Here is a 113,964-nt window from a genome sequence, read left to right on the forward strand (position 1 = left end):
TTACGGATTGCTGATCCCGGCTACGACCGGTTAGTGGTCATGGGGGATGAGAGCTGGGACTTCTTCGAGGTCCAGGTTGCTGTCACCCCGCATGAACTGTTCACTGTGGGAGGTGGCTTCGGCTTTGTGCCTTGGTGGAACGGGCATACCGACGATCCGGTAGCGGGCTGGCAGCCTAAAACGGGGTGGGAGCCTTCGACCCTGCTGATTTACAATGGTCATTCTTGGACCCCTCATTTCGAGATATACAACAATATCGGAGCCACGAATTATGCGCTGACCGAAGGAGTAAAGTTCAACTTTACCGTTCGGGTAGAGCAGTCGGGCACTATCGACCGGACTTACAAGATGAAGGTCTGGGAAGACGGGACGCCCGAGCCAACCGGCTGGCTGATGAACGAGACCATCGCCTTTGACGCGCCCGCAACGGGATCTTTTGGACTCCTGGCTCATCTCAATGATGTGACCTTCCATGACGTCACAGTCACCGAGATTGAGGGAAGTGATGTGATCAAGGGCAGCACGGGGAACGAGATCCTGTCCGCCGTCGATGCGGCGAGCCCGCTGCCAGGGCAGGGCGAACTGGATGTGTTCTTGGGCAATGGGGGGGATGACGTGTTCGTTTTCGGGGACGGCAACACGGTCTTTTATGACGATGGGGATGCCGGCACGAACGGAATTGAGGATTACGCGTATATTTGGGACTTCTCGAGCGGAGATGCCATCAGCTTAGCCGGTGCGGTGCAGGACTTCGTTTTGACCGAGGATGCCGAGGGGCTGCCCTCTGGCACGGCTATCTGGCTGGCCGGGGAGCAGGGAGGGCCGGACGAGTTGATCGGTGTGGTGAAGGATGTCTACGGTCTGAGCCTCAGCGGGGACGAGTTTCTATTCACAGGAGCGGCTTGAGTCCTCGGTTCACGTGCTTCGTCAAAGGTTATGATCTCTCACCTAAAAGCCGGGACCGCATAGGCACCGCGCAGTTACCGTGGCCGCCGGACGGAGCGGCATCTTGGTTTCAATTTCGGTTTTCGCCCCGCAGCAAGGCCAATCGAACGGAGCAGATATGACAATTTCACGCGCAACTTTGTTTTGGGGCATAGGTATCTGCAGTCTGTTAGCAATCGTTCTCCAGATAGGTGTTCTCCATTTAGGCTTTGCCGCGGCTTCTGCAGACGAAAGTGCGCGGGCACTCATTGCGCAGGGGCTGGATTGGGGAAACGCGTTCAAACCCTATATCTGGCCCCCCTTCTACCAAGTGGCCGTGGGGCTGTGGCTCAAGGTGCATCCGGACCTGTTTTATGGCCCGCGTGAGATGGCGGTTTTCTTTGGTCTTCTGAGTCTTTGGGCCGTGGCCGCACTCGCCCTGGAGTTGTTTGGGGATCGGCTTGTGGCGTTGGTGTCGGCCATTCTCGCGGTGTTCTTACACCATCGGTTGCTGCTCTCCGTGGCACCGATGTCAGAGATTTTCTTCAACTGTTTCGTTCTTTGGGGCGCTTATGGGGTGGCGCGGTATACGGGCCGCGGTCAGAGCGGGGCGCTGGTTTTCGGGGCACTGATGTTCATGTTGTCAGGAACGGTCAGGTTTGAGGGCTGGTTTGTCTCTCTCGCCTTCATTGCCTTTGTTTTGTGGCAGCAGACTGCTGCAGGGCGAGCGGATAGGGCGGTTGCGTTTCTGGCTGTCGGGATTGCACTGGCTTTTCCGCTCCTGTGGGTGGGGTTGTCCTTCTACCACTACGGTGATCTGAGCGGTATTACCGTCGCTCGCGACCAGAATATTTCGGTGGGGACATCTTGGACGGAAATCTTGCGCAACTCACATCTTCTGCGCTTCCTGAGCGATGCGTCGCAGTCTGCCTTGATCCTTGGGCTGATCGCCAGTCTTGGGGCGTTTTGGTACCTGCCGTCCACGCGCGCGGTGATAGCGGTCGCAGTGCTGGGTATGGGGCTTGCGTCCCTTGCAGCCGTGGCGACCGCCAGCAATCCTTTAGCCGCTCCCTGGCGTATCGCAGGAGCTTGGGTCAGCCAGTTGATTCCGTTTTCCGCAATGGCGCTTGTGTGGTTGGCTCGAAAGGCTGGCGTTATGCTCCGTCTACCGGTCTTGGCGGGCGGGGTTATGCTGTCGGTTGCGAGCCTGGCATGGAACGGGTGGCAACTGGTCGAACGGCGGCTGGCCTCCCCGTTTCATTTCGACGCGGACATCCTAGCCTTGCGCAACGCTATTGGAAACGACGTGAACCCAGCAACGGCACGGGTTCTCATTGATAGCGAAAAGGTATTCTTTCTTGACGTGGTGGTTGCCCTGAACCGTCCTGATGCCACGGAATATACAACTGGAAACGACCCTGTCAGCATTGCGCTTTATATCGGGGCCAAGGATTACTGGCAGGCTGAAGAGACGCCGGAAGGGAGAGCTATCTATGCCAAGTATATCGCGCCCAAATTTGATCCGGCGGCGGGAGCAAGCCTGCTTGCTGACCGCGGTATCCGGTACGTGATCCTGCAGGACAAGGAGCTGCGCGCGCAGACTGCGGATATGGAAGGAGTCACCTTCCGCGGTGCATATGGGCCATGGCATCTGTTTGAACGGATGTGAGAGATACCTGACCCGCGCTTCCAATTGCCTGTGAGGGTAGGGGCGCACCCCATTTCTTCCATTATCGCTTCCAGGAAGATTACAGCGGGCGTTTTTCACCCAAGCATTTTCTCGGTGTGTGTGCTGACGCGGTCCCAAATCATTTTCAGGTCATGACCCGGGACCGCCGTGATGCCACGGCTGAGAGGCATCCGCATATAACCCTTTGGTTTCTAATAGGAGTCGCAGTTGGGGGTAGCGCGCACCCGTGGAGGCTCAAGGGTCGTTGCGACGCTTCCTGCTATCCTAGCTTCATGAGTTCGTCCCGGAAGGCTTCAGCCGGTGTGCGCCATCCGAGGCATTTTCTGGGTGTGCCGTTCAAGCGGTCGCAAATCGCCTTCATTGAGCGATTTGAGAGCGCGGCCACAGGCGTATCCCGTGGCAGGTATCGGCGCGCCCGCTTGTTGAGGTTCTCGACGGATCCTTTCTGCCAGGGCGCCTGGGGATCGCAGAACCACGCCTCCGTTCCGATCCCAGGCTTGAGCTTGCGCCAGTTCCGGAATTCGATCCCTCTGTCGAAGGTGATGGACCGCCGCGCCGGCTGGGGCAGGGGTTCCATGACGTCCATCAGCCGGTTCATCAGGTGTGTGGTGCTTCTGTCTTGGTTTCTGAACAAGACGGCAAACCGCGTCTTTCGCTCTACAAGCGTGGCCACGTTGGCATTGCCCTGGGCGCGTTCGAAGATCATCAGATCGCCTTCCCATTCGCCGAATGTCTCGCGGGACTTCACGTGCTCCGGGCGCTGATGAATGGAGCGCTCCGGCGGGAAAACAAGGTCGCGCGGCCTGCGCGCATAGCGCGGCTGCCGTTTCTTGCGCCGGCTCGGCAGGTGGCGCGCCAGTTCTTCGGATTGGCCATCGGGGCCATAGACGTAAGCGTAAATGGTCTCGTGACTCACGCGCACCGGTTGACCTTCAAACCAAAGACGGCCGGCAATCTGCTCAGGCGACCAGCCTTCCTTCAATTGGGTGATCACTGCTTTGCGCAGTTCTTTCAATCGCACGAGTTTGCGGCGGCGCATGCGTCTGGCGGCCGCGGTTCTCTGTGCGTTCACACCGTAGTAGCCGTTCAGATATGGCAGTTCACGGTCTTCAAAGCGGTTGCGCTTGATCTCGCGGTAGACAGTAGAGCGATGCCTGCCGAGCGCAGTCGCAATCTTGCTCACGGGCGTCTTTGCGTTCAGCATATCCTCAATTGCGCGCCGTTCACGCAAATCCAGCTCTATGTGGGCCATCTTCCATTCTCCTTGCTTTCCAGCAAGATAGGGGAATTGTCGCAACCCAATCTAGAATGTGCCCCGCGTACATTATAGAAACCTATAATCAATATTATGCAAAAAGTTTTGCTCAGAACAGAAAATCATCCGCGTCCAGCTGGCCGGGGCGCAGGTCCTCCAGGAAGACCCTGCCCGAGCCGGTGCCGATCAGCGTGCCGCCGTCCGCCCGGCTGATCTCCAGGCCGTCAAATCCATCCGCCGCCGCCCCGCCCAGGCCGATCAGGTCCGTGCCCGGCACGAAATCCGTGACCGTGTCGCGGCCGTGGCCGCCGGCAAAGACAAAGACATCGGCGCCGCCCTGCCCGGTCAGCTTGTCCTTGCCGCCGCCGCCCTTGAGGGTGTCACGGCCGCCGCCGCCGCTCAGCCGGTCGCCGCCCGCCAGCCCGTCCAGCAGGTCGTTGCCGCCGGTGCCCGCGATCCGGTCGCCGCTGCGGCCGCCGTAAAACCCGCCGCCGGGCAGGGTCACGCCGGGGGCCTGGCGCTCCGGGAAGGCAAACTGAAGGGCCGGGCCGAACACCTCCTCCAGCTCCATCCGGCCGCCGCCCTCCTGCAGCAGCAGGATCCGGGTCTCCCCCGCTTCGATCTCGATGCCAAAGCTGCGCCCCCGCGCGTCCAGCTGGGCAGCGCTGCGGAGGTCCTCGAACAGCGACAGGTCGAGCCGGTCCTCGCCGGGGATGAAGCCGCGCACCGTCACCGCTCCGGCCGCCGGGTTGATGACAAAGACATCGGCGCCGCTGCCGCCGTCCAGTTCGCCGCCGCGGGCGCCTGCCACCAGCACGTCGTCGCCGGCCCCGCCAGAAATGTCCGCGCCGCTCTCACCGCCGTCCAGCACGTCATTGCCGGCGCTGCCGCCCAGCCGGGCGGTGCCCGCCGCCGCCAGCCGCACATCGCCCAGATCCGCCAGCGGCAGGGTGAACTGGCTGATGCCGCCTGTCGCGCCGGAGGCGGCAAAGACCTGCAGCGCGCCGCCCGCAACCGCCGCTTTCAGCGCGGTCACGTTCTGCAGCCCCAGCCCGGGCACATGCTCCAGGCTCTGCAGGTGAATGAGCCCCGCGCCCGGCGCCAGGGTGAACAGGCTCAGGCCGCCGTCATTGCCCGCCGCCAGCACCAGGAGATGGCCCTCCGCCTCCACCACCTCCAGCGCCGCAACGCCGCCAAAGCGGGTCAGCGCGGTGTCCATCAGCTGGGTCCCGAACCGCAGCGCTCCGTCCGCCGCCACCTGCACCAGGGTGAGCGAGCTGCTGCCCGCGGCGCCGATCAGCGCCCAGGCCTTGCCGCCGGACACAAAGCTTTCCAGCGCGGTGATGCCGGAGATGGACAGCCCCTGCGCCGCGCCCAGATCAGCGGCCGGGCTCAAGGCGCCGGTGGCGGCATCGGCGCGGTAGCTGTGCAGGCCCTGCGCATCCGCCGCCAGCAGCACCGGGCCGCCCGGCGCCTGCACCGTGGCCAAGAGCGCCGCCGGATCCAGCCGGTATTCGCTGCTGCTGCCCGCGGCAGCGGCAGCGCCCTGCACACCGCCCGCCGCATCCAGCTGCCAGCCCTGCAGCGCGCCGCTGGCGGCTCCCACCGCGTAAAACGCCGATTTGCCGCCCGCCAGCTCCAGCAGCGCCACCGCGCCAAAGCCGCCCGCATCCGCGCCTGCCAGCGCCTCGCGCTGCTGGCCGCCCAGGCTGCCGCCGTCTGACAGCTCATAATAGGTCAGTTCGCCCTGGCTGGTCTGGCCCTGCACCAGCCGCACCGCACCGCCCGCCCCGGCCAGCTGGAACGGGCCGGTGCGCAAGGATGCCTCGCCATGCAGCTGCTGGCCCGCCAGCTGCGGCAGGCTGCCGTCACCGGACAGCCGCCAGCGGCTGATGCCGCCGTTCAGGCCGGTGATGGCATAAAGCGTGGCTTGGCCGTCCTGCACCGCGATTTCCAGATCACGCAGACCGGTGCCGAAAATCAGATCTTCTGTGCCGAACCGTCCGGTGAATGCCAGTGCCATGACCCGCTCCTTTGCGCTTGCGATCCGGGGCTGAACGTGACCGGGCCGCCGGGCGCAAAGCGGGAAGCAAAACGGGCGAAATCAGGGATATTGTTTACAGATTGACGACAATTGCGCGAACAGGCCGGGAACGGGGCAGGAACAGGCGCCCCCGCCTGCAGCCGTTGCGTCCCCGGCGCACGCCCCGTTAGCGCCCGCTTGACCCGGCTCTGGCACTCTGGCGCGGATCCCGTTTCCCGCCACTGCCGGAGCCCGCTTCCCATGACCCAGTCCTCGCCGATCCTCGCTCTGCCCTATCTGATGCCCTCCCAGGCGCAGAAACATGTGACCCACAACGAAGCGCTGCAGCTTTTGGATGCGCTGGGGGCGGCGCCGCAGGCGGCCTGGGCCGGTCATGCCGGCAGGATCGCGGTCTGGCAGGGCGAGGGCTGGCTGTTTGTTGCCCCCCTGCCCGGCTGGCGCGCCTGGAGCCTGGCGGATGCGGAGCTGCGGGTCTGGGACGGCAGCGCCTGGGTGCTGCCGCCTGCCGAAACCCAGAATCTGGTCCGGGTCGGGGTGGGCACCGCGGCCGATGCCGCCAACCCGCTGTCGGTGTCCGGCCCGGCGACACTGCTGACCCATGCCGGGGCCGGCCATCAGCTCAAGGTGAACAAGGCCGCCGGCAGCGACACCGCCTCCCTGCTGTTCCAATCGGGCTGGAGCGGCCGCGCCGAGATGGGGCTGGCGGGCAATGACGATTTCTCGGTGAAACTCTCCGCCGATGGCAGCAGCTGGAGCACCGCGCTGGCGCTCACGCCAAACGGGCGCGCGGGCCTTGGCACCGCCAGCCCGGCAGCGCAGCTGGAGATCCAGGGCAGCAGCGGCGACTACCTGCTGGCAGGCGGCGGCAGCGCCGGTTTCCGGCTTGGGGCAGACGGCAACGGCAGCTGCTCCGGCGCCTGGTCCGGCGGCGGCGCCGATTACGCGGAATGGTTCGAATGGGCCGACGGCAACCCGGACGCCAAGGACCGCCGCGGCCTCAGCGTGGTGCTGGAGGGGGACCGGATCCGCCCCGCTGAAACCGGCGAGACGCCCATCGGCGTGATCAGCGCCAGCCCGGCAGTGATTGGCGCCGGCGACCTGGGGGAATGGAAACACCGCTGGCAGCGCGACGCCTATGGCGGCCTGCTGCGCGACGCGGCGGGGCAGCTGCAGGAGAACCCCGCCTATGATCCCGGGCGGCCTTATGTGCCGCGCTCAGAACGCCCGGAATGGGCATTGGCGGGTTTTCTGGGCAAGCTCCGGCTGCGCCAGGGCCAGCCCGCAGCGCCGGGCTGGATCCGGATGCGCGCGGTGTCGGAGCAGGTGGAGGAATGGCTGGTGCGGTGAAGCCCCCGCCGGAGCCTTGGCCCGCGGGCCACAACTGCAGTCGCGGCCCGCTGTGCGGCAGCCAGCTGCCGCGAAGCAGCCCGGGTTACGCCAGCCCCACCACGTCGATCAGCTTCACCCCTTCCGGCAGCTTGCCCTTGAGGCCGGCAAAGGCAGAGTGCTTGACCAGCACACAAGCCACATCAGCAGCGGCCAGCGCCTGATCCAGGTCCGAAAGCACAATACCGCCTTCGCCCAGTTTGGGAGGCAGCGCATCGATATGCGGCTCCACCGCCAGCACCTGGCACCCCAGCTTGCTGAGTTCCGCGGTGATCCCCAGAGCGGGGCTTTCGCGCAGGTCGTCAATGTCCGGTTTGAACGCCAGGCCCAGACACGCAACCTTGATATCCGCCATGGACCGGGAGGGGTCCGCCGCCAGCACGTCCAGAACCGCGTCGCGCACTTTCTGCAGCACCCATTTGGGCTTGCCGTCATTGCCATCGCGGGCGGCGCGGATCAGCTTGGCCTCCTCCGGGGCGGAGGCGACGATGAACCAGGGGTCTACGGCAATGCAGTGGCCGCCGACGCCCGCGCCCGGCTGCAGGATATTGACACGGGGGTGGCGGTTGGCCAGCGAAATCAGCTCCCAGACGTCGATGCCGAACTTGTCGCAGATCACTGACAGCTCATTGGCAAAGGCGATCTGCACATCGCGCGAGCTGTTTTCGGTCAGCTTGCACATCTCGGCCGTTTTGGCGTCGGTGACGATGCAGTCGCCCTGCACCACCTTCTTGTACATCGCAATCGCCATCTCGCTGGCGCGCTCGGTCATGCCGCCGATGATGCGGTCATTTTCCACCAGTTCGCGCACCACATGGCCGGGCAGCACCCGCTCGGGGCAATGCGCCACCTGCACATCCGCCTCATTGCCGGCATCCTGCGGGAAGCTCAGATCCCGCCGCGCCTCGGCCAGCCAGGCAGCCATCTGCTCCGTGGCACCAATCGGCGAGGTGCTTTCCAGCACCACCAGATCGCCTGCCTTCAGCACCGGCGCAATCATATTGGCCGCCGACTGGATGTAGCTCAAGTCCGGCTCATAGCCTTCCCGGAAGGGGGTCGGCACGGCGATGACAAATGCCTCTGCCGGCTCTGCCTCGAGGGTTGCGCGCAGATTGCCATCGGTGACCGCCTTGTGAACGATCCCGTCCAGCTCGGGCTCAACGATGTGGATTTTTCCTGCATTGATCGTCTCCACCACCTTGGGGGAGACATCGACGCCGATGACTTCAACTCCCCGGGCGGCAAACAGGGCGGCAGTCGGAAGGCCGATATAGCCCAAACCAATCATAGAGATACGATCAAACATCTTGTCCTCATTATCCGGGTTTTTGAAATTCTGCTCAGTCGCGGGTCAGTGCCGCGGCAATCCGTTCGGACGCCTTGCCGTCGCCATAGGGGTTCAGGGCGCGGGCCATCTCGTCATAGGCCTGCGCATCGTTCAGAAGCCGCAGCGCTTCGCTGCGGATTTTCTCCGGATCGGTCCCGACCAGGCGCACGGTGCCTGCCTCGACCGCTTCCGGGCGTTCGGTGGTGTCGCGCATCACCAGCACCGGCTTGCCGAGGCTCGGCGCCTCCTCCTGCACTCCGCCGGAGTCAGTGATCAGGAAATGCGACCGCTGCATCAGCCAGACAAACGGCAGATAATCCTGCGGCTCGATCAGATGCACCGCTGCGGCATCCCCTAGGATCCGCTTCACCGGCTCCTGCACATTGGGGTTCAAATGCACCGGATAAACGATCTGCGCATCGCTCTCTTCGCTGATCCCGCGCAGCGCATGGCAGATGTTCTCAAACCCCTGGCCGAAGTTCTCCCGCCGGTGGCCGGTCACCAGGATTATCCGCTTGCCCTTTTCCAGGAAGGGGAAGCGGGCCTGCATCGCTTCATTCAGCGCCGGGGCATTGCCGAACTGGGCCACCACCTGCTGCAGCGCATCAATCACCGTGTTGCCGGTGACCACAATATTCTTGTCTGCCACATTCTCGGCCAGCAGGCTCTGGCGGGCCGTTTCGGTGGGGGCGAAATGCAGGTCCGCCATCCGGCCTACCAGCATGCGGTTCATCTCTTCCGGCCAGGGCGCATAGATATTTCCGGTGCGCAGCCCGGCTTCGACATGACCCACGCTCACCTGCGCGTAAAAGGCCGCCATCGCGGCCGCCATTGTGGTCGTGGTGTCGCCATGAACCAAAAGCCGGTCGTAATGGTTTTCCTTCAGAACGTCACGCAACGCCAAAATGATTCTGGAGGTGATATCGGTCAGATCCTGACCCGGCTTCATCACGTTCAGGTCGAATCGCGGCGTGATGTCAAAAAGCTGCAGAACCTGGTCCAGCATCTCACGGTGCTGTGCGGTCACGCACACATCCACGTGAAGCCCTTCAGTTGCCTGCAATTTTTTGACGACAGGCGCCATCTTGATGGCTTCCGGTCGGGTGCCAAATACCATAAGAATTTTCAACTTCAGGCCCTCTTTGAGACGCGCAGGAAACGCGGACCTCTTAGCAACTCTGGTTTGAATTACAACCTGGCATTTTTCTGGCAGGGTTTTGCGCAAAAGCAAGCCGCGCGGATTGCAGAGTGTTTGTCCTGCCGCTAGTAGAAAGCCGGACAAACCGGCCCGGAACCGGCCTGCAGAACAGCAGATAAAGAGGATCAGCAGCGATGACAAGACAGTATTTCGGGACCGACGGCATCCGTGGCCGGGCCAACACAGGCCCCATGACGGCCCCCTTCATGGTCCAGCTCGCTGCCGCCGTCGGCCAGTATTTCAACGCCACCTCGCAGACCCGGCGGGTGGTGATCGGCAAGGACACCCGGCGCTCCTGCTACATGCTGGAAAATGCCCTCACCGCCGGCTTCACCGCGGCCGGCATGGACGTCTTTGCGCTGGGGCCGCTGCCGACGCCGGCGGTGGGCCTGCTGACCCGCTCGATGCGCGCCGATCTGGGCGTGATGATCTCGGCCAGCCACAACCCGCATCACGACAACGGCATCAAGTTCTTCGGCCCCGACGGCTTCAAGCTGTCGGACACCGCCGAACAGGAGATCGAGGCCATTCTGGAAGCGGGCGCCGGCGCCGCGGGCTCGGACCACCTCGGCCGGGTCACCCGCCTGAACGACTCCGCCGCCCGCTATGTCGAATATGCCAAGACAACCATCTCCGGCCGGACCCGGCTGGACGGGCTGAAAATCGTGATCGATTGCGCCAACGGCGCCGCCTACAAGGCCGCGCCGGAAGTGCTCTGGGAACTGGGCGCCGAGGTCATCCCGGTCGGCGTGGCTCCGAACGGCTACAACATCAACGAAGGCTGCGGCTCCACCAGCCCAGGGCTGGCGGCAAAGACAGTGCTGGAAACCGGCGCCGATCTAGCCATTTGCTTGGACGGGGACGCGGACCGGATCATCATGCTGGATGAAACCGGCACGGTGGTGGACGGGGACCAGATCATGGCGCTTCTGGCGTCCTGCCTGGCCCGCAAAGGCCAGCTGAACCACAATACCCTGGTGGCCACGGTGATGTCGAACCTCGGCCTGGAGACCTATCTGGCAGACCAGGGCATCACCCTGCGCCGCACCGCGGTGGGCGACCGCTATGTGGTGGAGGAAATGCGCCAGGGCGGCTTCAACATGGGCGGCGAGCAATCCGGCCACATCGTGATCACCGACACCACCACCACCGGCGACGGGCTGCTGGCCGGGCTGCAGGTGCTGGCGCTGCTCAAGGAAACCGGCGAGAAAGCCAGCCGCCTGACCCGCCAGTTCACACCGGTGCCGCAGCTGCTGCACAACGTCCGCTACGCGCCGGGTCAGAACCCGCTGGACCAGGCCGCGGTGCAGGACGCAATCCGCCGCGGCGAGGCCGACCTCAATGGCAGCGGCCGCCTGCTGATCCGCAAGTCCGGCACCGAACCCCTGATCCGGGTGATGGGCGAGAGCATGGATGAGGCGCTGCTGCAGAAAGTGATTAATGAGCTTTCTCAAGCCATAACAGCCACAGGGAATGTATAAGCGTGCCTCGTTCGAATGTTACTCTAGAGCAGTGAAATCACTATGACCCAAACAAATATAATCGGCCTTCTCTACGCAGCACAAACGCTTAAGAGGGCCGGACGAACACAATCGTCCTACCACCTGTTTCAGAAAAGTATCACATCTGAAACAGAAAACGTGGACGTTCTTGAGAGCGCTTTTGAGGACGCCTTCAATCGCAATGATTGGCGTCTGGCAAGCACATGTATGGCGTCTCTCTTAAAAGCGAATCTTCCAGAAAAATCTAAATTGAGGAGCCGGGTATTTAAAGCCCGCGACCGCCTTCGCGCCAAGATTCAGGAGATAAAGCCAAAAAGTGAGAAGGGGGCTGAAACCGCGCTATCTATATTTGATGAAATATCAAACCTGAACTGGTCAACAGAATTCCATTTGAAGCCTCTTTCACGGGAAGGAGCAGAAGAACAGATATGCAACGAACAGGCTGACTTTGTCTTTCTGGAAAGCGCATGGGCCGGGAATAATAACGCATGGCAGTATGCCTTTACCTCCCCAGGTTTGCAACACGCTAATGCAAAAAAACTTGTGAAAGCAATATCAATTATTCAAAAACGCAAAGATCTTCCTCTAGCGATCTGGAATAAGGAGGATCCACTTCATTATGACCGATTTCTACCGATCATGAAGCAAGCGGATCATATCTTCACAACCGACTCCAATATGATTGCAAAATACCAGGCGGACACGGATGCAAAAACGGTAACAGCTCTGCCGTTTGGCGCCAATTTGGAGCTATGTAATCCCGTGGGCCGCTATCGCGAACCAGAAGAAACGATATGCTTTGCCGGTTCCTACTATTCCGAGGGTCATGAAGAACGAAACCGGCAAATGGGTTTTATTCTGGATCCTATTGTAAACCATAATGGTGTAATTTATGATCGAATGTCAAAGCTGGGCAATCCGAGGTATTATTTTCCGGAAAAATTCCACCCCTTCATTCGCGACGCTGTTGGTTTTGACGAAGTCACCAAACTGTACAGGAGATTCAAAGCGTTCTTAAACGTTAATACTATTATCAATTCTGAAACGATGATGTCGCGTCGGGTTTACGAAATTTTGGCGAGCGGAACTCCAGTTATTTCAGCCCCTTCTCAGGCCATTGAAGCGCAGTTTGATGGAATTGTACAGGTGGCGGCTAATTCTCGTGAAGCCAATGAAGCTACCGAGCGCTTGCTGACAGATGAGCGCCATTGGTTCAAAACAAGCCAGCGCGGAATTCGGGAAGTGGTCACCAAGCACCAGTACAAGCACCTTGGCGACATTGTTCGTCAAACTGTCTTCGGCGGTTCAGCTCCCCTCGAGAAGCCCCTTATTTCAGTTATTCTGGCCACGAAACGGTCCCATTTCCTTGACCGTATTGTCAAAAACATCGCATGTCAAAAGAACGTGAGGATGGAGGTGATCTTTGCTTTCACGGATACATGGACAGAAGATAAAAAGAATGAAATCGAGAAACGAGTGCGCGCAGCCGAAAATGTTGAACGTTGCCGTGTGCTGACTTTTCCGTCAGAAATGACGCTGGGTACAAAACTCGATCAGGCAATCCAGCATAGCTCAGGAAAATACATCGCAAAATTTGATGACGACGACTTCTATTTTGAGAACTATTTGGCGGACCAAGTCATGTGCTTTGACTTTGCCAACTGTGACATTGTAGGGAAATGGAGTTTTCCGGTTTGGTTAGAAGAATGTGACAAGCTGATACTACGCCATCCTGGACGTGAGCACGTGCATACGCATTTTGTAGCAGGTGCAACAATGGTCATAAAAAGATCATGGTACGACATGATCCGTTTCAGTGATAAGACACGGGGAGAAGATAGTGATTTTCTACGCCGCTCTCATGCCGCAGGTGCCAAGATCTACTCTTCAGATCATTTCAATTTCATCAACTATCGCGCCAAAGATGTATCACATCATACCTGGGAGGCAGATAATGACATTTTCGAGCGCACTGGAAAGATTATTGGCGGCAAGGAGAATTTCGAGGACTGGACAGTTTAACGAAATGCCGGCGTTATTGTTTAGTAGGGGCCGAAAAAGATTTCGGCACACGTGAGGAGCTTGTACCAACATGGAAACCTCTCAAATCGGCGACTCGACCAAACCCTTCATGCCTGACGAAGAGATCGCTTATCTCACGGAAGTGTACCGGGATGCCAAGGTGATCCTCGAATACGGATCCGGCGGCACCACGCGGATTGCTGCCAGCCTGCCCGGAAAATTCACCATGAGCGTCGAAAGCGACCAAAAATGGGCACTGAAACTTCAGCAGGAGATCGACGCCTCCAATCCTGCGTCACCAGCGATCATTTATCATACGGAGATCGGGCCAGTCGGCCCTTGGGGGCGGCCACTCTCCTCAGAGAGTTGGAGAACGTTTTTCCGCTACCCTCTCGATGTCTGGGAGGAACCCTTCTTCCGCCACCCGGATACGGTCCTGATAGACGGCCGTTTGCGCAATGCGTGTTTGGCGATGATCATGTTGCGCTGCACCCAGCCCATGACGGTGCTTTTTGACGATTATGGCGTCCGGCCGCTCTATAAAGAAGTTGAGATGATTGTCCGGCCTTCAAAGCTTGTTGGCCGTCTGGCTCATTTTGATATCGAACCTGGCATGACAAGCAAGTCTCAGCTTTCTTTTCTGATTAAACAGTTCGCAGCCGGGTCGCTTCATGACGGGCAAGGGGAAGGTTTCTACCACCAGACTACCCTCCCCTGGTAACCCCCTACTCCACCGTCACCGATTTCGCCAGGTTGCGGGGCTGGTCCACGTCGGTGCCTTTCTCGACCGCGGTGTGATAGGCCAACAGCTGCAACGGCACCGCATAGGCGATGGCGGCAAACGGCCCCGGCACCGGTGCCATGCGGACAGGCTGCCATATGCCGTCAGCGGCAGCGTCCAGCCCCTTGGCATCGCTCACCATCACGATCTTGCCGCCGCGCGCCATCACTTCCTGCATGTTCGACACCGTCTTGCCGAACAGCTCGTCATGCGGCGCCAGCACCACCACCGGCATCTCCTCGTCGATCAGCGCGATGGGGCCGTGCTTCAGCTCGCCGCTGGCATAGCCCTCGGCGTGGATATAGCTGATTTCCTTCAGCTTCAGCGCGCCTTCCAGCGCCAGGGGATAGAGCGCGCCGCGGCCCAGGAACAGCGCATGGCTGAACCGCGCTAGCTGCGCTGCCACGCCGCGCACCTCCGCCTCGCAGGCCAGGGCTTCCGCCACCTGGCTGGGCATGCGGCGCAGCTGCGCCTCGTAATCCTGCAGCAGCCCCGTCGGCTGCGCCCCGGTCTGGCGCGCCGCCTCCAGCGCCAGCGCCGCCAGCACCGCCAGCTGGCAGGTGAAGGCCTTGGTGGAGGCCACCCCGATTTCCGGCCCGGCATGGATCTGCAGCGCCAGGCCGCTCTCCCGCGCGATTGAGCTTTCGGACACATTAACCACCGACAGGATCATGCCGGCCTTGCCCGCGCAATACCGCAGCGCCGCCAGGGTGTCAGCGGTTTCCCCCGATTGCGACACGAACAGCGCCAGGGTGCGCTCCGAGACCGGCGGCTCGCGGTAGCGGAACTCTGAAGCGATATCGACCTCGACCGGCAGGCGGGCGATCTGCTCGAACCAGTATTTGGCCGTCAGGCAGGCCAGCGAGGCGGTGCCGCAGGCCACCATCACCACCCGGTCGAACCGGCTGAAGTCGATCTGCTGCAAGGCCCGCTGCCCCTCGCCGCCGTCCAGATAGTATTTGAGGGCCGCACCCAGAACTGCGGGCTGCTCGGCGATTTCCTTGGACATGAAATGGCGGTGCCCGTCCTTGCCCGCGGCCGCCACCGACTGCGCGATTTCGCTGCGGGCACGCTCCGCAGGGAGGCCTTTGGCATCCTCGATGGCGCAGCCCGACCGGGTCACCACCGCGAGGTCGCCCTCTTCCAGATAGGTGACCAGCGAGGTCATCGGCGCCAGTGCCAAAGCGTCCGAGCCGATGAACATCTCACCCTCCCCCCAGCCGATCGCCAGCGGGCTGCCCTGGCGGGCGGCGACGATCAGGTCCTCCTCGCCCTCGAACAGGAAGCACAGCGCATAGGCGCCTTCCAGCCGGGCAATGGTCTTGCGGGCAGCCTCCACCGGCTCCAGCCCCTGATGCAGGTAATAGTCGCACAGCATCGCAAGCGTTTCGGTATCGGTCTCGGTTTCCGCCTTCAGCCCGTGCTCCGCCAGGAAGGCGCGCAGCTCCCGGTAGTTCTCGATGATGCCGTTATGGACAACCGCCACCCGCTCGCGGGCATGGGGGTGGGCGTTCTGCAGCGAGGGGGCGCCATGGGTCGCCCAGCGGGTATGGCCGATGCCTGCGGTGCCCGCCAGCGGCTCATGCACCAAGAGGTCATTCAGGTTGGCCAGCTTGCCCACCGCTCGGCGGCGGCCGAGGCGGCCGCCGTTCACGGTGGCGATGCCTGCACTGTCATAGCCGCGGTATTCCAGCCGCTTCAGCCCTTCGATCAAAACCGGTGCCGCCTGATGCTGCCCCAGAACTCCGACGATTCCACACATACTCTTACCCTCTGAAGTGTCTTCGGCGTTTATTCCGCCGCGGTCTTGCGGGCCCGCTGGCGCTGCCGCAGGCGCTCTGCGGCCCCGGCCTTGTTTTCCTGTTCTGTCCGGCCCAGGGCCAGAGCGTCCGCCGGCACGTCCCGGGTGACCACGGATCCCGCCGCCACAATGGCGCCCGTGTCCACGGACACCGGCGCCACCAATGCGCTGTTGCTGCCGATGAAGGCCCCTGCCCCCACCCTGGTACGGTGCTTCATCACCCCGTCATAGTTGCAGGTGATCGTTCCGGCCCCGATGTTGGCACCGGCCCCGATATGGGCATCGCCCAGGTAGCTCAGGTGATTGGCCTTGGCCCCCGCCGCCAGCGTGGCATTTTTGGTCTCGACGAAATTGCCGACCTTGGCGCCGTCGCCAATGGAACTGCCCGGCCGCAAGCGGGCATAGGGGCCTATCATGGCCCCGCGGCCGACCTGGCAGCCCTCCAGATGCGAGAAAGCGCGCACAACCGCCCCTTCCCCGACCTGCACGCCGGGCCCGAACACCACATGCGGCTCAACCAGGACATCCCGTTCCAGCCGGGTATCCGGCGCCAAGAAGACGGTTTCCGGCGCCACCAGCGTGACGCCGGCGGCCATCGCAGCCTGGCGGGCGCGGTTCTGGAAAATCACTTCTGCCCGGGCCAGTTCCGCCCGGGAGTTGATCCCCAGCGTCTCGTCTTCGCCGCAGGTCACCACGGCACAGGCCAGCCCCGCATCATTGGCTTTTTCCACGATATCGGTGAGGTAGTATTCCTGAGCAGCATTACCGCAGCCGATCCGGCTGATCAGATCGAACAGATTTTTCCGGCTGCAGCAAATCACCCCGGAGTTGCACAGCCCGATCTGCAGCTCCTGCGGGGACGCATCCTTGGCTTCGACGATCCGCTGCAGCCGCCCGCCTGCCAGCACCAGGCGGCCATAGCGGGCCGGATCGGCGGGCTCGAACCCCAGCACCACCACATCCGCTGCCGCGCGGCGTGCGTCCAGCATCGCCTGCAGCGTCTCTGGCCTGATAAAAGGGGTATCGCCGAACAGAACAATCACATCCCCGTCGAAATCCGCCAGCGCCCCGCGCGCCTGATCAACCGCGTGAGCCGTGCCAAGCTGTTCTTTTTGAATGACAATTTCAGCGTGCGGCATATGTTCCTGCAGCGCCTGGGAAACCTGCTCCGCGGCAAACCCCGCAACAACGACGCAGCGGTCCGTATGCAGTCCGGCGGCCGGATGCATGGCATGGAACAGCATCGGCAGGCCTGCAATCGGGTGGAGAACCTTCGGTTTGGAAGACACCATCCGGGTTCCGCGGCCTGCGGCAAGAACAACAATTGCAAGGGGCATGCCGAATCCATTTCTAACGCCAGTTCCGCTCAGCAGGTACCGGTTCACAGGACGAAAGCCAAGCCAGCCGCCCGCCCGGACCACACGTAAAACGCGCCTTCCCCCTTGCTCCTCTCACGCTCTCCCCATAAACAGCAAGCGCCCTCCAGATAATTATTGAACAGGTCCGCCGATGAGATCCGCCGAGCAATCAGAACTGCACCAGGACAAAACGCACAGCCTGACCGCCTCTCCTGCAAACGGCGTGCAGCAGCCGGGCACGGATATCCTCATGCCGCTGGCCAGCCGCTCCCTGTTCTGGCGCGCGCGCTATCTGGAAGCCTCTCCGGCCCTCTGCCACATTCCGCTGCTGTTCTGGCTGACTGAAACCGCCCGGCCGCGCGTCGCAGTCACCCTGGGGGTGGCAGATGCGGTTCCGCACTTCGCGCTGTGCCAGGCGGTGGACAAACTCGGGCTGGACAGCCTGTGCATCGGTATTGAGCCCGCCCCGGAACAGGACGCGAAACTGGCTGATCTGACCAAGCAATCCGATTTCAACGATGCAAACTTCGCGGAGTTCTCGCAGATTGTGCAGGACGCCCCCGGCAAGGAGGGTTTGCTGCCGCCGGAAGGCAAGATTGATCTGCTGCTCATCAACCGCCCCGTCACGCAGGAGCTGATTGAAGCGCTGGACTCCAACTGGCTGCCGCATTTGTCGGAGCGCAGCATCATCGTGGTGCTGCAGGGCGGGGAAACGCCGGGGTACGGCTCCTTCTTCCGCCGCCTGTCCGCCACCGGAAACAGCTTCACCTGTGACCTGGAGAGCCGCGCCAGCGTCATTTTTCACGGCCCCGAACAGAACGACCGCCTGCAGAGGCTTGCCGGCCTGAAACCAGGGCAGACCGGCTACCTGGCGGTCCGCAATATTTTTGCCCGTCTCGGCGAACTTCACAGCAATGCAGAACGGCTTGCCTTCAAGACCCGGGAATCGCGCATCGCGCGGCGGCAGAGGGACGAAAAAGCAGCAGAGCTGGCCTCCGCGCAGGCCGAAGCCCAAAAGCTCTCCGCCCAGTACAATGAGCGCTCCTCTCTGGTGGCAACCGCACAGGCCGAAGCTTTCGACCTCAGGCAGGCTGCCGCGGAACTGGAACAGCAGCTACAAGACAGCCAGGCACGGCATCAGCAGGAAAAGGAGCTTCTGAACAAAGAGATCAGCACGCTCAAGGAAAGCCTCAGCACCGCGCAAACCGAGTGCGGGGCACTGCGCAAGCAGGTCGCGGAGCAGGAACAGGCCCTGAGCGACCGGTATGGCGATATCAGTGCCCTGGGGCTGGAACTCGAGGCCCGGCGGCAGGAAAAGGAACTGCTGGGAAAAGAGATCAGCACGCTCAAGGAAAGCTTCAGCACCGCAGAGGCCGAACGCCAGAAACTGCAGAAACTGGCCGCGGAGCAGGAACAGACCCTGAGCGAGCGGTACAACGATATCGCCGTGCTCGGCCTGGAGCTTCAGGCCAAGGCCGGCGAGAACAGCAAGCTTGCAGAAGAAATCGAGACCCTGAAACGCATGCTGGGCGAGACCGAGACCCTGCGCGACGCGCATGCGGAACGGGTCCACGACCTTGAAAACAGCACTTCCTGGCGCGTTACCGCCCCCCTGCGCAAGGCCTCCCTGACACTCAGGCCCAAGTAACACTCAGGCCCAACAACAGAGGCGGCCCCTACCTCCCGGACACTCGCCCCATCATCAATCTGTTTCAGAATGAGGGCGATTTGCTGTGCGCTGAATCTTGATACCCGCACCAGGATTCTCCGCGTTGCCTGCCTTGCACTTTACGGTAAATTTCTCGCTTCCGCCGGGCCGGTTTCAGGGAAGCAGGCCGAGGCAGGTTACCGGCAAAACGCCTGGTCTGGTGCCCAGCCGCTTCTCCAAAAGCTGATAGAGCCGTGGCTGCGGCACTGATCCGTTGAAAATAAGAGTACCGTCTGCCGTAACTCCGCAACCTGAAAACAGCCCTTGGCAAGATCAATCGCCAAAGTGCTAATCTCTGGCGTGGATGCTTCCCTCGTTTTGGTCTTACGAAACCGGAATGGCACATTCGATGCCGTCCGGTGGAGGCGTCCACCGCATCATTTCAGGGGACGGCGGTCATGTTCTCAATACCCTTGCGGGTAAAAGATCGATCATGGATAGTTTCCAGATAGCTGAACAATGTTGTTTGGAGAGCGCTTGATGATTTATCCTGTTATTCTGTGCGGCGGTTCGGGAACACGGCTTTGGCCCAGTTCGCGGCGGGCTTTCCCAAAGCAGTTTGCCGCACTTGCAGGCAAGCAAAGCCTTTTTCAGAATGTGCTCTCGCGTCTGAGCGGACCTGAATTTGATGCTCCGGTGTTTGTCACCAACGAGGATTTCCGCTTTCTAGTGGAAGACCAGGCGGCGGCATTGGGGCTTTTGGACGGGCGCATCCTGCTGGAGCCTGCCATGCGCAATACCGCCCCGGCGGTTCTGACGGCGGCGCTGACCCTCAAGGACCAGCCCGGGGCGCTGATGCTGGTGGCGCCGTCGGATCACGTGATCCGCGACACGGAAGGGTTTCTCGCCTCGGTGGCCGTGGCGGCAAAGGCGGCGCAGGAGGGGGCGCTGGTCACCTTCGGAGTGACGCCGGAGCGCCCCGAGACGGGTTTTGGCTATCTCAAGCTGGCGGAGCCGGCTGCCGCCGGGCAGGCTGTTGCGCTGTCCGGCTTCCTGGAAAAGCCAGACCGGGAGACAGCCGCCGGGCTGCTGGAGCAAGGCAACGTCCTGTGGAACGCCGGGATGTTCATGTTCCGGGTCTGCGATATCCTTGAGGCCTACAAGCTGCACGCCCCGCATATGCTGGCGCTTTGCGATGCGGCGGTGGCGCAGGGGGAAGAAGACCTGGGGTTCTTCCGGCTTGACGCCGGGCCGTATGAGGAGATCGGGGCGGTCTCGATTGATGATGCAATCATCGGCAAGGCCGAAAACGTCGTGGCGGTGCCGCTGGCCTCTGACTGGTCCGACTTGGGCAGCTGGGATTCCCTGCATGCGGTCTCCGCAGACGGGCCGGACCGCCTGTCGGAAATGGGTCCGGTGACGGCGATCAGCTGCGAGAACACGCTGCTGCGGAGCGAAGAGGACAATATCCGGCTGGTTGGGCTGGGCCTGAAGAATGTCGTCGCGGTTGCCATGCGGGATGCGGTTCTGGTCGCCAGCCTGGACCATGCCCAGGACGTCAAGAAAGCCGTGGAGGTGCTGAAGAAAACCGCCGTGCCGCAGGCCGAGGACTACCCCCGGTTTCACCGACCTTGGGGGTGGTATGAAACCCTGTGCCTGGGGGAGCGGTTCCAGGTGAAGAGGATCATGGTCAAGCCGGGCGGCGTCCTGAGTCTGCAAAGCCATATGCACCGTTCGGAGCATTGGATTGTGGTTGCCGGCACTGCGCAGGTGACGGTGGGCGAGACTGTCAAGCTGCTGTCGGAGAACCAGTCGGTCTATGTACCCCTGGGGGCCGTCCACCGGATGGAAAACACCGGCAAAGTCCCGATGTATCTGATCGAAGTGCAGACCGGCGCCTATCTGGGCGAAGACGATATCGTCCGCTATGAAGACGTCTATAACCGGAACTAGCCGCGGCCGGACAGGCGGCGGCCGAACGGCGGGGCGCTGCATGTTGCAATCCCAATACAGGGGGAAACTAATCCCGGTCCGCGGCCGCTTTTCTGCGGGCGGCCGCCCGCAAAGCGGTACACATTCCGAAGGGCGGGCCAAGCGGCAGCTGCGGCTGGGCCCGGGATGGCAAGGCACAGACAAAAGCAAGGTTGAGGCATTGGTGAAACGGTATTTGGTCACTCGCAGCATTCTGGCAGGTGCGGTTCACGTTTGCTGGCTTCTGCCCGTTGCGGCTCAGGACGGCGGCACGGAAATGGTGTTTGGCTTCAGCCAGGGCCTGGAAACAAGCGACAACCTTGATCTGGATCCTGTCAGCCTTGGCAGCACGACCTTTACCTCGACCGAGCTGTCTTTCGGGCTGATCCGCGAAACCCGGCTTGACCGCTTCGGGCTGATCGCCGGGGGCGTGCTGCGGGGCGTGAGCGGGCCGGGCGCGGAGTCCGGGCTGGACAATCAGAGCCTTGATCTGAGCTATGGCCACGAGGGCGCAAACGCGGCGTTTGAGGCCAATGCCAGCTACTTGCAGTCAAACATCGAGTTCCTGGAGCCGCTTGACGACATTACCGATGACGATGGCCAGATTGATCTGCCGCCGGATCTGGACGAGCTCAGCGGCACGGGCAACCGCGAACGCTATGCCGCGGGGGTTGCACTGGACCTGGGCCGCGATGCGCCTGTGGGTGCGTCGTTCAGCGCGGATTACCTGGCCTTCCGGTATTCGGAGACAACGGATCCGGAGCTGTTCGACAATGATCTCAGCGAGGCGGAGTCCGAGGTGCGCTTCCGTCTTTCGCCGGTGGCCGTTGCCCGGCTGGGGCTGGGCTACCGGCTGTATGAAGCGGAGGATGCCGAACAGACCCGGCGCGACACGTCGCGCGGTTATGCCGGGCTGAGCGTCGAGGTGAACCCGGTTCTGCGGCTGGACGCAAATCTCGGCTATGCCTCGATCGACACCCGGGAATTGGGCGTCACGACGCAAAGCAGCGGCCTGGAAGCGCTGCTGCGCCTTGAGCGGGATATGCCCAACGGCACCGTGACCGCAGAAGCGGAACAGTATGTCACCGACGATGGCACCATCCGCACGTTCACTGCCGGCCGCACTCTTGAGCTGCCGAACGGAGAGTTGTCAGCCACGCTGGGGGCAGCGGATTCGGACATCGGCCAATCGGAAATCATCGGGTCGCTGGGCTGGAGCCAGGAGCTGCCCCGCGGCGGCATCAATGCGCAGCTGCGGCGCTGGGTCGATTTCGACGAAGACGACGGCAATGTTCTGAGAACCGCGCTGCTGGTCGACTATACTCATGACATCAACAGCCTCTCCAGCATCGGCCTCAAGGCGGGCTATACGGTTACCGATGAGGCCGGCGGCAGCACCGACCGTGCCAGCTTTACGGCCGAGTACAAATATGCGCTGACGGAAGACTGGTCGCTGGACACGGGATACCGCTACCGTATGCGTGAGGAGGGTGAGGGCGCGCGGGCCCAGTCCCATGCCGTCTTTGTCTCGATCGGACGGGAATTCAGGGCGAGACGGTAATCCCCGCAGCTCAAGCCTGCAAAATGTCTTCGAGCCGGGCAGCCAGCCGGGCGACATCGTAAAGCTGTTCGACACGTGTCCGCCCGGCCCTTCCGACACGGGCCCGCAGATCCGCGTCACTGGCCAGGGTCTCAATGGCGCGCACCCAGTCTTCCTCGGACTGGCACAGGAAGCCCGTTTCTGCATCAAGGACAGTCTCCGCATTGGCGCCCACCCCGCTGGCCACAACCGGCAGGCCGCTGGCCATATACTCCAGAGCCTTGAACGCGCATTTGTATTCGTTGAAGGGATGCTGCGAGAGCGGGTAGAGGCCGATGTCGAAGGGGGCAATTGCATCCGCCACGGCGCCGGGATCGGACCATTGGATCTGGTCGATGAAGTCGATTGCCACGCCCTCGATGCCCGCGAAGGCCTCATACAGCTCCTGCACCCCGCAGGCGCCCACGATCCGGAAGGTGACGGGGCGCCGGGCGCCGATACGCTGCAAGGGGTTTCGCAGAATACGGATCAAATCATCGGCGTAATGCGCGCCGTTGCCGATCCAGCCGAGACAGATCCTGTCTGCGGGCCTGTGGGTTTTGACACGGTAGTTTTCCAGCAGGACACCGGATGGCACCAGGTGAACGGTGTTCTGGTGCTGCCGTGCGAGCCCTTCCAGCGCCTGGCTGCCCGCCAGCACGCCGCTGGACAGGGCCATCATTCTGCCTGCCCGCTGCATCGTTGCGCAGGCCTGGGTGCGGCTTGGCGCATCATCAATGTCAAAGAACACCTTCTTGCCCAGCCGCCGCAGCAGGCGGGCGGCCATCAGGTCATAGCGGCCGTATTTCTTCTGGAAGATAACCGCATCGGCCGTCCGGGCTGCCGCCAGCAGGGACAGATACTGCAAACGGCGCTCCATGTGCCGGATCCGGACCGAATGGCCCCGGGCTTTCAGCGCTTCGGCGATCCAGTAGCCCCTGACCCGTGAACTGGCCTTGTCTTCCCGGCCAAGAAGGACCCAGAGAATGTTCATGGCCGCACCAGACCGGTTGCGCAGCTTTGGCACTGCCGCCCCTCCCCCATGCATCAAACCTGTGCCCCGCAGCCTGTCAGCCATGCGCCGCACCAGGGGCAGCGAGCACGCTTTGATAGAGCGCGGCATAGTTGCGGCACATTGCAGACAGGGAATACCGCTGCACCGCATGGCTGCGGGCCGTCTGCCCCAGCCGGGCCCGCAAAGCGCCGTCCGCAATCAGGCGGGCCATGGCTTGGGACAGCCCTGCGGCGCTGCCATCCGCAACCAGCAGGCCGTTCCCGCCATCCTCCACGATTTCGGCCGGCCCCATGGTGCCTGCGGCAATTGCCGGTTTGCCGCAGGCCATCGCCTCGGCAACGGCCAGGCCAAAGGCTTCGTCCAGCGCCGCATGCACAAAGATGTCGGAGGCGGCCACCCAGGCGGCGACATCGTCCCGCCTGCCCGGCAGGATGACCTTGTCCTGCAGGCCGCAGGAGGCCGCCAGCTGTTCGAGGCGGGAGCGCTCGCCGCCTTCGCCGAGAATGACCAGCCGGGCATTGCCGGGCCGGTCCGGGATGTCCGCAAATGCCCTGATGATACTGCTGTGGCGTTTGCGCGCGACCAGGGAGCCGACAGCGATCAGCACGATCCAGTCATCCTGCCAGCCAAGCTGCTTGCGCAGCGCTGACCTGCGACCGTTGCGGAACGGTGTGAATTTTTCAACGTCGATGCCGTTCCAGACAATCGAAATGCGCTCGTCCGGAACCCCCCACCGGGTCTGAATATAGCATTTAGAGGTCCGGCTCACAGCGGCCCACCGGTCAACCCACCAGGTCTTTCCCGTCAGAAAATTGCGCAATCCGGTCAAGGGCCGCGGCCATTTCGACTGCCCCCCCGCAAGCGTTCCGAAATGCTGGGTGCGCACAATCCGGAAGCCGGACATCCGGGCCAGCATAAGCATCCAGGCTGATTTGCGGCTGTGGACATGCAGCAGCCGGAAGCCGTCCCGCCTGAGCCTGCGCAGGGCGCGCGCCAGGTCAGCCGGCGACGCCGCCAGCGTGACCGCCCCCTGGCTGATCAGCCCGGAAAACCGCGCGTCCAGCTCGCTCCGGCCGGTGAAAATGCCGCGGCACTCGGCCCCGTCCGCGGTCATCAGATCGTAAACAACCTGAGTCACGCCGACGCCAGGACGGGCATTGTCCACTATGTGGCAGACCTTCATCACCGCAGGCAGCCCGGTCCGCTAGCTGTAATAGCCCGCATAGTGCTGTTTATAGATGAATTCATTATCCGCGTATCTCCGGGCTTTGGATTGGGACACCAGGCTCAGCACGCAGCCGGCAACCGGGCTTTTCACGGAGCGCAGCTCGCGCAGCCCTTCCCGGACGGCGTTCTTGGACGTGCGGTTCCAATGCACCAGGTAGACAACGGAATCCGACATCCTGGCTAGAAGCCGGGCATCCGCCGCCACCAGCACAGGCGGAGCATCAAGAATAACCAGTTTGTATCTTTCGCGCAGGGCTTCAATCATCTGGGCAAACTGGGGGGAGGACAAGATGTCCGCCGGGCTTTCCTGGAAGCGTTCCTTTTTTCCGGCGGCAAGGATATGCAGCCCGGATTCCGGGTGCACCGCCAGCGCTTCTTCCAGGCTGCAGTCACTGCGCAGGTAACCGACCAGCCCGGTGCTTGACTTGGACGGGACCAGCTTCGGGAATTTCGAATAGATCCGGGCATTGGACGCATCGCGCAGGTCGCAGCTTACAAGAATGGTATCGTGTTCGGTGTGCTGGCTGGCCAAAGCGGTCAGAAACGAGGTGACGCTTTTGCCTTCGCCGGGCACCGAGGAGGTCAGCATGACAACCTGCGGCTGGTTGTCCGGATCGCTGTAAAGCAGGCTTGTGCGCAGGTTTCGTATGCTTTCAGCCAGCAGGCATTTCGGGCGGTTCATGAATTCCCGCGCCCGTTTCTGCAGGCTTTTGCGCCTGCCGGTCAGCGGCAGTGACGTCAGAAGGGGATAAGGGGTGATTTCCGCCAGGTCGCGCGGATCGCGGACCGAGTTGTTCATCCGCTCCCGCAGCAGCAGCAGCAAAGCGCAGATGAACAGAGCGCCGGCGCTGGACGCAAGCAGGATGCGGTTGCTGGCCTGCCGGTCCGGATGCGAAGGCGGTTCGGCCTTGGACAGGACGCGGGCATCGGCCGACTGCAGGTTGGCCTGTTCGGATATTTCCTTCTGGCGCACCACAAAGGTTTGCAGCAATGTCTGGTTGGCGAGAACCTCGCGCTCGAGGCGGGAGATGAAAAGCTCGTCCGCGGTCCGCTCGATCGAGGTGATTTCCAGCTCCCGGACCATCTGCTCCAGCTGCTGCTCCCGCTGTTCCAGCGACGCGACCTCGAACTCAAGCGCGGCTACGATATAGGCCGCTTCCTCACGGATGCTCTGCTGCGCCTGCCCGAGCAAGGCTGCGCTGCGCACGCTGGACGGTGTCACGACGCTGCCGCTGATGGCGCGCTCCTGCGCAATGGTTTCCCGGATTTCGATTTCCCGCCTGCGGAAGTCGGTGATCAGTTCGGATTCCCGGAATTCCGTAACGCTCCAAAGATCCGTTCCTTCCGCCAGCGCGGCTGCGGCCCGTTTAAAACGCGCGCGGGACTCGGACAGGCGCAGCCGGATGGCGGCAAGCTCCTGATTGTGCGCCGCCAGCTGAATGCCGGTCATCTCCGCGCTCTGCGCGCGCCGCCGGGCCAGGTCCAGGCGGGTGTTCTCCAGGTTCCGCTCGGATTCCACGACGCTTTGCCTGAGTTCTTCGATGCGGTTGCTGACAAGGTCGATGGCCGCAAGCACGTCCTGGTTTTTCGACACTTTCTGAAAGGCGATGTATTCCTCGCTGATCGTGTTGGCGATCAGAGCGGCCTTTTGCGGGTCTGCAGAGCTGTAAAACAGCTCAATCACCCCGGAACCGCTGATGACCTCGATCTCAAGGTTGTCCCGCAGATAGCTGATGGCATCCCGCGCCGCCGATTGCTGCGCTTCCTCTTCTGTCTGGGCCGGTGCTGTGTCTCCGGCTTCCGGCTGCGCACGCAGCCCCAGCCGCGCCAGCTGGCTGGAAACGGGATCAGGCGCTGCATCCAGCAGCCAGGCTGCGGCGGCGTCCCAGACCCCGCCGGTGTCCGGCGTCCCGCCGTTGTCCTTTCCATCTTGCAGGATCGTGTCTTCCCCAAGGGCGTTGACAATATTGCCCAAGAGGGTGGTGGAATTGAGGATTTCGACCTGGTTGCCGATGCCGGCCCCGGTATCCGGCTCTACGAGCACCTCAGAGATATCGACGATCTGCAGCCGCTCGGGCTCATAGAGGATGCTGGTCACCGCGCGGTAGACCGGTTCCTGCTGGCTGACATGCGCCAGTCCGGCCAGAAATCCGGCAGCGGCACAGGCCGCCAGCAGCAGCTTTCCGCGCCAGAGAGCAAGCGCCATCTTGCGGGTGTCCAAAGTCTGGTCTGCCTCGCCGTCGTGCGGCAGGCTGTAGACTTCATAGTCTGGCAGGGACTCCTTGGGCCGGGCATGATCCCCAAACTCTGACCGTCTTGCGTACATGCACCAAAACCCCTTAACCCAAATCACACTTGGCCGCTTAGCGCGCACGCTCCATGGCAAGCCTGGGAGCGCCTTAAATGCCATCAATCCATAATTATGTGGCAAAGTCGACGGATTCCAAGTCCGGGCAATCCAGGCGGCTGCCGTTGGTTCACGCTGGACCTGTCCAGCCTCTGCGTTTCTCCACGCTCTTACTTATGCACGCGCCAAGATAGGCAACCGAAGTACAGCATTCCTGGCCACGCGGACTGTCCAGCCCGTTTCTATGGGCCAATCTGAGATAGAGATTCGACCAGCGTTGGAGCTCACCCTGTTTTGGTCCGGCCATCATGCTGCTTTCAGGGGGATGAACTTTTCCCCAGCGCCAGGGTCAGGATGCATTGGTTTCCGATCTGCCGTATGCTTCAGAGCCCGAAAACGAGCGGTGAACATGTGCGGTCCTTTCCGGCTGAGCGCTGCGCAGAAAAGACCGTCCTGCTTGATGCAGCATGCCTCAAGGCACACCGCACCGAAGCCACCGGCATGGGGGAAAGCCAAAGGGGGCGGACGCCTTATTGCACGCTCCAAGGGCGGCCTGAATGCGAGACTGCAGACCGCCCGCCCGGCCTCCTTGCCCCTGCCGGACAGAGCAGCGGCTGCATCGGCGAAGGGCCTTTGCTGAACAGCCTGCCAAATGCCAGCTGGCTGCCCGGAGGCGTGGCTGCAGCACCGGTTGGTTCAGGTATGCGTTGAAAGACAAAGGACGCGCGCCTGTATCTCAGGGCAGACGCAGTGTAAGATGCTTGTGAAATACGGCGAACATCGCTGCAAGCAGCGCGGCCGCATAGAGACCATGTCTGGCTGCCTCAAGGACAGGCCAGGCGTCGCCGCATGCTACGACCGGTGCCCGAAGGCCTTCCTGTCGACCATCGCCCTCGCGGCTTTGGTTATTTACGGGTTACGCATCCTGAACCTAGCCTATTCCGCAGTCCCAATAATAATGTACCCGTTCCCGCATGCTCTATACTGCCTAGCGAAAAATGCCTGAAACGGGATATTCAGTGCCTCCAGTTCTCGCGTGATAAAATTTTCGCAATAATCAGGCCTGACTTTCTCCCCTTTTACCTGACCAAAATAGACTGCGGATTTTTCTGGCAGGGTTGAAAGGTTGCCTAGCCAAACTGGTTTCAGATTTTCAGACTCTCCAAAGTAATGGCCGCGATATCGTATAAAGTGCCGCAAGCGGAGGTCGTCGTGAATTGGAATGGGGGAGAAAAGGTAGATTCCGCTTATCTTCCCCGCACTTTCCAGATCAGAAACCTTTTGCGCCACTCCTTTCCAATCTTGTTGCGGCATGAAGCGACGGGCCAGAGTGGTATACACATCGAACTGCCCAGCCAAAACAATCGTTGCCGACACTACAAGGAAAGCAAGTCTGCTCGGTAAAAATTTCATCCCTCCCGCAAATGCAGCGGCAGCAAGGAATGTGCCGGGCATGACAATGACGATAAAATTCCGATCAGTGCTCACTGGTGTATGTTCGGATATAAAAAGGACACACATGACGGTGGTGCAATAGAGATAAGATGACTTAACAATCCATCTCCTAACCTTCAATTCTGCACGCCGGTAGTAGCTGTAAATCAAAAATGCCGCCAGAGCCACGAAGGGAACAAATAAAAATATGGTGAGCGCTGGATATTTGCTCTGGATTAGACGAAAAAACACTCCGGCAAGCGGAAAGGTAGCTGAAACAGCCTTGTAGGCCACATCCACACCTGTCGAACTGATCCAAAAACCGCCGCCTGCCAACTGGGATTCATTCGCAGAAAAAAAATAATAAGCGGGCCAGGAAATTACAGCCAATAGTGTGACAGCAGATAGTGCCAGGGTGCTCCTATCGCGCAGGCTGGACAAGAAAATCCAAACAAGACACAAAACAGCAAGCAAGGTGCCAAAAAAATGCGTCAAGCTTACTGCTGCTAAGATAATGAATATTGCCCGCCTTTCATTCCGCAAGAACAAGTAATATGACAAGGCGGAAAGCCCAAACAACAGGCCATAGCTTCTGACTTCTTGGGAGTAATTGTAGACCAGCCAATTCGAGAAAATAAGCACTACGAACCAGGTCGCCTGAGTGGCTTCCAGATGGCGCGACATCCTGTAAATAGTGTAAAACACTGGCACAACGCAGACTGCTGATAGGCTTCGCGCCGCAAGTTCGCCATCCCCCCAAATACTTGTCCAGAAATATAGCAGGATCTGAAAAAATGGAGGATGAACATCATTTAGAATTATGGTCATCTGTTCTCGCAGGGGAAATTGCGCCACAGATACGCTGAAAAGCTCATCGAGCCAGTATGAATACCCTAAAGAGAGACCATAAAGCGTATAGGCTAGCCATGCAATCACCCCAGACAGGAGAAGTGGCTGGAAACTGCTTCGAAAATTCAAACTCATATATACATTCCTTTAGCGATGGGTTCTGGGATGTTGCGGAATAAATACGCAATCAAGTGCCTAACCAGCTGGCTGCAGATGATGTTTCGCTTGCTATACACGGTTCTGACAACAGCTTCGGCTGCTTCCAAAGGGAGCGTTGTTAAAGTTTTGGGAAGCTTCATACCCTCATTCATTTTCGTGGCCAAAAGCCCTGGAAAAACCACCGCAGCGTGGAGATTAGATTTTGCGATCCGGTTCCGCAAACCAGATAGAAATACGGTGAAACCTGTTTTTGCGGATCCATACACAAAGCTTACGGCACGATAACGGCCTCGGGCGTGTACACTAGTGCCAATCAGGATCCCATTTTCGCGCGTTTCCAGGTACCTTGCGAGAACCGCCAAGGTGCTTTCTGTGCCTTCGCAATTGCTGCGCATCGCGCGAGTGTCTGCAAGGATGAGGGCGATGGTTTTCCTCATGTCAAAAGTCTATCTGATCTTGCAGGTTGAAGGCTGCCATCCAATTGGTGGCTCTTGCCATGGACATTGGCCGCAATCATCCCGCGATTGCGTAAAATTTGGTCCGGGGTGACAGTTGGAAACCAGCTGCGCGGCAGGCACGCATTAATGACTTTATCAAAGAATATACTGGACTCAGCTATGAGCTGACCGTTTTTTTCTTCGTCGCCTGAACCTTTTTTCAGGCTCCGCCTTTTTAATTTCGCAGATGGGTTTGCTATGCTTTCACCATAAGCGCAACCGTTTCTTTTCACAATTGCGTTTGCTTCAAAAAAAACAATCCCGCGTAGCGCGTTATCAATGGCCGAAATATAAACCCTGACCTTGATAAATGGGTGTCGCCCCCACGCCGGCAGTTCCATGCTAATGCACCCCTGCGTTGACCGGTGAATACAAAGTAGTGACCGGGATTGCAATTAACGCTGCAAGCAATCGCCAGATCGTCCAATGCGCCAATTTGCTGCATGAAGTCCGTGCGGCCGATCATCCGCAAAACGGTTTTCCTACCCCACAAAAACCGGTCGCCAGAATTCAAGTTATGGTGCAAACTGAAAATTTTGGAGATCATTCTTCTTTCCAGTTTTGATATCGTTAATATCCAGCGTTCACGTGACTTATATTTGGTTCCAGTCCGGCAGGGGTGCCATCTCCTATCTCCAGCGCAAAAACTGAACTACTCTGGCTTAAAGGCAGCATAACTCCCTGCGAAGAGAGGTTGATTGCAGCCGTAACGGAGGTAAACACAGCATATCGAAGGATGAGTGCCCTCAGCGTCACAGAAAAGCTCCTGCCAGCACGGCAATCAGGATAATAAGGAAACAAACTTGGCTGATGCGATCCTTGACTGCATAAACCACAGGATCATCGTGCATCTCACCGCGATGAGCGATCATAACAGTTCGCATGATCCAATAAAGCAGGACAACACATACCCCCCAAAGCGCTTGTGGAAAACTATATAATTCGACAACGGAGGGAGCATTGACATAAAGAGCCATAACCAAAACCGCGACAAATCCGGCGCTAATTGATACCATAGAGATGATCGGCAAGTCATTGGCATGGTAACCACGGCCTGATTTTGAAAGTTTTTCTCGCGCAGCACTATCCACCAGCTCTGCCTGCCGTTTTACCGCGGCTAAAGATAAAAAGAAGAAAACCGAAAAGGCTAGCAGCCATACAGATAACGGAATACCAGTTGCTGTTGCCCCTGCGATGATCCGGATCGTGTAAAGTCCTGCTAGGGTGCAAATGTCGACCACCATCCGCCGTTTCAAGTGCAGAGAATACCCAATTGTCAGTATATAATACCCAGCCATTACAATAAAAAATTCGCCCCCGATAACCGAAGCCAGAAGCGCTCCAATACACAGCAAGCCTGCTGCCATCCATGTGCCCGAAGAGAGTGGGGCGCTGCCTGAAGCGAAGGGCCGCCTGCATTTACGCGGGTGGGTCCGGTCAGTGTCGAGATCGAGGAGATCATTGAGGACATAAACGCTGGCGGCGATGAGGCTGAACGAAACAAACGCCAGGAAAGAAAGAAAAAATGCTGTTCCCGTGATCTCGTGCGCAGCCAGCATGGGTAAGAACACCAAAACATTCTTTATCCATTGGTGCGGGCGCAAGGCTTTGATGTAAGGACCGAGTGACAGTGGGCGGGTTGTGAGATGCTCGGCCTCTGGTGCGACCTTCTCCACCTTTCTGCGCAAACCAGCAGAGGCGTTGACGGTAATAGCTCGCTTGCCACGTCCCCAAACCGCCAAATCGGCGGGGGAATCGCCCATATATGCATAACAATTCTGACCGAAGTGCTGATCAAGAAATCCAGCCTTGTGCGATCCTTTGAGGTTCACGCTGCCATTAGAGCCATGCACCTCGTCAAAGAGTTCAAGATGAGCGGCTATCTCGTTTGCAATCTGCTGATCTGAAGCTGTGACCAGGGCGGTCTTTCCTCTCGAGGCGCGCCAAGCTTTGACGTAGGCTACGACCTCGGGATCATAAGGCAGGGTCGTTACATCAATTTCGGCAACCTCTGCTAAATACCGTTTCAGTGCAGCCTTACCGCGAAATAGCGCTGCCGCGGCCAAAACCGGGCTACGCCAGTTTTGACTAAAGGCTGACCAGAAACTTTCAAGCAGCATGTCGCTTCTTAGAAGCGTGCCATCCAGATCAACGACAAGAGTTTCGTGCGTTTCAGTCATTTAAAAGAGCCAATTCCCTAATACACTTTTCCTTTTACTCTACTCTCAGAACTGAAGATATCCAAATTCAAAGTGATTTCGCGCTCTCAGTTCATGGCCCATGATCAGTAAATTACGGATGCGGCGAGGGCGGATGCAGACAGGAAGACCTTTGGACTGCGGTCGTATCGGGTGGCTGCGCGCCGCTGGTCCGTGAGCTGGCCGGATATGATCTCGATACGGTTGCGGCGTTTGCACCGGCGCTTGTCCTTCCGCAGGGGTGTGTTGCACTGCGTCTGCCCTGAGATACAGGCGCGCGTCCTTTGTCTTTCAACGCATACCTGAACCAACCGGTGCTGCAGCCACGCCTCCGGGCAGCCAGCTGGCATTTGGCAGGCTGTTCAGCAAAGGCCCTTCGCCGATGCAGCCGCTGCTCTGTCCGGCAGGGGCAAGGGAGCAGGGCGGGCGGTCTGCAGTCTCGCATTCAGGCCGCCCTTGGAGCGTGCAATAAGGCGTCCGCCCCCTTTGGCTTTCCCCCGTGCCGGTGGCTTCGGTGCGGTGTGCCTTGAGGCCTGCTGCATCAAGCAGGGCGGTCTTTTCTGCGCAGCGCTCAGCCGGAAAGGACCGCACATGTTCACCGCTCGTTTTCGGGCTCTGAAGCATACGGCAGATCGGAAACCAATGCATCCTGACCCTGGTTCTCGCAGGCTTTCAAACACCCAAGGTGGCTGATGGCGATCAAATTGTCGACGCATTGTCCCGCCACTGTCGGCGGCTTCCTGCTGTTGCGCGGATAATTGCGGGTGCCCGGCTGGAAAACGGCTAAAAAAAGCCGGCTTTTTGACATCAAGCTGCTCCCGGCTTCCTGTTAACCCGTTTGCGCGATAGGCCGCGGCAAATTCAGCAGCACGCCGGCGTTCCGGCGATGAGGGAACAGAGATATCTGCGGCGCCCGGGATCTCCCCCGGTGCTTCAGGCCCGTCTTCATGACCCGCCTCCGGTCAGTGCTGTTTCGCAATGTAAGAGTGTCGGCCGCACCGCTGCGCGGCTGATCGCCAGTGAAAGGAAATCACATGACCGTTTGGCATTCGTCTGACCTCGGCTGGTCCGCGGGTCAGGATGTCTCCAGCGCGTTTGCGTCGCTGCTGTCGAGCAACAAGTTCAAAGCCGGGGATACGCTGGTTCTTGAAGACACCTTCAAGATCTCGGGGTCGAACCTGCGGCTGCCGGAGAACTTCACGCTGACCGCCGAGCAGGGCGCGGGCCTGGATGTGCGCACCACCTCGGCCACCGACACCTCGGCGCTGTTCATCCTGTCCAGCGGGGTCACGGTGGACAATGTCACCTTCGACGTGGTGAACGCGCCCCAGACCGGCTACCGCGGCGCCAACCCGGTGTCGGGCACCGATTACCACACCAAGCGCGTCCTGGTCGTCGACGGCGATGGGGTGAGCGTCGAGAACAGCGCGTTTTCCGGCAATGTCTCGATGCACATCGATGTGCAGAACGGCGACCGGTTCACCCTGGACGGCACCGCCTTTGAGGGCGGCTTCTATCAGGTCCGCATCGTGGGCGGCGATGACGCCACGGTGACCGGCAGCCACTTTAAGAACTCGCTGGGCGACGGCATCAAGACCACCGCCACCCCCACCGGCGACGGCCCCGAGCGGATGACAGTGTCCGGCAGCTTCTTTGAGGGCAACCACCGCGACGGGATTGACTCGGCGGGCGGCTTCAAAGACGGCAAGGTCCTGAATACGGTGTTCTACGACAACGGCGTCAGCGGCATTGACATCAAGAGCCTGTACTATATCAGCTCCGATTTCGACCCCAGCAAGCAAAACAGCAACATCCGCATTGCAGGCAGCGAGTTCATCGACAGCCCTAACGGGGTTGTTGTCACCGTGCTCAACCGCAACGGCCTGCTGACCGAAAGCAACGGGCATATGATGCCGCATGACATCCATGTCAGCGACACGATCTTCGAAAACAACGCCTCCACCTATACAGGCGCCTTCCTGATCAAGGACGGCTACGACATCACCTGGGAAGGGGTTTCTCTGCTCGGAAACGTCGGCGAGATGCGTTTCCTCGGTGCCGAAGGCCCCAGCCTTTCCGGCACCAATATCGGCGGCGACATTGAAACCACCGGCGCGGCGCGGAAACTGTCCGCCAGCGAGCTGTGGTCCGGTTCTGCCGGCCCGGTTGCAGGCGGCGGGTCCGGCGGCGGCACAACACCTGCGCCTGAGCCCGAGCCGGGCGGCGATCCCAACCTGGTGACCGGCAACGCGCAAGACAATACTCTGCACGGCACGGCAGACGCAGACATTATCAAAGGTTTCGACGGCAAGGACATGCTGGTCGGCTACGGCAGCAGAGACCGGCTCAGAGGCGGCAAGGACGAGGATACCGTCAATGGCGGCGGCGGCAAGGACAAGGTCTTTGGCGGCGGCGGAGCAGACACCGTCTATGGCGGCGGCAACACCGACCTTCTGAAGGGCGGCGGCGGCCGGGATCTTCTGGATGGCGGCCGGGGCAACGACACGCTCAATGGCGGCAACGGCGCCGATCAGATCACAGGCGGCACCGGCAGCGATACCTTTGTGTTCACCGCGAGCCACGGCCAGGACACGGTTCTGGATTTCAACTCCGGAACCGACGTGATCGACCTGAGCGGGCTGGGCCAGAGCGCAGACAGCTACAGCGATCTGGAGATCAGCAGCCAGGGCGGCAATACACTGATTGATACCGGTGAAGGCACCATCCTGCTGCAGGGGCTGCAGGTGTCGGAACTCGGGGCAGGCGACTTACTGTTCTGACGCGCCCGTTATCAGGCCTGCCCGTCCGGCGGGTTTGAATTTGCGCAAGCAGATCCGGACGGGCCATGATTTTCCTGCGCTGCGGAGGCCGTTCCTCCGCAGCGCAGTTTTTTAGAGCGTCTCCGGATTTTCCAGCGTGCCCGCGATTTCTGAAATCGCCTCGGTATAGGCGCGGATCACGATTTTCTCGTCAAACTGCCGCTCCACAAGCGCGCGGCCGGCGGTGCCCATCTTCTGCAGTATGTCCTGCGGCGCCGCGGCAATGCGCAGCATCGCCCGCTCAAGGTCGGGACTGTCGCGCGGCGCCACCAGAAAGCCGCTTTCCCCGTCGATCACCACTGTGCGGCAGCCGGCTGTATCTGTGGTGATGACCGGCCGTCCGCAGGCCCCGGCTTCCAGGAGCGCGCGCGGTGTCCCCTCACGGTAATAGCTGGGCATGACCACGCAGGTTGCCTGCTCGATAACCGGGCGGATGTCACGCTGCCGGCCGAGGTATTCGATGATCCCCTCCTCCTGCCATTGCGACAGCACCGCCTTGGGGACCGCTGCCTGGCCCGGTGCTTCAAGGCCGCCAGCAAGCCTGAAAACAGCCTTGGGGAAGACTTTGCGCACCTGCCGCGCCGCTTCGGCGTATTCCCCGATACCTTTCTCCCACAGCAGCCGGGCCACAAGCAGGAAGACAGGCGCCTCCGGGCGCCCGGGCACCGGGGAGGCGGTGAACCGCGCCAGGTCGACCCCCGACCCGGGCAGGATCCGCGCGGTTCCGGACGCAACCAGGCCGGCCCGCAGAAACTGCTCCTGATCTTCGAGGTTCTGGAAAAAGACGATGGGAGCGGCCCGGAAGGCATGGCGGTACACCCGGGCTGCAAAAGCGGCCAAGGGGCCCTTGCCGGAAAACACAGAGCCTAAACCGGTCACATTCGGGATAATCGGCGTCCCGGTCAGGCGCGCCGCCAGCCCCGCATAGAGGTTGTTCTTGATCGTATAGCTGAGGATGGCATCAGGCCGCAAAGCCCGGATATGCCCGATCATTGCCCTGAGGCAGCCGGCCTCCCGCACAGGCGAGGTGCCGCGGCGGTCCATCTTCAGCTCCACATATCTGCAGCCGATATCGCTGAGAATTGCCTCGGTGTAATCGTCCCGCGGGGCCAGCACGGTGATTTCGTGGCCCGCCGCCATCAGCGCGCGCAGAAGGCCGGAGCGGAAATTGACAATGTTGAAGGAGGAATTGACGGTCACAACCAGCTTCATGGGATTTTGCACCTCACGACACTGCATCACTGTAAATTCCGGCCATGGTGCGGGCGCAGCTTGACCAGCTGAATTGCCGGGCCCGGCGCCTGCCCTGAGCCGCCATGCGGGCGCGCAGGTCTTCGGAGCCGCAGACCTGCAGGATGGCGGCGGCCAGCGCCTCGGGATCCGAGGCATCGCACAGGCATCCTGCCTCGCCCGCCACCTCGGGCAGCGAGGTCCGGTCCGAGGCAACCACGGGGGTGCCGCTGGCCATGGCTTCAAGAACCGGCAGGCCGAAGCCTTCGAACAGCGACGGGTGCACGTACAGATCCGCCGCCTGGTACAGCGCCCGCAGTTCCGGGTCGGACACGTAGCCAAGACTGTGCACGCGGTTGCGCAGCGCCGGTGCGGCAAGCGCTTGGGCAATTTCCCCGCTGTCCCAGCCTGCGCCGCCGGCCAGCACCAGATGATGCGGGATGCTGCTGCCCAGAACCGTCATCGCCCGCAGCAGGCCGGCCAGGTTCTTGCGCGGGCTGGCCGCCCCTGCGGACAGGATGAACGGGACACCGGGCGGCAAGCTGAACCGGTGCAGCAGCGCCGGGTCCGCCGGGGTGAAAAACGCCTCCGAAACGCCTTCCAGCACAACCCGCAGCCGGGATTCGACGCTTGGGCCTGCATACTCCCGGACGGTGTCGGCGGTGTATTGCGACACGCAGGCAATGACATCCGCCTGCCGCACCGCCTGGTCGAGGCTGCGCTGCATGACCCAGGGGCGGGTGTTGCGGAAGTAGTCCGGGCGGATCAACGGGCCCAGGTCGTGAATTGTCACCACCAGGGGCTTCCGGGTGGCCACCGGGTAGCCGAGGGAGACGGCGTGGACCACATCGACCGGCGCGTCCAGGCAGGCCTCCAGGGACGGGCGCCCGAGAAACGTCCAGAGCAGCGAGGTGCCGCGGCGGCCAAGCCCGGTGAGCTTCAGCCCGGTCTCCTGCTGGCGCGCGGCAAGCGCCTCCGGCTCCAGCCCCGACCATCCGGCAACAGGGATGATCTCGGTCCCGCCCGCGCTCCGCAGCGCCTCCAGCAGCTCCCGCGCGTAACGGGCCAGCCCATGCCCCTGCCGGTCGCCGAACTGATTGGCGAAACAGGCAACCCGCAGCCCCTGCCCGGGGATCATGCCTGCGCGTTCAATGGTTGCGGATTGCAAGAAATGTCCTCCCGAATACGCTGTTCCAGCGGCGCCGGAGCCGGCCGCGGATCCCTGCGGGCAGAAACGCGCCAAGCAGGGCGGCCCAGGAATCCGCCGCAAACGGCCACAGCGCAATCGCAGTCAGATAGTGGCGAATGGCGGCCCCGCGCCTGCCCAGGTAGTGGAACTGCACCCGCCCGGTGCGGCGGTGAAAGCTTGCCCGGGCCGCCAGCGGCAGCCACCAGGCGCGGCGCCGCCGCAGCGCCGCGTATTTGTCCAGGATCCGCTTGTGCGCGCGCAGCTCCCGCGCCGGATCCGAAACGGTCCGCGGCCCCGGATGCTGGCGCAGATCCACCAGAACCTCCGGAACACAGCCGATCGGGGCCAGCCGGGCAAGGCGTATCCACATGTCCCAGTCCTGCCGGGCGGCAAGCGCAAGATCGAATTTGCCGGCCTCGATCAGCAGCCGCCGTTCTGCAAGATAAGCCGAGGTCGGCGCGGTGACATCGCTGACCAGCAAGGCGTTCAGCAGGCCGCCTTCCGGGAAGGCATGGCGCGGCTGCGCGATCACCCGGCCGCTTTCGGCATCGGTTTCCCGCAGGCCGCAGTAGACCGCCCCGAACTCCGGACGCGCTGCCAGCCGCGCCATCTGCTTTTCGATCTTCTGCGGATGCCACAGGTCGTCGCTGTCCAGAAAGGCGACGAACCGGCCGCGCGCCCTGTCTATGCCGCGGTTGCGGGCCGCATTGCCGCCTGCGTTCGGCTGTTTTTCATAAACCACCGGCAGCGGCACCGTTTCTGCCCAAGCGCTGACCCGTGCCACGGTGTCATCCTCCGACCCGTCGTCGATGACAATGATTTCCAGGTCGCGGAAGGTCTGCGCCTGCACGCTGTCCAGCGCCTCGCAAATCAGGTGCTCCCGGTTATACGTGGGCACCACCACCGAGACCTTTGGCGGCGCGTCAGCCATTGCGGTCCGCCGCCGCCCAGGACACCTGCCGCTCCAGTTCCGCCCGCGAAATGCGGTTCTGCCGGTCCCACACCAGCGCATAGGCGCGGAAGACGGCCGTGGCCGAGTGCAGCGCCGAAATCAGCCCCGGCGTGCCATCAAGAAACCCCTTCTTGTAAAAGTACTTCTTCAGGAATTCCTTGGCCGGCGCCCACAGGATCTGCCAGCCGCGGATCTGCCGTTTGCTCTCCTCGACGTGCTTGACGACCTCCTCCAGATAGGTGGAGCTCTTCTTCAGGCGCTTTTCGAAGTTATGCTCGTTGAAGTGGATCATCTTGCCGCTGAGCTGGCCGACCCTTTGCGCGGGGGCATCCAGGTGGCAGGTCTCGTGGAACATGCCGCCGAAGCGGAACAAGCCGCGCCGGGCCAGGTGGATCAGGTTCCAGTCCTGCCAGCCGCCGCCCTGCATCGGCCGGTGCATGAAATGATTGAGGCGCCGGAACCGGTAGCCGTCCATCTGCTCATTCTTGATGGCGTCCCGGATTTCGCCGGCCAGCTCGCGGGAGACCCGCTCGTCGATATCCATATGCAGCAGCCAGTCGCTGGCGGCGGCGTCGATGCCCTTGTTGCGCTGATCGCTGTAATATTCGCCGGGCTTGCGCGGCGACCGGAGAAACCGGACGTTGCCGCCCGCCGCCGCGCAGATCTCTTCGGTGCGGTCGGTCGAGCCGTCATCCACAATGATGATCTCATCGACCCAGCCGATCAGGTTGGCCAGAAACCCGGGCAGATCCTCTTCCTCGTTGTAGCTGATGGCCACAACGCCCAGGGTGGCGGGGGCGCGCTCAAACGGGCTCATCGGGCCGCCTTGGCGAGACCCGCGCCCGGTCCGGACAGCAGGCCGTCAAAATAGCTGATTGTCTTGCTCAGCCCTTCCTCCAGCGGAACCGAGGGCGCCCAGTCCAGCTCGCGCTTGGCCAGCGAAATATCCGGGCGGCGCTGCATCGGGTCATCCTGCGGCAGCGGCCGGTAGACGATCTCGGACTGCGAGCCGGTCATTTCCACCACCCGCTCCGCCAGCTCGCGGATGGTGATCTCGACCGGGTTGCCCAGGTTCATCGGGCCATGGCAGCCGGGGCCCGCCCCCATGAAGCGCACGATCGCCTCGACAAGGTCGCTGACATAGCAGAACGACCGGGTCTGCATCCCGTCGCCGAACAGCGTGATCGGCTCGCCTTTCAGCGCCTGCACGATGAAATTCGACACCACGCGCCCGTCATTGGGATGCATTCTGGGGCCATAGGTGTTGAAGATGCGCGCCACTTTGACATCCAGCCCGGTCTGCCGGTGATAGTCGAAGAACAGCGTTTCCGCACAGCGCTTGCCCTCGTCGTAGCAGGACCGCGGGCCGATCGGATTGACATTGCCCCAGTAGTCCTCCCGCTGCGGGTTCACCTTGGGATCGCCGTAGACTTCGCTGGTGGAGGCTTGCAGGATCGGGCACTTGAGGCGCTTGGCCAGCCCCAGCAGGTTGATGGCGCCATGCACGCTGGTTTTCGTGGTCTGGATCGGGTCGTGCTGGTAGTGGACCGGAGAGGCCGGGCAGGCGAGATTGTAGATCGCGTCCACCTCGACATAGAGCGGGAACGTGACATCGTGGCGTATCAGCTCGAAATGCACGTTGTTCTTCAGGTGATAGATGTTCGGTTTTGTTCCGGTGTAAAAATTGTCGACGCACAAGACGTCGGCGCCATCCGCTATCAGCCGGTCGATCAGATGAGACCCGATAAAACCTGCGCCGCCTGTCACCAATACCTGTTTGTTGATACTCATTATGACTCCACACCTGGGTTCCTAAGTGAATCGTCTTTTGCCCGTTTCCGGCCAAAGGCCCTGCGGAAGCGGAGCAGGACCGGCTGCACAAACCTGTCCCTGAGCCGGTTGACGCGCAGCCGGGGCGACCGGCGCTTGGGCGTATTCAGCGGCCCGCCTGCACCGGCCTCCAGCGGGTTGGCCAGGTCTGCGCTGCTGTAGCCGAAGTGCCGTGCGATCTGCTGAACCGCGGGATCAAGCTGCAAAGTGTAGCGGCCGTCCTGTTTCCATTTTTCAGAGGATTTCGCATGTGTGCCGGAGCCGACCCGGGGGTCGGGCTCTATGCCGATGAACCGGCAGATTCCGGCGAAGCCTTCAACAGGCGCCTGCACCAGATCCTCATAGCGGACCGTCAGGAGCCTGCCTTCGGGTAGCATCTGTTCAAAAGCCAGCAAATTGCGGCAAATTTCGAGCCAGCCGTACTGCCGCTTGCCCGGATCCGTGCCGAAGAGCGCGGCGGCGGAATAAATCGTGCCGTGCGGGTTGCGGACCATGGCCACGATCTTCACATCAAGCTTGGTGGTCTGCATCCATTCCAGGATCAGACTCAGCGCCGCCCAGTTGGCAAGGAACTGCGGCGATTTTTCAAAGAACACCGGGCGCGCATAGGTCTGGCACAAGGCTTCCCAGCCCTCGAAGACAAGCGCCCGGTCGTCTGCGGGCGGCTGGAACTCCGGCACGCATTGCGCCAGCAGATCAACCATATAGGCGCGCGCATTCGCCCGGCTGCCATAGCCGCCATATGCCTGCCCCGAGCTGAACAGCTGATCCGGGCGCCGCAGCAGCACCGCGGCCGTCAGCCACCAGTGGGTCTCCAGATTGGAATGCGGCGAATAGGGCACGGTCTGAACGGCAGGATGCCGGCAGATTTCGTCCTGGAACATCGTTGAGCCAGAACGCTTATCTGAAAGCAGGAGCACGATGCTGGGCATGAGACCTCCGTTTCGCTGGTTTGACCCGCCGCGGCATTTCGGAAAAGTTCGCAAGAGACGAAATAAGTCCAATGACAAGGAAGAAAAGCATTGCACCGCGCGGCGTCGAGACCGGAGCATGCCCGAACGCAACCCACGGCAGCAGGGCGACGACGGACAGCAGCAGCGACTGCGACAGCAATCCCGTAAAGGAGTTTTTGCGCCTGGCGAGCTGCCGGGTGGCGTGAAACGCATTCAGCACCACGGCGCCGTACAGGAGCGCAGCCAGCATCCCATAGCTGTAATATGCCATCGCAAATGTGGCATGCGTCGCCTTGCCGGCCTGCTCAGGAACCGCCCGGGGCTCCGAATACCTGACGGTGATCCCCTCCCCCAGCAGCAGGAACTGCGGCTCCTCGGCAACGTGCTGGAGCGGCTCGATATAGGCCAGGATACGCTCGCTTTCGCGCTCATCCTGGTAGGGATTTTCCAAGATCGCCTGGCTGCGGTTCGACAGGCGGTCAAAGAAAAAGAGCTGGGAGGAAATGCCCACGGCCAGAATGACGGTGGTGCAGACCGCGACTGGAAGCAAAATCCCCCGGCGCACATGCTTGAGCCCGTAGAGCAACACCGTCAGCAGGATGAGCAGGCTGCCCAGGATCGGCCCTCGGGAATAGCTCATCACAACCCCCATCGGCGCCAGCAGGCAGGCGGTCAGCGTGATCCCCCGCCAGGCCGGCCCAAGCCGCCACGGCCAGCGCAGCAGCAGCGCCGCAAGCGGCCAGCATACATTGATGAATGAGGCGCCCAGGATCGAAACCCCGACCAAGGTCCGGCCGCGGACACCGCTGTCTCCGGCGCTGTAATGCGCGCCCACCCCGTCCGCGGCGGGCTCAAGGAACTTGTTCGAAAACACCAGGTCCACAACGAAGACCCGCGTCATCGGCAGCGAAGTGAGGATCATCAAGGACGCGGTGACCAGCATCCCCAGCACCGCCGCGCGTAAAATCACGGACACATCCTGCGGCGTCCGCACCATCAGGCCGGTGATGAAGAAAACGCTGAAGGCCAGGCAGGTGCGGATGGAAATATACAAGGAATCCTGCAAGGTGCCGAAGGTCAGGATCCCGATCAGTTCACTGGCGAGTGCGAGAGACAGAATCACCTTGACGGTTGTGGAAAACATCCGGCGCCCCCGGACCGCAGGCAGGCTCTGCGCCTTCAGGATCAGCATCAGGATCAGCAGATCGATCATGTAGACAGGCACAGGGCCCAGTTTGATATTCAGCCTGGGCACCGCAACGAGGACAAACACGAAGACGGCGAACAGGCCGATGCCCGGGGTTGTCTGGTGAGGTCTATAGGCCATAGCCGTGCCTCACTTTGGCGTATAGATTCAGGTGGGCGCTCACGAAGTCTTCGATTTTGAAGCTCTGCGACCGCTCAAAGCCGTTTTGCCCCAGCTGCCTACGCAAATCCGGGGAGTCCGCCAGGCAGCGGATGGCAGTCGCGATGCTGGCAGGCTGCCCCGGATCGACCAGCAGGGCGGCCTGCCCGTCGGGGCCGACAACCTCGCGCAGTCCCGCAACATCAGAGGCAATGACAGGCAAAGCCGCATTCATGCCTTCCACCGCCGCCAGGCCGAAGCCTTCCCACAAGGAGGGGATCAGGAAGATGTCCGCCTCCTGCAGCAGAGCCCGGATGTCCGGCACATATCCCGCAAACTCCACCGCTTCGGACAGGCCCAGCCGCGCGGCGGTGCGGCGCAGCGCCTCAAGCTCAGGCCCGCCGCCAGCAATCACATAGCGCAGGTTGCAGGGCATCAGCTGCGCCAGTGCCTCCAGGGCCGCGCCGTAGTTCTTGGCCGGGGTCAGGCGGCCGACCGACAGCAAGGTCAAAGGCTCAGTTTTAGGCGCACGCCGGATGGGCCTGTCGAAGAACAGGCGGCAGCCATTGGGGATCACCGTGACCCCCTTGACCCAGGGGCGGGCCTTCCTCAGCTCGGTGCTGACCCCCTGGCTGATTGCAATGATCTGCTTGAAGGCGCCGTAGACCTGCCTGTCGATGGCCCGGCCGAACAGGCTGGACCTGCGGTTGTTCGAGGTGCTGTGCTCGGTGAAGAGCACCGGCGCGCCCACCACGCCGGCCCGCACCAGGAGCGACAGGTACAGGCTGGCGGGAAACAGATGCGCATGCACAACGTCGCTGGGGCGGATGTGCCGCCTGGCATAGGCCGCCAGCCGGCTGAAAGCGCGCGGGTCATAGGGGCTGTTCACCCCAAGCGACACCGCCCCCTCCGGCACGCCGCCCTCCCCGAAGCCCTCCAGCGAGACCAGATGCGCCTCGATCCCTTCCGACTGCAGCTGGCCGTGCAGGCTGCGGGCCATCCGCTCGGCGCCGCCGCGTTGCATGTCGATGCTGTTGATGATCTGAAAAACCCGCGGCCGCGCCGCCTGGTCCGGAGCGGCGGGGGGCGGGCGCCTGCGCAGCCCCTTGAGGACGCCGCGCAGGGCCTTGCGCTGCTTTGCCGGCAGGAACCGGGCCAGAGGGTGCTGCCGGAACAGCGCAGGCGTCTGAAAGCTGCTCCAGGGCACAGGCTGCCAGTCCGGCGGCGGTTCCGACATCACCGCCTCAAAGAGCCCGGCATAGGCATGCACGCATGTCTCGCGCGAAAACCGGCTGCGGGCGGCTGCCGATACGGCCTGGCTCATCGCCTGCAGCTGCGCCCGGTCCCGTGCCAGGCGTTCGATATGCTTGGCAAACTCCGCAGTGCCGCCAGTCTCCGCCAGGAACCCGGTTTGGCCTGCCTCGATCAGGAAATCGGTGATGCCCGGCAGCTGCCAGGCAACCGGGACAGCGCCGGCCGCCATCGCCTCCAGCAAGGCGTTCGGGCAGCCTTCGAAATGCGACGGGAACAGAAAGACATCCGTCTCTTCCAGAAACCCCGGAATATCCCCGGGGGACAGGCTGCCGAGAAAGCGCACAGCGCCCGGGTCAGCCAGCCCGGCAAGCGCCCGGCGCAGGTCCGCCTCGTCCTTGCCCTGCCCCGCGATCTGCAGCTGGAACGGCACCTTGGCGTCTTCGAGATGGCGCAGAATGGCAGGCAGGTGCATGACCCCTTTCTGCCGGTGCTCCAGCCGGCCAAGGAACCCCAGCGTCAGGACGCCGCCCCTGCCCCGCACCGCCCGGGCCGCCCCGGCGAACCGTTCCGGCGGCACCCCGTTGGGGATCAGGGCAATTTTGTCCGGGCTGACGCCGTAGCCGGTTATCAGGTCCTCCTGCAGCCGCGGCGTCAGCGCCACGATCCGCGCCAGCCGCTCCTGGCCAACCAGAGTGAGCCGGTAGCCTTCCTCGAACCCGTTGGCGCAGCGGGCCAGGGCCCGCACATGTGCGGGGAGATGCGGCAAAGCGCTCAGGATGGCGGGCGAGTTGACGCCGAACACCGCGTCTATCTGTTCGGCCGCACACCAGTCAGCAAATGCGCGGGCCTGCGTCTTCAGGCTTGTGCTTCTTGCAGCCAGCAGGACGCATCCGTCATCGGCAAACGCCGGATCGGTCAAGCTGGCCTGATCGCGGCCCGCCGCGACACAGCGCAGGTCAATGCCATGCTCCAGCAGCGCAGGCCGCATGTTGCGGTAGAAGGTGAAGGTTCCGCTGTCTTTCGGCACCGATCCGAACGCCACGCGTATCATCGGCCGCCTCCCGGCCGCCACAGCCCTGCCCGGTCTTGGCCCGCCCGGATTTTGGCAAGGCTCATCGGATCACCCCCCGGCTGCAACGGTGATATGCGTGCCGGCCCCGAACAGGCTGTCGTAATCGGCGATGGATGCCAGCGCCCCGTCCTCCAGCGTCAGGATGATGTCGCAGTCGCGCACCGTCGTGTGCCGGTGGGCCACCATGATCAGCGTCTGCGAGCCCGCCAGCTTGGAGATCTCCGCCATCACCTGCGCCTCGGTGGCGTTGTCGAGGGCACTGGTCGCCTCGTCGAACACGATGACTCCCGGCTCGGGGTAAAGGGCGCGGGCAATGCTCAGGCGCTGCCGCTGGCCGCCGGACAGCCGCACCCCGCGCTCTCCGACAAAGGTTTCGTAGCCATCGGGCAGCTCGTTGAGGATGAAATCGTCGATCTGCGCCATGCGCGCCGCAGCCTGCAGTTTCCCGGCATCAATATCCGCTTCGGGGACGCCAAAGGCGATATTCTGCGCCACCGTGGCATCGCTCAGGTAGATGTCCTGCTGGACATAGCCGACATTTGCGCGCCAGGACCGGATTTCGCTGTGCGACAGCCTGCGGCCGTCAATCCGGATTTCACCGCTGTCCGGTTCCAGCAGTCCCAGGATCAGATCCATCAGGGTTGTCTTGCCGGCCCCTGTCCGGCCGACAATGCCCACGGACATGCCCGCTGCAATCGTGAAGGTCACGTTTTTCAGGCTGTCTTCCTCCGCGCCGGGATAGCGGAAGGACACATCCTTGAACTCGATGCTCTCGCGGAAGCGCATGGGAACAACCGCGCTGGGCAAGGGCGGCAGGTCTTCCGCACTCTTGAAATCCTCCAGGATGGAGTTCGCGGAGGCGCTGCTCAGCCGCAGGGAAACAGAGGCGTTATAGCCCCGCTGGAACGCCGGCATCATGCGGTAAAGCGCCAGGACAAACACCCCGAGCGTCGGCAGCATACTGGCCATCGCGGCGCTGCCGGTGCCGCCGCTGCGGGCGGACAGAAACAGGGTCAGCAGCACAGTGCCGCCGATCGCCACGGATTCGATGATGTGCCGCGGCGCCATCCGGACGGTGTTGGACAGCGCAGTCGCATTGGCATAGCCGGACGACGGCTCCGAATACCGTTCCACCAAGTTCCGCTCCCGGTTCAGCAGCCGGACCTGTTTGCCGCCGATCAGCGCCTCCATTGCCAGCCGGTGCCGTTTGCGGTTGGTGCTGAGGATAGTCAGGCCGAGCCGGGTTGAGATCCGGCGCACGGACAGCAGCATCACCGCATAAAGCCCTGAGAATGTCCCCATCGCTAGCAGGGTGACCGACGGGTTGATCACCAGCAGCAGCGCCACCAGGAAGAACAATGTCACGGCCGAGACCACAAACTCTGAAAACGCCCGGAAGATCTGCGAGACGATGCGGGCCGTCTCCGACAGCATATTCGCCACAAGCTCGCTGCTGTTGCGCAGCAGCATGAACGGATAGGGCTGCTTGAGATAAGCCGTCAGCAGGCGTTTCGACAGGCTGTGAATGCGCCCTTCCAGCCAGCGGTTGGCGACATAGACGGTCAGTATCTTCAACCCCGCGGTGGCGATGAGCATGACGAAGAACACGCTGCCCAGCACAAAAATGAACTCATCGGCGCTGCTGAAACCGCCCTTTGTGTAGACGTATGACAAGTAGCTGTTTGACTGAATGAGCCCGGGTTCGCCGAGCACCTTGAGAAAGGGGAAGATCATTGCAACGCCCACCATGTCCGCAAATCCGCTCAGGATAATGAGCGGCATGATGAGCATCGCCGTCTTGCGCTCCGCCGGCGTGAGCAGGCGCAGGGCCAGCTTCAGGCTTTTCATGACGGCCTCCGGCAATGTGCGGAAATGCGCCTCCGGCGCGGGGCGGAATTGCCGGGAACATGCGGCGGCCGCGGCCGCCCTGTTTTCTGAAAGACGCCGGCAGGGCGCGCCATGGCCGCCCCGCTCAGCTTCACTGAAACCAATACCAAATCACAATGCACAAGACTGCTTTCGTTACAGGCGCGGCGGCCAGCCAAACACGATCTTGATTGTTGCAACTAATACGAAAAGATCCAGCCGCCACCCCATGTTGCGGACATAGTGGGCGTCCAGCTCGAGTTTCTCCCGGGCCATCTCGATGCAATCCGTGTAGCCCTGGGTCACTTGCGCATAGCCGCTCATGCCCGGCTTGACCGTTTCGCGGATGTCATATCCGGGAATGGCCTGCCGGTAGGTTTCAGCAAAAGAGAAGATTTCAGGCCTCGGGCCGATCAGGCTCATCTGCCCCATCAGAACATTCAGGATCTGCGGCAGCTCATCGAGCTTGGTGTCGCGCATCCAGTGCCCCAGAGGGGTGATGCGGGATGTCTCCAAAGGATCATCCGCCCCCCGGCAGCCTGCGCCGCTGCGGGTCATGGTGCGGAACTTGATCATTGTGAACCCCTGCCTGTTGCGGCCGCAGCGCTGCTGCAGGAAGAACAGCCGCCCCGGGTTCCGGAAGGGGTTCAGGCACAGCAGAACACAGCAAATCCCAAGCAGCAGCGGCAGGGAAGCCAGGCTGATCAGGATATCCGCCGCACGTTTGGAAATCAGGTAGGCGCGCCGTTTCGCTGCGCGGGTGAACGCCCCCGAAAGATTTTCCCCCTCTCCGCCAGGGTAATAATACCTCTTGGCGGCGACCTTTAACATAACACCATTTTTCATTTAACTTGTAACCGTCTACTAAACCCAAACAGGGAGAGCACAGAAACCGGCTGCCCGAAACAAATAATCCAGCCCTGAAAACAGGCGGGATGGGCGTTTGAATCTGTGAAAATCAGTCCCCCCAGACCCCTCACATGCGGCCTTTGGAACACACTGCAAGCAGGCCGCGGTACAAGTATGCCGTCCGGCCGCCGTTCTGCCAAGGTAAAATTTTAGGAATATCTGCTGAAAACCGCGCCGGAAAATTTAAACGGCGCCGGCTTAATTGGTTTCCCCAGAAATACGCCCGCGCGCCCTTGAAGGCATTGATTTTATTGAAACAAATTTACCCATGAAAAGCACGGCGAAAAACAGAGGGATTGAAATGAGAAAGCCAATTGCAACCGAAAATATAAATGTTAATTCTAAAAACAACCAAAGGAAAAATGCGGAAATCCACATTGCGCAAACTGATATAAAGAACGAAGGAATCGCCATGCTGGACCTTGAATCTGGAGCATATGGCATACTGTTATTCCGGCATGGCTTGCGGCGCTAGGGGCTCGCAGGGGTTTGCGGAGAAATAACGGCCGGCTCCCGCAGGCCCCGTGCCGCCGTCCTTTCTTGTGCAGAGCACGGCTGCGCTCTGGTCTTTCATGCGCCGCCCCGCGGGCAGCTGCGGTGCAGGAACGTGCCCTGCACCGCATTGTTGTCAGACGAGCAGGAACTCGTCGCTCAGCGCCGCGCTGCCAGTGGTGATGGCCAGATCGCTGATGGTGCCGTCAAAGGCATCGCGGAAGCCCGCTTCGCCCGATTTACTGGCCCAGCCGTTGGCGCCGACTTGCAGGTGCTCAACGTTGTCGAGCCAATCGAACTCGAAGTCCGCCTCTCCGGCCAGCTCCCCGTTCAGCCGCAGCGCAACCTTGCCGCCGCCGAAGCTGGCGCTGACGGAATAGTCGGTGTCCGCCTCAATGCCGGTGACTTCGAAGGTTTCCGACGCATTGCCTTCCTGGAACCGCACAAAAAGCGAGCCATTGCTGATGTAGCTGGTGAAATGCCCGTCATCGACATCGGCGCCATAGGCATCTTTTGAGACCAGCCCCTGGCGACCGCTGACGGTATCAGCATTGAAGATGAAGGAGATCTCGGCGGCTTCAGCCTGCAGGGCCTGGTCCGGCGCAAACTCCAGCACCGAGCCCTTCGTGCCGTCGAACTCCACCGGGCCATCCAGCTCGAAGACGTCGGAAAGCGCAGGCAGGCTGGAGCCCGGCTGCTGGCTGCCCGTATCCTCCACGGAAGAGTCCGTGCCGGTCCCGGTTTCACCGCCGCCGGCCGCTGCGGTGTTGAATCCTTCGGTGATCCCGACGTTCGAGATGGTTCCGTCAAAGGCATTCCGGAAACCGGCCTCGCCGGACGCGCTGGCCCAGCCGTTTGCACCGATCTGCAGGAATTCGTTGTTGTCCAGCCAGTCCACGTCAAAGGCGGCAGTGCTGGCCAGCTCACCATTGACCCACAGGGACACCTGGCCGTCGCCAAAGCTGGTGCGCACGTCATAGTCCTTGTGCGCCTCAATGCCTTCCATCTTGAGCGTCTTGGAGGCCGCCCCTTCCTGGTAACGGACGTGCAAGGTGCCGTCCTTGATGTAGGAGGTGAAATGGCCGTCGTTCACGGTTGTGCCGCGGGCATCCTTGGACACAAGCCCCTGGGTGCCGCTGACCTTGTCCGCATTGAACTCAAAGGAAATCGTTGCGGCTTGGGCCTTTGTGCCGGCGGACGGCGCCACCTCGATCACATTGGCGGCCGTTCCGTTGAACTCCATTGCGCCCGAACGCTGGAACAGCAGTTCCCCGCTTCCGGCCGGGACGGAAGTGTCTTCCTCCGGGGCCGGCTCGGGCTCAGGTTCAGGAGCGGGCTCGGGCTCAGGCGCAGGTGTTGTGCCGCCGCCGGACCCGCCGCCTGCAACCGGGCCGGCAGAACCGGACCACAGCTCGCTGGCGGACAGTTTCCGCGCCGCGCCGGTGGTTTCAATGTCGCCGCCGATATTGGTGCCGGAAAGGCTGGGGCCTTCGGCACCGAGGAAACGCATCTCGCCGACGTTTCCGAGCAGAGAAACCCCTTCCCAGGTGATGTCGTAGCCGTCCTTGATCAGGAAGGCGCCTGTATAGGTGGAGGCGTTGTTTTCGAAGATCGTGTCGCTGACATGGATGTCATGCGGCATCATATGCCCGTTGCTTTCGGTCAGCAGGCCGTTGCGGTTGAGCACGGTGACAACAACCCCGTTAGGGCTGTCGATGAACTCGCTGCCTGCAATGCGGATGTTGCTGTTTTGCTTGCTGGGGTCGAAATCGGAGCTGATATAGTACAGGCTCTTGATGTCAATGCCGCTGACGCCGTTGTCGTAGAACACCGTATTCAGGACCTTGCCGTCTTTGAAGCCGCCCGCCGAGTCAATCCCGTCGCGGTGGTTGCCCTCAAAGAAGCTGCCGGACACTGTCATCCGCTCGGGGCCGTCGCCGGTGGGGGTGGCGGTGGTCTTGATGCCGTCGCCCAGCGAGTTCTTAAAGTGGCTGCCGGTCACCGTGGCGTCATCGCCGCCCACGATGCGGACCTGATAGAAGCCGCCCTCAAAGGCGGTGCCGTCCAGGGTGAACCGGTCGCCGTTCTGCACATCGATGTGCATCGAGACATTGCCGGAAAACGCGCTGTTCTCGACGCTCACCCCATCGCCGTCGACGACCAGGACGCGCTTGGTGTGGTAATCGGTGCCCGACACCGGGTTGGCGCCGCGGTAGCCGGTCTGGGGCGCGTTCACCACGTCGAAGGTGACATTGTCCACCGTGACCCCGCTGGACAGGATGAACAGCGCCGAGGTGTCGGTGGCCGAGGTGGTGCGCACATCCAGGCCCGCGCCCTGCTCGGCGGTCAGCGTGAAGTTCTCCGGCAGCCGCAGGTTCGACCCCGAGATCTTGAAGGTGTCTTCAAGAACCAGCGTATCCCCGGCTTTGAACTTGTTGCTCGACAGCAGCGACGCAAACGCGCTGGAGACATCCTGACCCGCGGACCAGCCGAGGTCAGACGAATGCCAAACGGTCATGTGATTTCCTTTCACTGGCGATCAGCCGCGCAGCGGTGCGGCCGACACTCTTACATTGCGAAACAGCACTGACCGGAGGCGGGTCATGAAGACGGGCCTGAAGCACCGGGGGAGATCCCGGGCGCCGCAGATATCTCTGTTCCCTCACCGCCGGACAGCGAACTGGTAAAACCTGGCAGCGACCTAATTGCCGCCGCCCCGTGCGGAAACCCCCGATCAGATCCGGGCGGGAAGCCGGCTTATTTCAGCCGCTCGCCCCGTAAACCGTCCGCAAATAACCGCGCAACGGCAGGAACCCGCTCAAGGGCAGGCGTTGAAAGTCTGGGAAAAAGCGGGGCTGTTATGTAACAGTGGAGCGGGTGTATCCTGCCTCGCGTCACACCAGTGGACGCGGGGCTTAAGGCAACAGAGCAAGCAAAAACCCTGCACGCAAAACTGCTTGGCCGTTGTTCGGCAGAGATCGGCGTCCGGCCCACAAGACAAAGATCCGCAATTGCGAATCGCAGCTTTTCAGGCCGCATGTCTCCCGCACCGCCGATGCTGAAACTCTGCCTCTGCAATTCTGGAACAGAAAACCTGCCGGCATTGGCGGTCCGCAGCAGGCCTAACCCTAGCAGGCTGCTGAAGAAGTCGGCTCTCGACGCGGTCTGAGGAACATGATTCACCCTCAGCACAACTTCGGCGGGGTGTGATGATGCGCGGGACGGATGAAGCGAGCGGATCGCTTTTCAGCTATGTCGATCTGGAAGAGCGCATCCCCGCGCGGCACCCGCTCCGCAAGATCAGGCAGGTAGTCAACGACGCGCTGGCCAGCCTGGATGCCGATTTCGAGGCGCTTTACACTGGTTTCGGCCACCCCTCGATCCCGCCGGAGCGGCTGATCAGGGCGAGCCTGCTGCAAATCCTGTTTTCGGTCCGCTCCGAGCGGCAACTGATGGAGCAGATGCAATATAACCTGCTGTTCCGCTGGTTTGTCGGCCTCGGGATCGATGACCCTGTTTGGGTTCCCACCGTCTTCACCAAGAACCGCGACCGGCTGCTGACAGCCGATATGTCGCACAAGGTGATGGCGGCGATCCTGGCGCATCACGAGGTCGCGCCACTCCTGTCGACGACCACTTTTCGGTCGATGGCACGCTCATAAAGGCCTGGGCGTCGATGAAGAGTTTCCAGCCGAAGGCAGCGGGCACACCGCCCGGCGATGATGGGCCGGAAGACCCGCCTTCGACATGCATTACCCCTGCCGCACAGCCCATCCGACCCGAAACCGAGACCGATCAAATGCCCCGCTCCAACCGCCGCAGCCGAAACCCCGAGGTCAACTTCAAGGGCGAGAAACGTTCGAATGCGCCCCATGCTTCTGTCAGTGACCCGGACGCACGGCTCTACAAGAAATCTCCCGGCACGGGGGCAATGCTGTGCTTCATGGGGCATGCGCTGATGGAAAACCGGCACGGACTGGTTGTTCAAGGCGACCTGACCCGCGCTGACGGCCGCGCGGAACGCAGGGCCGCGCTGGACATGTTGCACCGCCGCTCCCCCGGATCGACCCGGCAGCTGACCTTGGGTGCCGACAAGGGATACGATGCGGCCGAATTCGTCGCGGATCTCCGCCAGGCCTGCGTCACCCCGCACGTCGCCATGAAGGCGCGGCATTCAGCAATCGACGGGCGCACAACCCGGCACAAAGGCTATGCCCTGTCCCAGAAGCACCGCAAGCGGATCGAGGAGGCGTTTGGTCGGGCTAAGACCGCTGGCGGCATGTCCCAGACTGTCCATCGCGGCGTCGAACGGGTGCGGTCGCGTTTCATCCTGACGCTCGCCGCTGGAAATCTCGCCCGGCTGCCCCGCTTGCTGGCGGCATGAGGCTGTATGAGGTGACCACAAGCCTGCTTCCAGCCGCCCGATCCGGAAGGGAGACAAGAGAGCCCCCTCAGAGAGAACAGCGTCCCGCTGGCCTGACTACTTCAGCGGCCTGCTAGACCGCGGGCTTCTTCAAGCGTTGCTGCACCCGCTGTTTCTTGCGGACCTGCGCCTTCAGTTTCAGTCGCTGTGTTGTCAAAAACAACAGGGCTGACAACCGCTCTGGTGTGGTCAGGCCCGGGGTCAGGCAAAGGGAGTTCAGATATTCCCGTGACAGTCGGCGTGCGGGGCGCGGATCCGCTACTGCATCCGGGTCAAACCATTTTGCCACCGCATCCGGCGTTTTGTTGGCCCGCTGCGATCCATCCTTATGCAGCCTGCGCTGAAACTGCGGCGGGCCATTCAGCCGGACGATATGCCCCAGCAGGGCGCATTCGGCCAGCAGAACGTAGTCCGAAGCGATATAGCTGCCGATCAGGCGCGTGCGGGCGAGCATGTCCCGGCGGAACATCCCGAAAACCGAGGTCACGATCGCCAGCTGGTCCAGCGTTTCATAAAGCCGCCGGGCCGGTGTGCGGGCGGAGGTCTCCACGCATGACGGCACCTCGGTGTCAATTTCCTGTTCGGCTTCGTCGATATATCTGAATGACGGGTAGACCAGGACTGCCCCGTCACCATGCTGTTCGAACCCCTGCAGGCAGGTCGGCAGAAACGAGGGGCCCAGAACGTCATCATGGGCCAGCCAGTTGAAATATTCGCCGCGGGCCAGATGGAATGTGTAATTGTAGTTCTTGGCAGCGCCGATGTTCCGGGGCTGCCTGACATACAGGATCCGCGGATCCGCCTTCGCATAGCGGCGGCAGATCGCCTCTGTTGAATCGGTCGAGGCATTGTCGGAAATAATGAGTTCAAAATCCTCGAAATCCTGATTTAAGGCCGATTGAATAGCCTGTTCAAGGAAGTTTTCGCCATTGTAGACAGGCAATCCGATGCTGCACACTGGCGGTCCGGAAAATTGTGTCATCTAACCACTCGCTCACCGTTTATCATTTCGGAATAGTATCATATCCGCGCAAAACCGCATCTGCTGTATCTTGTAGAGGCAGACTGAAGTGTTCCAGGAATTCGGACGGCCACACTTGACCTGGATCTCCTCCAGCTTTGTGCAGTGTCCGCCCAATCCGATGGATGTACAGATGAAGACAGGCGCTTGGAAGCGCTGCGGGATCAGCCAAGGCTCGTTCCACAAATACATGAAAAAGTATGACAGCATGGCCCCCTCTGGCGCCGGCGGCTGTGCGATCTTGAAGCACCGGCCGTCAAGCCGGTGAAGCTTTTGGCCAAGCAGACGCTGGGCACCGCCATGCTTCGGCACGTGAACTCAAAAGCGGTAGCGCCCAATACCAAGCGGAAGACGGTTGCAAAAGAGCGCCGCCGGTTCGGGCAACTATGCCACGCGGTTAAAGTGCCGTTTCGCAGTCAATTACGCGCATAAATCACCAAGCTTCCGAACTTTCGTGCTATCCACACGGTCAGTGGTGCAAATAGATGCCACTGTGCTAACCTGCCTAGTTCGGGGCGCCCCCGGTCAGTAAGCCGGTATCCCATATACGCCGCTTCGCGATGCTCGACACGTCCAAAATTTTTTCCAAATACGTTCTGAACATCGCGCCAGCCCAAGTAAAACGTGTTTTCGTTAAGCCATTCATTGAAAAACCGGGCCCATTGCCGGCGGGTTCGTTTTCCTTTCAGCCGCCCGATTCCCATGCAGCGGAACATCAGCAGCCATACTTCGCGCATGAACGATTTCGGGAACCAGTGGGCAAAAAGTACGTTGGAATGCCCCTCTCGGATCGCTCCCTGATAAGGAAACGTGCATATGAGTGTTCCCCCCGGTTTCAGCACCCGTGCGATTTCACTTAGCAGAGGGTTTAGGTCGGGTACATGCTCAAAAACTTGGTTCGACAGCACAATATCGAAGCTATCATCGGAAAACGGAAAATGCAGCCCATCATACTCCAGGACCGTGTCGCCGAGCAGGCCGCGCTCCTGTAATACGCCCCTGATAGTCGTGCCGCTACCGGCGCCGAAATACTCTATTCCGCGTGCTGCCCAGCCATCTTCTGCAGCGAGACGGACCATATCTCCCTTACCGCAGCCGACATCCAGTAAAGTGCCTCTCTCCGGCTTCTCCACGCCCGCGGCAGCAACGAGGAATCTGTAATTTACGTGCATAATACTCTGCCTCCAAGAAAAGTAACAAACAGCCGGGATGTCTCAGACACGCTTTTCCAAACCAAAATGCCTCGCTTTGTTAGCACTTACAACTTTTGGCTACCGGCCTTGCATGAAGCGGCCGCACGATGCCCCGAATACCCCATCTAAGCCTATGCATTATAACAGGCTGTTTCTTCGCAACCCTTTCCGGGCAATCGGCCTGCCCAGCCTTTGAAACGGTTTTTCAAAATAGAAATAGCTCAGATGAGCAAGCCCATAGAGTGTTACGATATAGAGCGCAAAAGGCAGCAAACGTTCACCAACCGGCAGCAGGTATGTAACCCCCCAAACCTTATTGAAGAGATATTGCAGGGGTACGTGGATGAGATACAGCCCATAGGACAGATTACCAGTGTAGATCATAAAACGGGTGCTCAACGGTGCTACTAGCCATCGCCGCCCTTCCAGAACGCACAGTATGACCGCCCCGGAACCGTAGGTCATCACCGCATATGTCAATAGCGGCCGCCCTGCTCCCTCTGCGTTGACCGAAAAAGAGGCAGCGAAATTCTGAAGGATGCCACCCGGTGTCCAGCTTTCCGCTCCAAGAATTATCCAGACTAATGAAGAGCCAAAGACTGCAAGCAACAGCCAGGGCGCATGCAACTGCCTTTGCCGGATCCGTGCCTCGTTCAGCGCGATGAATGCACCGATAGAAAAGGCGTCGAAATGGCTAAGAGAGAACTGATAAACCAGCTCTCCCGAACCCGGCGTCCCAAAGTACGCTGCAATGCCGACCCTCACCAGCGGCGAAATGACCACACACGCGAACAAAAAAAATGTCAGCCAGCGTCGGCTGAGGTATAGGAACACAAGCGGCATAAGAATATAGAAATGCTCCTCGATCGAAAGACTCCAGAAATGGTCAAAGATCAGGTTGACCTCGTATCCGGGCGTCATTCGATAAAAATTTACCGTCGCTGTGGCCAACGCCACGAAGGTCATGCGCAGCTCCCAAAGGCGTTCACCACTCGGATCCTCGAGTATAAGGATCACGATTCCCGCTAAGACGACGGCAAAATAGAGTGGCAGGATTCGCAGAGCTCTGCGGCGGTAAAATATTCCAAGCTTTGAGGAACTCAGATTGTCGGCCTTATCTAAACTGATCAATGACCGGGTGATCACAAATCCCGAAATGACGAAAAAAACCCAGACACCCGACCAGCCTAAAAAAAGAAAAGACCAGTGGAACAAAATAACAAAAATAGCCGCAACAGCACGCAGCCCCTGAATCGCTTCGATCTTGTCAGGCGCCAATTCTTGAACTCCCCCAAATAACCGCGGCAGCCCAAGCAAAAGTTCCGCCCCTTCATGGTTGCCAACATCACTCATTAAACACAGGCGGTGCTATCAGGGTGGTATCAAGAGACTGATCAGTCAAGTAAAGCTGTCATGCAACGTCAGCCATGAGCTCCCCTCTGAATGGACCGCATCGCGCGCGGGCACGGCCTGCCCAGAGATGTATCTGGTAACTCCAGGCGCCCTCGATTAGCCCGCGCCGGGCCAAACCGCTGCCTGCCTTGGCCATCCCGCCACGGCGCACGCTTGACCTGCAGGAGTGTTCGGACGGGGTGAGACCGAGACAGGTCATCAGCTGGCCCAGGCTTTAGAACCGAGTGAAGTCGCCACCCTCCGCCATCACCGTGACCGCAACGATGAGCGCGACCCCGCGTGCCGCCTCCACCACCGGGGGCGGGTTTCCAGCTGGGAAGCAATTCGGCGATCCGGGCAGAGAGCCTTGCAACTGCAACCCTGCAACAGAAAACGGGCCCCGAAAGGCCCGTTTCCCTGAAACCATGCCCGCGCCCGCGGCGCGGCAAAGCTCTTAGTTGGTGGTGGTGGTGGTGGTGGTGGTGCCGACTTCGTCGTCGTCGTTAGCGACCACGCCCAGCACAACCAGGCCTGCAACCACGCCTGCAACGGCGCCGGCGCTCAGGCCGCCGGCAACGCCCATGCCCATGCCGCCGGAGCCGCCGGCGCCAGCGCCGGTTTCCGCGCCGGGAGCCGGGGCCTGCTGAGCGGACACGGCGGTTGCCGAAGCCAGTGCGGCCAGGGTCAGGGCAGTCAGAAGATTTTTCATTTTCAAACTCCTTTGGAGAACTGTGGAAAGGTGCGTTGAGGCGACCTTATGGGAGGCTGTTGTCCATTTCAACGCATGGAATAGCTGCAAAACTCTTGAAATCCGGTTTGCGCCGCGAATTTTTTCCGCCCGTTGCCGCAAAGCCGCGGGAAGCGGGCGGAAAATGGCGCCGCATCAGAGCCGCAGCTGGCGGATTTTTACATAACCCGTCTCCGGCCCGGCCCATTGCCGCGATTGCCAGATCTGATTGCGCCCGGGGCGGGAATCAACCCAGTAGTCGTTGACCACCACCCCGCCGCTGCCTTCGCAACGCTCCTGCAGATGGCGGGCGGGATGGGTGATTTCGACGATCTCCACCGGCGCCGGGCCCAGGTCGTGCAGGCTGCAGGCCATGTTCAGCACCGCCTGGCCGTTGCCGTTTGCCCGCACCGTATAACGCCGGGCGCCGCCATGCGCCGGGCCTGCCACCCCGTCTGCGGCCGGCACCTGCGCCGACAACAGCCCGCCGCCCAGGCCGCGGGTGGCAATCACCATGCCGTTGCGCAGGGCGACCGACACATTGTCCAGGGTGCGCCAGACCTCGATCTGCCCGGGGCGGCTGTCGCGGCGCTGCAGGGCCCGGGTCAGATAGGCCCTGGCCCCGCGGTTCTCGATGACGACCTCGATATAGGCCTGGGTCTGCTGGTCCAAGAGCGCCCGGGTCAGCTCGGCCGCCGGCGGCGGCGGATTGCGGCGGCGGCTGATCAGATCCCCCACCGCCTGCGCCACCTCCAGCTCTGCCGGGGTCTTTTCCGGCCCCCTGCTGCAGCCCGCCAGCAGCAGCGCCGCCGCGGCCAGGGCGGCGGCGGTGAAACGGATCATGCTCATTCCCAGAACCTCGCGCGCTGTTCTTCCAGGCTCTTGCGGTGGGCCTCGCGCACCGATCCATAGAGCCGGTCCGGCACCGTCACCCGCTGGCCGCCGTCGCGCTGGGTCGGGCGGATGGTCAGCCCGAAGCCCGAGCGGGACGGTTTGCCCAAGAGCCAGTCCACCGGGATGTGGAAGCGGAACCCCTTGTCAAAGGAGCCCTCGCCGAAGTCCTCGGACGAAACGTTGGTGAGGGTAAAGAAGCCGCCGACCATGAAGCCGTTGTCGAACTCGCGGGTGAGGCTGAAGGTGCCGCCGTAATCGCCCGCCAGGTAGCGGCCGGCATCAATCTGCATCAGATAGCCCTTGGGCAGTTCGTAATAGGCCGAGGCATGGCCGGTGAAGGTGCGGTAGTCGCGGAAGCCGAAGCGCTGGTCGAAGTCGCGCTGCACCACGTAATTGGCCTCCAGCCCCAGGCCGAGGCGGCTGTTCACCGGCTTCCACAGCACCTCGCCCGAGACGCCGCCGTACATGCTTTCGAACAGGCCCGTGGTGGCGCGGGCATAGAGGTTGCGCCCGGGCTTCCACAGGCGGCTGAGATAGAGGTTTTCCAGGGTGGTGCCGAACTGCGCGTATTCCACCTGGTCGGTGCGCACATGCGGCAGCACCGAGTTGGAGGCGCGTCCGTTCTTCACATTGCCCCAGATGCGCTGGCGGATGGTGCCGGCGATGCGCCAGCCCGGCGCGGGCGAATAGGAGGCGGCGAAATCAAGCCCTGCATCCAGCCGGAACGGCTGCTCCGGGTCGAAATAGGCCGGTTTGGTATAGGGGCTGACCGAGGTGGCAAAGGCCGGGTACAGCTCGCCCGAGAAGATCGCGTCTTCCGGCAGCGGCCCGGCATCCTGCACCCCGGCGGCGGCAAACAGCGCGTCCGGCGCCTCCGGATCGAACTCCAGCGCCTCCAGATCGGAGCGGCGGATCTCGATCGCCGCAAGGCCGAGGCCGCGGCGCACCGGCACCAGGCGGAAGGTCTCCACCGACGGCGGCAGCGTCTGGGCCAGGGCGCGGGCGGCGCGGCCCGCCGCCTGCGAGGCCGAGCGGTAGCGGGAATTGCGGTAGCGCAGCTCGGCCGTGGTGCCGGTAAAGGTGATCGCCTCCAGCACCAGCCCGTCCGCCTTCAGCGCCTCAGCCGCCAAGTCGCGGATCTGGCGGGTCTTGGTTTCGCTGGCGGCCCAGTCCTGGCGCCAGTGGCTGTCCTGCGTCGCCCATTGGGTGCGCGGGATGACGGGATGCGGCGCGGGCACCGCCATCGGGGTCGGCGGCTGGTTCGGGTTGAGCTGGATCTGCGCGGTAAAGCCGATCTCCGAGCCGTAGAGGTAATAGGCGCCCAGGCGCAGCCGGTCGGAATACTGGTATTCCACCCCGTAGTTGAGCGAGGATTTGCGCTCGAACACGTCGGAGACCTCGGTTTCGGTCTCATAGGCGTCGGTGGAATATTCCGCCTTCAGGCTCCAGCGCGCATCGGGCTGCCATTCAAAGCCGGCAAAGGGCGCCACATCGCCGCGGAACCACTGGTCGGTGGCCAGCTTGCCGCCGGTGCTGCCGCCGACAAAAGAGGGGCGGGTGCCGCCGGTCGCGCCGATGGCGCCGTGGCTGCCCAGCCGCCCCCAGCCCAACCCGGCGGTGAGCTTCAGCCGCCCGGGCGCGCGGCCCCAGCCCAGGGCGGCGGCCTCGAACCGCTTGGTGGCGGCAAAATATTCCGCCGCATAGACACCGGTGCCGGCAAAGTCCTGCAGCCCCAGGGTGACCTCCGGCAGCCAGCGCCGCTCGCGCCACAGCCGCGCGCGCACGTCAAAGCCGCGGTCGTAATAGGTGTCAAAGCCGAACAGGCCGAGGTCCTGGATGCCGTTGTAGCGGAATGAGGCGCTGAGCCAGGGCAGCGCCTGGAAGGTGATGTTGTAGCGCGAGGTGCCGCCGAACCAGGAATAGGTGACCGCATACTGGCCGTCGGGCAGCATTTCGGCGCTTGGCATGTCGATGATGCCGGGGCTGCCATAGAAGTTGAGGCTGGGCGGCGGCAGCGGTTTCAGGCGCGGCGCCGCCGCCTCGGTGCCCGGTGCGGCGCCATGGCCTGCGCGGGTGATCTCCGGCCCCAGCGCCAGGCCCGGCTGGGCCGCCAGGCACAGCACCGCGGCCGGTGCGGCCAGCGATTTGGCCCGGAATTTGGCCTGATAGTCAGCCAGCGGCCCGGTCCTGTGCAGAAGGGTCTTGATCGCGGTCACGGGAAACCTGCCTTTTGGAACTGCCTGTGCCGGGTCTCACTGCCCCGGCCTTCTCACCTGCTGCCCTGCTTAGAGCATGGATGGCGGGGGCGGATCAATTGCCGCGTCGCCCGGCGGCAGCGGTTTCGCCGCCAGTGCAGCCGCAAGGCCGCACCGGGGCCGCATGGTGGCCGGACCCGGGCCGGATATACGGCTCTGAATATTGGGACTTTTTCAGGCTCAGGAGCTTTTGCGGCCCGCCTCCGGCGGCTGGCAATAGCCCTCGACCCAGCGCTGGATCACCCGCCGCGCCGCCGCCTCGTCACCGGCCGCCACCGCCTGGCGCAGGCTGCGCAGGAAGCCGGCCACCTCGATCTCCGACAGCACGGTTTCGCGGGCGCAGAAGATCTTCTGGTGGCGGGTATGGACCAGCTCCTCGCTCAGGGTCAGCTCCTCCTCCATCTTCTCGCCGGGGCGCAGCCCGATGATCTCGATGGCGATATCGCCCTCCGGGTTTTCGGCGTCGCGCACGCTGTGGCCGGCGCTTTCGATCACTTGGCGGGCCAGCTGCAGGATCGGCACCGGCTCGCCCATGTCCAGCACGAAGACCTCGCCGCCCTGGGCCATGTCGCCCGCCTGCAAAACCAGCTGCACCGCCTCGCTGATGGTCATGAAGAAGCGGCGCACGTTGGGGTCGGTGACGGTGACCGGGCCGCCGCGGCTGATCTGCTCCTGGAACAGCGGCACCACCGAGCCGCTTGATCCCAGCACATTGCCGAAGCGCACCATCGTGAACACGGTTTTCTGCCCGTGTTTCTGCCCGTGGCGGGTGGCCAGGTCCTGCACGATCAGCTCCGCCATCCGCTTGGAGGCGCCCATCACATTGGCCGGATTCACCGCCTTGTCCGAGGAAATCAGGATGAAGCGTTCGACCCCTGCCCTTGCGGCGGCGCGCGCCAGGGTCTGGGTGCCGAACACGTTGTTGGCCAGGCCCGGCAGCGGGTTCGCCTCGACCAGCGGCACATGTTTATAAGCGGCAGCATGCAGCAGCACCTGCACCCCGTGCTTGTTCAGCACCATCCGCACCTGGCGCGGATCGGTGACCGAGCCCAGCACCGGCACCAGTTCGATGCCCGCCGCCTCGGCCAGGGGGCCAAGCTCCTGATGCACGGTATAAAGCGCCAGTTCGCTCAGTTCGAACAGCACCAGTTTTTCCGGGCGGCAGGCCAGCACCTGACGGCACAGTTCCGAGCCGATCGAGCCGCCGGCGCCGGAGACCAGCACTGTCTTGCCCTGATAGGAGCCCGCCGCCTCCTTCAGCGGCACGTCGCGGGCGGCCCGGCCCAGGAACGCCTGCGGCGCCACCGGTGTCAGCTTGTCGACCAGCGCCTCCTCTCCGATCAGCTGGGCAAAGGAGGGCAGCGCCTGCACCTCCAGCCCCAGCTGCTGCAGCCGCTGGGTGATCTGCGCCTGGCGCGGCTGGGTTTGCGAAGGCATCGCCAAAAGCACCCGGCGGATCTGGCGCGACTGCACGATCTCGCCGATCCGGGCCGGGGCAAACACCGGCAGCCCGACCAGGGTCAGCCCCTGCAGGGAGGAATTGTCATCGGCAAAAGCGACCGGATCGATGCCGTCATGCGCCTTCAGCGCCTGCGCCAGCTGGGTGCCGGTATTGCCGGCCCCGTAGATCAGCACCCGGCAGCGCGGATTGGCGCGGCGGTAGATCATCAGCACTAGCTGCAGCATTGCCGCGCGCGTCACCACCATGGACAGGAAATAGCAGATCGCAAACACCACATGGGTGCCGGGCGGCAGGGCCGACCCGAAGACGGCCGTCAGCAGCGCCAGCCCCAGCGCAGTGCCGCCTGCCAAGAGCGCGCTTTGTACCGCAGCGTGGCGCTCATAGGCGTTGAGCTGCACATACGGCAGCCCCAGCCACAGGGCCATCACAGCGGCGGCGGCCAGCACATAGGGCAGCACCGGCATCAGCGACACCAGGGTGGTCAGCGCCGGATCCGGCAGCGGCTGCACCTGCAGGGTGAACAGCAGCGCCAGCGGCAGCAGTGCCAGGTCCACAGCCAGGAAGACATAGGATTTCTGCCGGCGCGACAACGCACTGATCAGATTATACATGTTTTCCTGCCCTCGAATGCCCGCATTCTTGTCCTGTTATATCCATTTGCCCCCCCGGGGCAGCGCCTCCACTGCCGGATAGCATAAAAACCCTAAAGCAAATATGGCCCAAGGCGCTGAAATCCGGTGCGCGGCCCATTAAACACAGTTCCTATCATAACCGGTTTCCCCTGTCCCGCAAAACGGGCAGCGGCGGAAAACCGCCGGGCAGCCCCGGTTTCCCCGCCAATCCTGCATTGGTCCGGCGGCGCAGGCTATGCGTGAATCGCTCAATATCCATCTACCCCCGGCGGAAGATATTGCCAATGGTCTGAAACACGATGTCAAAGTCGAAACACATGTTTTGGTGGCGCTGGTAGATCAGGTCCAGCCGCGCTTTCGCCGGCACGCAAAGCCGGGAATAGACCGCATCCGTCTCCTCGGAGGTTTCGCAGCGCGCCAAGAGCGCCGCCTCATGCTTGTGATAGGTGATCGAGGCGAGCCCGGTGACGCCGGGGCGCGATTTCAGCACCTCTGCATAAAGTTCGGGGTTGGCCTCCACATACTGGCGCAGCGGCGGCCGCGGCCCGACAAAGGAGATGTCGCCCTTGAGGATGTTCCACAGCTGCGGGAACTCATCCAGCCGCCTGGAGCGCAGCCAGTCGCCGGTGCGGGTGATGCGGGCGGATTTGTCGCCGCCCGACACGCCCGTATCGGTGTCCACCACGGTCATGGTCCTGAGCTTCCACAGCATAAAGGGCTGGTCCACCCCCTTCATCCGCTCCGCCACATAGAACAGCGGCCGCCCCTCCTTCCACAAGAGCCACAGCAGGAGCAGCAGCAGGATGGGGCCCAGCACCGCGATCAGCAGGGTGGCAAAAAACAGGTCGAACAGCCGTTTGCGCCAGGTCATGTTATTATGTGCTCCAAGATTATCCGTTTGCCATATCAGGCTCTAACAAGCTCCATTCATCCGCCATCCGCAGCGGGTCCGCGGCCGCCAGAGGATCCGGCAGCAGCGCCTGCAGGCGGGCAGCGTCCAGCGCAACCTCCGGGATCGCCGCGGCCGGCGCGGCGCGGGCGGCAAAGGGTTTGCCCGCCGCCTGCAAGAGCGCCCCCATCTCCACCACCCCCGGCTGCGCCACGTTCAGCACCGGCGGCAGCGTCGGCGCGGCCAGCAGCGCCGCCAGCACCTCAGCCAGCGTGCGGGCGCCGATATAGCTGCGCCGCGGCGTGCGGCCATCGGCAAAGCGGTCCAGGGTGAACCCGGGCCGCCAGCCGCCGAGGATCGCATCCAGCCCGGCGATATTGCCGATCCGCAAGGAACACACCGGCACCCCCAGTTCCGCGCCAAGCGCCGCCGCGCGCGCCTCCATCTCCGCCTTGGCGGCGCCATAGGCACTGGCGGGGCGCAGCGGGGCGTCCTCTGCCAGCAGGCCCGGCTGGCTGCCATAGACCGCCGCCGAGGAGGCCAGCAGCACCCGGGCGCCGGCGGACGCACCGACCCGCACCGCCACCTCGGCGAGGCGGATATGGTCTGCCATGTCCGCGTCTGCACCGCCCCGTCCGGGCACCGGCCCGGCCAGGCAGAGGATGGCTGCCGCGCCCTCTGCGGCGCGGGCCAGCGCCGCCGGCTCCGCCAGCGGATCGAAAATGTGCCAGTCTCCGGTGCTGTTCCCGGCCTGCGCCCGGCGCGCCTGCAGCCGCATCGCCAGGCCTTCAGGCGGGCACAGCTGCAGCAGCTGGCCGATGCGCCCTGTTGCGCCCAGAACCATTACGGCGGGATTTGCCATCGCTGCTGCCCGTTTCTGTTGAACCCTCTGCCTCAGCCCAGTATCCTTTGCCCGGACAAAAATCAAAGCGGTTCCCCCGGGCAAACCGGGGCGGTTCCCAGAGCAGCTCAATGACAGGCTCCCGATGCTGAAACTTCTTCCCTGGCTGGCCGCTGCCGGCCTGATCCTCCTGCCCGCAGCCTGCTCGCGCCTGCCCGGCGGCGCCCCGGCCAGCGAGGAGATCCTGAAAGAATCGGGCGAGGCCGATGCCAATTTCGCGCTCTACCAGGTGAACCGGGCGCTGCTGCCGACGGTGGCGGCCTGGCCTGGCACCGGCAAACAGGAACGGCTGGGCTGGCTGCCGCGGCACCAGGGCGCCAAGACCCAGATCATCCAGCCCGGCGATCTCTTGTCGCTCAGCATCTGGGACAGCAACGACAATTCGCTGCTGACCGCGGCAGAGCAGAAGATGGTGCAGCTGCAGGACATGAAAGTGGCCGCCAACGGCTCCATCTTCATGCCCTATGTGGGCGATGTGAACGTCAACGGGCTGACCCCGGACCTGGCCCGGGCCAAGCTGCAGGAGGCGCTGGAGCCGGTGGTGCCGTCGGCCCAGGTGCAGCTGGCGATGGCCGAGGGCCGCGGCAATTCGGTCGATCTGGTCTCCGGCGTCGCCCAGCCCGGCACCTATCCGATGCCCGACCGCAACTACACGGTGATGGGGCTGATCTCAGCAGGCGGCGGCATCAGCTCCAGCCTCAACAACCCGCAGATCCGGCTGGTGCGCGGCCAGTCGATCTATGGCACCTCGGTCGACATCCTGCTGAACAACCCCCGCCTCGACACCCTCTTGCGCGGCGGCGACCGGGTGTTTGTCGAGGAGGATGAGCGCTATTTCCTCTCCTTCGGCGCCACCGGCGAGGAAGACCTGCACATCTTCACCAAGGATGAGATGTCGGCGATGGACGCGATGTCGGTGGCGGGCGGCTTCCAGGACGGCAAGGCCGATCCCAAGGGGCTTTTGATCCTGCGCGAATACCCGGCCTCCGCGGTGGCGCCCGGCGTGCGCGGGCCGCGCCAGCAGCGGGTGGTGTTCTCGCTCGATCTGACGTCTGCCGACGGGCTGTTCTCGGCGCGGCAGTTCCAGATCAACCCGGGCGATCTGGTGATGGCCACCGAGTCGCCGATCAACGACGCGCTCACCATCTCCAACATCTTCGGCAACTTCTTCGGCATCTTCAGCCGCACTGGCGTCATCGAATGATCCGGGCCTGAAACGGGTCTGATCCAGGATCGGAACGGGGACCTCCCGCGCCTGTGCTGCGGCATCTGGGATGCCGCAGCAAGCCTTGGGCCCGGCGCCGCTGGCGCGGCGCCCGCCGTTTGCCGGCAGCCTGCCTACGTCAGCAGCCGCTCCAGATAGGCGCCATAGGCGTTCTTGGCATATTTCCCGGCCTGCGCCCGCAGCTCGGCGGCGGTGATCCAGCCGCGCCCGTAGGCGACCTCCTCCGGGCAGCCGGCCTGCAGCCCCTGGCGCTCCTGCAGGGTGCGCACGAAATTGCCCGCATCCAGGAGCGAGCCATGGGTGCCGGTATCAAGCCAGGCATAGCCCCGCCCCATGGTCTCCACCCGCAAGGCGCCCTCGTTCAGGTAGCTTTGCAAGAGGTCGGTGATCTCCAGCTCGCCGCGGGGGGAGGGCTGCACCCGGCGGGCCCGCTCAGGCGCCGATCCATCCAGGAAATACAGCCCCGTCACCGCATAGTTCGAGGGCGGAACGGGGGGCTTTTCGATGATCTCGCGCGCGGTGCCATCCGCGCCGAAGGCCACCACGCCATAGCGCTCCGGATCGGCCACGTGATAGCCGAAGACGGTGCCGCCCGCCGCCTGGCGGTCCGCCGCCGCCATGAGCTCCGGCAGGCCGTGGCCGAAAAAGATGTTGTCGCCCAGCACCAGCGCCGACGGGCTGCCCGCCAGGAAGTCCTCGGCCAGGATAAACGCTTGCGCCAGCCCGTCGGGCGAGGGCTGCACCACATAGGTGAGTTCAATCCCCCACTGGCTGCCATCGCCCAGCAGCCGCTGGAACTGCGCCTGGTCCTGCGGCGTGGTGATCACGCAGATCTCGCGGATGCCTGCCAGCATCAGCACCGACAGCGGGTAGTAGATCATCGGCTTGTCATAAAGCGGCAAGAGCTGTTTGGAGACGGCCATGGTGATCGGGTAGAGCCTGGTGCCGGAGCCGCCCGCCAGGATGATGCCCTTGCGGCCGGAGACTGTCCTCATGCCGGGTTTGCCCTCTGTCATGCCAATTCTCCCAAATCCTTTAAAATCTCATCCAGACCCGACCGCCAATCCGGCTGCGGGATACCAAAAACAGTCTCTAACGCGGAGCAATCGAGGCGTGAATTCAACGGCCGCGCCGCCGGCGCGGGGTAATCCGCGGTGGGGATGTCCTCAACGTCGCAGGCAATTCCGGCCCGGGCAAAGATCTCGCGCGCAAAGCCTGCCCAGCTGGTCTGGGGCCGGCCTGCAAAATGATAGGTGCCGGATTTGCCCGGGTCCTCAATCAGCTGCCGTGCCATAGCGATGCAGGCCGCCGCAATGTCCCGCGCAGGCGCCGGGGCGCCGATCTGGTCCGCCACGATGGTCAGCCGCTCCCGTTCCTTGCCCAAGCGCAGCATGGTTTTCACAAAGTTGCTGCCATGCGCCGAGACCACCCAGGAGGTGCGCAGGATCGCGTGAGTTCCGCCCGCCGCGCGCACCGCTTCCTCGCCCGCCAGTTTGGAGCGCCCATAGGCATTGAGCGGCGCGGGGGTATCGCCGGGCTGCCAGGGGGCCTCGCCGCTGCCGTCAAAAACATAGTCGGTGGAGACGGTGACAAAGGGAATGCCCATCTCCGCACAGGCCGCCGCCATGGCGCCGGGGGCGGCCCCGTTGATCACATTGGCCAGCGCCTCCTCGCTCTCCGCCTTGTCGACGGCGGTATAGGCAGCGGCATTGATCACGGCCTGAGGCTGCGCCTGCCGGATGGCCGCGGCGCAGGCCGCCGGATGGCTCAGATCCGCCTGATCCCGGCCCAGGCAGGCGGCGCCGTCATAGGCTGCCAGCTCCTGCGCCAGCTGGCCGGTCTTGCCGAAAACCAGGATCATACGCATCTCCCCTTACACCACAGATACAAGGCTAGCGCCCAGACGCTCAGCTCCAGCGAAAAGGTCCAGTGCAGCAGGAAGGACAGCACCCAATGCGCTTGGGCGGCAGGCACTGCAACCAACGTATAGAGGCGGTCGTCGAACGGTGCCCCCCACAGAATACCGCCGCCGATGGCGTCCAGAACCATGTGCAGGAAAAGGGCTGCAAAGAATATCAGCGCCGGGACCAGCAGAGACCTGGCAAAGACGGCCAGGCCCGGCAGTGCCAGCGCTGCAATTGCGGCCCAGAAGGCCGGCACATGCACCCAGTAGCGGTGATGATGAATGCTGCCCTGATCCACGAAATGGAACCACAGCATGTCAAAATCCGGCAGCACCGCGCCAATGAGCGCGGCGGGCATCAACAACCGGTGCTTCTCAGGCGCCAGCCGTGCCAGCACATAGCCGGAGGGCAGATGCGCGGTCAGCATGGGGGAGTACTATCCGGAAAAAATACCGCCCGGCCGTTAGGCCGGGCAGCCCCCGTCCCGCCCCTGTCATGCCGGAGGCGTGCTTTCAGCTCGGGGCGGGGGCTTCTCCCCCACCCGCGGCCGGGGGCTGCCCTCCGTGGCATTTCCGCTCTCACTTCCCCGTCCCCAGCCGCCGGCCGACGCCGTCGCGCTCCTGCAGCGTCCGCCACCAGGACTCGTTGTCCAGATACCATTGCACCGTCTTCTCCAGACCTTCCTCCACCGTCACCGAGGGCCGCCAGCCCAGCTCCTGCCGGATGCGGGAGGGATCGATCGCATAACGCGCGTCATGGCCTGGGCGGTCGGTCACAAAGGTGATCTGGTCCTTGTAAGGCTTCCCATCCGCGCGCGGCCGCTTTTCATCCAGAATGGCGCAGAGCGTCTGCACCAGCTCCAGGTTGGCGCGCTCGTTTTCGCCCCCGATATTGTAGGACCGCCCCAGTTTCCCCTTTTGCACCACCAGCAAGAGCGCATCAGCGTGATCCTCCACATAGAGCCAGTCGCGCACGTTGGAGCCATCGCCGTAGATGGGCAGCGGCTTGCCCGCCAGCGCGTTCAGGATCACCACCGGGATCAGTTTCTCCGGGAAATGATAGGGCCCGTAGTTGTTGGAGCAATTGGTCAGCACCACCGGCAAGCCATAGGTCTCGTGCCAGGCCCGCACCAGATGGTCGCTGGCGGCCTTGCTGGCCGAATAGGGCGAGCGCGGATCATAGGCCGTCTCTTCGGTGAACATCACCGCGGGGTCATCGGGCAGGCTGCCATAAACCTCGTCGGTGGAGATGTGGTGGAAACGGAAGGCCACCGGCTTGCCCGCCTTCAGCCAATACTTCCGCGCCGCCTCCAGCATCTGATAGGTGCCGGTGATATTGGTTTCGATGAAATCGCCCGGCCCGTCGATCGAGCGGTCGACATGGCTTTCGGCGGCCAGATGCATCACCGCATCCGGGCGGTGGCGGGCAAAAACAGTGTCTAATGCGGCCCGGTCGCGGATATCGGCCTGCTCAAAGGCATAGGCCGGGCTTTCCGCCACGCTGGCCACATTGTCCAGGCAGGCGGCATAGGTCAGCGCATCCAGGTTCACCACCTGATGGCCGCGGGCGACCGCCAGCCGCACCACCGCAGAGCCGATGAACCCCGCCCCGCCTGTGACCAGCAGCTTCATGGCTTATCCCTCCCAGCTGAACGGGCTGTCGAAATCCGCCAGGGCAGGCGCCGCGGCGTCCTTCTCCGACAGGATGGGGCTGCCCTCAAATCCCCAGTCGATGCCGCAGCTGTCCCAGGCCACCGCGCCGTCGCACTCCGGCGCATAATAATCGGTGCATTTGTAGATCACCTCGGTCTCCGGCACCCGGGTGAGGAAGCCGTGCAGGAACCCCTTGGGCACCAGCAGCTGCTTGCCGTTCTCTGCCGTCAGCTCAATCCCGAACCATTTCCCATAGGCGGGAGAGCCCTTGCGGATATCCACCGCCACATCAAACAGCGCGCCGCGGCCGCAGCGCACCAGCTTGTCCTGGGCAGCGGGAGGCGCCTGGAAATGCAGGCCGCGCAGGGTGCCCGCCTGCACCGACAGCGAATGGTTGTCCTGCACGAAATCCAGATCAAAGCCCGCGTCCTGCATCCGCCGCCGGTTCCAGCTTTCGCTGAAAAAGCCGCGCGCATCGCCAAAGCGGGCAGGCGTCAGCACTTTCAGCCCCGGCAGTCCGGTTTCTTCTATCTGCATTGCCTCTGCCCCGCTCCCTGGCCCGGTTCCGGCCCGGTCTCTGTCCGGCCCCTGGCCCCTGATTGCCTCCGTTTGATTATATCTAGCCCCTAGGAGGGCATAGCGCCAGCTTCAGGCGCCGGCAGGGCTGCAACAGGCGCGGGCCAAGCGGACAGCCTGTGCTTGCATCACGGCCCTCTGCCCGGCAAGCATAAGCCCATGAAGATTTTGTTTGTGCATCAGAACATGCCCGGCCAGTACCGGGAGCTGGCGCCCTGGCTGGCGGCACAAGGGCATCATGAGATCGTCTTCCTGACACAGCGGCGGGATGTGCAGCTGCCGGGGATCAGGACCGTCACCTACAAACCCTTCCGCACCCCGGACAAGGACGCCTTCGGTCTCTCCCGGGACTGGGAGGCGGCGTCCGGCGCGGGCCTCGGCGCGGCGCTGGCGGCGCGCCAGCTGCGGGACGCGGGCTTCACCCCCGACATCATCATCGGCCACACCGGCTGGGGCGAACTTCTGTTCATGAAGGACCCCTACCCGGATGTGCCCGTCATCGGCTTCTTCGAGTATTTCTACCGCACCTCGGGCGGGCTGGTCGGGTTCGATCCGGAAAACCCGCCCAACGACCAGGCCTATTTCTTTGCCGAGGCGCGCAACACCGTGCCTTATGCCAGCATCGAGCTGGTGGATCAGGGCCATGTGCCCACCGCCTGGCAGCGCGACCGGTTTCCGGCCAGTTTCCACGACCGCATGTATCTCTGCCATGACGGTATCCGCACCGACAAGCTGGGCCCCGATCCGGACGCCTCGGTCAGCCTCGGGCGGCTGGAGCGGCCGCTCAGCCGCGAGGATGAAGTGGTCACCTATATCGCCCGCAACATGGAGCGCGCCCGCGGCTTTCACATCATGATGCGCGCCCTGCCCCGGATCCAGGCGCAGCGCCCCAATGCCCGCATCCTGATGATCGGCGGCAGCGAAACCTCTTACGGCGCCGAAAGCCAGCATCCCGGCGGTTTGCGCGGCGAGATGGAGGATGAGCTGGGCGATAGCGTCGACTGGAGCCGGGTGCATTTTCTCGGCAAGGTTCCCTATGACGACCTCACCCGGATCATCCAGATCAGCCGCTGCCATATCTATCTGACCATGCCTTTCGTGCTCAGCTGGTCGCTTTTGGAGGCGATGGCGATGCAGGCCACGGTGGTGGCCGGAGATGTGGCGCCGGTGCGCGAGGCCATCACCCATGGCGAGACCGGCCTGCTGGTGGATTTCTTCTCCCCGGAGAAGCTGGCCGATCAGGTGGCGGACGTGCTGGCCAACCCCGGCGAGTACGCCCATATCGGCCCCGCCGCCCGCGCCCATGCGGTGGAGAAATACGATTTCCTGACCCGCTGCCTGCCGGAGCATATCGCGCAGATCAATGCCCTCGTGCCGGAGGCACGGCGCATTAGGATCTAGCCGGAGGCGCAGAGAACTAAATCCAGCCAGAGGCATGGCGAACCGAGCTCAGGAGGGATTTAGCTCTCTCGTCGTAATGGCAAATGCCAATGACCATACCGGCATCCAATCCCTGCCTGAAGGTCTGCCGTTTCCCGCGCGTGATTATCAATTAGGAAGCAGTCCAGCTTCGGGTTGACCGTTTTGGCGGCAAGGCCATGAGATTGAGAGTGCCGACACCGCACTTCAGACGCCAGTCAGCACCATATCCAGCGCCCCTATGATTTCCGCGTCGTGCTGCTCAAGGCTGGCCACCGGTGTTTTCAGGACCAAGCAAGGAACAGTAAACAGAAACTGAGTAACCATCACGTGTTGCCCGGACTGGATGCTAAACACCGGATTCAACTGTCTAGCCGGTGCAGGTGCAGTGCGAACCGCCATCAGCGGCACGACGATCCGCGTATTCAATCTCTCCAAAATGTCAGCCTGAACGTCCAAGAGATAGCCTGCATTTTATGCGTCGGCATAAACGCCAAAACGCGCCATCAGAAAGGTCGGAATTTTTCCAGTGGCAGACCATGCTGATCAACCCATTCATTAGAGCTTTCCAGCGCCTTGGCATTTTCACGCTTCCAAGCGGAGGCTTTTGACTCTTGCACCGTCTGCCGCACCCCGCTTCTGCCCCTATGAGAGGTTCATCCCAAAAGACCTGGTCTCACGGAGCAACCCTTGGTCCAATGACAGATTGGTTTGCTTTTACGGTGCTGGTTGTACGCGCATTCGGACTCCCCTCTATCATACGCATAGTGTGCGCACTCAGGTGCTAACCACCTCCGCAGTTCCAATTGCAACACTCCCTTTCCCTTCGCGTGCTGAAACAACACGTACGGCCTTCAGGCCGTAGGCGCCAGGCAGAGTGTGCGATCCCAGCCCGCACTCATATAAAATAGCGGAGGCCGCATACCGCTCCACCTCAGCCTTGGCGAAGGCTCTGCCGGACCTTCACTTTCTCCAAAGAAAATATTGGTCAGCTGGCTCAGAAAAGCTGAAACGGTTTGTCCTCTGGGCGCGGCTAAAGCCTCAAGCCGGGCGTGGCGGTCAGTGGTCAAACAGGTCTTCGCTTGCTTTTCCGAGTCCGTACTTCAATCAAATAGTAATTTACTTGCTGGCGTTATGCCTATCCTGCATTAACCCTATAGGAAAGCGGATCTGTGGTCCCGGACCACATTTTGCGCGGTACTTCCGAGCACAGTTGAAACAGGGCTGAAGGCATACCTGCCCTTCAAGTCCTTCTCAGCAAGAAAGCGTCTCGGGGGGTGCCGGAGATCCGCCCCCGCATTTGCACCCTGTTGCACGCACCCGCCGGATGCGGCGGACCCCGGTTCCGCCTGCATCCGGCAAGCGGCGTCCCGGCCCTCAAGGCCAGGCGCGCCTGTTGCGGGCCTGCGGCCGCGCCGCCTGCCGGCCCCTGTCAGTGCGGGCGCTGCTCCGCGGTCTGCGGCGGCAGCTGCTCGGAGGCCCAAAGGGCCGCCTGAGTGCGGTTCTTGGCGCCGATCTTGCGGAAGCAGGTGCGCAGATGCACTTTCACCGTGGCTTCGCAGATGCCCAGCTCATTGGCGATGCTCTTGTTGGTGGCGCCTTCGGTCAGCTTAGCCAGGATCAGCTGCTCGCGGTCCGACAGCCCGTGCCTGGCCCGGCCGTCCGGCGGGCAGGGCACAACCGCAGGCCGCGGCGCCTCTGCGGCCGCGGCGGCGGCGGCCTCCGGCAGCACGATCCGGTAGCCGTTCTGCACCACCTGCAGCGCCGCAATCAGCGCATCCGCCGATTTGCGCTCCGGGATCACCGCCTCGGCATAGGTGCTGAGACGGGCCTGGGCGTCGGGCGGGCAATCGTCGCCGGTGACCAGGATCAGATGCGCGCCGCCCTTGCGGGCCCGGAAGCTGCGCAGCTCCTCCTCCAGCGCCGCGCCGGTGCAGTGGCTGTAAAACAGCACCAGGTCCCTGGCCGGCAGCGGCGGCAGTTCCGCCAGGCTGCTGCAGCAGCCGCCGGTCTCGTAATCATGTGCTTCACAGATGTTCAGAAACATGTCCCTGAGAAGCCTGCTTTCCCCCACAATGTGCACAGGCATCGAAAACTCCTTTACTCGTAACCAGAACCGGATCCTGCCTCCGGCCCGTCCCTCCAGGAGCGCCCTTTTTTAGGCCGCCTGCCCCCGCAGGCTGCCGGTGCTGCAATGCGCGGCCGCTCCCTGAAACACAATTCACCCGCCTGCTGCCATCTTGGCCCCGGCGGCGCTTCTGCGCTGCCGTTTCCGGATCGTGATAAATACAGAACATGCCCGGAAAAAACTTCCTGGGCCTGGCAGCGCAACCGGGCGTTCAAACACTTCTGATGCGCATTGCTGTGGATAAACCGTAGCGAATCCAGCCGTTTTTGTTAAGGAGCTTCCCCTCCCGGAGCAGTGCTTTTTGGCCAGGCGGCCCTGCCCTGCGCCCGGGTTTCCGCCTTACCGGGCTGTTTTTCCACAGGATCTGCTCAGGGCGCTTTACGCCCTTGGTATTGTCTCCAAAAGGGAAACGATTTGTTTCCCGGCAGCATTCTACAATTTTAAGACATTTTACTTTGCACATTAATCAACCCAGAGTTTTCTTGATTCGCCCGCCCTGCCCCCTGCGGCTACCCCCATGGTGGTATTTTGCGCCGCCCGGCCGCGCTGTCCCGGCCTTTGGCGTACGCCCTCTGCCCGGTTTGCCGTGCCGGGCACTGTGCTACCTTCAAGACATTCATTATGTCATGCCGGGGGGCAACATGGTTGTGTTGAGTGCGTCCGCTGCACAAGCGGGCAGGTTGGTATTTTCGCGGTCTCTTCAAAGGCAAATCTCTTCTCTGACAAAACTGGCCCTGGTGCAGCCAGGGCACCGCCGCGCCCCGGTGCTGACCAGTGCCGGAGCGCAGGGCGAGGCCTGCCCGGACACCGCCGCAGCGGCGCTGCGGCGCCAGCTGCAGCCCGGCACCGCCAACAGCTTCCGCCCGCGCCGCCCGGGGGGGGCGGCGGCGCGGGATCTGGCGGCGCGGCTGCCCGCAGAGCTGGCGGCGGACCTGGCCGCCGGCCGCGGCTGGGCGCTGTTTTCCTGCGGTTTCGAGGACGGCAGCGAGGATCTGATCGCGCTGAAGCTGGACGGCGGCCCGCATGATGCCCATTGCGGCGACATCCTGCAGGCGATCTGGCCGGTGCTGCGCGAGGACAGCTTACGCGAGCTGGCGGGCGAGACCCAGGCGGCGGTGACCAGCGCGCTGTTGTGGACCATTTCCAAGAAGACCGACTCTGCGGTGCTGGTGCTCGACGGCGAGGGCCGCCTGCTGCATTGCAATGAATCGGGGCGCGACATGCTGGATGGCGGCGATCTGCTCAGCGACCAGGGCGGCCGCCTCAGCTGCGCCCGCCCGGGCGAGACCGCGGGGTTTTACGCGGCGGTGGCCGAATGCGCCCGCTCGCGCCGCGGCAGCGCCCGCGGCCCGCGCGAGCTGATCCTGTTCCTGGAGGACCGCCAAAGCGGCATGCGGCTGCCGGTGTCGCTGACCCGCTACCGCTGCGCCGGCGCCGATCAGCCGCTGGTGGTGGCGATCCTGCCGCGCCAGCCCGACCGCACCCGCATTGAGATGCTGGCCCAGAAGATGGGGCTGTCGCCTGCTGAGGCGCGGGTGGCGGCGCTCATCCAGCTGGGGCTCAGCAACCGCGAGGCGGCGCATATCGCGGGCCTCAAGGAGCAGACTTTCAACACCTATGCCAAGCGGGTGCTGGCCAAGCTGCAGTCGGCGGGCCGCGCCGAGATGGCGCAGCGGCTGACCTGGCAGGCTTCGCTGGGGAGAGCGTCATGAACAAGCTGACGCTCGATGCGCCGGTGCAGGGCCCGCCCGCCCCGGCCGGCAGCCCCGCCCGCCCGGCACAGGATGCGGCGGCGCAGCCGGGCCAGCCCGCCCAGGCGCAAGCCGTACAGGCGCAATCCCCACAGTCTCAAGCCGCACAGTCTCAAACCGCACAGTCTCAGCCTGCACAGTCTCAGCCTGCACAGGCGCAAGCCGCTGCGGATCAGCCGGCCCCGGCGGCCCGGCAGGACAAACCGGCGCAGCCGCCGCGGCTGAGCGCCGCGGTGCTGGCGCAGATCGCCACGGCCCTGCGCCAGGGCGGGCCGGACGCGCCGCCGCTGGCGGCGCAGGCCGACCTGGTGGCGCTGCACAAGCGCATCGCGGAGATGTTCACCACCCTGAACGAGGGGCTGGGCGCGCAGGCGGAGCAGAAGGCGGCGGCCGACCGCGCCGCGCTGAGCGCCCGCATCGACCAGCTGGAGACCGCGGTGAACCGGATGGAAGGCGCGCTCAGGATCGAGCTTGAGCCGGTGCTAAAGGCCGCGGTGGCCGAGGCGCTGGCGCAGGCCGCGCCAAAGCCGCGCCGCCGCTGGCCGCGGGTCCTGGCGGCCGCGCTGGCGGCAGCCGCCGCGCTGGCGGCGGGCGCCTGGTGGCACGCGCCGCTGCTGGCAATGGCGGACAACGCCGCGCAGGCCCTGGCCGGCTGGCTGGGCAACACCGGCTAAAGCGCTGATTTTGTCCCCATTTGGGGGCATCGCAGCGCCCGCATCTGCGCTGCAATACCACCGGAAGGCATCACGCGCCTTTTGCATAGCGCCGCAGCTGCAGCCGCACCCGCGGCAGACAGCGGCGGCAGGGGCAAGGACCCGGGCAGCACAGGCTGCCCTGCCCCGCACAGTTACAGTTAACGAGGAGGACGTTTACCATGGGTATCAAAGACAGAACCCCGGATTGGGAAGTCTGTAATCCGGATTGCGAAATCATCTTCAGCGACAACAAGTTCGATCCGAATTACAACGACGGCACCACCGAGCGCGGCGGCACCGACGGCAATGTGATCGACCTGAACGACCACGACGCCGGCGACAACGCCAAGGCCGGGGCCGGCGATGACGCGGTCTACGGCAACGAGCGCAACAACCGCATCGACGGCGAAGCCGGCCAGGATTACGTCGAAGGCCAGGATGGCGACGACCTGATCGAAGGCGGCACCGGCAACGACTACCTGTTCGGCGGCAATGCCGACGGCAAGGGCCACTATGAAACCGTGATCACCGGCTATGAGACCAAGGTCAACCAGGAGACCTGGGAAGAATACCAGGTGCCGATCTACGGCCGGAAATACATCGATGACGGCGACGACTGGATCGACGGCGAGGAAGGCTGGGATTACATCGACGGCGAAACCGGCAACGACACCCTGCTGGGCGGCGAGGAAAGCGACAGCGTCTTCGGCGGCAAGGGCGATGACCACATCTTCGGCGATGATGCCGACGGCAACTACAGCTATGCCGACGGCGACCGCGCCGATTTCCTCTATGGCGAGCTTGGCGACGACTGCATCGACGGGGAAGGCGGCAACGACTGGATGTGGGGCGACATGGGCCAGTCCGGCGAAACCGCCAAGGACGGCGACGACACCATGTACGGCCGCGACGGCGACGACCGCATGAACGGCCAGGGCGGCAATGACCGCATGGCAGGCGGCATCGGCGACGACCTGGTGATCGGCGGCTCCGGCGATGACGAGATGTTCGGCGACGAGCGCCAGTCGCAGAATGACGACCTTGATTTCGGCGCCGACAACGGCACCGGCAACAAGGACGAGCAGGTCGACGGCGACGACTGCATGCTGGGCGGTGACGGCAACGACACCATGGACGGCCAGGGCGGCAACGACACCATGTTCGGTGAAGATGACGACGACCTGATGCAGGGCGGCCGCGGCGACGACCTGATGGATGGCGGCGCAGGCCGCGATGACGTCAACGGCGGCGCCGGCCACGACACCATGCGCGGCGGCTCCAACAACGACGTGCTGGAAGGCGGCGCCCAGGGCGACCTGATCTTCGGCGACAGCGGCAACAACCTTGGCGCCGACGTCAACGGCTACGAGATCGACTGGAGCTGCGACGACAAGTCCCAGGACACGGTGGAGACCCATGCCCAGACGGGAGACGGGCTGAAAGAGGTCGCCGCCCCGGAGCACTACACGCCGATCGACGAAGGCCCGGACGGCAATGACCGCATCCGCGGCGGCTCCGGCAACGACACCATGTTCGGTGAAGGCGGCAATGACGTCATCATCGGCGGCCGCGGCAATGACGAGGGCTATGGCGGCGACGGCAATGACCGGCTCTATGGCCGCAAGGGCGGCGATCTGCTGCACGGCAACGATGGCGACGACTGGGTGCTCGGCAATGAAGGCCATGACCGTCTCTATGGCGACGCCGGCAATGACACCATCAAAGGCGGCGAAGATTCCGACAAAGCCTGGGGCGGCACCGGCAACGACAAGATCTACGGCGATGAAGGCGATGACTTCCTCTACGGCGAGGAAGGCAACGACAAGATCAAAGGCGGAGACGGCAATGACGTGGCCCATGGCGGCGACGGCAAGGACACTGTCAAAGGCAACGATGGCAATGACTTCCTCGACGGCAACGACGGCGACGACAAGCTCAAGGGCGGCAACGGCAAGGACGTGCTGCAGGGCGGCAACGACGACGACACCCTGTACGGCGGCGCCGACCGCGACTGCCTCTATGGCGAAGCCGGCAACGACCGCCTGGACGGCGGCACCGGCGGCGACTTCCTGGACGGCGGCAACGGCAACGACACCCTGTTCGGCGGCGCCGGCGACTACAACGACTTCCTGAAAGGGGGCCTCGGCCGCGACCGCCTGTATGGCGGCGACGGCAAGGATGTCTTCATCATCGATCTCGAATGGGATGGCGCCATGTTCTCGTCCAACGACGGCAACGACACCATCCATGACTTCGACATCGACCAGGACCACGACGTGCTGCTGTTCCGTGTCACCACGGTTGGCGCAGGCGCGGGCACCTCGGCGCAGGATGCCTTTGCGGCGCTGGACGGCGGCGGCGCCACCGTTGCCGACAATGGCACCGACACCCTGATCAGCGCCGGCGGCGCCACGGTGAACATCCTCGGCCTGACCGGCCGCGAAGCACCGTTCACCTCGCTGGGCCAGGACGCCATCCCGATCGGCGGCGTCGGCATCAACGCCGTGACCACCGGCGATGCCGGCTCGTATGAAGCGATCCGGGTGCTGACCTCTGACACTGGCTTTGACGACAGCTACGACAACATTTGGGGTCCCACTGCCGTCTGAGCCATAGGAACGGCGGGCCCGGGGTTGTCCCCGGGCCCGTCCAGCCCTGGTTCAGGACAGCGATTTGGTCCCCGGCCAAGGATTGCATCCTTGGACCAGGGCGCTGTTCTCCAGATTTCATAACTTCACTTCGTGCAGCCGGGGGGCTACGACAATGAAGGTAAGACGGGTATTTGATGGTCAGCGGGGCGTGCTTGCCGCCATCTTCATGGCAAGCATCTTTGTGAACCTCCTTGTCCTGACAGCGCCGCTCTACATGCTGCAACTGTTTGCCCGGGTCATGGCCTCGGGCAGCATTCCCACTTTGATTGCTTTGACCACCGGTGCAGCTATTGCACTGGTGTTCTTTTTTCTGTTCGACATGATCCGCCAGCGCCTGGTGGCGCGGCTCGGATCGCGGCTCGAGGCGCGGCTCAGCCCGGTGGTGCTGGACGGCATGATCAGCGGCCGCCTGCCGCCCGCCCTGGCCCGCGCCGAACCCATCCGCGACATCCAGGAGCTGCGCGGCTTTGTCACCAGCCCGGTGTTCCTGGCGCTGCTGGACGCGCCCTGGTCGCTGATTTTCCTGGCGCTGATCTTCATGTTCAGCCCGGTGCTGGGCCTGGTGGCGCTGATTGGCATCACGCTGCTGTTCACCCTCGGGCTGCTCAGCGAGATGATGGCCCGCAAACCCCTGGAGGCGGCCGGCAAGCAGGCCGCCGAGACCAATGCCGCGGTGGCGGAGATGATGCAGAATGCAGGCCTCATCCATGCCATGGGCAAGACCGCACCGCTGATCAAGCGCTGGCAGCTCAAGGCGTTTTCGGCGCTGGTCTTCAACACCCTGGCCACCGACCGGGTGGCGCTGATGACCTCGCTGGCCAAGGCCGTGCGCATGGGGCTGCAGATCGCGGTGCTGGGCGTGGGCGTGGTGCTGGTGATCAACAGCCAGCTGACGCCGGGGCTGATGATTGCCTCCTCGATCCTCCTGGGCCGCGCCGCGGCGCCGGTGGAGCAGTCGATCGCCGGCTGGCGCGGCTTTTTGAAGGCGCGCAGCGCGCACGGGCGGCTGAATGAATTCCTGGCCCATCTCGGCGCCGCGCCGGAGCGGCTGGAGCTGCCCGCGCCCGAAGGCCGGCTGTCGGTGGAAAATGCCACCGTGGTGCTGCCGGGGCGGCCGGATCCGCTGCTGCTGGACATCACGTTGGAGCTGAAGCCGGGTCAGTCGCTGGGGCTGATCGGCCCCTCCGGTGCCGGCAAGACCACCCTGGCCCATGCGCTGGCCGGCCTGCAGCCGCTGGTGCGCGGCCATATCCGCATCGACGATGCCGCGCTCACCGACTGGGACCCGGCGCAGATCGGCCAGCATATCGGCTTCCTGCCGCAGCGGGTCGAGCTGTTCCAGGGCACGGTGGCGGAAAACATCGCGCTGATGGACCCGGAGGCCAAGCCCTCGGATGTGGTGGCGGCCGCCAAGCTGGCGCAGGTGCATGAGATGATCCTGGCGCTGCCCGGCGGCTATAACGCCGAGGTGGGCCCGCGCGGCGAATTCCTGTCGGCGGGCCAGCGCCAGCGCATCGGTCTCGCGCGCGCCTTCTTCGGCGACCGCAAGCTGATCGTGCTGGATGAGCCCAACGCCAATCTCGACCCCGAGGGCGAAGAGGCGCTGGCCACGGCCATCGAAGAAGCCTGCGCCCGCGGCGCCGCGGTGGTGGCGGTGACCCACCGGCTCAGCCTCTTGCGCCGGGTCAGCCATGCGGCGCTCCTGCAGCAGGGCCGCATCGCCCGCTTCGGCGAGGCGCGCCAGGTGATCGAGGCGGCCGCCCAGCCGATGGCCGCCGCCCGGGCGCATCAGGACGATCCCAAAATCGCCCCCTTCCGCCACCGCAACGCGGAAGGGGGCGGCGCCGGACAGACCGCGGACGCGCCTCGGAATGAAGGAGAAAGCGCATGAGCCTAGTGGAACATGACAGCCGCAGCCCCGCAGAGATAGGCCGTGCTCCGGCCAAGGGCGGCTTCCGCGACCTGATGCCTGCCGGGGACAGCCCGGATGTGCCGCTGCCCAAGCGGCCGCCGACCCGGGTGCGCCAGCTGGTGCTGTGGATGGCGGTCTGCGGCTTCGGCCTGTTCGGCGGGCTGGTGTTCTGGTCGACCCAGGCAGAGCTGACCAGCGCAGTGGTGGCGCCGGGCGCCTTCAACGTGGCCGGCGACCGGCTGGCGGTGCAGCATTTCGAAGGCGGCATCCTGCGCGAGCTGAACATCTCCGAGGGCAGCCGGGTCTCCAAGGGCCAGGTGATCGCCCGGCTCGATGGCCGCCGCATCCAGGCGCAGCTGGCAATCCTGAACGGCCAGCGGGCCAGCCTGCTGGCGCAGCAGGCCCGGCTGAACGCGGAACTGAAGGGGACAGACAGCCTGCAGCCGGGGCCGGAGCTGCAGCAGCTCATCGCCCGGATGCCGGAACTGGCGCAGCTGGTGGCGGTGCAGCGCGACCTGCTGCACTCCAACCGGGCGCTCTATCAGGGGCAGATGGAAATCATCCAGGTCCGCATCAGCCAGCTCGGCGATCAGCTTGAGGGCCGCGATGCCCGCATCCGGGCCACCGAGGAACAGCTGGCGCTGGTGCAGGAGGATCTGGCCGGGCTGACCCAGCTGTTCGAAAAGGGGCTGGTGCCGAAAACCCGCATCAGCCAGCGGCAGATGCAGCAAAGCAGCCTGCTGGGCACCATCGGCGCGCTGGAAAGCGACCGCGGCAGCGTGCTGGAGCAGATCGGCGAGATGGAAGAGCGGCGGCTGCAGGCCGGCCGCGACCGGGCGGCACGGATTGCCACCGAAAGCCAGGACGTGCAGGAGCAGCTGCTTGATCTGCACCAGCGCCTGGATGCCACTTGGGACGTGGCCGAACGCCAGACCATCCGCGCGCCGCGCGACGGCCGGGTGGTTGGGCTCAGCATCAACACCCTGGGCCAGGTGGTGGATCCCGGCCAGACCATCCTGGAGCTGATGCCCGAGGATGCAGGCCTGCTGGTGGAAACCCAGGTGGCGGTGGAGGATATCGACGAGGTGGCCGAGGGCAGCCAGGCGCGGGTGCAATTGACCGCCTACAGCTTCCGCTCCACCCCGCCGGTCAAGGGCGAAGTGGTGATGGTGGCGGCCGGCAGCAGCATCGACCAGATGACCGGCCAGCCCTATTACCCGGTGCATATCCGCATCCAGGAGGCCGATCTGGCCGCCCTGCCCAATGTGAAGGCCCTGCCCGGCATGCCGGCCCAGGCGATGATCGAAACCGGCCGCCAAACGCTGGCCGATTACCTGATCAGCCCGGTGCTCTCCAGCATGTCGCAGGCTTTGAAGGAAGGCAGCGGCTGACGCCGCCCCAGTCAGGAGGGCCGCGGTTCCGGGGGGAGGGCCGCAGCCTGTCCGGGCCCGCTTCAGCCGCCTGGGCTGAGGCGGGCCTGTTATTTTTTTAGGGGCCGCCCTCCCGCCGCTGCCCCCATGCCTGCCTTCCTTGCCAGCCCTGCCGCAGGCCAAGGGACTGGAAAAGGCGGGGCCGCCTGACCCTCGGCAGGCAACCGGTAGCCCTCAGCACCCCGCCCTATCCTTTGGTGCAGCAGCGCCGCCGGGGCCGCCATGCTAGAAAGGTTTCAACAGACGCACAGAACGCAAACACACAGACCGCAGGAGAGACACCCATGATCCTGATCAGCACCCTCACCGGCGTTACCGCAAGCCTGACCGCCGTGGCTGCGGGCTTTCTTCTGGGCCTGATCTGCCCGGTTGCTGGGGTGCACCGCCTGCCAGTGGGCGCGGGAACAGCGCGAGCGCCTCGCCGCAGGGCCGCAGCTGGCCGGTTACTCGCCCCGCCCCTATTTCGGCTGACCCCGCCCTCCGGACTTCCCCCGCGCTTCGTCCCGAGGCGCAAGGCCCGGCCCGCGCTTTCTCAAATCCCGCACCAGCCGCGGCCGCCGGAAAATAGGTCCGGTCCGGACCAAATGTTTCGCGCGCGAAACATTTGGTCAATCATGCTGACCTTTTTTGGAGAGGTTTGAGATCCGCCTTTGCCCGCAAAGGCGGAGGCCTGCGGCCTGTGAATATTTGGGGAAAGATGAAAGGGGGCGCCTACTCCGCGGCGCGTTTCCTGACCCAGCCGAGGAAGGCCGCATCCGGTATTCGCAATCTGGGGCTGCCGGAACGCACCCACATGGCGCGCCACTCCGCCTCCAGCGCATAGGCGTCGGCGCCGGGGATCAGGGCGCGGGCCTCCTCCAGCGTTGCGGGCTTCAGGCTGGGCGCATTCAGCACCACCTCGGTGACGGCGGTCTTCTGGCTGAAGCGGATCACATCGCCCTCCAGCTCCTCCAGCTCGTAATCCGGCAAGGGCTGCGCCTCAATCATGTCGCGGATCATCTTGCGGAACACCCGGCGCGGCGAGGCGGAGCCGGATTTCTTCAAGAGGGTTTCCACCGAGACCTGCCAGCTGTTCTGCCGCCCGCAGTGCTTGCGCGCCAGCTCATAGATCCGCCGCTCCAGCGGTTTCCGGAGCCGGAAGTAATCGCGGCTGAGCGTCAGCACCGATTTCGACAAGACCGCCCGGTAGAGCCAGTCCGACAGCGTCACCGCCACGCTGACCATCTTGCCGCCGCGGGCCTTGCGGACGATCTCCCATTTCTCAATGAGGCCGAAGCCGGTGGTCACCTCCTGGCCCCCGGTCACGATATTGGTGGTGATGCGGGTGCCCGCCAGCCGCTCGAACGCCTCGCGCAGGCGCCGGTAGGCATCGCCCGAGGTCTCGCGGTTGCAGGCGACCAGCAGGTCATGCGCCTTCAGGTGCAGCACCCGGCTCACCTGCCGCCCGGCATTCAGCGCCGCCATCAGCTGGCTGATGCAGAAGATCAGGATGTCCTTGTCGTGGATCGTCGCCAGCCCCTTGACCGAGGGCGTCACAGTGATCTCGGCGCCGTTGTGCTGGTAGTTCAGGATGCGCCGGTCCGGCCTTGTGCCCAAGCTGAACAGCGGGTGCTCCATCGACGCCAGGTCGTTCTTGGGGATCGCCCCGAAGATATCGCAGAGGAAGAAATCCCCCTGCCCTTCCGGAGGGAGTCCCCCCGTTGTCAGCTCTGCTGCCATATGCCTGTCCGCCGTCTGCTCTGCCGCCCGCCGGGATCTGCTGCCCCTGTTCGGCGACTCGTTTTATCGTGGTTTTGATTACGCCCACCCTAGGGTTATCCACATGCCCCGGCAACGGGGGTTCGGAATCGTTTCGTCGGGGGTTTGGAGTCATTTGATCGGGGTTTCAGAGTCACTGCCTGCGGAAAATCAGCCCCCATCACCAATAAAAAAAGGGCTTTGCGCAGGCGCCCTTCCCCCTGTAACTAATAAATAACTCATTTATAACAGAGCAGATTTTTTTGAACGCTCTGCAGCACCCCCGCTTTCCCCTGCCGCAACTGCCGGATTTGCTTAGAAAAACCAGGAGGGATGCGCATTTTGCTTCCATGTGCTGCGTTTTTGCGTATTCTGTCGAAAAGGCAGCACATCAGGCTGCGGAGCAGCAGAACAGCAGCCTCACACACGGGCAGGGCCGCAACGGCCCAAGGACAGCGGGCAGACCTCATGGCGCGAGATATCCACAGGAAAGAATCTCCTAGGGCAGGCAGCAGCCTTCCCCCCTATTTCAGCATCGACCCCGACGCCGCTTTGGCAGAGCTTGATGCCCCCACCAGCACCGCGGGCTTTGCCGAGATTGCCGCGGCCTGCGCGCAAGGCCGGGCCGACCTGGCCAGCCGCGGCATGAACGAGGAGGGCAGGAAGGAGCTGCGCCTGTTCTCCACCTGGGAGATCACCCGCTACCTGATCCCGGTCGCCCAGGCCCATTTCCGCCGGGTGCTGAAAGCCAACCCCGATCTGCCCCAGGGCCGCAGTGAGACCGAGGGCGGCGCCAAGTGGTTCACCCTCGATGAGGTCTTGCGTCTGCGCGCCTTCTTCGCGGCGCAAGGCTCCAAGGCCAAGGACTACCAGCCCTACCGCCCCGAAGGCCTGCCCGCCAAGATGGTCGCGGTTGCCAACTTCAAGGGCGGCGTCGGCAAGACCTCGACCGCGGCGCATCTGGCGATGTCGGCGGCGCTCGACGGCTACAAGGTGCTGGTGATTGATCTGGACAGCCAGGGCTCGATGACCTCGATCTTCGGCGGCCGCGTCGAGGATGAATGGCAGACCGCCTTCCCGCTGCTGGCGCGCCACTACGGCGAGCATCTGCGGCTGGAGAACCAGCGCCGGCTCGACCGCGGCGACGCCCCGCAGCCGCTGGACGAGGCGCTGGATGCAGCGATGGAGATGACCGCCCAGGATGTCATTCAGAACACCCACTGGCCCAGCATCGACCTGATCGGCGCCCAGCTGAACCTCTACTGGGCGGAATTCCAGATCCCGGTCTGGCGGATGGCGGCGCGGTCCTGGAAGCTGTGGGATGCGCTGACCGAGCGGCTGGAGGCCGACGGGGTGCTGGACGCCTACGACGTGATCTTCATCGACACCCCGCCGGCGCTTGGCTACCTGACCATCAACGGGCTGTCAGCTGCCGACATCCTGCTGGTGCCGATGGGGGCGTCGTTCCTGGAGTTCGACTCGACGGGCCGCTTCTTTGACATGCTGCATTCCACCTTCGCCTCGATCGAGGAGGGCGAGAACCTCGCCGCCCGCGCCCTGGGCCGCCCAGGGCTGGCGTTTGAATGGGACGCGGTGCGCACCGTGATCACCCGCTATGACGGCGCCCAGCAGGGCGAGCTGGCGGCGCTGATGCAGGCCTACATGGGCCGGGTGCTCTCCCCCCACAAACAGGATTACACCGCGCTGATCGGCCAGGCCGGGGAGCAGGTGAGCGGCATCTACGAGGCCGACTACCGCGACTTCAACCGCGAGACCTATGCCCGCGGGCGCGAGACCTTCGACGAGACCTATGCCGCCTTCAAGAAGCTCCTGATCGGGGTCTGGCGGCGCGAGGCGTTGCAGGAGCAGCGTGCGGCCGAATAAGGCCCCGGCAAGAAATTTGGGGCAGGATGCGGCCCCGTCCAGGACGACGCATCCTGCAACTGAGGCACGAAGGACAGGACATGGCAAAACGCAAACGGCTTTCCCCGGCACAGGCCGGTTACCTGACGGCGGCGCCCGCGGCCAAACCGGCGCTTGGCGGCCCCTCCAGCGTCGGTGCTGCGCCGATTGCCCAGGTGGCCTCCGACGCCTCTGCCCAGGCGGCGCTGCAGGAATTGTCCGGCGTTCTGGAAAACGCCCGCGCCAAGGGGCTGATGATCGAAGAGCTGCCGCTGGCGCAGATCGACGAGAACCACCTGGTGCGCGACCGCATCGAACAGGATGAAGAAGAGCTGCAATCGCTGATCGCCTCGATCCGCGCCCGCGGCCAGCAGACCCCGGCGGAAGTGGTGCCGCTGGAGGATACTTTTGGCGGCCGCACCCACGGGCTGATCTCCGGCTGGCGCCGCCTGACCGCGCTCAAGCGGCTCTATGAAGAGACATCAGACCCGCAGTTCGCCACATTGAAGGCGCTGGTGATCAAGCCCGGCAGCGCCGAGGCGTCTTATGTGGCGATGGTCGAGGAAAACGAGATCCGGGTGAATCTCTCCCATTACGAGCGCGCCCGCATTGCCGTGCGCGCGTATAAGGAAGGCGTCTTCACCCGCCGCAAATACGCGCTGCAGGCGCTGTTCGGCAACGCCACCCGCGCCAAGCGCTCCAAGATCGGCAGCTTCGTCACCCTGGTCGAGGCGCTGGATGCGGTGCTGTTCTACCCCACTGCCATCAGCGAGAAACTGGGCCTGGCGCTGGTGCGTGCCATTGAGGCAGACGAGGGCTTTGCGGAGCGTGCGAAACAGGCACTGCAGGCCGCGGACCGCAGCACACCGGAGGCGGAATTGGCGGTGCTGACCCGGCTGGTCGAGGGGGATGCGCCCCAAACGCCCAAGTCAGAGCCTGATATGCCCCCTGCCCCGCCCTCCCTGGAACAACTGGCGGCACAGGCTAAGGAGCGGAATGCAGGCCGGGATGCGGAACAGTCCCCGCCCCCGGTGCCGCCGCTGGTCAAGGGCCCGCGGGTGCGCGGCGCCGATGACTGGGACGCGGCGCACCAGCCCGGAGAGCGGATCGTTCTGAACGCGCCCCGCGGCGTGCGGCTGACCTACACGCCCAGCGAAAAGAAGATCGAAATCAGCGGCGAGGCTGTTGGCGCGAGCCTCGCCAAGACGCTGGAGGCCTGGCTGAAAAAGCTCTGATCAGAGCCTGCCGCCTTTCATCTTTCCCCGAGGGCTCCGCCCGTTCGAAAGCGAAACCGTCCCCCGGACGGTTTCCAGGAAGCTTTCTCACTCCGGGCCGGAGGCAAAGGGCTTTTCCCCGGAAAAGCCCTTTTTAGTGTCTGATACTGGCTTGCGCGGAAGACTCTAATTAGGTCAGTAAGGCTGACCAAATGTTTCGCGCGCGAAACATTTGGTCCGGACCGGACCTATTTTCCAGGCGCCGTTTCCCGAGCCGCTCAAGCGCCCCGCCCCACTGCCGTATAGGTCTCAAACCCGGCCTGTTTGGCGGTTTTGGGAGAGTAGATGTTGCGCAGGTCCGCCATCCGCGGCACCGCCATCAGGCGGGCCAGTTTCTTGAGATCCAGGGCGCGGAACTCGTTCCACTCGGTCAGAAGCACCACCAGGTCGGCGTTCTGCGCCGCCTCATAGGGGTCGTCCATCCAGGCGGCCCCGGGCAGCAGCGCCTCGCCCTCGGCCTTGCCTTGCGGGTCCACCACCCGCACCCTGGCGCCGCCGCCGATCAGGGCGGGCACGATGGTCAGGCTCGGCGCCTCGCGCATGTCATCGGTGTTGGGCTTGAAGGTGACGCCCAGCACCGCCACGGTCTTGCCGTTGAACGAGCCTTCGCAGGCATCGCGCAGCTTTTCGACCATGCGGTTTTTCACCTCGTCATTGACCCGCATCACCGTCTCGGTGATCCGCAAGGGAAAGGCATGGTCCTGGCCGATCCGCGCCAGCGCCGCGGTGTCCTTGGGGAAACACGACCCGCCATAGCCCGGGCCTGCGTGCAGGAACTTGTTTCCGATGCGGCCGTCGAACCCGATGCCGCGGGAGACTTCCTTGACGTCCGCCCCCACCCGCTCGCAGAGGCCCGCGATTTCATTGATGAAGGTGATCTTGGCGGCCAGGAACGCGTTCGCCGCGTATTTGATCAGCTCCGCCGATTCCAGGTCGGTGGTCAGGATCGGGAAGTCGCGCAGGTAAAGGGGTCTGTAGATCTCCGCCATCACCTCTGCGGCGCGCTCATTCTGGACGCCGACCACCACCCGGTCGGGCTTCATGAAATCCTCGATCGCCGCGCCTTCGCGCAGGAACTCGGGGTTGGAGGCGACGTCGAAGTCTGCCTGCGGATTGGCCTTGGCGATCACCTGCTGCACTTGGCGGTTGGTGCCCACGGGCACGGTGGATTTGGTCACCACCACCGCGTAATCCGTCAGCGCCGCGGCAATCTCCTCGGCGGCGGCCATCACATAGGTCAGATCCGCATGGCCGTCGCCGCGCCGGGTCGGGGTGCCCACCGCAATGAACACCGCTTCGGCCCCGTCCACCGCCGCCGCCAGATCATTGGTAAAGCTGAGGCGGCCCGCCTTCACGTTCTTTTCCATCAGCTGATCAAGGCCCGGCTCGTAGATCGGCACCTCGCCCTGGTTCAGCCGGGCGATCTTCCCCGCGTCCTTGTCGACGCAGATCACGTCATGGCCGAAATCCGAAAAACAGACGCCGGACACCAGTCCGACATACCCGGTGCCAATCATCGCAATGCGCATGGAATACCCTTTTCTCAATCCCTTTACAGCTGCTGTGCCGCAGCCCTTGTGATGAGATTAGCGGAATATACCGCGCCGGATAGGGCGGAAACCGGCTTTTTTGCGGTCTATGGGGCAGGAAACGGAAGGCAGGCCAGGGGGCTGGCTGCGGGCTGGTTGGTGGGGTGGTAAAAAAGGTCCGGTCCGGACCAAATGTTTCGCGCGCGAAACATTTGGTCATAAAGGCTGACCTTTTTCCGGTTGGCGGATTTGCAGCCTGCAGCCCGGAGGCGGATGCTGCCAGGGCTGGCCGGGAAATCCACTCTGTCCTTCTGAGGCGGGCGTAAAGGGTTTGACAGTGCCGGGGATTTATGAGCTTTCGGGGCCGCAGATGCGGCACAGGATTCACAGGACAGGCAAGGAGCACCCGGCGGTGAACACGGCACAGGCAATCGGCACCGGAACACCGGCAGCGGCACCGGCAGGGGCAGGGCGGCTGGTGGCGGTGGTGGTGACCCACAACCGGCTGGACAAGCTGAAGGTAACGCTGGCGCGGCTCCTGGAGAGCCCGGAGGCGGAGCTGGCAGCGGTGGTGGTGGCCGACAACGCCTCCTCGGACGGCACCGGCGCCTGGCTGGCGGCGCAGGATGATCCGCGGCTGGACGTCTGCACCAGCGAAACCAACCGCGGCGGCGCCGGCGGGTTCGAGATGGGCATGCGCCGGGCGATGGAGCATCACGCCCCCGGCTGGCTGGCGGTGATGGATGACGACGGGCGGCCCGCGCCCGGCGGGCTGGCAGCGTTTCATGCGCTAGCGATGCATCGGCAGCCGGTGGGCGGCTGGGACGCGGTGGCGGCGGCGGTCTATTTCCCCGACGGCCGCATCTGCGAGATGAACCGCCCCTCGCGCAACCCGTTCTGGCATGGGCGCGAGTTCCTGCGCACCCTCTTTGGCGGCGGCCGCTCCGGCTTTCACGTGCAGCCCTCGGATTACGAGGGGCCGGGGATGCAGATCGATGTCACGTCTTTTGTGGGCTTCTTCATCTCGGCAGCGGCGGTGCGGCGCATCGGCTATCCGAATCCGGAGCTGTTCATCTATGGCGATGACGGGCTCTATACGCTGGGGCTGACCAAATCGGGCGGGCGGATCGGCTTTGAGCCTTCCGTGCGGTTCGAGCATGACCTCTCCACCTTCCAGGGCAAGGCAGAGGCGCAGGGCAAGCCTGGGGGCATGTCAGGGGGCAAGCCGGATGCGGCGCAGCGCGGCCGCTTCGTGCCGCTGTGGAAGGCCTATTACTACCACCGCAACCTGCTGCTTCTGTACCGGATGGCGGCGGGCTGGCTGTTCTGGCCGGTGCTCCTGGTGATCGTGCCGAAGTGGCTGATGAAGCTGGGCCACCACCGCGGCGACCGACGCGGCTTTGCCAGGCTGATGGCGCATGCCATCCGCGACGGGCTGCTTCGCCGCACTGCGGTGAGCCATGCTAAGGTGCTGAAGCTGGCGGGCGAAGGCTGAGCCGGGCGGGAGGCCCGCGCCGCGCTCAGCGGTTCAGGATCACCCGGTGGTAGCGCCCCATCAGCAGCAGCCCCAGCGCCAGCAGGGTCAGGCTGGTGAGCAGCACGTAGGTCACATTCACATGTGCGGCGGTATAGGTGGGGTAGAAGCCGGTGCGCATCAGCCCGGAGATATGCATCAGCGGGTTATACCACAGGATGTTTTGCGCCATCGGCGGCAGGTCTTCATAAAGGAAGAAGACCCCTGAGGCGAGGAACAGCGGCCGGGTGATCACCGACCAGGCCACCTCCCACAGCGGATAGAGCCCCATCAGCACGCAGTTGATCGTGCCCACCCCAAGGCCCAGCACCATCGCCAGCATCATCGCCAGCACCGCTGGCGGCAGGTCCAGCACCGCGCGGCTGTCGATCACCATCAGCGTGCCGGCCAGCAGCAGGATCGCAACCAGGCTGCCGGTCAGGCCGTTGAGGACAAACCGCGCCAGAATTGCGTCCACCCAGGTCACCGCGGGGAACTGCAGCAGCGGCTTGGAGAAGTTCAGCGCCCGGGCGGTGGTGTTCGAGATGGTTTGGTAGAGGTCGAACGCCAGATAGCCGGTGGCGTAAAACAAGAGGAAGCTGGTGCCCAGCGACGGGCTGCGGATCACCAGCGAGAAGCCGAGGCTGAGGAACAGAATGGCCGCAAGCGGCTCAAGAATGGCCCAGAGATAGCCGCCCGGGGTGCGGCCGTAGCGGGTCGACATCTCGCGCAGCACCAGCGCCGCCACCGTGCGCAGGCTGGCAAAGCGGCGCGCGCGGCCAGAGGCAGGCCGGAGGGCAGGCATCTGGGCAGGCGGCTGGGCGGAGGGCAGGGCAGGGGCCGCTGCGGGCGGGGTGCTGGTCATGAATACCCATTGTGAATATGCGCTGTGCAGGCGATAATATGAAAGAAAGACGAGGCAATTACAAACGGCTGCAGGCCGGGATAAGCAGATTATGACACAGGAACGCCCGGCGGCGCGCCGGAAGGCCGACGCCCAATTCCGCACCGGCCGCAAAAGCTCTGGCTCCCCCGTTCCGGAAGAGGCGGACGGCAGCGGCCGGACCGAGCCCGCGGCGCCCGGCCAGGAGCCCGCCAATGTGGAACAGCTGCCCGGCACGCCGGCCCGTCAGGGCGGCAAAGGCGGCGGCAAGAGGCTCAGGAAACTGCGCCGCAAGGTGCAAAAGGCCCAGGCGGCCCATGCGGCGCTAGAGGCGCAGCTGGCCGAAACCCCGGCCTACCCGGTGGCCCGGCCGGCCCGTATCAAGGGGCGCCACCGCGGGCTGATCGCCAGTTTCGCGGTGCTGGTGCTGCTGCCGCTGGCGGCGGCGGTGTTCTATCTGTTTGCGGTGGCCGAGGACCAGTATGCCTCCACCACCGGCTTCACCGTGCGCAGCCAGGAAAGCTCCGGCGCCAATGACCTCTTGGGCGGGCTGGCCAGTTTCGCCGGCAACGCCACCGCCTCGGACAGCGACATTCTCTATGAGTTCATCCAGAGCAAGGAGATGGCCGCGGCGGTCAGCAAGCGGGTGGATCTGCGCGCCCATTACAGCCAGCACTGGCCCGGCGACTGGGTGTTTGCTCTGTGGCCGGATGCCACCCTGGAGGAGCTGGTCTGGTTCTGGCAGCGCATCGCCCGCATCTCCTATGACAGCGGCTCGGGGCTGACCGAGGTGCAGGTCACCGCCTTTGATCCGCAGACCGCCCGGGCCATTGCCCAGGCCATCATCGAGGAAAGCCAGATCCGCATCAACGCGCTCAACGATCAGGCCCGCGCCGATGCGATGCGCTATGCCGAGGCGGACCTGGCGGAGGCGGTAGAGCGGCTGAAGGCGGCGCGCGAGGAGCTGACCCGGTTCCGCACCCGCACCCGCATCGTCGATCCTGAGGCCGATATCCAGGGCCGCATGGGGGTGATGAACAACCTGCAGCAGCAGCTGGCCGAGGCGCTCATTGAATACGACCTGCTGGCCGGCACGGTGGCGCCGGGCGACGTGCGGCTGAAGCAGGCGCAGCAGCAGATCGATGTGATCCGCGAGCGCATCAACATCGAGCGCCAGACCTTTGCCTCCAGCAACACCGACACCGGCGGCGTCGGCGAGGATTACCCGACGCTGATCTCGGAATTCGAGCGGCTGACGGTGGACCGGGAGTTTGCCGAGGAAACCTACCGCGCGGCGCTGGCGGCGCTGGAGGTGGCGCGCGACGATGCCGCCCGCCAGAGCCGCTATCTGGCCACCTATATCAAGCCGGCCCTGGCCGAGGAGGCGGAATACCCGCGCCGCTTCGTGCTCAGCGCGCTGGCCGGGCTGTTCCTGCTGCTCACCTGGTCGATCCTGGTGCTGATCTATTATTCGATCCGCGACCGCAGCTGAGGGGCGGGCCATGATCCGGTTCGAAAACCTGACCAAGAGCTTCCGGCTCAAGGGCGAGCGCAAGGTTGTGATCGACAACCTGAACCTGACGCTGCCCGCGGGCAAGTCGCTGGCGCTGCTGGGGCGCAACGGCGCCGGCAAGTCGACGCTGCTGCAGATCATTGCGGGCACCATGCGCCCCGACCACGGCCGGGTGGTCAGCGATGGCACCATTTCCTGGCCGGTGGGGCTGGGCGGCTCCTTCCACCGCGAACTGACCGGGGCGGAGAATGTCCGCTTCATCGCCCGGATCTACGGGGTGGACACCGATGACCTGGTGAATTTCGTCGAAGACTTTGCCGAGCTGGGCAAATTCTACCACATGCCGATGCGCAGCTATTCTTCGGGCATGCGCTCGCGGCTCACCTTCGGCGCCTCGATGGGGATCCGTTTCGACACCTATCTGGTCGACGAGGTGACCGCGGTGGGCGACCGCTCCTTCAAGCGCAAGAGCCGCGCGGTCTTTGCCGACCGGATGAAGCACTCCAGCGCCATCATGGTCAACCACTCGATGAACCAGGTGCGCCAGTTCTGCAATGCGGGCCTGGTGCTGGAGCACGGCAGGATCCGCTATTTCGATGACCTTGATGAGGCCATCTGCGTGCACGAGGCGATGCTGGAATAGCGCTCAGGCGGCGCGGTCCTTTCCGGCATCGAGGGTTTTCTCCCAATAGGCCTTGCTGGCCATATCGGCATAGCCCTTGCGGTAGGCGGCCTTCAGGCTGCCATAGCTGCTGCGGAAGGCCAGCAGGGTTTTCGTCATCCGCCAAGCCAGGCTGAAGAAGCGCCGTTTGGAGTGGGTCACCGTATAGGCCTTGTCGCCGCGGGTGTTGAAATAGGTGAGCCGGGCGCCGCCGAAGGCGGGGAAGACAATGCCGCGGCCGCTGATATCCAGCACCATCCGGTCGCCGATCGATTTCCAGAACGGGATCAGGTGGCCGTTCAGGGTGGCCAGGCCGAGATAATGGCGCAAGCGGCGCGGCAGCCGGCTGAAGCGGGCCCGCCCGGGGGCGGGGGCCTCTGCCGCATCCCGCCAGACCTCGTCCTGCATCAGCGCCTTGATGTCGGCGCGGCGCTGCGACATGTCGATGTTCTCATCAAAGAAGGCGGGCCCCTTCATCACGTCCTGCCAGGCCAGCAGCTGCGCCTCGGCGCTTTCGTATTTGAAGCGCAGCATGGAGCGCATCATGAAGCGGATGGCGATCCGGGCGGTGCCGAGGGGGCTGCGCTCCAGCTGGTCGAACACCAGGTGGTGAATGATGTGGTTGCGCAGATCCAGATACAGTGTCTGCGGGCTTTCCTTTTCGGTGAAATCATCCTGAAAGGAGACCACGCCGTTCAGGGTGCAGATGCGGAAATCATTGGCCAGCGAGAAGCTGATGTCATCGCCGCGCACGAAGAAGGGGAAGGGGTGGCGGCTGACGCTGGCAACCGGGAAGGCAAAGAACCACCAGCCGCCGTAAAGCGTGGCCGGGGTGCTGCGGGCGGAGCTGAACTCCATATGGGCGACCTCGCCGGGATTGCGCAGGTCGGTGCCGTTGTAGAGCGGGTGGCAGGAGCCGTCGAAAAAGGCGCCGTTTTCCCACATGCACCATTTGTGGGTGTTGTTGATCATCGCCCCGGCGAGCGCGGTCTTCGGGTCCCGGGACAGGGCCAGGAACGTGTAGCAGCGGGCAATGTTCTCCATGTGGAAGGAGGCATCGTCATCCATGAACAGGCAATGGGTGTAGCCGTCCTTCTCCGCCTCCAGGAGGCCGCGGGCAAAGCCGCCGGCGCCGCCCAGGTTGCGGTTGGGATAGGGGATGACATTTTCGGTGGCGGCGATCTCTGCGCTTTGGCCGTTGTCGACCACCTGAACGCGGATCTGGCTGCCATAGGCGAACTGCCCAAGGAACCGTTCAAGCCGGGCAACGGTGCTTTGCACCTCTTTTTCGCGCTTGAAGGTGGTGATGGAGACGGCCAGCCGCGGCAGCTGCTCCGGTTCGTCTTCGGTGAAAAACCGCCCGCCGGTGAGGGTGACCTCGCCCCCCAGCGCCTGCACCTCGGCATAAAGGGCGCCTTCGATGTCTTTGCCGGCAAAGTCCTGCAGGCTGATCACATGCGGCTGGCCGTCCTGCAGATCGGCGATCTCGCAATAGACCACCTCCCAGGAGAGGCTGGGCCGGGCATGCACGATCCGGATCTCCGCTTTGCCGGTGCCGGACACTTCCGCAAACAGGCTGTCCAGGTGGCAGCTGCGGTTCCATTTGCCGAGGCTGAACAGGTTGAAATAGGTGCCAAAGCTGATGCGGGCGCCGGGGGCCAGAACATAGCGCCCGGTGCTTTGGGACAAGCCGATCGCGCCCTTGGCCTGGTAGAAGAGCGCGTGTTCGGTGCAGATTTCCGGATCGGGGGCGATGAAGTTCTGCAGGGTGGGCATGGCGGAAACCTTTCCGGAAAAACTGGGACGGGACGTTCAGGAACTGCGCTGGAGGCTGCTGATGAAGCTGCTCAGCTCCGGCGCGGGCAGGGTGGCGGGATCGAGTTTTGCGAGAAGCTGCGCCGTGGCCTCCGGCTCCGGCACCGGACGGGGGCTGCGCATCTCCTCAATGCCGGGGAAGAAGGCGGCGCGGCCGGTCAGGGTGCTGAGATAGTCGTGGATGGGCGCAAAGGCATCCGCCAGCAGCTGGCGGCGCTCCGCGCCGAACAGCTCCACATCGCTGCTGCGCACCGGGCTGAGGCCGCCGGGCGCGGTCAGGAAGAATTCGCGCAGCGCTTGTGCCTGCTCCGGCGGCAGGTCGTGGTTGGCGCGGCGGATGATCTCATAAGCGGCCCGCGGCAGCCCCTTGTTGGACGGTCCCTTGACCGGCAGGCCTTTAGGGAAGGCGCAGCCCGCCTGAGCGGTGAAATCCTGCACCGAGCCGCCGGCGGCGAGAATGTCGCTGTAGTTGCGCAGATGCAGCGGGAAGCCTGCAAATTCGCGGGCCCAGGGCTCGACCATGCGGCGGTAGTTGAAATGGATGGAGCCGGTCTGGCCGCTGCCGGGGCTGGACAGGGGCTCCAGCTGGTGGCCGAACCGCAGCCGCTGGCCGAACCAGGAGGCCATGTATTCATCGGGCCGGCGCAGGGCGCAGTACAACTCCCATTCGGCGGCCGGGAACAGGCCATGCAGCTTGGCAATCAGGTCCTCATGTCCAGCGCCGAAGTTGGCAAAAACCTCGGAGCACAGGATGACAGTGTGCGGCTGCAGCACCTCGACCTGGTGGCGCAGGGTGTTCAGCATGGCCGGCAGGCCGGGCAGGGCACCATGCCAGGGCGGGGTCTTGCGGCCGGTCCTGCTGGCCAGCATGCGGAAGGCGAGCGCGTTATGGGGCTCGCGCACATTCATGCAGCCAAGCGCCGGCTTGTCCTGCCGGCCCAGAGCCTGCGCCAGGAGATGCGACATGCCTTCGCTTTCCGTTGCCGGGTAGAGAATGCCATGCTCAAGCAGCGCCAGCGCGTTGCGGGCCAGATAGGCCTGCAGCGCGGTGGAGCCGACCTTGTGGTGACCGAAATAGACGATGACTTTCATGCGGGTGCGGGCTTCTTGCGCAGGAGGGTTATTCGGCGGCCTTGGCGGTGCGGGCCTGGCGGGCCAGTTCCACATCGCGCACCCGCTTGGCATGCAGGAAGGCCGACCAGTTGACGCCAGGTTCCTCCAGCAGCCCGGCGATCATGCCGGACATCAGCTCCAGCGAGCGCAGCTCGGAGCCGGAAAGGTAATCGGCGGGGGCGGTGGACTGCGGCGCGGGGATAGCCTTTTTTACGGCCGTGTGCAGCTCGTTCTCCAGCAGCGGCTCACCGCCAAAAAACTCCCGGTCCATATTGCGGGCATCGGCCAGATAAGTGGTGCGGATGTCTTCGGCCAGGCTCTTGTGCAGCTGCAGCTTGGTGCGCTGCGCCGGCGGCGGCAGCTGCCCCGAGAGGCGGGAGAACTCCCAACCGATCTTAAGCCGGAGGTCTTGCGGGGCCTTCAGATGCGCCTGCAGCACCTTCAGCCGCATCAGGTCTTCCAGGCAAAGCGATTCATTGGCCTCGCTGTCCCCGGTGATGGTGAAGGGAATACCGCCGAAGGCATGATGCACGAAATCGCTGACCACATCGCCCTGGTGCAGCTGGCTGCGGATCATCGGCCGCAGGGTGAAAGCACCGCCAAAATGCTCCCGCAAGGCGGCGAACCGCGGCAGGTAGATGAATTCCTCCACCTCCTTGCGCCGCTGCGCGAACCCTTCGAGATTGGTTTTCAGTGTTTTCGGCACCCCTGCCTTGGTGCGCTCGGCAAAGCTAGATGCAATGCGGGCGGCATGCGGGCGGACGTAGCAGAAAATCCGGATCTCATCGGCCGTGTCGGCAAAGAAAGTATCAATCACCTCGCGCAGCAGCGCGGCGGGGACCGTTTCAAAGGCTTCCGCCGAAATCAGAGTGAACTCCTCCTGCGAATCCCGGACCCTCTGTGCCAGTTTCGCAATCGGTTTTGCCGCGGTCTGCCGAGCCTCGGGGGTTTCGGCCCTGCCATATTTCAGGCATTGCTCCCCCAGCACATTACGGGCCAGCTTAGCAGGGTAGAAGACACTGTGCCCCTGCAAATTGATCAGCTGCTTGGCAAAGGCCAGCTGGATTGAGGTAGAGCCTGTCTTGTGATCGCCGATGTGAAAGATAAGCGTCTTGCGGTTTGGCATCTGGCGGCAGGTCCCTCGTTGATAAACACGTCCCGCCTGCTTTAGGGCATTCCGGTTTCGGGAACAATCTCTTCGGCCGGCCGCCCGGCGGTTTTCCGTGATTGTTCCCGCGCGCGCTTCAGCCGCTTGCCGCAGAGCGGCAGGTCCCGTTAAACCGGATCGGGCCGCCGCCACGGGTTTGGCGGGTTGCGGAATACAGGAAATTTGTGCAGGGGTTGGCGGATCGCATCAGGCTGTTTGAGCATCTTTAACCCGGCTTCGGAATATTCAGGTAACGTGACAATGGTATTGCAAATTTTAAAGGGCAGACTGCGCTCTCTGGCGGGCAGGGCGCACCGGAAAACCGAAGCAGCAAAGGCACCGGCGCGGTTGCATGTCTTCGGCTCCTCTTCTTCGGAGGTTTTCGATTATATCTTTGGCGCCACGCCGCGCTACCGCAGTTATTGGGCCGGCGGCTGGTCGGCACGGGGACTGCGCAAGGAAAGAAACCGGGGCTATGTGCTGAAGTGCCTGGAACACGCCCGGCCTCAGGACATCATCTTCCTGCATTTCGGCGTGGTGGATGCGGTTTTCAATGCGGGCTACCGCATTGATCGCGGGGATTTCCTGGATCCTGAAGGTTTCTGCCGGGAGGCGGCCGAAGGGATCAAGATGCTGGTTGCGGATCTGCGCGGCGCGGGGTTCAGAAATATCTACACGGTTGCCGTCGGTGCGCCGTGCAGGGTGCCTGAACGGTATTTCCGCAAGCGGTTCCAGCTGCACGGGCTGCCTCCGCGCTATCAGGCGCAATTGCTGAACCGGATCAACCAGCTGATCAGCGGCGTCTGCGACCGGCGGGATCTGACGCCAGTCCTGGCGGATAAGCACGGAGTTCTGAAACCCGAGTTCCACCGCGCCAAACGAAATCACCACGCCGATTACGTCAAGATTCAGGAACTGGTCTGGGAAAGTATCCGGGATATCCCCGGCCTGCCGCCGCGGCGGCAGGTCTGGCGCAGCGAGCTTTACAAAAGCGGCGTGCGGGGGGGCGTTGGTAAGAGAATAGGGGCCGGAAACTTCAAGGCCGTGAACCTGAAGCGGTTCGAAGACCCGCAGCCGGAATGGAAAGAGCTGAAGGAGACAGGTGCTGCCTGACGCAGATCCGCATAAATCCGCCTGACGCTGACAGGGGGCTGCGGTCAGGCCGGTTGCCATGGCCCCCGGGTGTGCATTAGCAGGAGGAAGCAATCGTGACAGACGGGACTTGGCGGACGGATCAATGATAAAGAAGAAATATCTGATGGTAGGCGCAGGGCTTTCCGGCGCCGTGATCGGACGGCATCTGGCGGAAGCGGGCCATCAGATCACTGTGGTGGACAGCCGCCCCCACATCGGCGGCAACTGCCATACCGAGCGGGATGCGGACACCGGCGTGATGGTGCATGTCTACGGGCCGCATATCTTCCACACCGACGACGAAGAGGTCTGGGACTATGTGAACCGCTTCGAGACCTTTAAGCCCTACAAAAACCGGGTGAAATCCACCACCCGCGGGCTCACGGGCGAGCAGGAAGTGTTCTCGCTGCCGGTGAACCTGCACACCATCAACCAGTTCTTCCGCAAGACGATGCGCCCGGAAGAGGCGCATGACTTCATCGTCAATGAGCAGGCCGACACCTCGATCGAGGATCCGCAGACCTTCGAAGAGCAGGCAATGCGCTTTGTCGGCAAGGATCTCTATGAGGCGTTTTTCAAGGGCTACACCATCAAGCAGTGGGGCATGCACCCCTCGGAGCTGCCCGCCTCGATCCTCAAGCGGCTGCCGGTCCGGTTCAACTATGACGACAATTATTTCTTCCACCGGTTCCAGGGGATGCCGGAAAACGGCTACACGCCGATGATCGAAAAGATCCTCGATCATGAGAACATCACCGTGAAGCTGGAGACCGAATTCACCCCGGAGACGGGCGCATCTTATGACCACGTGTTCTACTCCGGGCCGCTGGACGGCTATTTCGGCTACCGGCTTGGCCGCCTCGGCTACCGGACGCTGGATTTCGAGCGTTTCACCCACCAGGGCGACTACCAGGGCTGCGCGGTGATGAACTACGGCGAGGAAAGCGTTCCTTACACCCGCATCACCGAGCACAAGCATTTCGCGCCCTGGGAAGAGCATGAAGGCTCGGTGCTGTACCGCGAGTTCTCCCGCCTGGCAGAGCCCGGCGACATCCCCTATTACCCGATCCGCCAGGTGAAGGAGAAGGCGCTGCTGGCCGATTACGTCAAGCTGGCCGAGCAGACCGCGGGTGTCACCTTTACCGGCCGCCTGGCGACCTACCGCTATCTGGACATGGATGTGACCATCCGCGAGGCGCTGGACGTGGCGCGCGGCTTTGCCGCCTGCCTGGAGAAAGGCGAAGCGGCACCGGCGTTTTTCACCGCGCCGCTGTAGAGCCTGTATTGCGGGCCGCAAAGGCCCGCAGCCGCGCCCGGTCCCCGTCATCCAGCAGGCTGCCGCGGGTCCAGCCCTCCGGCCCGTCCCCGTTGCGGATTTCGCAAAGGCCGGCGGTGCCGGTGGAGAAGACCTGCTGCAGCTGCGCGCGCTCGCTTTCGATCCGTCCGGTGATTGCCGCGGCGGTGTCAGCCCCGATGTGCAGCGTGGTGCCGCGGCGGTTTGCGGGATCCGGCCGGGTGCTGAAATCCGTGTCCAGCAGCCGCGGGCGGAGCCGGGCAAAGCTGTTCTGATCCACCAGGGTCTGCAGGTATTCCAGCTCGGCGAGCTTGCGGTTGCTGACCCGCCGGTTGCGGCGGCCGGTGCGGGCCGGGTCCGGCAGGCCAAGCAGGCTGCAGAAATCCCCCAGCATGTCCGGCTGCGCAAGATCCTGCGGCTCGATCGAGCGCAGCATCAGAACCTCAGGCGGGAAATGCGCCATCAGCATGCGGGCGTAGCCCAAGTTGGAGTAGAGCGGGAAGCCCCGGCTGTCCTCAAAACAGGCGAGGAACTTTTCGATCGAGGGCGCGCCATCGGTATAGAATCTGTGCCGGTTGATCTGGAACAGCCCGGCCCGGACAAACTGCGCATAGCAGGATTCCACAAAATCATACGGGTTGCGGAAATAGGCGGCGATCCGGATCTGCCAGTCCGGCATCTGTGTCTGCAGCGCTTCGTAAAGCGGCAGCACATTGCTGCCCGGAAAGGCGTTGGCCCAATGCTCGCAGGACAGCACGATGCGGCTGCAGCCCTGGTCATGGGCCTCGGTGCTGATCTCCGCCAGCGCTTGCGGCAGCATCTTTGGCGGCAGTTTGGCCAGCGGCAGGTGATTGCGGTAGCCATCCGGGCTGCGCCAGGCCTGAGGATAGCAGACGCCGCGGGCCTGGTGCTCGCGGCTGGCGGCTGCCATATGCCGCTGGATGGTGGTCGAGCCGCATTTGGGCAAGCCGATATGCAGCCAGACCTGGCGGCCGGGCGGGCTGCTGCGGACTGCGGGCGGGGCGGCAGTCCCGGGCGCCGGCGGCGCCTGCTGCAGCGCAGCGGCCAGGCGGCTGCTTTCGCATTGGGCGAGATAGTCTCTGACCGGCGGCGGCACCTCTTCGGCAAAGAAGGCCCGGGCCTGGCGGGCGAGCCCGGGACGCAAGTCCGGCCGGATGAAACTGCCGATCCAACCCAGCAGCCCGGCCGCGAAACTGTAAAAGGGAACCGCAAAGGCGCCAAGATCCCCGCGCGAGCGCAGCTCTGCCGAAATGCGGGACAGGGCGGTGAAAACCTGCAGCCGTTCCGGGCCGTTGCGGTTGGTCAGCCGACTCTGCCCCTCGGCCACATAGTGTATGACCCCGACCCGGTCGCTGGCCAGGATGGTCCGGGCATTGAGAAAGCTGCGCCAGTGCAGCTCCACGTCATTGTGGACCGCGATTTCGGTGCAGCGGATGCCATGCTCTTGCAGGAAACCGGTGCGGTAGATCTTGTTCCAGGGGTAATTGGCTGTTTGGCACAGGCTGACCGCCGCGGCGGGGCACACCTGCGACAGGGCGCCGGTATCCGTGCCTGCGGCCCGCCACAGAGCCTGATCCGCCGGCATCTGCCCCCAATGCCCTGCTGGGCCGCGGCGGCTGTCATGATGCTGGAAGATGCAGAAATCAAACGTCTTGCCCTCAAGGTCCCGCAGTAAATCCGGCAGTTCGCGCAGCGGCAGATCGTCGGCATCCAGGAACAGCACATGCTCTGTGGCCACATGCCGGAGCGCTAGGTTGCGCGCCGCTCCGGCGCCGCGCGGGCGGTCCTGGCGCAGCAATGTGATCCGCTCCGGCGGCAGGCCGGCCGCAGCGGGCAGCGGGCCGAAGGCAATTGCAGGCTCTGAACCGTCGTCCGCGATGATGATACGGGTGGCGAGCTTCAGCTGACGGATATGCCGCAGCAGGCGGTGCAGCGGAGCCTCGTCATTATGCGCAGGGATAATGACGGTCAGATTCATACGGCGAACAGGCGCAGGTCGTGCAGATCCAGGCGGAAGCTGTGCAGGGGCAGGAACAGGATCAGTTCGCGCCAGGGCGCCTCCGGCGGCAGATCCTGCTGCAGGCTGATCTGCAGGGCGTCCAGGTGGCTGGCGGCCTCGGGATGGGTCAGAATGCGCTTGGGGAAGAAACAATCGTCAAAGCCGCCTTCGCTGCGGCCCGACCGGATGCAGGCGCGGACCGCCTCGATCGACGGGGAGATGCCGCGGCAGGCGATGCCGATGAGGCCGGCCTGGGACAGGCTGAGGGTGCCGAGGTCCATGTGCAGCCCGAACCAGCCGCCCTCGCCGCCGGGGGTGGCCTCCAGTTCAAGCAGCCGCCCGGCCGGAGAGCGCCAGCGGCCGGACACGTGAAGCGCCGGATCTGCGTGCAGGGCGATCCCGGGCTGGATTTCGGTATGCGCGCGGATGTCTCCCTCTGCCTGGCTGTTGCGCAGAAGCTGCAGGGCATAGTTGAAATCCGCTTCTGGCCCGGTGGCCACATTATCGGTCATCTCTGGCGCCTCAGATCATTTCCAGTTGAGGCCCCGTAGTGCCGTTTCTGCTTTGGTTTGTCCATCTGGAAAAGAGGGCGTAAAGCAGGGGTGTCCAAGGCGCGGACCGTGGCGGAACAAGGGAAACCAATGCGAAAACAAACAGGGCTGGCGCAGGGTTACGCGGGGGCGGTGCGGACGCTGGCCGCGCAGCAGCCGGAATATGAGGCCGGGGCGGTTTTGCGCCGGGCGCTGGCGCAGGCGCAGGGGCAGGACGAGCTTCTGGAACTGGCATCGGCAGCGCTGGATCTGGCCGAGCCGGATTGCGCCGGGGCGGCGCTGGCCCGGCTGCAGCAGGCGGCCCCGCGGCAGGCGCTGCAGCAGCGGGCGGAGCGGATGTTTTCCGTGGCCCGGATGCCGCAGCCGGTGCCGCCCAAGGGCTGGACGCCTGTGCCCGGGCGGGTGGCCTATGTGCTCTACAGCAGCTTGCCCTGGCTCTCGACGGGCTATGCGGTGCGGTCGCAGCGGCTGGCGCAGGCGCTGCGCGGGTCCGGGGCGGATCTGTACTGCCTGACCCGACCTGGCTTTCCCTGGGATGAGGATCCGGCGGCGCTGTCGGGGGGCATGCCGCTGACCGGGGCCTGCGAAGAAGAGACCGCAGGGGTGCCTTATCTGCACAGCCCGGAGCCGCAGCTGGGCAGTTGGCAGAATTACCCGGCCTATGTGCGCGGCAGCGCCGAGGCGCTGACGGCGCGCTTTCTGGATCTGCGGCCGGAAGTTGTGATGGCGGCGTCAAGCCATGCCTGCGCCTTGCCCGCGCTGATCGCGGCCCGGCGCCTCGGGCTGCCGATGGTCTATGATATGCGCGGCTTCTGGGAGCTGAGCCGGGCGGCCCGGGAGCCGGGTTTCCTGGGTGCGCCGCAGTACCGCTATGAGCGCTGGCTGGAAACCCGGGTGGCGCAGCAGGCGGATCACGTTTTTACCCTGTCGCAGCCGATGCGCCAGGCGCTGCTCCGCCGCGGGGCGGCCGCGGAGCGGGTCGCGTTCCTGCCGAACGGCTGCAATCCGGACAGCTTTGGCCCGCCCGGGCGCGGCCGCGGGCTGGCGGCAGAGCTCGGGCTGCCGGACGGGGTGCCGGTGGTCGGCTATGCCGGCAGTTTTCCGGCCTATGAAGGGCTGGAGGATCTGCTGGCCGCCGCGGCGGGGCTGAAGGCGGCGGGGCACGGGTTCCGGCTTGTGCTGGTGGGTGATGAGCATGGCACCGGGCTGCGCGGCACCCCGGTGACGCAGGCGCTGCGCCGCCAGGCGGCGGAACTGGGGCTGGGGGACTGGCTGATCATGCCCGGCCGGGTGCCCCCGGACCAAGTGCCGGACTGGCTGGACCTGTTCGATATCTGTGTCTTTCCCCGCCGCCCGCTGCTGGTCACCGAAATGGTCGCGCCGCTGAAACCGGTGGAAGCAATGGCGGCGGGCAAGGCGATTGTGCTGTCGTCGGTGGCGGGGATGCAGGGGCTTTTGCAGGATGGCGAAAGCGGCCTGGTCTTTGCCAAGGGGGAGCCTGCGGACCTGCAACGCCAGCTGGGCCGCCTGCTGCAGGATCCGGAGCTGCGCGCGCGCCTGGGCTGGTCTGCCCGGGAACGCGCGCTGGCGGACTATGCCTGGTCCAGCATTGCCTGCAAGATGAGCAATAGACTAAGATGCTTGGCTGGAAGAGGCAGACCATAAAGCACAGGGGGGTCAGTTCAGGGAAAAGGCACGTTCCAGAAAGGAGCGCAAGGACTCCGCACCCGGTTGAAATTCTGCCGTGTTTCTTCCGCGGCTGGGCCCGCCGTTTGCAGCGGTCTTTCCGCCGATATTCGTGCCGGAAAGGCTGGGGCCTTCGGCACCGAGGAAACGCATCTCGCCGACGTTTCCGAGCAGAGAAACCCCTTCCCAGGTGATGTCGTAGCCGTCCTTGATCAGGAAGGCGCCTGTATAGGTGGAGGCGTTGTTTTCGAAGATCGTGTCGCTGACATGGATGTCATGCGGCATCATATGCCCGTTGCTTTCGGTCAGCAGGCCGTTGCGGTTGAGCACGGTGACAACAACCCCGTTAGGGCTGTCGATGAACTGACTGGCCGAAATGCGGATGTTGCTGTTTTGCTTGCTGGGGTCGAAATCGGAGCTGATATTGTACAGGCTCTTGATATCAATGCCGCTGACGCCGTTGCCGTAGAACACCGTATTCAGGACCTTGCCGTCTTTGAAGCCGCCTGCGGTGTCGATCCCGTCGCGGTGGTTGCCTTCAAAGAAGCTGCCGGACACCGTTATCCGCTCGGGTCCGTCGCCGGAGGGGGTGCTCTCGGTCTTGATGCCATCGCCGAGCGCCTTCTTGAAGTGGCTGCCGGTCACCGTAGCGTCATCGCCGCCGACGATGCGGACCTGATAGAAGCCGCCCTCAAAGGCACTGCCGTCCAGGGTGAACCGGTCGCTGTGCTGCACATCGATATGCATCGAGACATTGCCGGAAAACGCGCTGTTCTCTACGCTGACCCCATCGCCGTAGACCAGCAGGACGCGCATGGTGTGGTAATCGGTGCCCGGCACCGGGTTGGCGCCGCGGTAGCCGGTCTCTGGCGTGTTCACCACGTCGAAGGTGACATTGTCCACCATGACCCCGCTGGACAGGATGAACAGCGCCGAAGTGTCGGTGGCCGAGGCGGTGCGCACATCCAGGCCCGCGCCCTGCTCGGCGGTCAGCGTGAAGTTCTCCGGCAGCCGCAGGTTCGACCCCGAGATCCTGTAGGTGTCCTCAAGAACCAGCGTTCCGCCGGCCTTGAACGTGCCGTTTGACAGCAGATCCGCAAACGCGCTGGAGATATCCTGCCCGGCGGACCAGCCGAGGTCGGACGAGTAAAAGGGCAGGGGCCGGGATTCCTGCGCCACGGCGCCCGCGGCCCAGAGGCCGCCGGCAAGGAAAATGCCAAGGGCCTTCGGGCGGACGCGGTTCGAAGAATAAGGCATGGGAACTTCCTTCCTTCCGGCTGCAAACGCGGCGCTGAAGCCCCCGGCCCAAGCGGAGCGTCCCGGTCTGCCTGCTGGCCCGGGGGGCTGTTCCAGCCGGGTAAATAATAGCGCACCGGGGCGGGACGGCAAAGAACCGGCCGCAAAGCCCGGGAAGCTGTGCGGGCCTTTACTTGTGAAGGTTTCGGATTACCGTTCCGTCAAGGGGGTAAATATTCTGCCCCTGCCGGGGGTCTAAGTGGTTCTGCTAAGGTCGAGATTGATCTGTATGCTGCGTTGCGAAATGCCGGAAGAATTTGTTCCGGCTCAGCCCGCTGCCAGCGTTCCTGTCTCGCCGCCTTCCACGAAAAGGGGAGGGGGGCGCCATGTCGTCGTGCCTTCGCCTTGCGGGGAGCCCCTGCAGAAACTGCCCGGCCCGTGCCCGGCCAGGATACCAGTGTTTCCAGTAACTCCATCAAAGGAGAGGTTTTATGAAAGTGGCTATTCTTGCCGGAGGCAAGGGAACCCGTCTGGCGGAAGAGACCTCCGTCAGGCCGAAGCCGATGGTCGAAATCGGCGGGATGCCCATCCTCTGGCATATTATGATGATATACTCCCACTACGGGTATAACGATTTCTCTGTCGCTCTGGGCTACAAGGGCGATTATATCAAACGCTACTTTGCTGAATACGGGACGCTGGCGGGCAGTATCACGGTCAATATGGGGCGCCCCGATCCGGTTGTGCGCCATGACCAGGAGCATGCCCCCTGGACCGTCGACCTGATCGAAACCGGCGATGAGACGCTGACCGGCGGCCGGGTCAAGCGGCTGCAGCCGCACCTGGGCAACGAAACCTTCATGCTGACCTGGGGCGACGGTGTGTCCGATGTGGATCTGGACAAGCTGCTGGCCTTCCACCGCTACCACGGCAAGCTGGCGACCATCACCGCGGTGCGCCCGCCCGCCCGCTATGGCCACATGCGGTTTGACGGCGACCAGGTCACCGCCTTCGAGGAAAAGCCGCAGACCGCCGAGGGCTGGATCAACGGCGCCTTCTTCGTGCTGGAGCCGCAGGTGTTCGACTACATCGAAGGCGACATGGTGATGTTCGAGCATGCGCCCTTGGAAAACCTGGCCAGGGACGGCCAGCTGATGGCCTACCGCCACGATGGCTTCTGGGCGGCGATGGACACGCTGCGCGACAAGCACATCCTGCAGAAACTCTGGAATTCCGGTCAGCGCCCCTGGGCGGTTTGGGAGAAGTGAACATGCGCGTATTGGTGACAGGCCACCGGGGTTATATCGGAACCGTGCTGACCCCGATGCTGATGGCGGCCGGGCATGAGGTAACCGGTCTGGACAGCGATCTGTACGAGCGCTGCACCTTTGAGCCGGGCGGGGAGATGCCGCAGGTGCCAACGATCCTCAAGGACATCCGCGATGTCGAGGCCGCGGATCTGCTGGGGTTCGATGCGGTTCTGCATCTGGCGGCGCTGTCGAACGATCCGCTGGGCGATTTCCGCCCGGACACCACCTATGACATCAATTTCGAAGGCACCATGAAAGTGGCCCGCGCTGCGAAGGCAGCGGGCGTGCAGCGGTTTGTGTTTTCTTCCTCCTGCTCCAACTACGGCGCATCGGGGGAGGACTTCATCGACGAAAACGGCGCCTTCAATCCGGTGACCCCCTACGGCGAAAGCAAGGTGAAATCGGAGCTGGCGCTGGCGGAGCTGGCCGGTGACGGCTTCTGCCCGACCTTCCTGCGCTCTGCCACGGCCTATGGCGTCAGCCCGCGCATCCGGTTCGATCTGGTGCTGAACAACCTTGTCGCCTGGGCGGTGACAACCGGCAATATCCACATGAAGTCGGACGGCACGCCGTGGCGGCCGATCACCCATATCGAGGACATCAGCCGCGCCTTCCTGGCAACCCTCGAAACGGCGCCTGAGAAAATCCGCAACGAGGCGTTCAATGTCGGCGTGACCGGGCACAATTACCAGATCCGCGAGCTGGCGGAGATCGTCGCGGATGTGGTGCCGGGCTGCAAGGTCACCTTTGCCGAGGGCGCCGGGCCGGACAAGCGGTCCTACCGGGTGAACTGCGACAAGATCCAGCGCGTCATGCCGCAGTTCAAGCCGCAGTGGGATGCGCGCCGCGGGGCGCAGTCGCTTTATGACGCCTACCAGGCCCGGAAGCTGACGCTGGAGGAGTTCGAGGGGCCGCGCTATCAGCGCATCGGCCATATCAAGAAGCTGATTTCCGAAAACATCATTGATGTCACCCTGAAGCATACTCCGGCGGGCGAAGCCGCCCGCAGCCAGGAGACCCCGGACGCAGAGCAATCGGAGTTTTCCTCCGACAGCACCCGGGCGCAGTGCATCTCCTGCGGCCATCAGGGGCTGGAGCCGATCCTCGATCTGGGGCGGATGCCGCGCTCGGACGGGCTGCTGGAGGCCGCCGGGCCGTCGCAGCAGGAAACCCTGGTGCCGCTGCGGCTGGGCTATTGCCCGGGCTGCACGCTGGTGCAGTTGCTGGAAACCCGCCCGGCCGAAGAGATGTTCGGCGACGACTATGTCTATTTCTCCTCCTATTCCGAGGATTTGCTGAAGCATTCCCGCAAGAACGCGGAGGAGTTGATCAGGATGCGCGGCCTGGGGCCGGACAGCCTGGTGGCCGAGATCGCCTCCAATGACGGCTACATGCTGCAGAATTTCCAGGCGCAGGGCATCCAGGTCCTGGGGATCGACCCGGCCAGCCAGCCTGCCAGGGCGGCGCGCGAAAAGGGGATCGAGACGGTCGTCGACTTCTTCGGCACCCGTGTTGCCGCCGGCCTGCGCGCGCAGGGCAAGCGGGCGGATGTGATCATCGCCAACAACGTGGTGGCCCATGTCGCCGACCAGAACGACCTGGTGGCCGGGATGGCGGACCTGCTGGCCGACAACGGCACCGTTGTCGTCGAGTTTCCCTATGTCCGCGACATGATCGATTTCATCGAATTCGACACCATCTACCACGAGCATCTGTGCTACTTCTCGGTGGGCTCCGCCAAGGCGCTGTTCGAGCGGCACGGGCTCTACCTGAACGACGTCCGCCGCCTGCCGATCCACGGCGGCTCGCTGCGGCTCTATTTCAGCAAATGCGCCGCGGTCACGGACGCGGTGCAGGGCATTCTGGCGGAAGAGCACGCGCTTGGGCTCGACCGGTTCGAGTACTACAAGACCTTCGGCGCCCGGGTGCGCGCCTTCCGCGACCAGGCCCGCAAGCTGGTGGGCACCCTGAAGGCCGACGGCAAGCGCATCGCGGCCTATGGCGCCGCCGCCAAGGGCACCATCATGCTCAACTTCCTGAACCTGAACGACCGCGCCATCGAATATGCCGTGGACAAGAACGTCCATAAGCAGGGCAAATACATGCCCGGCGTCCGGATCCGGATCGACGAGCCGGAGAAGCTGATGGAGGACAAGCCGGATTACGTGATGATCCTGCCGTGGAATTTCCGCGATGAAATCATCCGCCAGCAGCGCGCCTTTCTGGAGGCGGGCGGGAAATTCGTCGTCCCGATCCCCGACCTCGAAATTGTCAGCGCCCCGGAACAGGACAGCGGCAGATGAGCGGCAAGAGCGCCTGCCCGGCCTGCAGCAGCCGGGACCTGACAGAGATCTACCGGCTGGACGCCATCCCGGTGCAAAGCTGCATCCTGCTGGAGAGCGCGGAGGAGGCGCGGCAGTTTCCGCGCCATCCGCTGGTGCTGATGTTCTGCGAAAGCTGCGGCTTCATCTTCAATTCGGTGTTCGACCTGCCGCTGGTCGACTATGCCTCCGCCACCGAGGAGAGCCAGCATTTCTCCGGCACCTTCAACCGGTTTGCCCGGGATCTGGCGGCGGAGGTGGCGTCCCTTTACGACCTGAAGGGCAAGCGGACCCTGGAAATCGGCTGCGGCAAGGGGGAGTTCCTGCAGGAGCTTGCCCGCCAGACCGGCACCATCGGGCTGGGGATCGACCCCGGGTTCATCCCCGAGCGCCTGCCCGGGGCGCAGGGCCAGGAGATCAGGTTCCAGCGGGAATTCTTCGATCCCGGCACCATCTCCGAGCCGCCCGATTTCGTCGTCTGCCGCCACACGCTGGAGCATATCCCCGAGGTCGGCCGCTTCATGCAGGACATCGCGCAGGTCGTGGACGGGGACGCCGCTGCGGGCATCTTTTTCGAAACCCCGGATGTGCAGCGGGTGCTGCAGGAAGGCGCCTTCTGGGACATCTACTTCGAGCATTGCTCCTATTTCACGCAAGGCAGCCACGCGCGGCTGTTCCGGCGCGCGGGCTTTGATGTGACGGGGCTGTATCTGGCTTATGATGGCCAGTACATCATACAGTACGCAGCCCCTGCAGCAGGCCGCCCGGCGCTGCCGCAGGAGGACGATCTGGAAACGGTGCGCGCCCTGGCGGCCCGGTTCCCGCAAAAGGTGGCAGAGGTGCGGCGCCACTGGACGGAGTTCGTGCGCAGCCGCCATGCCGCCGGCAAGCGGGTGGCGGTCTGGGGCGGCGGCTCGAAATGCGTGTCCTTCCTGACCACCAACGGCCTTGGGGAGGAAGTGGCGCAGGTCATTGACATCAACCCGTTCAAACAGGGCAAATACCTGCCCGGCACCGGCCATCCTGTCAGCGCTCCGGACAGTCTGCAGGAGGCGTCGCCCGATACGGTGATCGTCATGAACCCGGTCTACCTGTCCGAAATCGGGGCGCAATTGTCGGCCATGGGCCTCACCCCTGAGCTGGTGGCGGTATGAGTGCCGCGGCCCCCATAGCCTGCCCGCTCTGCGCCGCGCAGACGGCGCAGGGCATTTTCCGGCTGGAGAGCGTTCCGGTGATCTGCAACCAGCTGTGGCCGGACCGGGCGGCGGCGCAGGCGGCGCCTGCCGGCACCGTGGATCTGCAGCTTTGCACCGGTTGCGGGTTCATCTGGAACAGCGCCTTTGAGCCTGCGCGCATGGCCTATGCGCCCGGCTACGAGAACGCGCTGCATTTCTCGCCCCGGTTCCAGGCGTTTGCCGCAGAGCTGGCGGCCGGGCTGGTGGCGCGGCACGGGCTGGCCGGCAAGCATGTGATCGAGATCGGCTGCGGCGATGGCCATATGCTGGATCTTCTAGCGCAAAACGGCGTCGCCTCGGCCACCGGCTTTGATCCCTCGATGGCGGGCGCTTCTTCTCCTTTCACCGGCCGCGATAATGTTGAAATTGTTGGTGAATACTTCCGCTCCGATCAGCTGGACCGGCCGTTTGACGCGATCTTGTGCCGCCATGTGCTGGAGCATCTGGACGACCCGCTTGCCCTGCTCAACGACATCCGCCGGGCGATCGGCAGCCGGGATGTCCCGGTTTACTTCGAAGTGCCGAATGCCGGCTGGATGCTGGAGACGGTTTCGATGTGGGACGTGATCTATGAGCACGTGGGCTACTGGAGCGCGCCGGCCCTCACCGCCCTGTTCCGGCGGGCTGGGTTCGATCCGGTCTCCGTCCGCACAGGCTATGGCGGCCAGTTCCTGATGGCCGAAGCGGTTCCGGCCCGGCCGCAGCCGGACTATCTGGATCCGGGGGCGGCGCAGATCTGCGCATCTGCCCGGGCCTTCGGAGAGGCGGCGGATGCGGAATTGCAGCGGTGGCGCAGCAAACTGCAGGGCTGCAGCGGCAGCATCGTCATCTGGGGCGCCGGGTCGAAAGGGATCACCTTTGCCAATGCCCTGGGGGAGGCGGGGCGCGGGCTGGCGGCCTTTGTCGACCTGAACCCCCGCAAGCATCAGCGGATCGCACCCGGCGTCGCCCTGCCGGTTGTCGCGCCGGTGCAGCTGGCCAGCCTCCGCCCGGCCATGGTGCTGATCGCGAACGCCTTATATGAGGACGAAATCATTGCCCAGGTCCAGGCCGCGGGACTGCGGCCGGAATTCGCGGTCATCGCCGGCTAGGCGGTGCTGCGCCCGGGGTTTTGCTATCTCAAAGTGTGTATATGCCACTATGGAGGGTATGAATGAGGATTGATAGGATCAAAGCGCCGCCCTGATTGCCCGGGCCCTGTGCCGGACCGGTTCAGGTGCAACAGGCCGGGCGGTTTCGCAGGGATTTGTTCTCAATTTCTTTGTCCTCAGGGAGGTCTGCTATGTTCAAGTTGATATTCAGTTTTTTCACGGCGCTGCTTTTGGCCGCAGCCGCGCAGGCGCAAAGCGGTTACAGGATTAAGACCGGCGATACGCTGCGCGTCGAAGTGCTTGAAGATGAGAGCCTGAGCCGCAGTACTCTTGTGCTGCCGGACGGGTCCATCAATTTCCCGCTGGCTGGCGGCGTCTCTGCGGCCGGGCGGACGGTCGATCAGGTCAGGAATGATCTGACAAATGCGCTGACGCCCAATTTTGCCGCCACGCCGCGGGTGTTTGTGTCGGTAGACGCACTAGCGGAACCTGCGGCGCAGTCCGCCGCTGTGGTTCGCCGCGCAGTCCGCGCGGTCTATGTGATGGGGGAGATCACCACTCCTGGCAAGCTGGAGGCAAGCCGCAGCACAACCCTGCTTCAGGCGCTTGCCCAGGCGGGCGGTCTGACCCGGTTTGCGGCTGACAAGCGGATTCAGCTGCGCCGGGGCGACAAGATCTATCTCTACAATTACCGCACCAATGGCGGCAGCGGCATTTCCGGCAGCACGGTCCTGGTGCCGGGCGATGTGATTGTGGTGCCCCAGCGGCGCCTGTTCGAGTAGCCCTGCCGGGGCGCCGCAGAGCGGGACCGGGGGCGTAATGCGGGTCCGGATGCGGGGCTGCCGCTGCGGTTCTGCCCCGGCCTCTGCCGCTGCCGTGGCCGTTACCTTGGCTGACGCAGCCACAGCCAGAACCGTGTCTGCCGCAAGCGCAGGATCATCTGCCATTCCAGCCCCGCCAGCCGCGGCAGCCGCGACCTGAGCAGCCTGCGCTGATGCAGCGCCCAGCCCGCGAGGCTGCGCGGGCCTTCGGGAAACCCCGCTTCGGGAAACAGGTGCCGGATCAGGCGGCACTGCAATTCCAGCCCGAGCCTGAAGCGGTAGGTCGGGAATTTCTCCTCGACCTGCCGCCAGTCGACAGGATCCCCGGGCACCGCGCACAGCTCGATCAGATCGTTCAGATACCGCAGGTGCACAAAGCCCGAAAACACGCCGCGGTCGTGCAGCATGTCATGCGCCAGGTTGGTCACCAGGCGCAAATGGGCATTCGGGATCCTCACGGCGCCCGCCCCGAACGGAACCAGGCGGCTGTGCTCTTCCATGTCGCGGGCGCTGACCACCCCGAAATACCGTTCCGGGATCCGGTGATGGATGTCCAATGCGCCGGCAACATCCGCCCGGAAATAGCTGCCCAGGGAATACTGGTTCCGGCTGTCCGGGAATTTTTCATAGCCGATGCGGCTCAGAACTCTTTCGACATCCGCATCCTGCTCCGGGCTGGTCACGATATCCAGGTCAAAGGACATCCGCGGCACATCGGCGGCATCCGCGGCCTGGAAGAGATTGACTGCCCCCTTCATCAGGCCCGCCTCCAGCCCTTCTGCCGTCAGCGCCGACAGGACTTCGTCAAGCTGGGCTTTCAGCATTTTGTTGCGGGTGATGTTGGCGGCATCCACCGAGGCCAGGTAGCTCAGGGCCTCGGGGTCGGCCTGGCTGGCCTGGCCGGACTGGACCAGCCGCCTGTAGAGCAGCGGGCCGACAAGGTTTTCATTGGCGCAGCCGATGATCTGCTCCCAGTCGGGATCCCGGGGCACCCGCCCCTGCAGGCATTCCGACACGGCTTCCAGAGCAGTCGGGGGCAAAACCGGCATCTGATCAGCCGCTCCCCGCAAGGCGCCAGGCGTCCCGGGCCAGGCCGCGGGCCTGGTCAAGACCGTCATACCGGGCCCGGTAGAACCGCGCAGAGCGTATCAGCGCCGCCAGGGATTCAAAGCCGTCCCCCGACAGGCGGTCATCCGGAGACCAGCAGGACGCCAGCATCATCCGGATGATGTCCTCTTCCGCGGTAACAGGCTCGAGCCCGGCCGGATTGTCCGGGTTCCTGTCCAGAAACAGCACGCAGCGGACAGGGCGCGCCGGGAACGCCCCGGCGTCCAATGCATGGTAGCGGACCCGCTTGCCGTCCGGCCGCATGTAGGCGGGCCGGTCCTCAAGGCCCGGCAGGCGCGGCGCAAGCAGGGGCAGCGAGCCGCATTTCAGCGTCGCCGGAAAGGGCAGGGAAATCACCTCGCCGCCGCGGCGCAGCACCGCCAGATCATCGCCTTCCAGGCTGAAGCCCTCTCCGTGCAGCGCCACCGACAGGGTCGACTTGCCGCTCCCCGGATCGCCGCACAGAAGCATGGTCCGGCCCGCCGCGGACACGGTTGCGGTGTGCAGCACCGGATCCTCCGACAGATCCAGAACCAGCGTTGTCAGCAGGAACTTCAGCGCGGCGCCGATTTCGTCCCAGCGGTGCCAGTCCGGGTCTTCCCCGGCCCAGGCCAGCCCGGCCCTAGATGCTTCTTCGAGCAGGATAAGCTGGTCCTGCGCGGAGGTGTCCTCGGTCAGGAGATGCGCGAAAGCACTGCGCACCAAACGGGCGGTTTTATCACCGGTGCAGCAGATCCCGATGGTATGGCCGTCAATCGACAGGCACATGCGCGCGGTGACGGCAACCGGCCCGGAGCGCGGCGCCAGATAGCGCACGGCCCCCGACTCCAGCAGCTCCGTCAGGGTCTGCAGGCCGTTGGCGCCGCCGGCCGAGGCGGCAGAGACGAATTCGGAAACACTGAGCCCGGCCGTCAGCCGGGGCCATAATGCCACGGTGGCGGCAGACGCATAGAACAGCTTCTGAGTATGAGGCAGAAACAAAAAATGGCGCGTCCCGGCGCTTGCGAGGCGCACATCAGGAGCAGCCATGACTTGAGCGAGGTCCAAGAATCACCCTCTCTGAAAAACCGAAGGCAGCTATATTCAAGGACCCGGCGGCAATCTCCCGCCGGGCTCGTGCGCAGAACTTAGTGAACTTAGTGGTAGCGCCGGCGCCGGCGGCGTCCTCTGCGGCCTTTCTTCTTGCCTCCCTTCTTCGGCCTGCCGCCAGACTTCGCAACAGCCTCGGATGACAGGCTTGTTGACAGAAGGAAGGTCACCGCGGGCGTTGTCACAGCTGCAAAACGCCCTGCTTTTTGAAGGATTTCCCTGCGTTCAGGAGATTCAGGCTTATCTGTATGATCTGTCATTTTTACTCTACTTCACTGGCACTTTGGTTTAGTCGAACACAATTAGGTTGATCAGGCCGTAAATCAGCAGCGGCGGCTTAAATTTTTTGCCGTCTCTGTTGGCTTCCCCCCCCGCCTTCAGGGTGTTTTAAAAACACGAGCTGATAAAACCTTAATAAATATTGTGGCTCTTGCTTGGGTTTGAGTCAACTCTGCCGGAGGTCCGGCACCGCCCGCAGATGCAAAAAATCCGCAGCCCGCACCCTGGCCGCAGGCAGCCCCGGCCGGGCACCGCCCCGCGGCGGCGGTGTCTGCGCAATTGGCGTTTGAAAGGGGCTGTGGTATTATGTTGCGTTATACGCAAAGTGTTTTGTCCCCTTTGCGGCCGCCTGGACTCCGGGGAAACGGGCCTAGTTAGTTAAATGAGCAGGCGGCCAGCCGAGCCGCCGGGTTACGAGTTTTTGGGGGAAGTCACGTGTTTTCATCAG

At 63.4% G+C, this 113,964-nt stretch carries 85 protein-coding genes and 2 pseudogenes; 33 read left to right on the plus strand and 54 right to left on the minus strand.

What is annotated here, in order from left to right; all coding sequences use genetic code 11:
- Positions 1-906 (plus strand): annotated as a pseudogene (locus tag AC5STI_RS19755) (hypothetical protein); the annotation flags it as partial.
- Between the two features lie 157 nt (positions 907-1,063).
- Positions 1,064-2,593 carry a glycosyltransferase family protein gene (locus tag AC5STI_RS19760; protein WP_495447970.1) on the plus strand — a complete coding sequence of 510 codons (1,530 nt, stop codon included), beginning with the start codon at positions 1,064-1,066 and terminating at the stop codon, positions 2,591-2,593.
- Between the two features lie 280 nt (positions 2,594-2,873).
- Here AC5STI_RS19760 and AC5STI_RS19765 read toward each other — a convergent pair whose 3' ends face one another.
- Together AC5STI_RS19765 and AC5STI_RS19770 are read right to left on the minus strand one after the other, a co-directional pair.
- The gene (locus tag AC5STI_RS19765) at positions 2,874-3,866 is read right to left on the minus strand and encodes an IS30 family transposase (protein WP_495447971.1); all 993 of its coding nucleotides are present in this window, start codon (positions 3,864-3,866) and stop codon (positions 2,874-2,876) included.
- Positions 3,867-3,978: 112 nt separating this feature from the next.
- On the minus strand, positions 3,979-5,892 hold the full coding sequence (locus tag AC5STI_RS19770; protein WP_495447972.1) for a calcium-binding protein: 1,914 nt from the start codon (positions 5,890-5,892) through the stop codon (positions 3,979-3,981).
- Positions 5,893-6,153: 261 nt separating this feature from the next.
- Between AC5STI_RS19770 and AC5STI_RS19775 the strand changes: the two genes are divergently transcribed.
- Positions 6,154-7,260: a peptidase G2 autoproteolytic cleavage domain-containing protein gene (locus tag AC5STI_RS19775; protein WP_495447973.1), complete on the plus strand. Its 1,107-nt coding sequence runs from the start codon at positions 6,154-6,156 to the stop codon at positions 7,258-7,260.
- Positions 7,261-7,345: 85 nt separating this feature from the next.
- Here the strand turns inward: AC5STI_RS19775 and wecC are convergent, their stop codons facing one another.
- Both wecC and wecB read right to left on the minus strand, forming a co-directional pair.
- Positions 7,346-8,605: a UDP-N-acetyl-D-mannosamine dehydrogenase gene (wecC, locus tag AC5STI_RS19780; protein ID WP_495447974.1), complete on the minus strand. Its 1,260-nt coding sequence runs from the start codon at positions 8,603-8,605 to the stop codon at positions 7,346-7,348.
- A 34-nt stretch (positions 8,606-8,639) separates the two neighbouring features.
- On the minus strand, positions 8,640-9,743 hold the full coding sequence (gene wecB, locus AC5STI_RS19785) for a non-hydrolyzing UDP-N-acetylglucosamine 2-epimerase (RefSeq protein WP_495448050.1): 1,104 nt from the start codon (positions 9,741-9,743) through the stop codon (positions 8,640-8,642).
- Between the two features lie 215 nt (positions 9,744-9,958).
- Between wecB and glmM the strand changes: the two genes are divergently transcribed.
- From glmM to AC5STI_RS19800, 3 genes are all read left to right on the plus strand, one after another.
- Positions 9,959-11,305 carry a phosphoglucosamine mutase gene (gene glmM, locus AC5STI_RS19790; RefSeq protein ID WP_495447975.1) on the plus strand — a complete coding sequence of 449 codons (1,347 nt, stop codon included), beginning with the start codon at positions 9,959-9,961 and terminating at the stop codon, positions 11,303-11,305.
- A 42-nt stretch (positions 11,306-11,347) separates the two neighbouring features.
- Positions 11,348-13,348 carry a glycosyltransferase family protein gene (locus AC5STI_RS19795; RefSeq protein WP_495447976.1) on the plus strand — a complete coding sequence of 667 codons (2,001 nt, stop codon included), beginning with the start codon at positions 11,348-11,350 and terminating at the stop codon, positions 13,346-13,348.
- Between the two features lie 70 nt (positions 13,349-13,418).
- Positions 13,419-14,069 (plus strand): hypothetical protein, encoded by a 651-nt coding sequence (locus AC5STI_RS19800; RefSeq protein ID WP_495447977.1) that lies wholly within the window; start codon positions 13,419-13,421, stop codon positions 14,067-14,069.
- A 4-nt stretch (positions 14,070-14,073) separates the two neighbouring features.
- On the opposite strand, the gene glmS is transcribed toward AC5STI_RS19800, so the two are convergent.
- Positions 14,074-15,891 carry a glutamine--fructose-6-phosphate transaminase (isomerizing) gene (gene glmS, locus AC5STI_RS19805; protein WP_495447978.1) on the minus strand — a complete coding sequence of 606 codons (1,818 nt, stop codon included), beginning with the start codon at positions 15,889-15,891 and terminating at the stop codon, positions 14,074-14,076.
- 29 nt (positions 15,892-15,920) lie between these two features.
- The gene (gene glmU / locus AC5STI_RS19810) at positions 15,921-17,267 is read right to left on the minus strand and encodes a bifunctional UDP-N-acetylglucosamine diphosphorylase/glucosamine-1-phosphate N-acetyltransferase GlmU (RefSeq protein WP_495447979.1); all 1,347 of its coding nucleotides are present in this window, start codon (positions 17,265-17,267) and stop codon (positions 15,921-15,923) included.
- Between the two features lie 172 nt (positions 17,268-17,439).
- On the opposite strand from glmU, the gene AC5STI_RS19815 reads away from it, so the two are divergent.
- The 3 genes from AC5STI_RS19815 (at position 17,440) to AC5STI_RS19825 (ending at position 22,468) form a co-directional block, all read left to right on the plus strand.
- The gene (locus tag AC5STI_RS19815) at positions 17,440-18,936 is read left to right on the plus strand and encodes a hypothetical protein (protein ID WP_495447980.1); all 1,497 of its coding nucleotides are present in this window, start codon (positions 17,440-17,442) and stop codon (positions 18,934-18,936) included.
- A 540-nt stretch (positions 18,937-19,476) separates the two neighbouring features.
- Complete coding sequence (locus AC5STI_RS19820) at positions 19,477-20,889, plus strand: mannose-1-phosphate guanylyltransferase/mannose-6-phosphate isomerase (protein WP_495447981.1); 1,413 nt, start codon at positions 19,477-19,479, stop codon at positions 20,887-20,889.
- Positions 20,890-21,091: 202 nt separating this feature from the next.
- Positions 21,092-22,468 (plus strand): hypothetical protein, encoded by a 1,377-nt coding sequence (locus tag AC5STI_RS19825; protein ID WP_495447982.1) that lies wholly within the window; start codon positions 21,092-21,094, stop codon positions 22,466-22,468.
- A 10-nt stretch (positions 22,469-22,478) separates the two neighbouring features.
- Here AC5STI_RS19825 and AC5STI_RS19830 read toward each other — a convergent pair whose 3' ends face one another.
- The 6 genes from AC5STI_RS19830 to AC5STI_RS19855 all read right to left on the minus strand — a co-directional run bounded on the left by AC5STI_RS19830 (position 22,479) and on the right by AC5STI_RS19855 (position 30,355).
- A complete protein-coding gene (locus tag AC5STI_RS19830) occupies positions 22,479-23,480 on the minus strand; it encodes a glycosyltransferase (protein ID WP_495447983.1) in 1,002 nt (333 codons plus the stop codon).
- A 76-nt stretch (positions 23,481-23,556) separates the two neighbouring features.
- Complete coding sequence (locus tag AC5STI_RS19835; RefSeq protein WP_495447984.1) at positions 23,557-24,639, minus strand: glycosyltransferase family 4 protein; 1,083 nt, start codon at positions 24,637-24,639, stop codon at positions 23,557-23,559.
- A gap of 66 nt (positions 24,640-24,705) precedes the next feature.
- Positions 24,706-27,054: a GumC family protein gene (locus AC5STI_RS19840; RefSeq protein ID WP_495447985.1), complete on the minus strand. Its 2,349-nt coding sequence runs from the start codon at positions 27,052-27,054 to the stop codon at positions 24,706-24,708.
- A 957-nt stretch (positions 27,055-28,011) separates the two neighbouring features.
- The gene (locus AC5STI_RS19845) at positions 28,012-29,493 is read right to left on the minus strand and encodes a hypothetical protein (RefSeq protein ID WP_495447986.1); all 1,482 of its coding nucleotides are present in this window, start codon (positions 29,491-29,493) and stop codon (positions 28,012-28,014) included.
- Positions 29,490-29,954 carry an SDR family NAD(P)-dependent oxidoreductase gene (locus tag AC5STI_RS19850; RefSeq protein WP_495447987.1) on the minus strand — a complete coding sequence of 155 codons (465 nt, stop codon included), beginning with the start codon at positions 29,952-29,954 and terminating at the stop codon, positions 29,490-29,492. The genes AC5STI_RS19845 and AC5STI_RS19850 overlap by 4 nt, the downstream gene beginning before the upstream one ends.
- Positions 29,951-30,355: a hypothetical protein gene (locus AC5STI_RS19855; protein ID WP_495447988.1), complete on the minus strand. Its 405-nt coding sequence runs from the start codon at positions 30,353-30,355 to the stop codon at positions 29,951-29,953. Before AC5STI_RS19855 ends, AC5STI_RS19850 begins: the two co-directional genes overlap by 4 nt.
- 17 nt (positions 30,356-30,372) lie before the next feature.
- Here AC5STI_RS19855 and AC5STI_RS19860 point away from each other — a divergent pair, with 17 nt between their 5' ends.
- Entirely contained in the window at positions 30,373-30,579 is a 207-nt protein-coding gene (locus AC5STI_RS19860) for a hypothetical protein (protein ID WP_495447989.1), read from the plus strand.
- A gap of 187 nt (positions 30,580-30,766) precedes the next feature.
- On the opposite strand, the gene AC5STI_RS19865 is transcribed toward AC5STI_RS19860, so the two are convergent.
- Together AC5STI_RS19865 and AC5STI_RS19870 are read right to left on the minus strand one after the other, a co-directional pair.
- Complete coding sequence (locus tag AC5STI_RS19865; protein ID WP_495447990.1) at positions 30,767-32,194, minus strand: UbiA family prenyltransferase; 1,428 nt, start codon at positions 32,192-32,194, stop codon at positions 30,767-30,769.
- A gap of 613 nt (positions 32,195-32,807) precedes the next feature.
- A complete protein-coding gene (locus tag AC5STI_RS19870; RefSeq protein ID WP_495447991.1) occupies positions 32,808-33,020 on the minus strand; it encodes a hypothetical protein in 213 nt (70 codons plus the stop codon).
- A 226-nt stretch (positions 33,021-33,246) separates the two neighbouring features.
- Between AC5STI_RS19870 and AC5STI_RS19875 the strand changes: the two genes are divergently transcribed.
- Positions 33,247-34,992 (plus strand): right-handed parallel beta-helix repeat-containing protein, encoded by a 1,746-nt coding sequence (locus AC5STI_RS19875; RefSeq protein ID WP_495447992.1) that lies wholly within the window; start codon positions 33,247-33,249, stop codon positions 34,990-34,992.
- Between the two features lie 111 nt (positions 34,993-35,103).
- Here AC5STI_RS19875 and AC5STI_RS19880 read toward each other — a convergent pair whose 3' ends face one another.
- The 10 genes from AC5STI_RS19880 to AC5STI_RS19925 form a co-directional block, all read right to left on the minus strand.
- Positions 35,104-36,243: a glycosyltransferase family 4 protein gene (locus AC5STI_RS19880; RefSeq protein WP_495447993.1), complete on the minus strand. Its 1,140-nt coding sequence runs from the start codon at positions 36,241-36,243 to the stop codon at positions 35,104-35,106.
- A 13-nt stretch (positions 36,244-36,256) separates the two neighbouring features.
- Positions 36,257-37,429: a glycosyltransferase family 4 protein gene (locus tag AC5STI_RS19885; protein ID WP_495447994.1), complete on the minus strand. Its 1,173-nt coding sequence runs from the start codon at positions 37,427-37,429 to the stop codon at positions 36,257-36,259.
- On the minus strand, positions 37,410-38,381 hold the full coding sequence (locus AC5STI_RS19890; protein ID WP_495447995.1) for a glycosyltransferase family 2 protein: 972 nt from the start codon (positions 38,379-38,381) through the stop codon (positions 37,410-37,412). Before AC5STI_RS19890 ends, AC5STI_RS19885 begins: the two co-directional genes overlap by 20 nt.
- Positions 38,374-39,219: a glycosyltransferase family 2 protein gene (locus AC5STI_RS19895; protein WP_495447996.1), complete on the minus strand. Its 846-nt coding sequence runs from the start codon at positions 39,217-39,219 to the stop codon at positions 38,374-38,376. Before AC5STI_RS19895 ends, AC5STI_RS19890 begins: the two co-directional genes overlap by 8 nt.
- Positions 39,216-40,193, minus strand: coding sequence for a UDP-glucuronic acid decarboxylase family protein (locus AC5STI_RS19900; RefSeq protein ID WP_495447997.1), 978 nt, complete (start codon positions 40,191-40,193; stop codon positions 39,216-39,218). The genes AC5STI_RS19895 and AC5STI_RS19900 overlap by 4 nt, the downstream gene beginning before the upstream one ends.
- Positions 40,193-41,164 carry a sulfotransferase family protein gene (locus AC5STI_RS19905; protein WP_495447998.1) on the minus strand — a complete coding sequence of 324 codons (972 nt, stop codon included), beginning with the start codon at positions 41,162-41,164 and terminating at the stop codon, positions 40,193-40,195. The genes AC5STI_RS19900 and AC5STI_RS19905 overlap by 1 nt, the downstream gene beginning before the upstream one ends.
- Positions 41,133-42,512, minus strand: coding sequence for an O-antigen ligase family protein (locus AC5STI_RS19910; RefSeq protein WP_495447999.1), 1,380 nt, complete (start codon positions 42,510-42,512; stop codon positions 41,133-41,135). The genes AC5STI_RS19905 and AC5STI_RS19910 overlap by 32 nt, the downstream gene beginning before the upstream one ends.
- Positions 42,502-44,835, minus strand: coding sequence for a glycosyltransferase family 4 protein (locus AC5STI_RS19915; protein ID WP_495448000.1), 2,334 nt, complete (start codon positions 44,833-44,835; stop codon positions 42,502-42,504). Before AC5STI_RS19915 ends, AC5STI_RS19910 begins: the two co-directional genes overlap by 11 nt.
- A 69-nt stretch (positions 44,836-44,904) precedes the next feature.
- Positions 44,905-46,704 (minus strand): ABC transporter ATP-binding protein, encoded by a 1,800-nt coding sequence (locus AC5STI_RS19920; protein ID WP_495448001.1) that lies wholly within the window; start codon positions 46,702-46,704, stop codon positions 44,905-44,907.
- Positions 46,705-46,878: 174 nt separating this feature from the next.
- On the minus strand, positions 46,879-47,553 hold the full coding sequence (locus AC5STI_RS19925) for a sugar transferase (protein ID WP_495448002.1): 675 nt from the start codon (positions 47,551-47,553) through the stop codon (positions 46,879-46,881).
- 346 nt (positions 47,554-47,899) lie between these two features.
- Here AC5STI_RS19925 and AC5STI_RS19930 point away from each other — a divergent pair, with 346 nt between their 5' ends.
- A complete protein-coding gene (locus AC5STI_RS19930; RefSeq protein ID WP_495448003.1) occupies positions 47,900-48,106 on the plus strand; it encodes a hypothetical protein in 207 nt (68 codons plus the stop codon).
- Positions 48,107-48,259: 153 nt separating this feature from the next.
- Here AC5STI_RS19930 and AC5STI_RS19935 read toward each other — a convergent pair whose 3' ends face one another.
- Complete coding sequence (locus AC5STI_RS19935; protein ID WP_495448004.1) at positions 48,260-50,641, minus strand: right-handed parallel beta-helix repeat-containing protein; 2,382 nt, start codon at positions 50,639-50,641, stop codon at positions 48,260-48,262.
- Positions 50,642-51,335: 694 nt separating this feature from the next.
- On the opposite strand from AC5STI_RS19935, the pseudogene AC5STI_RS19940 reads away from it, so the two are divergent.
- Positions 51,336-52,507, plus strand: a pseudogene (locus AC5STI_RS19940) (IS5 family transposase).
- A gap of 112 nt (positions 52,508-52,619) precedes the next feature.
- On the opposite strand, the gene AC5STI_RS19945 reads toward AC5STI_RS19940, so the two are convergent.
- The 10 genes from AC5STI_RS19945 to AC5STI_RS19990 all read right to left on the minus strand — a co-directional run bounded on the left by AC5STI_RS19945 (position 52,620) and on the right by AC5STI_RS19990 (position 63,873).
- Complete coding sequence (locus tag AC5STI_RS19945) at positions 52,620-53,489, minus strand: glycosyltransferase family 2 protein (protein WP_495448005.1); 870 nt, start codon at positions 53,487-53,489, stop codon at positions 52,620-52,622.
- A gap of 494 nt (positions 53,490-53,983) precedes the next feature.
- Positions 53,984-54,739 carry a class I SAM-dependent methyltransferase gene (locus tag AC5STI_RS19950; RefSeq protein WP_495448006.1) on the minus strand — a complete coding sequence of 252 codons (756 nt, stop codon included), beginning with the start codon at positions 54,737-54,739 and terminating at the stop codon, positions 53,984-53,986.
- 159 nt (positions 54,740-54,898) lie between these two features.
- Entirely contained in the window at positions 54,899-56,113 is a 1,215-nt protein-coding gene (locus AC5STI_RS19955; RefSeq protein ID WP_495448007.1) for an acyltransferase family protein, read from the minus strand.
- Between the two features lie 58 nt (positions 56,114-56,171).
- The gene (locus AC5STI_RS19960; protein ID WP_495448008.1) at positions 56,172-56,372 is read right to left on the minus strand and encodes a hypothetical protein; all 201 of its coding nucleotides are present in this window, start codon (positions 56,370-56,372) and stop codon (positions 56,172-56,174) included.
- Positions 56,373-56,606: 234 nt separating this feature from the next.
- Positions 56,607-56,861 carry a hypothetical protein gene (locus tag AC5STI_RS19965; RefSeq protein WP_495448009.1) on the minus strand — a complete coding sequence of 85 codons (255 nt, stop codon included), beginning with the start codon at positions 56,859-56,861 and terminating at the stop codon, positions 56,607-56,609.
- A 174-nt stretch (positions 56,862-57,035) separates the two neighbouring features.
- Positions 57,036-57,722, minus strand: coding sequence for a YjbF family lipoprotein (locus tag AC5STI_RS19970; RefSeq protein ID WP_475046097.1), 687 nt, complete (start codon positions 57,720-57,722; stop codon positions 57,036-57,038).
- 2 nt (positions 57,723-57,724) lie between these two features.
- On the minus strand, positions 57,725-59,989 hold the full coding sequence (locus AC5STI_RS19975; protein ID WP_495448010.1) for a YjbH domain-containing protein: 2,265 nt from the start codon (positions 59,987-59,989) through the stop codon (positions 57,725-57,727).
- 219 nt (positions 59,990-60,208) lie between these two features.
- Positions 60,209-62,101: a polysaccharide biosynthesis protein gene (locus AC5STI_RS19980; protein ID WP_495448011.1), complete on the minus strand. Its 1,893-nt coding sequence runs from the start codon at positions 62,099-62,101 to the stop codon at positions 60,209-60,211.
- Positions 62,102-62,381: 280 nt separating this feature from the next.
- Positions 62,382-62,993, minus strand: coding sequence for a sugar transferase (locus tag AC5STI_RS19985; protein ID WP_495448012.1), 612 nt, complete (start codon positions 62,991-62,993; stop codon positions 62,382-62,384).
- A gap of 19 nt (positions 62,994-63,012) precedes the next feature.
- Positions 63,013-63,873 (minus strand): NAD-dependent epimerase/dehydratase family protein, encoded by an 861-nt coding sequence (locus AC5STI_RS19990; RefSeq protein WP_495448013.1) that lies wholly within the window; start codon positions 63,871-63,873, stop codon positions 63,013-63,015.
- Between the two features lie 124 nt (positions 63,874-63,997).
- Between AC5STI_RS19990 and AC5STI_RS19995 the strand changes: the two genes are divergently transcribed.
- Positions 63,998-65,116 (plus strand): polysaccharide biosynthesis/export family protein, encoded by a 1,119-nt coding sequence (locus AC5STI_RS19995; protein WP_495448014.1) that lies wholly within the window; start codon positions 63,998-64,000, stop codon positions 65,114-65,116.
- Between the two features lie 134 nt (positions 65,117-65,250).
- Here AC5STI_RS19995 and rfbA read toward each other — a convergent pair whose 3' ends face one another.
- The 5 genes from rfbA to rfbC form a co-directional block, all read right to left on the minus strand.
- Entirely contained in the window at positions 65,251-66,153 is a 903-nt protein-coding gene (gene rfbA / locus AC5STI_RS20000; protein WP_495448015.1) for a glucose-1-phosphate thymidylyltransferase RfbA, read from the minus strand.
- On the minus strand, positions 66,150-66,998 hold the full coding sequence (rfbD, locus tag AC5STI_RS20005; protein ID WP_495448016.1) for a dTDP-4-dehydrorhamnose reductase: 849 nt from the start codon (positions 66,996-66,998) through the stop codon (positions 66,150-66,152). The genes rfbA and rfbD overlap by 4 nt, the downstream gene beginning before the upstream one ends.
- Positions 66,995-67,468 carry a metal-dependent hydrolase gene (locus tag AC5STI_RS20010; protein ID WP_495448017.1) on the minus strand — a complete coding sequence of 158 codons (474 nt, stop codon included), beginning with the start codon at positions 67,466-67,468 and terminating at the stop codon, positions 66,995-66,997. The genes rfbD and AC5STI_RS20010 overlap by 4 nt, the downstream gene beginning before the upstream one ends.
- Positions 67,469-67,619: 151 nt before the next feature.
- Complete coding sequence (rfbB, locus tag AC5STI_RS20015) at positions 67,620-68,672, minus strand: dTDP-glucose 4,6-dehydratase (protein WP_495448018.1); 1,053 nt, start codon at positions 68,670-68,672, stop codon at positions 67,620-67,622.
- 3 nt (positions 68,673-68,675) lie between these two features.
- Positions 68,676-69,230 carry a dTDP-4-dehydrorhamnose 3,5-epimerase gene (gene rfbC / locus AC5STI_RS20020; RefSeq protein ID WP_495448019.1) on the minus strand — a complete coding sequence of 185 codons (555 nt, stop codon included), beginning with the start codon at positions 69,228-69,230 and terminating at the stop codon, positions 68,676-68,678.
- Positions 69,231-69,428: 198 nt separating this feature from the next.
- Between rfbC and AC5STI_RS20025 the strand changes: the two genes are divergently transcribed.
- Positions 69,429-70,670 carry a glycosyltransferase family 4 protein gene (locus tag AC5STI_RS20025; protein ID WP_495448020.1) on the plus strand — a complete coding sequence of 414 codons (1,242 nt, stop codon included), beginning with the start codon at positions 69,429-69,431 and terminating at the stop codon, positions 70,668-70,670.
- 225 nt (positions 70,671-70,895) lie between these two features.
- On the opposite strand, the gene AC5STI_RS20030 is transcribed toward AC5STI_RS20025, so the two are convergent.
- The 3 genes from AC5STI_RS20030 to AC5STI_RS20040 form a co-directional block, all read right to left on the minus strand.
- Complete coding sequence (locus tag AC5STI_RS20030) at positions 70,896-71,147, minus strand: CcdB family protein (protein ID WP_495448021.1); 252 nt, start codon at positions 71,145-71,147, stop codon at positions 70,896-70,898.
- 47 nt (positions 71,148-71,194) lie between these two features.
- Positions 71,195-71,320, minus strand: a complete 126-nt coding sequence (locus tag AC5STI_RS20035; protein WP_495448022.1) for a type II toxin-antitoxin system CcdA family antitoxin — start codon at positions 71,318-71,320, stop codon at positions 71,195-71,197.
- Positions 71,321-72,120: 800 nt separating this feature from the next.
- Complete coding sequence (locus AC5STI_RS20040; RefSeq protein WP_490400334.1) at positions 72,121-72,777, minus strand: response regulator transcription factor; 657 nt, start codon at positions 72,775-72,777, stop codon at positions 72,121-72,123.
- Between the two features lie 776 nt (positions 72,778-73,553).
- Between AC5STI_RS20040 and AC5STI_RS20045 the strand changes: the two genes are divergently transcribed.
- The 5 genes from AC5STI_RS20045 to AC5STI_RS20065 all read left to right on the plus strand — a co-directional run bounded on the left by AC5STI_RS20045 (position 73,554) and on the right by AC5STI_RS20065 (position 81,216).
- The gene (locus AC5STI_RS20045) at positions 73,554-74,528 is read left to right on the plus strand and encodes a helix-turn-helix transcriptional regulator (protein ID WP_475046187.1); all 975 of its coding nucleotides are present in this window, start codon (positions 73,554-73,556) and stop codon (positions 74,526-74,528) included.
- The gene (locus tag AC5STI_RS20050) at positions 74,525-75,241 is read left to right on the plus strand and encodes a hypothetical protein (protein WP_495448023.1); all 717 of its coding nucleotides are present in this window, start codon (positions 74,525-74,527) and stop codon (positions 75,239-75,241) included. The genes AC5STI_RS20045 and AC5STI_RS20050 overlap by 4 nt, the downstream gene beginning before the upstream one ends.
- Before the next feature lie 200 nt (positions 75,242-75,441).
- Positions 75,442-77,871 (plus strand): calcium-binding protein, encoded by a 2,430-nt coding sequence (locus tag AC5STI_RS20055; protein WP_475046184.1) that lies wholly within the window; start codon positions 75,442-75,444, stop codon positions 77,869-77,871.
- A gap of 208 nt (positions 77,872-78,079) precedes the next feature.
- The gene (locus tag AC5STI_RS20060) at positions 78,080-79,804 is read left to right on the plus strand and encodes a type I secretion system permease/ATPase (protein ID WP_495448024.1); all 1,725 of its coding nucleotides are present in this window, start codon (positions 78,080-78,082) and stop codon (positions 79,802-79,804) included.
- Positions 79,801-81,216 carry an HlyD family type I secretion periplasmic adaptor subunit gene (locus tag AC5STI_RS20065; RefSeq protein WP_495448025.1) on the plus strand — a complete coding sequence of 472 codons (1,416 nt, stop codon included), beginning with the start codon at positions 79,801-79,803 and terminating at the stop codon, positions 81,214-81,216. The genes AC5STI_RS20060 and AC5STI_RS20065 overlap by 4 nt, the downstream gene beginning before the upstream one ends.
- Positions 81,217-81,966: 750 nt before the next feature.
- Here AC5STI_RS20065 and AC5STI_RS20070 read toward each other — a convergent pair.
- Positions 81,967-82,974 carry a replication initiator protein A gene (locus tag AC5STI_RS20070; RefSeq protein WP_495448026.1) on the minus strand — a complete coding sequence of 336 codons (1,008 nt, stop codon included), beginning with the start codon at positions 82,972-82,974 and terminating at the stop codon, positions 81,967-81,969.
- 486 nt (positions 82,975-83,460) lie between these two features.
- Here AC5STI_RS20070 and AC5STI_RS20075 point away from each other — a divergent pair, with 486 nt between their 5' ends.
- Together AC5STI_RS20075 and AC5STI_RS20080 are read left to right on the plus strand one after the other, a co-directional pair.
- Positions 83,461-84,876: an AAA family ATPase gene (locus tag AC5STI_RS20075; protein WP_495448027.1), complete on the plus strand. Its 1,416-nt coding sequence runs from the start codon at positions 83,461-83,463 to the stop codon at positions 84,874-84,876.
- Positions 84,877-84,956: 80 nt separating this feature from the next.
- Positions 84,957-86,129: a ParB/RepB/Spo0J family partition protein gene (locus AC5STI_RS20080; protein ID WP_495448028.1), complete on the plus strand. Its 1,173-nt coding sequence runs from the start codon at positions 84,957-84,959 to the stop codon at positions 86,127-86,129.
- Positions 86,130-86,386: 257 nt separating this feature from the next.
- Here the strand turns inward: AC5STI_RS20080 and AC5STI_RS20085 are convergent, their stop codons facing one another.
- Positions 86,387-87,697, minus strand: a complete 1,311-nt coding sequence (locus tag AC5STI_RS20085) for a UDP-glucose dehydrogenase family protein (RefSeq protein ID WP_495448029.1) — start codon at positions 87,695-87,697, stop codon at positions 86,387-86,389.
- 412 nt (positions 87,698-88,109) lie between these two features.
- On the opposite strand from AC5STI_RS20085, the gene AC5STI_RS20090 reads away from it, so the two are divergent.
- Entirely contained in the window at positions 88,110-89,192 is a 1,083-nt protein-coding gene (locus tag AC5STI_RS20090) for a glycosyltransferase (RefSeq protein ID WP_495448030.1), read from the plus strand.
- Between the two features lie 25 nt (positions 89,193-89,217).
- Here AC5STI_RS20090 and AC5STI_RS20095 read toward each other — a convergent pair whose 3' ends face one another.
- The gene (locus AC5STI_RS20095; RefSeq protein WP_495448031.1) at positions 89,218-90,075 is read right to left on the minus strand and encodes an ABC transporter permease; all 858 of its coding nucleotides are present in this window, start codon (positions 90,073-90,075) and stop codon (positions 89,218-89,220) included.
- Between the two features lie 91 nt (positions 90,076-90,166).
- On the opposite strand from AC5STI_RS20095, the gene AC5STI_RS20100 reads away from it, so the two are divergent.
- Positions 90,167-91,585 (plus strand): KpsE/RkpR family capsule polysaccharide export protein, encoded by a 1,419-nt coding sequence (locus AC5STI_RS20100; RefSeq protein ID WP_495448032.1) that lies wholly within the window; start codon positions 90,167-90,169, stop codon positions 91,583-91,585.
- Positions 91,586-91,595: 10 nt separating this feature from the next.
- Positions 91,596-92,249, plus strand: a complete 654-nt coding sequence (locus AC5STI_RS20105; RefSeq protein ID WP_495448033.1) for an ABC transporter ATP-binding protein — start codon at positions 91,596-91,598, stop codon at positions 92,247-92,249.
- Between the two features lie 3 nt (positions 92,250-92,252).
- Here the strand turns inward: AC5STI_RS20105 and AC5STI_RS20110 are convergent, their stop codons facing one another.
- From AC5STI_RS20110 to AC5STI_RS20120, 3 genes are read right to left on the minus strand one after another with little or no spacing between them, the layout of a single operon-like run.
- On the minus strand, positions 92,253-94,043 hold the full coding sequence (locus tag AC5STI_RS20110) for a glycosyltransferase family protein (RefSeq protein ID WP_495448034.1): 1,791 nt from the start codon (positions 94,041-94,043) through the stop codon (positions 92,253-92,255).
- 36 nt (positions 94,044-94,079) lie between these two features.
- Positions 94,080-95,174, minus strand: a complete 1,095-nt coding sequence (locus AC5STI_RS20115) for a hypothetical protein (RefSeq protein ID WP_495448035.1) — start codon at positions 95,172-95,174, stop codon at positions 94,080-94,082.
- A 28-nt stretch (positions 95,175-95,202) separates the two neighbouring features.
- A complete protein-coding gene (locus AC5STI_RS20120) occupies positions 95,203-96,321 on the minus strand; it encodes a hypothetical protein (RefSeq protein ID WP_495448036.1) in 1,119 nt (372 codons plus the stop codon).
- A 282-nt stretch (positions 96,322-96,603) separates the two neighbouring features.
- Between AC5STI_RS20120 and AC5STI_RS20125 the strand changes: the two genes are divergently transcribed.
- Entirely contained in the window at positions 96,604-97,455 is an 852-nt protein-coding gene (locus tag AC5STI_RS20125; protein ID WP_495448037.1) for a hypothetical protein, read from the plus strand.
- Between the two features lie 124 nt (positions 97,456-97,579).
- Positions 97,580-98,752 carry a UDP-galactopyranose mutase gene (gene glf / locus AC5STI_RS20130; protein ID WP_495448038.1) on the plus strand — a complete coding sequence of 391 codons (1,173 nt, stop codon included), beginning with the start codon at positions 97,580-97,582 and terminating at the stop codon, positions 98,750-98,752.
- On the opposite strand, the gene AC5STI_RS20135 is transcribed toward glf, so the two are convergent.
- On the minus strand, positions 98,736-100,769 hold the full coding sequence (locus tag AC5STI_RS20135) for a glycosyltransferase family 2 protein (protein ID WP_495448039.1): 2,034 nt from the start codon (positions 100,767-100,769) through the stop codon (positions 98,736-98,738). The genes glf and AC5STI_RS20135 overlap by 17 nt on opposite strands.
- Positions 100,766-101,302: a hypothetical protein gene (locus AC5STI_RS20140; RefSeq protein ID WP_495448040.1), complete on the minus strand. Its 537-nt coding sequence runs from the start codon at positions 101,300-101,302 to the stop codon at positions 100,766-100,768. Before AC5STI_RS20140 ends, AC5STI_RS20135 begins: the two co-directional genes overlap by 4 nt.
- 129 nt (positions 101,303-101,431) lie before the next feature.
- Between AC5STI_RS20140 and AC5STI_RS20145 the strand changes: the two genes are divergently transcribed.
- Positions 101,432-103,006: a glycosyltransferase family 4 protein gene (locus AC5STI_RS20145; protein ID WP_495448041.1), complete on the plus strand. Its 1,575-nt coding sequence runs from the start codon at positions 101,432-101,434 to the stop codon at positions 103,004-103,006.
- 12 nt (positions 103,007-103,018) lie between these two features.
- Here AC5STI_RS20145 and AC5STI_RS20150 read toward each other — a convergent pair whose 3' ends face one another.
- The gene (locus AC5STI_RS20150) at positions 103,019-104,284 is read right to left on the minus strand and encodes a right-handed parallel beta-helix repeat-containing protein (RefSeq protein WP_495448042.1); all 1,266 of its coding nucleotides are present in this window, start codon (positions 104,282-104,284) and stop codon (positions 103,019-103,021) included.
- A gap of 470 nt (positions 104,285-104,754) precedes the next feature.
- On the opposite strand from AC5STI_RS20150, the gene rfbF reads away from it, so the two are divergent.
- The 5 genes from rfbF (at position 104,755) to AC5STI_RS20175 (ending at position 111,002) form a co-directional block, all read left to right on the plus strand.
- Positions 104,755-105,531, plus strand: coding sequence for a glucose-1-phosphate cytidylyltransferase (rfbF, locus tag AC5STI_RS20155; protein WP_495448043.1), 777 nt, complete (start codon positions 104,755-104,757; stop codon positions 105,529-105,531).
- A 2-nt stretch (positions 105,532-105,533) separates the two neighbouring features.
- A complete protein-coding gene (locus AC5STI_RS20160; RefSeq protein WP_495448044.1) occupies positions 105,534-107,876 on the plus strand; it encodes an NAD-dependent epimerase/dehydratase family protein in 2,343 nt (780 codons plus the stop codon).
- Positions 107,873-109,048 (plus strand): class I SAM-dependent methyltransferase, encoded by a 1,176-nt coding sequence (locus AC5STI_RS20165; protein WP_495448045.1) that lies wholly within the window; start codon positions 107,873-107,875, stop codon positions 109,046-109,048. The genes AC5STI_RS20160 and AC5STI_RS20165 overlap by 4 nt, the downstream gene beginning before the upstream one ends.
- The gene (locus tag AC5STI_RS20170; RefSeq protein WP_495448046.1) at positions 109,045-110,220 is read left to right on the plus strand and encodes a class I SAM-dependent methyltransferase; all 1,176 of its coding nucleotides are present in this window, start codon (positions 109,045-109,047) and stop codon (positions 110,218-110,220) included. Before AC5STI_RS20165 ends, AC5STI_RS20170 begins: the two co-directional genes overlap by 4 nt.
- Before the next feature lie 191 nt (positions 110,221-110,411).
- On the plus strand, positions 110,412-111,002 hold the full coding sequence (locus tag AC5STI_RS20175) for a polysaccharide biosynthesis/export family protein (RefSeq protein WP_495448047.1): 591 nt from the start codon (positions 110,412-110,414) through the stop codon (positions 111,000-111,002).
- A gap of 101 nt (positions 111,003-111,103) precedes the next feature.
- Here the strand turns inward: AC5STI_RS20175 and AC5STI_RS20180 are convergent, their stop codons facing one another.
- Both AC5STI_RS20180 and AC5STI_RS20185 read right to left on the minus strand, forming a co-directional pair.
- On the minus strand, positions 111,104-112,090 hold the full coding sequence (locus AC5STI_RS20180; protein ID WP_495448048.1) for a nucleotidyltransferase family protein: 987 nt from the start codon (positions 112,088-112,090) through the stop codon (positions 111,104-111,106).
- A 4-nt stretch (positions 112,091-112,094) separates the two neighbouring features.
- Positions 112,095-113,177 (minus strand): hypothetical protein, encoded by a 1,083-nt coding sequence (locus AC5STI_RS20185; RefSeq protein WP_495448049.1) that lies wholly within the window; start codon positions 113,175-113,177, stop codon positions 112,095-112,097.
- Between the last annotated feature and the right edge of the window lie 787 nt (positions 113,178-113,964).

This window comes from Leisingera sp. CC-HEC096 (genome assembly GCF_059429235.1).

Bases quoted from the DNA above. Each gene is read 5' to 3' on its own strand.
- AC5STI_RS19760 (WP_495447970.1), top strand. From the start codon at position 1,064: ATGACAATTTCACGCGCAACTTTGTTTTGGGGCATAGGTATCTGCAGT.
- AC5STI_RS19765 (WP_495447971.1), bottom strand. From the start codon at position 3,866: ATGGCCCACATAGAGCTGGATTTGCGTGAACGGCGCGCAATTGAGGAT.
- AC5STI_RS19770 (WP_495447972.1), bottom strand. From the start codon at position 5,892: ATGGCACTGGCATTCACCGGACGGTTCGGCACAGAAGATCTGATTTTC.
- AC5STI_RS19775 (WP_495447973.1), top strand. From the start codon at position 6,154: ATGACCCAGTCCTCGCCGATCCTCGCTCTGCCCTATCTGATGCCCTCC.
- wecC (WP_495447974.1), bottom strand. From the start codon at position 8,605: ATGTTTGATCGTATCTCTATGATTGGTTTGGGCTATATCGGCCTTCCG.
- wecB (WP_495448050.1), bottom strand. From the start codon at position 9,743: ATGGTATTTGGCACCCGACCGGAAGCCATCAAGATGGCGCCTGTCGTC.
- glmM (WP_495447975.1), top strand. From the start codon at position 9,959: ATGACAAGACAGTATTTCGGGACCGACGGCATCCGTGGCCGGGCCAAC.
- AC5STI_RS19795 (WP_495447976.1), top strand. From the start codon at position 11,348: ATGACCCAAACAAATATAATCGGCCTTCTCTACGCAGCACAAACGCTT.
- AC5STI_RS19800 (WP_495447977.1), top strand. From the start codon at position 13,419: ATGGAAACCTCTCAAATCGGCGACTCGACCAAACCCTTCATGCCTGAC.
- glmS (WP_495447978.1), bottom strand. From the start codon at position 15,891: ATGTGTGGAATCGTCGGAGTTCTGGGGCAGCATCAGGCGGCACCGGTT.
- glmU (WP_495447979.1), bottom strand. From the start codon at position 17,267: ATGCCCCTTGCAATTGTTGTTCTTGCCGCAGGCCGCGGAACCCGGATG.
- AC5STI_RS19815 (WP_495447980.1), top strand. From the start codon at position 17,440: ATGAGATCCGCCGAGCAATCAGAACTGCACCAGGACAAAACGCACAGC.
- AC5STI_RS19820 (WP_495447981.1), top strand. From the start codon at position 19,477: ATGATTTATCCTGTTATTCTGTGCGGCGGTTCGGGAACACGGCTTTGG.
- AC5STI_RS19830 (WP_495447983.1), bottom strand. From the start codon at position 23,480: ATGAACATTCTCTGGGTCCTTCTTGGCCGGGAAGACAAGGCCAGTTCA.
- AC5STI_RS19840 (WP_495447985.1), bottom strand. From the start codon at position 27,054: ATGTACGCAAGACGGTCAGAGTTTGGGGATCATGCCCGGCCCAAGGAG.
- AC5STI_RS19845 (WP_495447986.1), bottom strand. From the start codon at position 29,493: ATGAGTTTGAATTTTCGAAGCAGTTTCCAGCCACTTCTCCTGTCTGGG.
- AC5STI_RS19850 (WP_495447987.1), bottom strand. From the start codon at position 29,954: ATGAGGAAAACCATCGCCCTCATCCTTGCAGACACTCGCGCGATGCGC.
- AC5STI_RS19855 (WP_495447988.1), bottom strand. From the start codon at position 30,355: ATGGAACTGCCGGCGTGGGGGCGACACCCATTTATCAAGGTCAGGGTT.
- AC5STI_RS19865 (WP_495447990.1), bottom strand. From the start codon at position 32,194: ATGACTGAAACGCACGAAACTCTTGTCGTTGATCTGGATGGCACGCTT.
- AC5STI_RS19870 (WP_495447991.1), bottom strand. From the start codon at position 33,020: ATGTCAAAAAGCCGGCTTTTTTTAGCCGTTTTCCAGCCGGGCACCCGC.
- AC5STI_RS19875 (WP_495447992.1), top strand. From the start codon at position 33,247: ATGACCGTTTGGCATTCGTCTGACCTCGGCTGGTCCGCGGGTCAGGAT.
- AC5STI_RS19880 (WP_495447993.1), bottom strand. From the start codon at position 36,243: ATGAAGCTGGTTGTGACCGTCAATTCCTCCTTCAACATTGTCAATTTC.
- AC5STI_RS19890 (WP_495447995.1), bottom strand. From the start codon at position 38,381: ATGGCTGACGCGCCGCCAAAGGTCTCGGTGGTGGTGCCCACGTATAAC.
- AC5STI_RS19895 (WP_495447996.1), bottom strand. From the start codon at position 39,219: ATGAGCCCGTTTGAGCGCGCCCCCGCCACCCTGGGCGTTGTGGCCATC.
- AC5STI_RS19900 (WP_495447997.1), bottom strand. From the start codon at position 40,193: ATGAGTATCAACAAACAGGTATTGGTGACAGGCGGCGCAGGTTTTATC.
- AC5STI_RS19905 (WP_495447998.1), bottom strand. From the start codon at position 41,164: ATGCCCAGCATCGTGCTCCTGCTTTCAGATAAGCGTTCTGGCTCAACG.
- AC5STI_RS19910 (WP_495447999.1), bottom strand. From the start codon at position 42,512: ATGGCCTATAGACCTCACCAGACAACCCCGGGCATCGGCCTGTTCGCC.
- AC5STI_RS19915 (WP_495448000.1), bottom strand. From the start codon at position 44,835: ATGATACGCGTGGCGTTCGGATCGGTGCCGAAAGACAGCGGAACCTTC.
- AC5STI_RS19920 (WP_495448001.1), bottom strand. From the start codon at position 46,704: ATGAAAAGCCTGAAGCTGGCCCTGCGCCTGCTCACGCCGGCGGAGCGC.
- AC5STI_RS19925 (WP_495448002.1), bottom strand. From the start codon at position 47,553: ATGTTAAAGGTCGCCGCCAAGAGGTATTATTACCCTGGCGGAGAGGGG.
- AC5STI_RS19930 (WP_495448003.1), top strand. From the start codon at position 47,900: ATGAAAAGCACGGCGAAAAACAGAGGGATTGAAATGAGAAAGCCAATT.
- AC5STI_RS19935 (WP_495448004.1), bottom strand. From the start codon at position 50,641: ATGACCGTTTGGCATTCGTCTGACCTCGGCTGGTCCGCGGGTCAGGAT.
- AC5STI_RS19950 (WP_495448006.1), bottom strand. From the start codon at position 54,739: ATGCACGTAAATTACAGATTCCTCGTTGCTGCCGCGGGCGTGGAGAAG.
- AC5STI_RS19955 (WP_495448007.1), bottom strand. From the start codon at position 56,113: ATGAGTGATGTTGGCAACCATGAAGGGGCGGAACTTTTGCTTGGGCTG.
- AC5STI_RS19960 (WP_495448008.1), bottom strand. From the start codon at position 56,372: ATGACCTGTCTCGGTCTCACCCCGTCCGAACACTCCTGCAGGTCAAGC.
- AC5STI_RS19965 (WP_495448009.1), bottom strand. From the start codon at position 56,861: ATGAAAAATCTTCTGACTGCCCTGACCCTGGCCGCACTGGCTTCGGCA.
- AC5STI_RS19970 (WP_475046097.1), bottom strand. From the start codon at position 57,722: ATGATCCGTTTCACCGCCGCCGCCCTGGCCGCGGCGGCGCTGCTGCTG.
- AC5STI_RS19980 (WP_495448011.1), bottom strand. From the start codon at position 62,101: ATGTATAATCTGATCAGTGCGTTGTCGCGCCGGCAGAAATCCTATGTC.
- AC5STI_RS19985 (WP_495448012.1), bottom strand. From the start codon at position 62,993: ATGACCTGGCGCAAACGGCTGTTCGACCTGTTTTTTGCCACCCTGCTG.
- AC5STI_RS19990 (WP_495448013.1), bottom strand. From the start codon at position 63,873: ATGGCAAATCCCGCCGTAATGGTTCTGGGCGCAACAGGGCGCATCGGC.
- AC5STI_RS19995 (WP_495448014.1), top strand. From the start codon at position 63,998: ATGCTGAAACTTCTTCCCTGGCTGGCCGCTGCCGGCCTGATCCTCCTG.
- rfbA (WP_495448015.1), bottom strand. From the start codon at position 66,153: ATGACAGAGGGCAAACCCGGCATGAGGACAGTCTCCGGCCGCAAGGGC.
- rfbD (WP_495448016.1), bottom strand. From the start codon at position 66,998: ATGATCCTGGTTTTCGGCAAGACCGGCCAGCTGGCGCAGGAGCTGGCA.
- AC5STI_RS20010 (WP_495448017.1), bottom strand. From the start codon at position 67,468: ATGCTGACCGCGCATCTGCCCTCCGGCTATGTGCTGGCACGGCTGGCG.
- rfbB (WP_495448018.1), bottom strand. From the start codon at position 68,672: ATGAAGCTGCTGGTCACAGGCGGGGCGGGGTTCATCGGCTCTGCGGTG.
- rfbC (WP_495448019.1), bottom strand. From the start codon at position 69,230: ATGCAGATAGAAGAAACCGGACTGCCGGGGCTGAAAGTGCTGACGCCT.
- AC5STI_RS20025 (WP_495448020.1), top strand. From the start codon at position 69,429: ATGAAGATTTTGTTTGTGCATCAGAACATGCCCGGCCAGTACCGGGAG.
- AC5STI_RS20040 (WP_490400334.1), bottom strand. From the start codon at position 72,777: ATGCCTGTGCACATTGTGGGGGAAAGCAGGCTTCTCAGGGACATGTTT.
- AC5STI_RS20050 (WP_495448023.1), top strand. From the start codon at position 74,525: ATGAACAAGCTGACGCTCGATGCGCCGGTGCAGGGCCCGCCCGCCCCG.
- AC5STI_RS20055 (WP_475046184.1), top strand. From the start codon at position 75,442: ATGGGTATCAAAGACAGAACCCCGGATTGGGAAGTCTGTAATCCGGAT.
- AC5STI_RS20060 (WP_495448024.1), top strand. From the start codon at position 78,080: ATGGCAAGCATCTTTGTGAACCTCCTTGTCCTGACAGCGCCGCTCTAC.
- AC5STI_RS20065 (WP_495448025.1), top strand. From the start codon at position 79,801: ATGAGCCTAGTGGAACATGACAGCCGCAGCCCCGCAGAGATAGGCCGT.
- AC5STI_RS20070 (WP_495448026.1), bottom strand. From the start codon at position 82,974: ATGGCAGCAGAGCTGACAACGGGGGGACTCCCTCCGGAAGGGCAGGGG.
- AC5STI_RS20075 (WP_495448027.1), top strand. From the start codon at position 83,461: ATGGCGCGAGATATCCACAGGAAAGAATCTCCTAGGGCAGGCAGCAGC.
- AC5STI_RS20080 (WP_495448028.1), top strand. From the start codon at position 84,957: ATGGCAAAACGCAAACGGCTTTCCCCGGCACAGGCCGGTTACCTGACG.
- AC5STI_RS20085 (WP_495448029.1), bottom strand. From the start codon at position 87,697: ATGCGCATTGCGATGATTGGCACCGGGTATGTCGGACTGGTGTCCGGC.
- AC5STI_RS20095 (WP_495448031.1), bottom strand. From the start codon at position 90,075: ATGACCAGCACCCCGCCCGCAGCGGCCCCTGCCCTGCCCTCCGCCCAG.
- AC5STI_RS20100 (WP_495448032.1), top strand. From the start codon at position 90,167: ATGACACAGGAACGCCCGGCGGCGCGCCGGAAGGCCGACGCCCAATTC.
- AC5STI_RS20105 (WP_495448033.1), top strand. From the start codon at position 91,596: ATGATCCGGTTCGAAAACCTGACCAAGAGCTTCCGGCTCAAGGGCGAG.
- AC5STI_RS20110 (WP_495448034.1), bottom strand. From the start codon at position 94,043: ATGCCCACCCTGCAGAACTTCATCGCCCCCGATCCGGAAATCTGCACC.
- AC5STI_RS20115 (WP_495448035.1), bottom strand. From the start codon at position 95,174: ATGAAAGTCATCGTCTATTTCGGTCACCACAAGGTCGGCTCCACCGCG.
- AC5STI_RS20120 (WP_495448036.1), bottom strand. From the start codon at position 96,321: ATGCCAAACCGCAAGACGCTTATCTTTCACATCGGCGATCACAAGACA.
- AC5STI_RS20125 (WP_495448037.1), top strand. From the start codon at position 96,604: ATGGTATTGCAAATTTTAAAGGGCAGACTGCGCTCTCTGGCGGGCAGG.
- glf (WP_495448038.1), top strand. From the start codon at position 97,580: ATGATAAAGAAGAAATATCTGATGGTAGGCGCAGGGCTTTCCGGCGCC.
- AC5STI_RS20135 (WP_495448039.1), bottom strand. From the start codon at position 100,769: ATGAATCTGACCGTCATTATCCCTGCGCATAATGACGAGGCTCCGCTG.
- AC5STI_RS20140 (WP_495448040.1), bottom strand. From the start codon at position 101,302: ATGACCGATAATGTGGCCACCGGGCCAGAAGCGGATTTCAACTATGCC.
- AC5STI_RS20145 (WP_495448041.1), top strand. From the start codon at position 101,432: ATGCGAAAACAAACAGGGCTGGCGCAGGGTTACGCGGGGGCGGTGCGG.
- AC5STI_RS20150 (WP_495448042.1), bottom strand. From the start codon at position 104,284: ATGCCTTATTCTTCGAACCGCGTCCGCCCGAAGGCCCTTGGCATTTTC.
- rfbF (WP_495448043.1), top strand. From the start codon at position 104,755: ATGAAAGTGGCTATTCTTGCCGGAGGCAAGGGAACCCGTCTGGCGGAA.
- AC5STI_RS20160 (WP_495448044.1), top strand. From the start codon at position 105,534: ATGCGCGTATTGGTGACAGGCCACCGGGGTTATATCGGAACCGTGCTG.
- AC5STI_RS20165 (WP_495448045.1), top strand. From the start codon at position 107,873: ATGAGCGGCAAGAGCGCCTGCCCGGCCTGCAGCAGCCGGGACCTGACA.
- AC5STI_RS20170 (WP_495448046.1), top strand. From the start codon at position 109,045: ATGAGTGCCGCGGCCCCCATAGCCTGCCCGCTCTGCGCCGCGCAGACG.
- AC5STI_RS20175 (WP_495448047.1), top strand. From the start codon at position 110,412: ATGTTCAAGTTGATATTCAGTTTTTTCACGGCGCTGCTTTTGGCCGCA.
- AC5STI_RS20180 (WP_495448048.1), bottom strand. From the start codon at position 112,090: ATGCCGGTTTTGCCCCCGACTGCTCTGGAAGCCGTGTCGGAATGCCTG.
- AC5STI_RS20185 (WP_495448049.1), bottom strand. From the start codon at position 113,177: ATGGCTGCTCCTGATGTGCGCCTCGCAAGCGCCGGGACGCGCCATTTT.